The 111,227-nt window shown below is 64.7% G+C and carries 109 protein-coding genes, 1 tRNA gene, 1 other RNA gene, 2 pseudogenes and 1 riboswitch (1 of these 114 running past the window's edge); of the genes and pseudogenes, 58 read left to right on the plus strand and 55 right to left on the minus strand.

Annotation, left to right across the window (positions count from 1 at the left end; translation table 11 throughout):
* Both AC1DN9_RS17535 and ffs read right to left on the minus strand, forming a co-directional pair.
* Window positions 1–104: pseudogene (locus AC1DN9_RS17535) on the minus strand (IS1595 family transposase); the annotation flags it as partial.
* Window positions 105–240: 136 nt separating this feature from the next.
* An RNA gene (ffs, locus tag AC1DN9_RS17540) (signal recognition particle sRNA small type) lies at window positions 241–337 on the minus strand.
* Between the two features lie 90 nt (window positions 338–427).
* On the opposite strand from ffs, the gene dnaX reads away from it, so the two are divergent.
* The 6 genes from dnaX (at window position 428) to AC1DN9_RS17570 (ending at window position 6,190) form a co-directional block, all read left to right on the plus strand.
* A complete protein-coding gene (gene dnaX, locus AC1DN9_RS17545; protein ID WP_478102384.1) occupies window positions 428–2,254 on the plus strand; it encodes a DNA polymerase III subunit gamma/tau in 1,827 nt (608 codons plus the stop codon).
* Window positions 2,255–2,329: 75 nt separating this feature from the next.
* The gene (locus AC1DN9_RS17550; RefSeq protein WP_012747441.1) at window positions 2,330–2,662 is read left to right on the plus strand and encodes a YbaB/EbfC family nucleoid-associated protein; all 333 of its coding nucleotides are present in this window, start codon (window positions 2,330–2,332) and stop codon (window positions 2,660–2,662) included.
* A 17-nt stretch (window positions 2,663–2,679) separates the two neighbouring features.
* The gene (gene recR / locus AC1DN9_RS17555) at window positions 2,680–3,270 is read left to right on the plus strand and encodes a recombination mediator RecR (protein ID WP_478102386.1); all 591 of its coding nucleotides are present in this window, start codon (window positions 2,680–2,682) and stop codon (window positions 3,268–3,270) included.
* Between the two features lie 186 nt (window positions 3,271–3,456).
* Window positions 3,457–4,491 (plus strand): ABC transporter substrate-binding protein, encoded by a 1,035-nt coding sequence (locus tag AC1DN9_RS17560; protein WP_478102389.1) that lies wholly within the window; start codon window positions 3,457–3,459, stop codon window positions 4,489–4,491.
* 48 nt (window positions 4,492–4,539) lie between these two features.
* Complete coding sequence (locus AC1DN9_RS17565; protein ID WP_478102391.1) at window positions 4,540–5,355, plus strand: ABC transporter ATP-binding protein; 816 nt, start codon at window positions 4,540–4,542, stop codon at window positions 5,353–5,355.
* A 1-nt stretch (window position 5,356) separates the two neighbouring features.
* Window positions 5,357–6,190 carry an ABC transporter permease gene (locus AC1DN9_RS17570; RefSeq protein WP_478102393.1) on the plus strand — a complete coding sequence of 278 codons (834 nt, stop codon included), beginning with the start codon at window positions 5,357–5,359 and terminating at the stop codon, window positions 6,188–6,190.
* A 5-nt stretch (window positions 6,191–6,195) separates the two neighbouring features.
* Here AC1DN9_RS17570 and AC1DN9_RS17575 read toward each other — a convergent pair whose 3' ends face one another.
* Window positions 6,196–7,773 (minus strand): transglycosylase SLT domain-containing protein, encoded by a 1,578-nt coding sequence (locus AC1DN9_RS17575; protein WP_478102395.1) that lies wholly within the window; start codon window positions 7,771–7,773, stop codon window positions 6,196–6,198.
* 10 nt (window positions 7,774–7,783) lie between these two features.
* A complete protein-coding gene (locus tag AC1DN9_RS17580; protein WP_478102397.1) occupies window positions 7,784–8,122 on the minus strand; it encodes an MBL fold metallo-hydrolase in 339 nt (112 codons plus the stop codon).
* 19 nt (window positions 8,123–8,141) lie between these two features.
* On the opposite strand from AC1DN9_RS17580, the gene AC1DN9_RS17585 reads away from it, so the two are divergent.
* Both AC1DN9_RS17585 and rnhA read left to right on the plus strand, forming a co-directional pair.
* Window positions 8,142–8,906, plus strand: coding sequence for a class I SAM-dependent methyltransferase (locus tag AC1DN9_RS17585; protein WP_478102398.1), 765 nt, complete (start codon window positions 8,142–8,144; stop codon window positions 8,904–8,906).
* A complete protein-coding gene (gene rnhA / locus AC1DN9_RS17590) occupies window positions 8,903–9,352 on the plus strand; it encodes a ribonuclease HI (RefSeq protein WP_478102400.1) in 450 nt (149 codons plus the stop codon). Before AC1DN9_RS17585 ends, rnhA begins: the two co-directional genes overlap by 4 nt.
* 18 nt (window positions 9,353–9,370) lie before the next feature.
* Here the strand turns inward: rnhA and AC1DN9_RS17595 are convergent, their stop codons facing one another.
* From AC1DN9_RS17595 to AC1DN9_RS17625, 7 genes are all read right to left on the minus strand, one after another.
* Window positions 9,371–9,853 (minus strand): Crp/Fnr family transcriptional regulator, encoded by a 483-nt coding sequence (locus tag AC1DN9_RS17595; RefSeq protein ID WP_478102401.1) that lies wholly within the window; start codon window positions 9,851–9,853, stop codon window positions 9,371–9,373.
* Between the two features lie 34 nt (window positions 9,854–9,887).
* Complete coding sequence (gene moeA, locus AC1DN9_RS17600) at window positions 9,888–11,198, minus strand: molybdopterin molybdotransferase MoeA (protein WP_478102402.1); 1,311 nt, start codon at window positions 11,196–11,198, stop codon at window positions 9,888–9,890.
* Window positions 11,199–11,214: 16 nt separating this feature from the next.
* Window positions 11,215–11,862 carry a molybdenum cofactor guanylyltransferase MobA gene (gene mobA / locus AC1DN9_RS17605; protein ID WP_478102404.1) on the minus strand — a complete coding sequence of 216 codons (648 nt, stop codon included), beginning with the start codon at window positions 11,860–11,862 and terminating at the stop codon, window positions 11,215–11,217.
* Window positions 11,863–11,980: 118 nt separating this feature from the next.
* Entirely contained in the window at window positions 11,981–13,099 is a 1,119-nt protein-coding gene (gene moaA, locus AC1DN9_RS17610) for a GTP 3',8-cyclase MoaA (RefSeq protein WP_478102406.1), read from the minus strand.
* A 78-nt stretch (window positions 13,100–13,177) separates the two neighbouring features.
* Window positions 13,178–13,939, minus strand: coding sequence for an SDR family oxidoreductase (locus AC1DN9_RS17615; RefSeq protein WP_478102408.1), 762 nt, complete (start codon window positions 13,937–13,939; stop codon window positions 13,178–13,180).
* A 49-nt stretch (window positions 13,940–13,988) separates the two neighbouring features.
* Window positions 13,989–15,422, minus strand: coding sequence for an aldehyde dehydrogenase family protein (locus AC1DN9_RS17620; protein WP_478102410.1), 1,434 nt, complete (start codon window positions 15,420–15,422; stop codon window positions 13,989–13,991).
* A gap of 46 nt (window positions 15,423–15,468) precedes the next feature.
* A complete protein-coding gene (locus AC1DN9_RS17625) occupies window positions 15,469–16,023 on the minus strand; it encodes a peroxiredoxin (RefSeq protein ID WP_478102411.1) in 555 nt (184 codons plus the stop codon).
* Between the two features lie 116 nt (window positions 16,024–16,139).
* Between AC1DN9_RS17625 and AC1DN9_RS17630 the strand changes: the two genes are divergently transcribed.
* From AC1DN9_RS17630 to AC1DN9_RS17645, 4 genes are all read left to right on the plus strand, one after another.
* Window positions 16,140–17,717: a phospholipase D-like domain-containing protein gene (locus AC1DN9_RS17630; protein ID WP_478102414.1), complete on the plus strand. Its 1,578-nt coding sequence runs from the start codon at window positions 16,140–16,142 to the stop codon at window positions 17,715–17,717.
* A 65-nt stretch (window positions 17,718–17,782) separates the two neighbouring features.
* On the plus strand, window positions 17,783–18,127 hold the full coding sequence (locus tag AC1DN9_RS17635; protein ID WP_478102416.1) for a hypothetical protein: 345 nt from the start codon (window positions 17,783–17,785) through the stop codon (window positions 18,125–18,127).
* A complete protein-coding gene (locus AC1DN9_RS17640) occupies window positions 18,120–18,362 on the plus strand; it encodes a hypothetical protein (RefSeq protein ID WP_478102418.1) in 243 nt (80 codons plus the stop codon). Before AC1DN9_RS17635 ends, AC1DN9_RS17640 begins: the two co-directional genes overlap by 8 nt.
* Window positions 18,363–18,584: 222 nt before the next feature.
* Window positions 18,585–19,151 carry a hypothetical protein gene (locus AC1DN9_RS17645; RefSeq protein WP_478102420.1) on the plus strand — a complete coding sequence of 189 codons (567 nt, stop codon included), beginning with the start codon at window positions 18,585–18,587 and terminating at the stop codon, window positions 19,149–19,151.
* A 53-nt stretch (window positions 19,152–19,204) separates the two neighbouring features.
* On the opposite strand, the gene AC1DN9_RS17650 is transcribed toward AC1DN9_RS17645, so the two are convergent.
* A complete protein-coding gene (locus tag AC1DN9_RS17650; protein ID WP_478102422.1) occupies window positions 19,205–21,694 on the minus strand; it encodes a sodium-translocating pyrophosphatase in 2,490 nt (829 codons plus the stop codon).
* Between the two features lie 257 nt (window positions 21,695–21,951).
* Between AC1DN9_RS17650 and ppa the strand changes: the two genes are divergently transcribed.
* The 3 genes and pseudogenes from ppa to AC1DN9_RS17665 form a co-directional block, all read left to right on the plus strand.
* Complete coding sequence (gene ppa / locus AC1DN9_RS17655) at window positions 21,952–22,479, plus strand: inorganic diphosphatase (protein ID WP_478102424.1); 528 nt, start codon at window positions 21,952–21,954, stop codon at window positions 22,477–22,479.
* Between the two features lie 137 nt (window positions 22,480–22,616).
* Entirely contained in the window at window positions 22,617–22,901 is a 285-nt protein-coding gene (locus AC1DN9_RS17660; RefSeq protein WP_478102426.1) for a type II toxin-antitoxin system RelE/ParE family toxin, read from the plus strand.
* Window positions 22,902–23,117: 216 nt separating this feature from the next.
* A pseudogene (locus AC1DN9_RS17665) lies at window positions 23,118–23,381 on the plus strand (long-chain fatty acid--CoA ligase); the annotation flags it as partial.
* A 74-nt stretch (window positions 23,382–23,455) separates the two neighbouring features.
* Here the strand turns inward: AC1DN9_RS17665 and AC1DN9_RS17670 are convergent.
* From AC1DN9_RS17670 to fnr, 3 genes are all read right to left on the minus strand, one after another.
* Window positions 23,456–24,373: an alpha/beta fold hydrolase gene (locus AC1DN9_RS17670; RefSeq protein ID WP_478102427.1), complete on the minus strand. Its 918-nt coding sequence runs from the start codon at window positions 24,371–24,373 to the stop codon at window positions 23,456–23,458.
* Between the two features lie 106 nt (window positions 24,374–24,479).
* Window positions 24,480–27,665, minus strand: a complete 3,186-nt coding sequence (locus AC1DN9_RS17675; protein ID WP_478102429.1) for a bifunctional cytochrome P450/NADPH--P450 reductase — start codon at window positions 27,663–27,665, stop codon at window positions 24,480–24,482.
* A 307-nt stretch (window positions 27,666–27,972) separates the two neighbouring features.
* Window positions 27,973–28,686 (minus strand): fumarate/nitrate reduction transcriptional regulator Fnr, encoded by a 714-nt coding sequence (gene fnr / locus AC1DN9_RS17680; RefSeq protein ID WP_478102431.1) that lies wholly within the window; start codon window positions 28,684–28,686, stop codon window positions 27,973–27,975.
* A 120-nt stretch (window positions 28,687–28,806) separates the two neighbouring features.
* Here fnr and hemN point away from each other — a divergent pair, with 120 nt between their 5' ends.
* Complete coding sequence (gene hemN, locus AC1DN9_RS17685; RefSeq protein WP_478102432.1) at window positions 28,807–30,225, plus strand: oxygen-independent coproporphyrinogen III oxidase; 1,419 nt, start codon at window positions 28,807–28,809, stop codon at window positions 30,223–30,225.
* A 77-nt stretch (window positions 30,226–30,302) separates the two neighbouring features.
* On the opposite strand, the gene AC1DN9_RS17690 is transcribed toward hemN, so the two are convergent.
* Window positions 30,303–30,824, minus strand: a complete 522-nt coding sequence (locus AC1DN9_RS17690) for a universal stress protein (RefSeq protein WP_478102433.1) — start codon at window positions 30,822–30,824, stop codon at window positions 30,303–30,305.
* 167 nt (window positions 30,825–30,991) lie between these two features.
* Here AC1DN9_RS17690 and azu point away from each other — a divergent pair, with 167 nt between their 5' ends.
* Complete coding sequence (gene azu, locus AC1DN9_RS17695; protein WP_478102435.1) at window positions 30,992–31,453, plus strand: azurin; 462 nt, start codon at window positions 30,992–30,994, stop codon at window positions 31,451–31,453.
* 90 nt (window positions 31,454–31,543) lie between these two features.
* A complete protein-coding gene (locus AC1DN9_RS17700) occupies window positions 31,544–32,128 on the plus strand; it encodes a hemerythrin domain-containing protein (protein ID WP_478102436.1) in 585 nt (194 codons plus the stop codon).
* Window positions 32,129–32,131: 3 nt separating this feature from the next.
* On the opposite strand, the gene AC1DN9_RS17705 is transcribed toward AC1DN9_RS17700, so the two are convergent.
* Entirely contained in the window at window positions 32,132–33,307 is a 1,176-nt protein-coding gene (locus AC1DN9_RS17705) for a GNAT family N-acetyltransferase (protein WP_478102437.1), read from the minus strand.
* Window positions 33,308–33,317: 10 nt separating this feature from the next.
* Entirely contained in the window at window positions 33,318–34,256 is a 939-nt protein-coding gene (locus AC1DN9_RS17710) for a DMT family transporter (protein ID WP_478102439.1), read from the minus strand.
* Between the two features lie 106 nt (window positions 34,257–34,362).
* Between AC1DN9_RS17710 and AC1DN9_RS17715 the strand changes: the two genes are divergently transcribed.
* Both AC1DN9_RS17715 and AC1DN9_RS17720 read left to right on the plus strand, forming a co-directional pair.
* On the plus strand, window positions 34,363–36,057 hold the full coding sequence (locus AC1DN9_RS17715) for an NAD+ synthase (RefSeq protein ID WP_478102441.1): 1,695 nt from the start codon (window positions 34,363–34,365) through the stop codon (window positions 36,055–36,057).
* Window positions 36,054–36,392 carry a P-II family nitrogen regulator gene (locus AC1DN9_RS17720; RefSeq protein ID WP_028253903.1) on the plus strand — a complete coding sequence of 113 codons (339 nt, stop codon included), beginning with the start codon at window positions 36,054–36,056 and terminating at the stop codon, window positions 36,390–36,392. Before AC1DN9_RS17715 ends, AC1DN9_RS17720 begins: the two co-directional genes overlap by 4 nt.
* Window positions 36,393–36,511: 119 nt before the next feature.
* Here AC1DN9_RS17720 and AC1DN9_RS17725 read toward each other — a convergent pair whose 3' ends face one another.
* From AC1DN9_RS17725 to AC1DN9_RS17750, 6 genes are read right to left on the minus strand one after another with little or no spacing between them, the layout of a single operon-like run.
* Window positions 36,512–37,102 (minus strand): LOG family protein, encoded by a 591-nt coding sequence (locus AC1DN9_RS17725; RefSeq protein ID WP_478102443.1) that lies wholly within the window; start codon window positions 37,100–37,102, stop codon window positions 36,512–36,514.
* Between the two features lie 51 nt (window positions 37,103–37,153).
* Window positions 37,154–37,546: a diacylglycerol kinase gene (locus tag AC1DN9_RS17730; RefSeq protein ID WP_478102445.1), complete on the minus strand. Its 393-nt coding sequence runs from the start codon at window positions 37,544–37,546 to the stop codon at window positions 37,154–37,156.
* Window positions 37,543–38,109, minus strand: a complete 567-nt coding sequence (locus AC1DN9_RS17735; protein ID WP_478102447.1) for an RDD family protein — start codon at window positions 38,107–38,109, stop codon at window positions 37,543–37,545. Before AC1DN9_RS17735 ends, AC1DN9_RS17730 begins: the two co-directional genes overlap by 4 nt.
* A 10-nt stretch (window positions 38,110–38,119) precedes the next feature.
* Window positions 38,120–38,911 (minus strand): DUF3106 domain-containing protein, encoded by a 792-nt coding sequence (locus AC1DN9_RS17740; RefSeq protein WP_478102449.1) that lies wholly within the window; start codon window positions 38,909–38,911, stop codon window positions 38,120–38,122.
* A gap of 14 nt (window positions 38,912–38,925) precedes the next feature.
* Window positions 38,926–39,360: a DUF3619 family protein gene (locus tag AC1DN9_RS17745; protein WP_478102451.1), complete on the minus strand. Its 435-nt coding sequence runs from the start codon at window positions 39,358–39,360 to the stop codon at window positions 38,926–38,928.
* Window positions 39,357–39,923 carry an RNA polymerase sigma factor gene (locus AC1DN9_RS17750; protein ID WP_478102452.1) on the minus strand — a complete coding sequence of 189 codons (567 nt, stop codon included), beginning with the start codon at window positions 39,921–39,923 and terminating at the stop codon, window positions 39,357–39,359. The genes AC1DN9_RS17745 and AC1DN9_RS17750 overlap by 4 nt, the downstream gene beginning before the upstream one ends.
* A 285-nt stretch (window positions 39,924–40,208) precedes the next feature.
* Here AC1DN9_RS17750 and AC1DN9_RS17755 point away from each other — a divergent pair, with 285 nt between their 5' ends.
* The 7 genes from AC1DN9_RS17755 (at window position 40,209) to AC1DN9_RS17785 (ending at window position 49,672) form a co-directional block, all read left to right on the plus strand.
* Window positions 40,209–41,984, plus strand: a complete 1,776-nt coding sequence (locus tag AC1DN9_RS17755; protein WP_478102453.1) for an acetolactate synthase 3 catalytic subunit — start codon at window positions 40,209–40,211, stop codon at window positions 41,982–41,984.
* A 129-nt stretch (window positions 41,985–42,113) separates the two neighbouring features.
* Window positions 42,114–42,605, plus strand: a complete 492-nt coding sequence (gene ilvN, locus AC1DN9_RS17760; protein ID WP_478102454.1) for an acetolactate synthase small subunit — start codon at window positions 42,114–42,116, stop codon at window positions 42,603–42,605.
* Window positions 42,606–42,647: 42 nt separating this feature from the next.
* A complete protein-coding gene (ilvC, locus tag AC1DN9_RS17765; RefSeq protein WP_478102456.1) occupies window positions 42,648–43,664 on the plus strand; it encodes a ketol-acid reductoisomerase in 1,017 nt (338 codons plus the stop codon).
* A 163-nt stretch (window positions 43,665–43,827) separates the two neighbouring features.
* The gene (pssA, locus tag AC1DN9_RS17770) at window positions 43,828–44,652 is read left to right on the plus strand and encodes a CDP-diacylglycerol--serine O-phosphatidyltransferase (protein WP_478102458.1); all 825 of its coding nucleotides are present in this window, start codon (window positions 43,828–43,830) and stop codon (window positions 44,650–44,652) included.
* Window positions 44,653–45,082: 430 nt separating this feature from the next.
* A complete protein-coding gene (leuA, locus tag AC1DN9_RS17775; RefSeq protein ID WP_478102460.1) occupies window positions 45,083–46,786 on the plus strand; it encodes a 2-isopropylmalate synthase in 1,704 nt (567 codons plus the stop codon).
* Window positions 46,787–46,851: 65 nt separating this feature from the next.
* Window positions 46,852–48,390 (plus strand): 2-isopropylmalate synthase, encoded by a 1,539-nt coding sequence (locus AC1DN9_RS17780; protein WP_478102462.1) that lies wholly within the window; start codon window positions 46,852–46,854, stop codon window positions 48,388–48,390.
* Window positions 48,391–48,505: 115 nt separating this feature from the next.
* Window positions 48,506–49,672 (plus strand): serine hydrolase, encoded by a 1,167-nt coding sequence (locus AC1DN9_RS17785; RefSeq protein ID WP_478102463.1) that lies wholly within the window; start codon window positions 48,506–48,508, stop codon window positions 49,670–49,672.
* A 36-nt stretch (window positions 49,673–49,708) separates the two neighbouring features.
* On the opposite strand, the gene AC1DN9_RS17790 is transcribed toward AC1DN9_RS17785, so the two are convergent.
* The 3 genes from AC1DN9_RS17790 to aat are packed head-to-tail and all read right to left on the minus strand — an operon-like array spanning window position 49,709 to window position 52,030.
* The gene (locus AC1DN9_RS17790) at window positions 49,709–50,503 is read right to left on the minus strand and encodes an IclR family transcriptional regulator (RefSeq protein WP_478102465.1); all 795 of its coding nucleotides are present in this window, start codon (window positions 50,501–50,503) and stop codon (window positions 49,709–49,711) included.
* A gap of 28 nt (window positions 50,504–50,531) precedes the next feature.
* The gene (locus AC1DN9_RS17795) at window positions 50,532–51,281 is read right to left on the minus strand and encodes an arginyltransferase (RefSeq protein WP_478102466.1); all 750 of its coding nucleotides are present in this window, start codon (window positions 51,279–51,281) and stop codon (window positions 50,532–50,534) included.
* The gene (aat, locus tag AC1DN9_RS17800) at window positions 51,278–52,030 is read right to left on the minus strand and encodes a leucyl/phenylalanyl-tRNA--protein transferase (RefSeq protein ID WP_478102468.1); all 753 of its coding nucleotides are present in this window, start codon (window positions 52,028–52,030) and stop codon (window positions 51,278–51,280) included. Before aat ends, AC1DN9_RS17795 begins: the two co-directional genes overlap by 4 nt.
* A gap of 112 nt (window positions 52,031–52,142) precedes the next feature.
* On the opposite strand from aat, the gene AC1DN9_RS17805 reads away from it, so the two are divergent.
* A complete protein-coding gene (locus tag AC1DN9_RS17805) occupies window positions 52,143–54,473 on the plus strand; it encodes a xanthine dehydrogenase family protein molybdopterin-binding subunit (protein ID WP_478102470.1) in 2,331 nt (776 codons plus the stop codon).
* Window positions 54,474–54,484: 11 nt separating this feature from the next.
* Here AC1DN9_RS17805 and pobA read toward each other — a convergent pair whose 3' ends face one another.
* Window positions 54,485–55,666: a 4-hydroxybenzoate 3-monooxygenase gene (gene pobA, locus AC1DN9_RS17810; RefSeq protein ID WP_478102472.1), complete on the minus strand. Its 1,182-nt coding sequence runs from the start codon at window positions 55,664–55,666 to the stop codon at window positions 54,485–54,487.
* Between the two features lie 122 nt (window positions 55,667–55,788).
* Here pobA and AC1DN9_RS17815 point away from each other — a divergent pair, with 122 nt between their 5' ends.
* The 9 genes from AC1DN9_RS17815 (at window position 55,789) to AC1DN9_RS17855 (ending at window position 64,011) form a co-directional block, all read left to right on the plus strand.
* Window positions 55,789–56,559 (plus strand): IclR family transcriptional regulator domain-containing protein, encoded by a 771-nt coding sequence (locus tag AC1DN9_RS17815; protein ID WP_478102474.1) that lies wholly within the window; start codon window positions 55,789–55,791, stop codon window positions 56,557–56,559.
* A gap of 68 nt (window positions 56,560–56,627) precedes the next feature.
* Window positions 56,628–57,287, plus strand: a complete 660-nt coding sequence (locus AC1DN9_RS17820) for a response regulator (RefSeq protein WP_478102476.1) — start codon at window positions 56,628–56,630, stop codon at window positions 57,285–57,287.
* Window positions 57,288–57,294: 7 nt separating this feature from the next.
* Window positions 57,295–58,617, plus strand: a complete 1,323-nt coding sequence (locus AC1DN9_RS17825) for an ATP-binding protein (RefSeq protein WP_478102478.1) — start codon at window positions 57,295–57,297, stop codon at window positions 58,615–58,617.
* Window positions 58,618–58,719: 102 nt separating this feature from the next.
* A complete protein-coding gene (locus AC1DN9_RS17830) occupies window positions 58,720–60,198 on the plus strand; it encodes a DegQ family serine endoprotease (protein ID WP_478102480.1) in 1,479 nt (492 codons plus the stop codon).
* Window positions 60,199–60,338: 140 nt separating this feature from the next.
* Window positions 60,339–60,680, plus strand: coding sequence for a hypothetical protein (locus AC1DN9_RS17835; RefSeq protein WP_478102481.1), 342 nt, complete (start codon window positions 60,339–60,341; stop codon window positions 60,678–60,680).
* A 64-nt stretch (window positions 60,681–60,744) separates the two neighbouring features.
* The gene (locus AC1DN9_RS17840) at window positions 60,745–61,125 is read left to right on the plus strand and encodes an FHA domain-containing protein (protein ID WP_478102483.1); all 381 of its coding nucleotides are present in this window, start codon (window positions 60,745–60,747) and stop codon (window positions 61,123–61,125) included.
* A gap of 121 nt (window positions 61,126–61,246) precedes the next feature.
* Window positions 61,247–62,188: a LysR family transcriptional regulator gene (locus AC1DN9_RS17845; RefSeq protein WP_478102485.1), complete on the plus strand. Its 942-nt coding sequence runs from the start codon at window positions 61,247–61,249 to the stop codon at window positions 62,186–62,188.
* Between the two features lie 125 nt (window positions 62,189–62,313).
* Window positions 62,314–63,588: a helix-hairpin-helix domain-containing protein gene (locus tag AC1DN9_RS17850; RefSeq protein WP_478102487.1), complete on the plus strand. Its 1,275-nt coding sequence runs from the start codon at window positions 62,314–62,316 to the stop codon at window positions 63,586–63,588.
* Window positions 63,589–63,669: 81 nt separating this feature from the next.
* Entirely contained in the window at window positions 63,670–64,011 is a 342-nt protein-coding gene (locus AC1DN9_RS17855) for a DUF1090 family protein (RefSeq protein WP_478102488.1), read from the plus strand.
* 127 nt (window positions 64,012–64,138) lie between these two features.
* On the opposite strand, the gene AC1DN9_RS17860 is transcribed toward AC1DN9_RS17855, so the two are convergent.
* The 5 genes from AC1DN9_RS17860 to AC1DN9_RS17880 form a co-directional block, all read right to left on the minus strand.
* Window positions 64,139–64,214 (minus strand) — tRNA-Asn (locus AC1DN9_RS17860).
* A 69-nt stretch (window positions 64,215–64,283) separates the two neighbouring features.
* Complete coding sequence (locus AC1DN9_RS17865; protein WP_478102489.1) at window positions 64,284–65,210, minus strand: thiamine phosphate synthase; 927 nt, start codon at window positions 65,208–65,210, stop codon at window positions 64,284–64,286.
* Between the two features lie 5 nt (window positions 65,211–65,215).
* Window positions 65,216–66,037, minus strand: coding sequence for a thiazole synthase (locus tag AC1DN9_RS17870; protein WP_478102491.1), 822 nt, complete (start codon window positions 66,035–66,037; stop codon window positions 65,216–65,218).
* Between the two features lie 8 nt (window positions 66,038–66,045).
* A complete protein-coding gene (gene thiS, locus AC1DN9_RS17875; RefSeq protein WP_478102493.1) occupies window positions 66,046–66,243 on the minus strand; it encodes a sulfur carrier protein ThiS in 198 nt (65 codons plus the stop codon).
* Entirely contained in the window at window positions 66,240–67,355 is a 1,116-nt protein-coding gene (locus AC1DN9_RS17880; protein ID WP_478102799.1) for an FAD-dependent oxidoreductase, read from the minus strand. Before AC1DN9_RS17880 ends, thiS begins: the two co-directional genes overlap by 4 nt.
* Before the next feature lie 58 nt (window positions 67,356–67,413).
* Here AC1DN9_RS17880 and thiD point away from each other — a divergent pair, with 58 nt between their 5' ends.
* Window positions 67,414–68,259: a bifunctional hydroxymethylpyrimidine kinase/phosphomethylpyrimidine kinase gene (thiD, locus tag AC1DN9_RS17885; protein ID WP_478102495.1), complete on the plus strand. Its 846-nt coding sequence runs from the start codon at window positions 67,414–67,416 to the stop codon at window positions 68,257–68,259.
* Here thiD and AC1DN9_RS17890 read toward each other — a convergent pair.
* The 13 genes from AC1DN9_RS17890 to AC1DN9_RS17950 form a co-directional block, all read right to left on the minus strand.
* Window positions 68,204–69,541, minus strand: coding sequence for a purine-cytosine permease family protein (locus AC1DN9_RS17890; protein ID WP_478102497.1), 1,338 nt, complete (start codon window positions 69,539–69,541; stop codon window positions 68,204–68,206). The genes thiD and AC1DN9_RS17890 overlap by 56 nt on opposite strands.
* A gap of 75 nt (window positions 69,542–69,616) precedes the next feature.
* Window positions 69,617–69,722, minus strand: a riboswitch (TPP riboswitch).
* A complete protein-coding gene (locus tag AC1DN9_RS17895) occupies window positions 69,722–70,288 on the minus strand; it encodes a phosphatase PAP2 family protein (protein WP_478102498.1) in 567 nt (188 codons plus the stop codon). It overlaps the preceding riboswitch by 1 nt.
* 34 nt (window positions 70,289–70,322) lie before the next feature.
* Complete coding sequence (locus tag AC1DN9_RS17900) at window positions 70,323–71,387, minus strand: NAD(P)/FAD-dependent oxidoreductase (protein WP_478102500.1); 1,065 nt, start codon at window positions 71,385–71,387, stop codon at window positions 70,323–70,325.
* Entirely contained in the window at window positions 71,345–71,674 is a 330-nt protein-coding gene (gene fdxA / locus AC1DN9_RS17905; RefSeq protein ID WP_478102502.1) for a ferredoxin FdxA, read from the minus strand. The genes AC1DN9_RS17900 and fdxA overlap by 43 nt, the downstream gene beginning before the upstream one ends.
* Before the next feature lie 42 nt (window positions 71,675–71,716).
* A complete protein-coding gene (locus tag AC1DN9_RS17910; protein ID WP_478102504.1) occupies window positions 71,717–73,057 on the minus strand; it encodes a sulfate adenylyltransferase subunit 1 in 1,341 nt (446 codons plus the stop codon).
* A 126-nt stretch (window positions 73,058–73,183) separates the two neighbouring features.
* Window positions 73,184–74,137: a sulfate adenylyltransferase subunit CysD gene (gene cysD, locus AC1DN9_RS17915; protein ID WP_478102506.1), complete on the minus strand. Its 954-nt coding sequence runs from the start codon at window positions 74,135–74,137 to the stop codon at window positions 73,184–73,186.
* A gap of 10 nt (window positions 74,138–74,147) precedes the next feature.
* A complete protein-coding gene (locus AC1DN9_RS17920) occupies window positions 74,148–74,954 on the minus strand; it encodes a phosphoadenylyl-sulfate reductase (protein ID WP_478102508.1) in 807 nt (268 codons plus the stop codon).
* Window positions 74,955–74,965: 11 nt separating this feature from the next.
* Window positions 74,966–75,370: a DUF934 domain-containing protein gene (locus tag AC1DN9_RS17925; RefSeq protein WP_478102510.1), complete on the minus strand. Its 405-nt coding sequence runs from the start codon at window positions 75,368–75,370 to the stop codon at window positions 74,966–74,968.
* The gene (locus AC1DN9_RS17930) at window positions 75,367–77,145 is read right to left on the minus strand and encodes a nitrite/sulfite reductase (RefSeq protein ID WP_478102512.1); all 1,779 of its coding nucleotides are present in this window, start codon (window positions 77,143–77,145) and stop codon (window positions 75,367–75,369) included. Before AC1DN9_RS17930 ends, AC1DN9_RS17925 begins: the two co-directional genes overlap by 4 nt.
* 280 nt (window positions 77,146–77,425) lie before the next feature.
* Entirely contained in the window at window positions 77,426–78,040 is a 615-nt protein-coding gene (gene trhA / locus AC1DN9_RS17935) for a PAQR family membrane homeostasis protein TrhA (RefSeq protein WP_478102514.1), read from the minus strand.
* A 326-nt stretch (window positions 78,041–78,366) separates the two neighbouring features.
* Window positions 78,367–78,591, minus strand: a complete 225-nt coding sequence (locus tag AC1DN9_RS17940) for a YbdD/YjiX family protein (protein ID WP_478102516.1) — start codon at window positions 78,589–78,591, stop codon at window positions 78,367–78,369.
* Entirely contained in the window at window positions 78,588–80,654 is a 2,067-nt protein-coding gene (locus AC1DN9_RS17945; protein WP_478102517.1) for a carbon starvation CstA family protein, read from the minus strand. Before AC1DN9_RS17945 ends, AC1DN9_RS17940 begins: the two co-directional genes overlap by 4 nt.
* A 38-nt stretch (window positions 80,655–80,692) precedes the next feature.
* The gene (locus tag AC1DN9_RS17950) at window positions 80,693–81,490 is read right to left on the minus strand and encodes a fumarylacetoacetate hydrolase family protein (protein WP_478102519.1); all 798 of its coding nucleotides are present in this window, start codon (window positions 81,488–81,490) and stop codon (window positions 80,693–80,695) included.
* A 190-nt stretch (window positions 81,491–81,680) separates the two neighbouring features.
* Here AC1DN9_RS17950 and AC1DN9_RS17955 point away from each other — a divergent pair, with 190 nt between their 5' ends.
* On the plus strand, window positions 81,681–81,938 hold the full coding sequence (locus AC1DN9_RS17955; RefSeq protein ID WP_478102521.1) for a hypothetical protein: 258 nt from the start codon (window positions 81,681–81,683) through the stop codon (window positions 81,936–81,938).
* Between the two features lie 14 nt (window positions 81,939–81,952).
* Here the strand turns inward: AC1DN9_RS17955 and AC1DN9_RS17960 are convergent, their stop codons facing one another.
* Both AC1DN9_RS17960 and AC1DN9_RS17965 read right to left on the minus strand, forming a co-directional pair.
* Window positions 81,953–83,407 (minus strand): GntP family permease, encoded by a 1,455-nt coding sequence (locus AC1DN9_RS17960; RefSeq protein WP_478102523.1) that lies wholly within the window; start codon window positions 83,405–83,407, stop codon window positions 81,953–81,955.
* Between the two features lie 4 nt (window positions 83,408–83,411).
* A complete protein-coding gene (locus AC1DN9_RS17965) occupies window positions 83,412–84,425 on the minus strand; it encodes a patatin-like phospholipase family protein (RefSeq protein WP_478102525.1) in 1,014 nt (337 codons plus the stop codon).
* Between the two features lie 312 nt (window positions 84,426–84,737).
* Between AC1DN9_RS17965 and AC1DN9_RS17970 the strand changes: the two genes are divergently transcribed.
* Genes AC1DN9_RS17970 through AC1DN9_RS17980 form a run of 3 tightly spaced genes read left to right on the plus strand, consistent with a single transcriptional unit; the run spans window position 84,738 to window position 91,010 of the window.
* A complete protein-coding gene (locus AC1DN9_RS17970; RefSeq protein WP_478102526.1) occupies window positions 84,738–86,360 on the plus strand; it encodes an efflux RND transporter periplasmic adaptor subunit in 1,623 nt (540 codons plus the stop codon).
* Window positions 86,357–89,551: an efflux RND transporter permease subunit gene (locus AC1DN9_RS17975; RefSeq protein ID WP_478102527.1), complete on the plus strand. Its 3,195-nt coding sequence runs from the start codon at window positions 86,357–86,359 to the stop codon at window positions 89,549–89,551. The genes AC1DN9_RS17970 and AC1DN9_RS17975 overlap by 4 nt, the downstream gene beginning before the upstream one ends.
* On the plus strand, window positions 89,538–91,010 hold the full coding sequence (locus tag AC1DN9_RS17980; protein WP_478102529.1) for an efflux transporter outer membrane subunit: 1,473 nt from the start codon (window positions 89,538–89,540) through the stop codon (window positions 91,008–91,010). Before AC1DN9_RS17975 ends, AC1DN9_RS17980 begins: the two co-directional genes overlap by 14 nt.
* Window positions 91,011–91,032: 22 nt before the next feature.
* Here the strand turns inward: AC1DN9_RS17980 and AC1DN9_RS17985 are convergent, their stop codons facing one another.
* The 3 genes from AC1DN9_RS17985 to AC1DN9_RS17995 are packed head-to-tail and all read right to left on the minus strand — an operon-like array spanning window position 91,033 to window position 94,153.
* Entirely contained in the window at window positions 91,033–91,932 is a 900-nt protein-coding gene (locus tag AC1DN9_RS17985; RefSeq protein ID WP_478102531.1) for a transglutaminase family protein, read from the minus strand.
* A gap of 29 nt (window positions 91,933–91,961) precedes the next feature.
* The gene (gene mnmC / locus AC1DN9_RS17990) at window positions 91,962–93,836 is read right to left on the minus strand and encodes a bifunctional tRNA (5-methylaminomethyl-2-thiouridine)(34)-methyltransferase MnmC2/FAD-dependent 5-carboxymethylaminomethyl-2-thiouridine(34) oxidoreductase MnmC1 (protein ID WP_478102533.1); all 1,875 of its coding nucleotides are present in this window, start codon (window positions 93,834–93,836) and stop codon (window positions 91,962–91,964) included.
* Window positions 93,837–93,880: 44 nt separating this feature from the next.
* Window positions 93,881–94,153 carry an oxidative damage protection protein gene (locus AC1DN9_RS17995; RefSeq protein ID WP_478102535.1) on the minus strand — a complete coding sequence of 91 codons (273 nt, stop codon included), beginning with the start codon at window positions 94,151–94,153 and terminating at the stop codon, window positions 93,881–93,883.
* A gap of 127 nt (window positions 94,154–94,280) precedes the next feature.
* Between AC1DN9_RS17995 and AC1DN9_RS18000 the strand changes: the two genes are divergently transcribed.
* The 13 genes from AC1DN9_RS18000 to AC1DN9_RS18060 all read left to right on the plus strand — a co-directional run bounded on the left by AC1DN9_RS18000 (window position 94,281) and on the right by AC1DN9_RS18060 (window position 105,337).
* Window positions 94,281–95,303, plus strand: coding sequence for a sulfate ABC transporter substrate-binding protein (locus tag AC1DN9_RS18000; RefSeq protein ID WP_478102537.1), 1,023 nt, complete (start codon window positions 94,281–94,283; stop codon window positions 95,301–95,303).
* 13 nt (window positions 95,304–95,316) lie between these two features.
* Window positions 95,317–95,901, plus strand: a complete 585-nt coding sequence (gene ssuE, locus AC1DN9_RS18005) for an NADPH-dependent FMN reductase (protein ID WP_478102539.1) — start codon at window positions 95,317–95,319, stop codon at window positions 95,899–95,901.
* A gap of 110 nt (window positions 95,902–96,011) precedes the next feature.
* Window positions 96,012–96,977 (plus strand): sulfonate ABC transporter substrate-binding protein, encoded by a 966-nt coding sequence (locus tag AC1DN9_RS18010; RefSeq protein ID WP_478102541.1) that lies wholly within the window; start codon window positions 96,012–96,014, stop codon window positions 96,975–96,977.
* Between the two features lie 18 nt (window positions 96,978–96,995).
* Window positions 96,996–98,009, plus strand: coding sequence for a sulfonate ABC transporter substrate-binding protein (locus AC1DN9_RS18015; RefSeq protein WP_478102543.1), 1,014 nt, complete (start codon window positions 96,996–96,998; stop codon window positions 98,007–98,009).
* A 12-nt stretch (window positions 98,010–98,021) separates the two neighbouring features.
* The gene (gene ssuD, locus AC1DN9_RS18020; RefSeq protein ID WP_478102801.1) at window positions 98,022–99,206 is read left to right on the plus strand and encodes an FMNH2-dependent alkanesulfonate monooxygenase; all 1,185 of its coding nucleotides are present in this window, start codon (window positions 98,022–98,024) and stop codon (window positions 99,204–99,206) included.
* A 23-nt stretch (window positions 99,207–99,229) separates the two neighbouring features.
* Window positions 99,230–100,075 carry an aliphatic sulfonate ABC transporter permease SsuC gene (gene ssuC, locus AC1DN9_RS18025; protein ID WP_478102544.1) on the plus strand — a complete coding sequence of 282 codons (846 nt, stop codon included), beginning with the start codon at window positions 99,230–99,232 and terminating at the stop codon, window positions 100,073–100,075.
* A gap of 19 nt (window positions 100,076–100,094) precedes the next feature.
* Window positions 100,095–100,931, plus strand: a complete 837-nt coding sequence (locus tag AC1DN9_RS18030) for an ATP-binding cassette domain-containing protein (RefSeq protein ID WP_478102546.1) — start codon at window positions 100,095–100,097, stop codon at window positions 100,929–100,931.
* Window positions 100,932–100,971: 40 nt separating this feature from the next.
* Complete coding sequence (locus AC1DN9_RS18035) at window positions 100,972–101,187, plus strand: TOBE domain-containing protein (protein WP_478102548.1); 216 nt, start codon at window positions 100,972–100,974, stop codon at window positions 101,185–101,187.
* A gap of 7 nt (window positions 101,188–101,194) precedes the next feature.
* Window positions 101,195–102,238, plus strand: a complete 1,044-nt coding sequence (locus tag AC1DN9_RS18040) for a methionine ABC transporter ATP-binding protein (protein ID WP_478102550.1) — start codon at window positions 101,195–101,197, stop codon at window positions 102,236–102,238.
* Window positions 102,231–102,896 (plus strand): methionine ABC transporter permease, encoded by a 666-nt coding sequence (locus AC1DN9_RS18045; RefSeq protein WP_478102552.1) that lies wholly within the window; start codon window positions 102,231–102,233, stop codon window positions 102,894–102,896. The genes AC1DN9_RS18040 and AC1DN9_RS18045 overlap by 8 nt, the downstream gene beginning before the upstream one ends.
* A 50-nt stretch (window positions 102,897–102,946) precedes the next feature.
* The gene (locus tag AC1DN9_RS18050) at window positions 102,947–103,753 is read left to right on the plus strand and encodes a MetQ/NlpA family ABC transporter substrate-binding protein (protein ID WP_478102554.1); all 807 of its coding nucleotides are present in this window, start codon (window positions 102,947–102,949) and stop codon (window positions 103,751–103,753) included.
* A gap of 93 nt (window positions 103,754–103,846) precedes the next feature.
* Entirely contained in the window at window positions 103,847–104,746 is a 900-nt protein-coding gene (epsC, locus tag AC1DN9_RS18055; protein WP_478102556.1) for a serine O-acetyltransferase EpsC, read from the plus strand.
* Window positions 104,747–104,785: 39 nt separating this feature from the next.
* Complete coding sequence (locus AC1DN9_RS18060) at window positions 104,786–105,337, plus strand: NADPH-dependent FMN reductase (protein ID WP_478102557.1); 552 nt, start codon at window positions 104,786–104,788, stop codon at window positions 105,335–105,337.
* A gap of 20 nt (window positions 105,338–105,357) precedes the next feature.
* Here the strand turns inward: AC1DN9_RS18060 and AC1DN9_RS18065 are convergent, their stop codons facing one another.
* Genes AC1DN9_RS18065 through AC1DN9_RS18075 form a run of 3 tightly spaced genes read right to left on the minus strand, consistent with a single transcriptional unit; the run spans window position 105,358 to window position 107,804 of the window.
* Window positions 105,358–106,143, minus strand: coding sequence for a cyclase family protein (locus AC1DN9_RS18065; protein WP_478102559.1), 786 nt, complete (start codon window positions 106,141–106,143; stop codon window positions 105,358–105,360).
* Window positions 106,124–106,720 (minus strand): flavin reductase family protein, encoded by a 597-nt coding sequence (locus AC1DN9_RS18070; RefSeq protein WP_478102561.1) that lies wholly within the window; start codon window positions 106,718–106,720, stop codon window positions 106,124–106,126. The genes AC1DN9_RS18065 and AC1DN9_RS18070 overlap by 20 nt, the downstream gene beginning before the upstream one ends.
* Window positions 106,701–107,804: an LLM class flavin-dependent oxidoreductase gene (locus AC1DN9_RS18075; RefSeq protein WP_478102563.1), complete on the minus strand. Its 1,104-nt coding sequence runs from the start codon at window positions 107,802–107,804 to the stop codon at window positions 106,701–106,703. Before AC1DN9_RS18075 ends, AC1DN9_RS18070 begins: the two co-directional genes overlap by 20 nt.
* 228 nt (window positions 107,805–108,032) lie before the next feature.
* Between AC1DN9_RS18075 and AC1DN9_RS18080 the strand changes: the two genes are divergently transcribed.
* Window positions 108,033–109,043, plus strand: a complete 1,011-nt coding sequence (locus AC1DN9_RS18080; protein WP_478102565.1) for an AraC family transcriptional regulator — start codon at window positions 108,033–108,035, stop codon at window positions 109,041–109,043.
* A gap of 64 nt (window positions 109,044–109,107) precedes the next feature.
* On the opposite strand, the gene AC1DN9_RS18085 is transcribed toward AC1DN9_RS18080, so the two are convergent.
* The gene (locus AC1DN9_RS18085; RefSeq protein WP_478102567.1) at window positions 109,108–109,755 is read right to left on the minus strand and encodes an FMN-dependent NADH-azoreductase; all 648 of its coding nucleotides are present in this window, start codon (window positions 109,753–109,755) and stop codon (window positions 109,108–109,110) included.
* Between the two features lie 131 nt (window positions 109,756–109,886).
* On the opposite strand from AC1DN9_RS18085, the gene AC1DN9_RS18090 reads away from it, so the two are divergent.
* The gene (locus AC1DN9_RS18090) at window positions 109,887–110,804 is read left to right on the plus strand and encodes a LysR family transcriptional regulator (protein WP_478102568.1); all 918 of its coding nucleotides are present in this window, start codon (window positions 109,887–109,889) and stop codon (window positions 110,802–110,804) included.
* A gap of 108 nt (window positions 110,805–110,912) precedes the next feature.
* Window positions 110,913–111,227 carry the 5' portion of an RBBP9/YdeN family alpha/beta hydrolase gene (locus AC1DN9_RS18095; RefSeq protein ID WP_478102569.1) on the plus strand. Its footprint extends 264 nt past the window's final position, so 315 of the gene's 579 nt are visible here — the first part of the coding sequence; it begins with the start codon at window positions 110,913–110,915; its stop codon lies off the right edge, out of view.

Genomic DNA, 111,227 nt, shown 5'->3' on the forward strand with positions numbered 1-111,227 from the left:
AGATAGGCCAGACACGCTTCCTCGGAGCCAAACCAGTCGAGGAACTCGTTCCAGTTGCGGGGGTAGTCCTTCCCGGCTTCCGGCACTACGATATGGACATCCATCCAGTTATTGTGCGCCCAGTGGAGCTAACTGGATACCCCTTATTTGCGTACAGTGTTTGAGGGGCCTGAGGCGTCAGGGGCGCGAAGCCCTTGAGCATGCGCGAGTCAATTGAAACTCACGGCATTTCGATATGAGGTTGACGAGCCTTACCCCCGGCACTGACTACGCAGTTAGGGCTGCTTGGTTCCCCACCTGACCCGGTTGGCCACTTCACCATGCGGGGAGGCCCGTCAGCGGAGGATTGTAGGCGACGTTTCATCCCCCCAACATCGCATTGGTTGCAGGACGAGGGCGTCCGGGCGACGACCCCTAAAATGCGCCGATGGCCTATCTCGTGCTCGCTCGCAAACACCGTCCCAAAACCTTCAGCGAGATGGTGGGCCAGGAACATGTCGTTCAAGCGCTCGAAAACGCGCTGACCTCGCAGCGACTACACCACGCCTATCTTTTCACTGGAACGCGGGGCGTCGGCAAGACCACTGTTTCGCGCATTCTTGCGAAGTCTCTCAACTGCCAGGGACCTGACGGGCAGGGCGGCATCACCGCGACACCGTGCGGCGTATGTCAGGCGTGCCGGGACATCGACGCGGGCCGGTTCGTCGACTACACCGAACTCGATGCGGCATCGAATCGCGGCGTCGACGAGGTGCAGGCATTGCTGGAGCAAGCGGTCTACAAGCCGGTGCAGGGGCGCTTCAAGGTCTTCATGATCGACGAAGTGCACATGCTCACGGGCCATGCCTTCAACGCCATGTTGAAGACGCTGGAAGAGCCACCCGAATACCTCAAGTTCGTGCTGGCCACGACCGATCCGCAGAAAGTGCCGGTCACCGTGCTTTCACGCTGCCTGCAGTTCAACCTGCGGCCGATGGCGCCCGAGACCGTGCTTGAACATCTCACGCGCGTTCTGCAGACCGAAACGGTGCCGGCCGAGCCGCATGCATTGCGCCTCATCGCACGCGCCGCGCGCGGTTCGATGCGCGACGCCTTGTCGCTGACCGATCAGGCGATCGCCTTCGGCAATGGGGAGTTGCTTGAAGCCGGCGTCCGCCAGATGCTCGGCAGCGTCGACCGTGGCCACGTTTTCCGACTGATCGAAGCGCTGGCACAAGGCGACGGCAAGACGGTGGTCGAGACCTCGGAAGGATTGCGGCGCGATGGGCTTTCCGCCGCCTCCACGCTCGAAGAGATGACTGCCGTGCTACAGGGCATGGCCGTCTTGCAGGCGGTCCCCTCGCGCGCGGGCGCGGACAGCAGCGCAGACCCCGATGCCGCCGAAACGGCCCGCCTCGCCACGCTGATGCCGGCCGATGAAACGCAGTTGCTCTACAGCCTGTGCCTGCACGGACGCGGCGAACTGGGCCTTGCGCCAGACGAATATGCAGCACTCACGATGGTGCTGCTGCGTTTGCTGGCGTTCAAGCCCGGCGGCGCGGCAACCGCGGAAAAAAAAACTCTGAATGAAGCACCGCGGTCCGAAGCGGTGGCGCCGCGCGTGTCACCCGTCGAGACCGCCAGGCCGCCCATGCCTTCTCCGGCGGCGCCTTCGAAGGCACAGGTGCCTTCGGGCGCGCCCGTCGCGCCGCCGGGTCATCGCCTGCCGGTCGTGGACGCGCCGACGTTGAATACCTCCGCACCGCCACGGCACGTCGCCGAAGAGCCGGCACCGGCCGCCGCGAAGGTCATGGCGATGCCGGTCCGCGTTCAACCGCCGGCCGGTGCCCGCGAAGGCGAGTCGGTCGCTTCCTCGGCGCCGATCCCGCCAAGCGAGGAGGGCGACTTCTGGTACGCCGTCGTCACGCAGATGGTCGCCGCCGAGTCGATCACCGCGCTGGCGCGCGAATTGGCCTTGCAGTCGCAACTGGTGGCCCGCGATGTCGACCAGTGGCTGCTGCGCGTCGAGCGCGAATCGCTCAATCAGTCCGGCAGCCGCGACAAGGTTCAGGCTGCGCTCGCGGCGCTGGGTCATGGCGTGAAAATCGCCATCGAAATCGGTGCCGTCGTCGACAGCCCGGCGCGCCGCAACAAGCAGGCTGCCGAAGAGCGTCAGCGTGCTGCCGAAGAGGCGATACGCAACGATCCCGAGGTGCAGTCGATGATGCGAGACTGGGACGCGAGGATCGTCCCGGGTACGCTTCGACCCGCATGAACGCATGAACGGGCGGCCCTGCGTACGGCCGATGTGTTCTCATCCATCCATCTTTTTCCACTGACAGGACCAACGATGTTCAACAAAGGACAACTGGCCGGCCTCATGAAGCAGGCGCAGGCAATGCAGGACAACCTCAAGAAGGCGCAGGAAGAACTCGCCACGATCGAGGTCGAAGGCGAGTCTGGCGCCGGCCTCGTGAAGGTCGTGATGACGTGCAAGCACGACGTCAAGCGCATCACCATCGACCCCAGCCTGCTGGCTGACGACAAGGACATGCTCGAAGACCTCGTGGCCGCCGCCTTCAATGCAGCGGTGCGCAAGGCCGAGGAAACCAGCGAGCAGAAGATGGGCAAGCTCACCGCCGGCATGCCGGGCCTGCCGCCCGGCATGAAGCTGCCGTTCTGACGACGCGTCAGACCTGAATGGCAGATTCCAGCTCGCTCGATGCGCTGGTCGAGGCGCTGCGCCGCCTGCCTGGCGTCGGTGCGAAGTCGGCTTCGCGCATGGCCTTTCACCTGCTGCAGCACGATCGCGAGGGCACCCAGATGCTCGCGCGCGCGTTGCAACAGGCGGCCAGCAATGTGCGGCATTGCGAGCGGTGCAACACCTTCACGGAAGCAGCGATCTGCAGTGTGTGCAGCGATACGCGCCGCGATGCCACCAAGCTCTGCGTGGTCGAGACTCCGGCAGACCAGGCCGCGCTGGAGCGCACTGGCGCGTTCCGCGGCTACTATTTCGTGCTGATGGGCAAGCTCAGCCCGCTCGACGGCATCGGACCCAAGGACATCGGCCTCGCGAAGCTGTTCGATCGCGCACTCGATGGCACGGTGAGCGAAGTGATCCTCGCGACCAATTTCACCGCCGAGGGCGAGGCCACGGCCCATGTGATCGGCGAGGCGCTCAAGCAGCGCGGGCTTACGGTGACGCGTCTCGCGCGCGGCGTGCCGGCCGGCAGTGAACTCGAATACGTCGACCTCGGGACCATTGCGCACGCGTTGGTCGACCGTCGGTGAGCGCGCACCCTTCACGTCGTCCATATCGCGGGCCTCGGCACCATTCGAAGCACCGTCTGTTCGCGGGCCGGTAGTGGTCTTCATGTTTACGTAAAAACCCGCACGGGATGTTCCCGATGCAGGCGCAGATGCGCGCCCCTAAGCTCGTTTCGAACTACACGAATACAGGGCCTTCAGGCGCCACTCATGCTCAATCGCCGTACCTTCACCGTCGCCGCAGCGCTGGGCGCCGCAGCCATCGGCGCACCGCTGGTCCATGGGCAGCCGAAGCTTGAAAAATCGAAGGTATCCATCTCGGTCGGCGGCAAGGCTGCTTTCTATTACCTTCCATTGACCATCTCCGAGCAACTCGGCTACTTCAAGGCCGAAGGTCTGGATGTGGAAATTTCGGATTTCGCGGGTGGCTCGCGCGCCTTGCAGGCGGTCGTAGGCGGCTCGGCCGATGTCTGCTCGGGTGCTTTCGAGCACACGATCAACCTGCAGGCGAAGAACCAGATCTTCCAGGCTTTCGTCCTGCAGGGGCGCGCACCGCAGATCGCGATCGGTGTCTCGACGAAGAACATGCCGAGCTACGCGGGCATTGCCGACTTGAAGGGCAAGAAGGTTGGCGTCTCGGCACCGGGCTCGTCGACCAACATGGTGGCCAACCTCGTGCTCTCGCGCGGCGGTCTCAAGGCCAGCGATGTGAGCTTCATTGGCGTCGGTGTCGCGGCCGGGGCACTCACCGCCTTGCGCTCGGGACAGATCGATGCGATCAGCAACACCGATCCGGTGATGACGATGCTTGAGCAGAAGGGCGACGTGAAGATCATCAGCGACACGCGCACGCTCAAGGGCACTCAGGAAGTGTTTGGCGGCTTGATGCCGGCCGCGTGCCTCTATGCGTCCGCAGAGTTCATCCAGAAGAATCCGAACACCTGCCAGGCGCTGGCGAATGCCATCGTGCACGGCCTCAAGTGGCTGCAGACGGCCGGTCCGGGCGACATCATCAAGACCGTGCCGGAGACCTATCTGCTCGGCGATCGCGCGCTGTACCTCGCATCGTTCGACAAGGTGCGCGAAGCCATCGCCACGGATGGCCTGGTGCCGGCCGAAGGTCCGAAAACGGCGCTGAACGCCATCGCGAGTTTCGATCCCACCGTCAAGGCCGACAAGATCGACCTGTCGAAGCTCTACACCAACGAGTTTGCGCGGCGCGCGAAGGACAGGTTCAAAGCCTGACCTCCACGTCCCGCAACCCGGCTTCGGCCGGGTTTTTTCTGGCCATCCATGGTTGACTACGCGCTCGAACTCCTCGACATCAGCTGCATTTTTCGATCGAAGGATGATCAGGGGCAGCGCTATACCGCCGTCTCTGGCACCACGCTGCGTATTCGCGAGGGTGAATTCGTGTCCGTGGTCGGGCCGACGGGTTGCGGCAAGTCGACCTTGCTCAACGTCGGCGCCGGGTTGCTGGAGCCGTCATCGGGCAGCGTGAAGGTGTTCGGGCAGCCGCTCGCCGGTGTCAATTCGCGGGCCGGCTACATGTTCCAGTCCGAGGCCCTGATGCCGTGGCGAAGCGCGCTGGACAACGTGATGCTGGGCCTGCAATACCGCGGCTTGCCTGACGCAAAGGCGAAAGCGCAGGCCGAGGATTGGCTCGCCCGTGTAGGCCTCGCCGGATTCGGTGACCGCTATCCGCATCAGCTCTCCGGCGGCATGCGCAAGCGCACGGCGCTGGCCCAGGTGCTGGCGCTGGACCCTGACATCATCCTCATGGACGAGCCCTTCAGCGCGCTCGACATCCAGACACGGCAGCTGATGGAAAACGAGGTTCTCGACCTGTGGGCGGCGAAGAAGAAGGCGGTGCTCTTCATCACGCATGACCTTGATGAGGCGATCGCCATGAGCGATCGCGTGGTGGTTCTTTCCGCCGGACCGGCGACGCACCCGATCGGCGAATTCGTCATCGACCTTCCGCGTCCGCGCGACGTGGCGGAAGTCCGGGCGCATCCGCGATTCGTCGAGCTGCACACGCAGATATGGGGCGTGCTGCGCGACGAAGTCCTCAAGGGCTATGCGCAACAACTGAAGAAGGCGGCCTGACATGCGCCTTCGTCCCAGCGAAAGCAACGCGCGCTTCTGGCAGATCACGGTGCTGATCGTGCTGCTGGTGGCGTGGCACATCGCGTCGCGCAATCAACAGTTCGCCTTCTTTCTCGGCGAGCCGATCCAGGTCGCAGGGCGGATCTGGAGCTGGTTCATGCCGGTCGCGATTCCGCCCAACGCGCTGTTTCCTGAAGGCCTTCCCGGCAATGCGGATGTCTACCTGCATCTCGGCGTGACGCTGCTGGAGACTGTTCTGGCATTCATCATCGGCACCGTGCTCGGCCTGGCCTGCGGTCTCTGGCTCGCACTGGCGCGGACGGCGAGCCTGATCTTCGATCCCTACATCAAGGCGGCGAACTCGATGCCGCGTGTGATCCTCGCACCGATCTTCGCGCTGTGGTTTGGCCTGGGCATCTGGAGCAAAGTGGCGCTCGCCGTCACGCTGGTGTTCTTCATCGTGTTCTTCAACGTCTACCAGGGGGTGCGCGAGGTGAGTCCCGTGGTGCTGGCCAACGCGCGCATGCTGGGCGCGAACCAACGTCAATTGCTGCGCACGGTGTATTTGCCGAGCGCGACCAGTTGGGTGTTCTCGAGCCTGCACACGTCGGTCGGGCTGGCGTTCGTGGGTGCGGTGGTGGGCGAATACCTGGGTTCGGCCCGTGGCGTCGGCTATCTCATCCTGCAAGCCGAAGGCACCTTCGACGTCAACACGGTGTTCGCCGGCATCGTGGTGCTGACGGCGTTCGCGCTGGTGCTTGACGGTATTGTCGGCGTCCTCGAAAAGCGCCTGATGAAGTGGCAGCCCCGCAGCGGCGAAACCGAGAAGCTCTGAGCGCCTCAGCGCTTCTTCTTGGAGGGCGTTCCGCCGCGTGACTCGTGCGTGACCTGCGCAGTCTTCGAGGAAGTCTTGGTCACGCTGCTCTTGGCGCCCTTTGAACCGGCAGCGACAGTGCTCTTCGGCACCATGCTCGTGGTCTTGAGCATATGGCCGCCATAGGAGCGCGCCGCGCCGCTGCCGACATGCGCCGCCGACGCCGCGCGAACTGGCAAGTAGACAACGACCTCGTAGCCCTTCTGGAAGGCGTGGTTCGGTTTCACGTCGTTCCATTCGGCGACGCTGGCCGGATTGAGCCGGTACCGGTGGGCGATGCTCGCGACGCTGTCCTTCTTGCCGGCCCTGATGACGGTGCGGCGCGTGACGATCTCAGGCTGGAAGCTCAGCTGCCCGGTATCTGCGACGACCGCCGCGACGTCTTCCTGCACACGCGCGCCGCGCGGCACGATCAGCGTCGATCCCGCCTTGATGAGCATTCGCGGCGGCACGCTGTTGACGGCGCGCAGATCGGCATCGCTCATGCCCGTTCGCTGGGCGGCATCGGCCACCGTCATCGTGGATGGCACGGTCCAGGCGGTCCAGCTGGCGTACTGCCCCTGCGAATAGGCCTCGAAGTTGCGCTGGAACACGGCCGCGTTGTCCCACGGCAGCAGGATCTCGGGCGTTCCGGCCGCAAGCAGAACCGGCTTGTGCGCCGACGGATTGAGGGCTCGGAAGTCCTCGATCTTGACGTCGGCGAGTTTCGCGGCGAGGTCGACGTCAAGGTCGCGCTTGAGCGTGACGGTCTGGAAGTAGGGGTGGTTCGCGATCAACGGCAGGTCGGCGTTGAAGCGCTCCGGATTGGCGACGATGTTCTTGACCGCTTGCAGCTTGGGCACGTACATGCGGGTTTCGGCCGGCATGCTGAGGTCGGCGTAGCCGGTCGGCAAGCCGGCGCGCTGGTTCTTGGCAATCGCGCGGCTCACATTGCCTTCGCCCCAGTTGTAGGCCGCGAGCGCGAGCTGCCAGTCGCCGAACATGCCGTAGAGCTTTTGCAGGTAGTCGAGCGCGGCCCGGGTGGATGCGACCACATCGCGCCGGTCGTCTCGAAAGATGTTCTGCTTGAGGTCGTAGTCGGTGCCCGTGGCCGGCATGAACTGCCACATGCCGGCGGCGCGAGCGCTGGAGACGGCCTGCGGATTGAAGGCACTCTCGATGTAGGGCAGCAGAGCGATCTCGGTCGGCATGTCGCGGCGTTCGAGTTCCTCGACGATGTGGAAGATGTAGCGGCTCGACCGCTCGGTCATGCGCTGCATGTAGTCGGGCCGGCTGGCGTACCACTGCTCGCGGTCATGCACGAGGTCGTTGTCGAGGTCGGGCATCTTGAAGCCGCGGCGGATGCGGTCCCACATGTCCGTGGGAGGCGCCAGGGTCACGACGGCACGTGACTTGGTTTCGCCCGAAGTGATCGGCGTGAGGGGGCCGCCCGGATAGACCGGGGTCGCAGAGCCCGATGCACCCGAGGACGAATTGCCCGTACCGGTGGCGCAGCCCGCGAGAAACAAGGAGCCCGCGAGGCAGGCGGCAACGATAAGTCTCATCAAAAGGTGTTCATCCATTGGTGCACAGCGAAAGCTGTTGCGCCGGGTACTGAGTGAGGCCTGCGACGCGGGGTTCCGCGATATGCGCGAATCTCGGGTTAGCAAGTGTGTATGCGATGTCGTTCGCGGCACCATTGCATGCATGGGCCGGGAGAAAATTCGCGATGCGCCCCACAGGAGCGGCATGATGATGGTGCGTGACTAGAATCGCGGCCAACTGCAGATCGCCACGCCCGAGTGCATCAGACACCGGCTTGGCATCTCCTGGGTCGACCACGATCGCGTCGCGCCCTTCCTGCAGCATCCAGATGTGGTTGTCGGCAAAGGCGGGCAGCGGAACGAGGGTCATGAGCGGTCAAATTATAGGTTTGCATGATTGGTTCGAGACCCCCCCCGGGCGCTATCTGCTGGCCTGGGAGCAGTCACAGTTCGACCAGGCCGTGGCCGACGTGTTCGGCTATCACGCGCTGCAGCTCGGTTTGCCCGAGCTGGAGGGCTTGCGGGCCAACCGCATGCCGCATCGCTGGCTGGCGGTATCGGAGCCGGCCATCGCGGCGCGGAGCGCACTCGTCACCGATTTTTCCGCGCTGCCTTTTTCGGCCAACAGCCTCGACCTGGTGGTGCTTCCGCACACGCTCGAACTCAGCCTCGACCCCCACGCGACGCTGCGCGAGGTGGAGCGGGTGCTGGTGCCGGAAGGTCGCGTCGTCATCTGTGGCCTCAATCCGGCGAGCCTGTGGGGCATGCGGCAACGCAGGGCGCGTCTTTACAGGCGATTGGGGTTCGGCGAGCTTTTTCTGCCCGAGGCCGGCGACTTCATCGGCTACCGGCGGATGCGCGACTGGCTGCGCCTGTTGAGTTTCGAAGTCGAATCGGGGCGCTTCGGCGTCTATCGGCCGGCCGTGCGCAGCGAGGCGTGGCTGGAGCGCTGTCACTGGTTCGATACGGCTGGCGAACGCTGGTGGCCGATCTTCGGCGCGGTCTATTTTCTGGTGGCGGTCAAACGGGTCCGCGGCCTTCGGCTCCTGAGCGCCGATTGGCGCAGGGCCGCGGCCCGCGCCAGCGCGCCGGTGCCGATCGCGGGCAGGATGCACCGCGATCACTCTCTCGACAGTCACAAGGAACGTTCTTGAACGAAGTACAGATCTATACCGACGGCGCCTGCAAGGGAAATCCCGGTCCGGGCGGCTGGGGCGCATGGCTCAAGTCGGGTGCCACCGAAAAGGAATTGTTCGGTGGCGAGCTCAACACCACCAACAATCGCATGGAACTGCAGGCGGTGATCGAGGGGCTCGGCGCGCTCAAGCGTCCATGCAAGGTCATCCTCTACCTGGACAGCCAGTACGTGCGCATGGGTATCACCGAATGGATTCACGGCTGGAAGGCCAAGGGCTGGCGTACGTCGACCAAGCAGCCCGTCAAGAACGTCGAACTCTGGCAGCAACTCGACAAGCTGGTGTCGGAGGGCGGTCACCAGATCGAATGGCGCTGGGTCAAGGGGCACTCAGGCGATCCTGGCAATGAGCGCGCCGATGCGCTGGCCAACAAGGGCGTGGACCGGGCGATGGGCAGGATCTGAGCGCAATCTGGCGCGGGTTCAGATGCGCTCGGGCATTTCCAGCGCTTCGCCCATCTGCGCCCTGAAGAGCAAGTCGTCGGTGATTCGCAGTCGCCGGCTCATCTCGCGTGCGATGTTCATCTGGATCACCGCGAACTGCTCGACGTCGCGCTCGAACAGTCGATAGAGATTGGCCGGCGAGAGTTGGATCGCGCTGCAATCCTCGTCGGCCCGCACCGAGGCGCTGCGTGGCGAAAGATCGAGAAGCGCCATTTCGCCGAAGCAATCGCCCGGGCCGAGCCGTCGAATGAGCAGTTCATGGCTTTGCCAGTTCTTCGACACGGTCACGTGCCCCGTCTCCAGCACGTACATGCAGTCGGGTTCGTCGTTCTCGTGGAAGAAGAAGTCGCCGTGCTGCACACGGACGACCGGCGCCGGCGCCAGCAGAAATTCGATGATCTCCGAGCCGATGGCTCCGAAGATGGGCATCTGCTGCATCAATTCGATTCGGTTTGCGCCCACGGGCCGCTCCTTGGAGGTTCGGGTCCGGCAGACCTTACACCACCCCGTCGAACATCATCACGTCGACCGCATCGCCCGCGGCCACATTGCCCTGACCATGGTGCAGCACCACAAGGCCGTTGGCCTCGACCATGGAGCTCAGGACGCCCGAGCCCTGATTGCCGGCAATTCGCACTTCCGGCAGCGATCCGGGGATCGCCTGCACCCGGCCGCGCTGATATTCGGTGCGACCCGGCTTCTTGCGAATGGCGCTGACGCTCGTTGCGCGCAGCAATGGCGGCGGCGCGGCGCATGTCGCGTTGCAGCCCATCATGCGCAGCAGCGCGGGGCGCACGAAGGCCAGGAAGGTGACCATGACCGCGACCGGGTTGCCGGGCAGGCCGAAGAGCACCGCCGGGCCACGGCTTTCGGTCCCTGAAGGGATCAGGCCCACCGCCATCGGTCGCCCGGGCCGCATGGCGACGCGCCAGAAAGCCATGTCGCCGAGCTGCTGCATCACGGCCCGCGTATGGTCGGCCTCGCCGACGCTGACGCCGCCGCTGGTGATGATCGCGTCGGCCTCGGCGGCGGCGCGTCGCAATGCAGACTCGAGCGCCGCAGGGTCGTCGCGCACCAGGCCGAGGTCGATCACTTCGCAACCCAGGCGCGTGAGAAGGCCGAAGACCGTGTAGCGGTTGCTGTCGTACACCGCACCCTCGCGTGGCGATTCCCCCAGGCTCAGGATCTCGTCGCCGGTCGAGAAATAGGCGACCCGCAGGCGCCGGAGCACTGGCACAGTCGGCAATCCGAGGCTGGCCATCATGCCCAGCGCAGCCGGCGAGATGATTTCGCCGCGTTGGAGTGCGGGTTTGCCCTGCGTCAGGTCCTCGCCCGCCAGGCGCCGGTTGTCGCCGCGGCGCAGCGCCTTGGCCGGGAAGCTGACGACGTCGGATTCGACGGTGCAAAACTCCTGGGGAATGACGGTGTCCAGGCCGGCCGGCATCACCGCGCCTGTCATGATCTTCACCGTGTCGCCGGCGGCCAGGGCGCCGCGCCAGGCGGCACCGGCCAGCGCCGTGCCCACCACCCGCAGGCGCACGGTCGCATCGTCGCCGTGGCCATCGAGCACACTGCCGTCCAATGCGAAGCCATCCATGGCCGAGTTGTCGTGCGGCGGCACGCTGACAGGCGAGATGATGCCCTCCGACAGCACCCGGCCGAGCGCGTCGCGCAGCGCGATGTGTTCGCCCTGCGTGACGATGGCTGGCTCCGCGAGCCGTGCCAGAAAGGCCTGCACGGCGTCGACGCCCAGCGCCTTGGGGTCGTAGCCCGCCAGGGCGGCGGCGATGTCTGCAATTCGGCTCATGGAGGGAGATCGGAAGTCACGGACGCTGGGATTCGAGCGCGTGCAGTTCGGCCAGCGTGTTGGCGTTGAAGAACGCGTCGGGCGCGTCGCCAGGCCGATCGAAGGGCACCACCACCGTGCGGTGCTGCGCGGTCCAGCGGTCGATCTTGCGGCCGCCGGCCTGTGTGAAGCGCACCAGGCTTTCAAGCAGCGCGGCGCCGAGGAGGCAGAACACCGGTTGTGGCCGCATCGCGATCGCGCCGTCGGGCTCTTCCGAGGCTTCGCGGGCTGCCGCCATCGCGATTTCCGCGCCGCCGGCTAGGAGAGCCTCGGAGAGCCGGCTGGCCAGATCGAGCGGGAACAGCGGCGTGTCGCAGGGCACGGTGAGAAGGTACGGTGTCTCGCAGCGCTCCAGCCCGGTGAGGAACCCCGCGAGCGGCCCCGCATAGTCCGCCAATCCGTCGGGCCAGACCGGCACGCCGAAGGATTCGTACGCCGAGAGATTGCGGTTGGCGTTGACCATCATCTCGCCGACCTGCATGCCGAGACGCATCACCGCATGCATCGCGAGCGGTGTGCCGTTGAAGTTCTGCAGGCCCTTGTCGACGCCGCCCATGCGCGAGCCGCGCCCGCCGGCCAGCACGAGGCCGGTGATGTCAGCGCTGGGAATGGTCAAGGTGGTCATTTGAGTGGTGACCCACACCAGGAGCCCGCGGAACCGGCTCGGCCGGGCCGCTGGGGCTGCCCCCGGAGAGGGGGTGTCCGAGCCACACGAAGTGGGCGAGGCTTGGGGGTGAGCTTGTTCATCCGCCGATGTAGCTCATTTCGACGCGGCGCGGCGCGCCCGCATCGCTGTCCGGCTCGCGCAGGGCACGCAACTCGGAATAGCGATCGCTTCGACCCTGCCAGATGTCGGCGATGGCGGACGTGATCTGTGCGTCGTCCGCACCGCCGCGCAACATCGGCCGCAGGTCGTGGCCTGCGTTGGCAAAGAGGCAGAGAAAGAGCTTGCCCTCGGTGGACAGGCGCACCCGGCTGCAGTCGTGGCAGAAGGCCTGGGTCACGCTGCTGATCACGCCGATCTCGCCGCCGCCGTCCTGATAGGCCCAGCGCTGGGCGGTTTCGCCGGGCGCGCTGGCTTCGAGTGGCGCGAGCGGGAATTCCCCGGCGATGCGCCGCACCACCTCCGCGGACGGAAGCACTTCATCCATCCGCCAGCCGTTGGTGGCGCCGACGTCCATGTATTCGATGAAACGCAACACCACGCCGGTGCCGCGGAAATGCCGCGCCATCGGCAGGATTTCCTGCTCGTTGGTGCCGCGCTTGACCACCATGTTGACCTTGATCGGCCCAAGGCCCGCGCCGTGCGCGGCCTCGATGCCTTCGAGCACCTCGGCAACCGGGAAGTCCACGTCGTTCATGGCGCGAAAGACGGTGTCGTCAAGCCCGTCGAGGCTCACCGTCACGCGTTGGAGGCCGGCGGCCTTCAATGCCTTGGCTTTGCGGGCCAGCAGCGAGCCGTTGGTGGTGAGCGTGAGGTCCAGCGGCTTGCCGTCCGTCGTGCGCAGAGCGGCCAACTGCTCGACCAGCACTTCGAGGTTCTTGCGCAGCAGCGGTTCGCCGCCGGTGAGCCGGATCTTGTGCGCGCCGTGTGTCGCGAAAATCCGCGCGAGCCGCGTGATTTCCTCGAAGCTCAGCAGCGCGCTGTGGGGCAGGTATTGATAGTCCTTGTCGAAGATTTCCTTCGGCATGCAATAGCTGCAGCGAAAGTTGCACCGGTCGGTGACGCTGATGCGCAAGTCGGTCAGCGGCCGGGCCAGGCGGTCGAGCAGCACTCCAGTGGCCGGGACCGGACGCCCGGCCGAGACCGCGACGCGACGGCCGCGGCCGATCTCGGAGAGGGGGACGACATGGTGGCTCATGGGTAGAGCAATTTAACGCATCGCCCGTGCCCTCGGCGCTCCGATGCCGTTTGACCCTGCCGGGAGCCGACCGCCCAGCTACACGCAACGAGCGCCGTCGACCTCGATGCAGACGCCGCTGATGAACGACGCCTCGTCACTCGCGAGATAAAGCGCTGCGTTCGCAACGTCGAGTGCCGTCGAGAAGCGACCCAGTGGAATGGTTGCGCGGAACTTCGCCTTGCGTTCCTCGGTGACGGGGCCGCCGGCGAATTCGGCGGCGAGGCCGGTGTCGGGGTTGAAGACCGGGTTGATGCAATTCACGCGGATGTTGTCGGGTCCGAGTTCGGCAGCCAGCGACTTGCTCGTGGTGATCACCGCGCCCTTCGATCCGTTGTACCAGGTGAGTCCGGGGCGCGGGCGCACGCCAGCGGTCGAGGCAATGTTGATGAACGAGCCGCCGCCGTTGGCGCGGAAGGCGGGCACGGCGTGGATGGTCGAGAGATAGATGCTCTTCACATTGACCGAAAAGCAGCGGTCGAACTCTTCTTCGCTCACTTCCAGCGCAGGGCGATTGCGATGCGTCCAGCCGGCGTTGTTGACCATCACGTCGAGCTTGCCGTGGCGCTGAATCGCGGCATCGACCAGCGCCTTCACTTCGGCCGACTTGGTGACGTCGGCAGCGAAGAAGGAGGCACGGCCTCCTGCGCGCAGGATGGCCTCGACCACCTGTTCGCCGAGCGCTGTGTTGATGTCGTTGACGATGACCTGGGCACCCTCGGCCGCCAGCCGTTTCGCGATGCCTTCGCCGATGCCGCCGCCGGCGCCGGTCACGATGATGGATTTGTCCTTGACGCGCATGTTGTTATCTCCGATTGCTGTGGTTCTTGTGATTCTCGTGAGTTGGGGGTCAGCCGTGCTTGATGGCCACCGTCTTGAGGGTCGTGAATCCGTAGAGGGCTTCGAAGCCTTTTTCGCGACCGTAGCCTGACGACTTGACGCCGCCGAAAGGCAACTCGACGCCACCGCCGGCTCCATAGTTGTTGATGAACACCTGGCCGCTCTGCACGCGCTTCGCCATCCGGAATTGACGCGCGCCGTTCTCGGTCCAGATGCCGGCGACGAGGCCGAATCGCGTCGCGTTGGCGAGCGCCACGGCTTCGTCTTCGTCGCGGAACGACATCGCCGCCAGCACCGGGCCGAAGACTTCTTCCTGGGCGAGACGATGGTCCACCGGCACGTCGCGAAGCAGCGTGGGCGCTTGGTAGAAGCCGCTCTCGGGCGCTTCGTCGACCACCACGCCTTGACCCACCATCGGGATGCCCGCGATATGCGCGTCCGACAGGAAATCCCACACGCGCTGCTGCTGCGACTGGCGGATCAGCGGGCCCACGTCCAGGTCCATGGCCGCTGGGCCGACGCGCAGCGCATCGAATGCATGGCCGAGGCGTTCGAGCAGCGGCTCGTAGATTTCGCGCTCGATGAGCACGCGCGAACCTGCCGAGCAGGTCTGGCCCGCGTTCTGCACGATGGCGTTGATCACCACGGGAATGACGGCGCGCAGATCGGCGTCCGCGAAGATGATCTGCGGGCTCTTGCCGCCGAGTTCGAGTGTGACCGGGCAATGGCGCTCTGCCGCCACCTGCTGGATGATCGTGCCGACCTTGGGGCTGCCGGTGAAGCTGATGTGGTCGATGCCCGGGTGGCGTGCCAGCGAATCGCCGACCTCATGGCCATAGCCGGTCACGATGTTGAGCGCGCCGGGCGGAAAGCCGACTTCCGCCGCCAGCTGCGCCACGCGGATCAGCGACAGGCAGGCGTCTTCCGACGGCTTGACCACGCACACGTTGCCCGCAGCCAACGCACCGCCGACGCTGCGCCCGAAGATCTGCATCGGGTAGTTCCACGGAATGATGTGGCCGGTCACACCGTGCGGTTCGCGCCAGGTGAGGACGCTGTAGCCGTCCTGGTAGGGCACGGTCTCGCCATGGAGCTTGTCGCAGGCGCCGGCATAGAACTCGAAGTAGCGCACCAGCGCCAGCGCATCGGCGCGCGCCTGCTTGACCGGCTTGCCGCAATCGCGCTGCTCGATCAGCGCCAACTCGTCAACGTGCTCGGCGACCTTCTGCGAAAGCTTGTAGAGCAGCCTGCCGCGATCGGCCGCGCTGACCTTGTGCCAGGTCGACTCGAAGCAGTGGCGCGCGGCGCGCACCGCAGCATCGATGTCCGCTGCATTGCTGCGCTGCAGCTCGTCGAAGGTCTGGCCGTCGGAGGGGTCGATCACCGGCAGCGTGCGGCCGGACGATGAGGCAACGCTTTCGTTGCCGATGTAGTTGAGTTGCATGGGCGAAATCTTAGCGGCCTCCCGCCATGCGCGCGGGGGAGCGCGTTCAGCGCGACGCGGTGGCCCTCGGCAAGGCGCGCACGGCGTTGAGCATCCGCTCCACGTGCTTGTCGGGGTTCAGGTTCTGGTAGTAGTAGGCGACGTTGCCATTGGGCGCGATCACGTACGACAGCCGGTTGGCGAAGTCCGGCCGGGTCTGCATCAGCGCGTCGAAGCCCTGGATGATGGTCTTGGACTGGTCCGAGGCCACCGGGAAGCGGTTCTGGCAGGACTTGACCGAGAACTTGGTCAGCGTGTCGATGTCGTCGGCCGAGACGCCGATCACGGTGGCGCCCAGCGCCGCGAACTGGTCGATGGCTTCGGCGAAGGCGTGTGCCTCGATCGAGCAGTCGTTGGAGTCCGCCGCCGGGAAGAAATACACCACCACCGGCCCCTTGGCGAGCTCTTCGGCGAGCGAATAGCGGAAGGTCTTCCCGCCCAGGGCCGCCGTGGCGGTGAACCTGGGCGCCGGATCGCCGATGTCCAGTGCCGCGAAAGCGGGTGAGGCCAGAACTGCGACAACTGCAAGCAAAGCTGCACGCACGGAGATCGTGAGCGTCATGATGTAACCCCCGGGGAAGGCCTGACGAATTCTAGGGCTGGAGGCCTCGCGGCGGGCGGCTGAAACCGGCAAGAGATTGCCTGCGTATTCGCTACAACAGACGAGGGGAACAGACGATGACTTTCGCAATGACACGCTGGCTGCGTGCCGCTTGCCTGTGTGCCGGGATTGCCGCGTTGAGCGCCTGCGGTTCGTTGCCGCAGATGCATGAGCGGCCGGAAGAGCACGCGGCGCGGCCGGACCCGTCCACCCGCCTCGCAAGGATCGTGGCCGATTCGACGCCACCCGGCGAGCATTCGGGCTTCCGCCTGATGCCGCTGGGCGTCTATTCGCTCGACGCCCGCATCCAGCTCGCGCATCGGGCACAGCAGTCGCTCGTGGTGCAGTACTACCAGCTTGAAAACGACGGTACTGGTCGCTTGCTGATGCGCGCCCTGCGCGAGGCGGCCGCGCGCGGCGTGAAGGTGAGGGTACTGGTCGACGATCTCTACACCGCGAAGAGCCAGCAGCCGCTGCTCGAGCTCGCGCAGACGCCGAACGTGGAGGTGCGCCTGTTCAATCCGTTCTGCTGCGGTCGCGACGGCTTCGTGTCGCGCTTCGCCGCATCGCCGCAGGACATCCCGCGTCTCAACCACCGCATGCACAACAAGCTCTTCATCGCCGATGGCGTCATGGCGGTGGTGGGCGGACGCAACATCGCGGACGAATATTTCGTGCTCAGCCAGTCGCAGAACTTCATCGACATGGATGCCGTCGTCGTGGGCAAGGTGGTCGCAGAACTCGAATCGGTCTTCGACGCCTTCTGGAATGCGGAGCAGGTCTGGCCGATCGAGGACATCGTGCGCGGCGCGCGGGGGCGCAAGCCGACGGCGGAGGATTTCGACAACTGGATCGGCATGTCGGCACCGGCGCCGAAGCTCGACCTTCCGCCCGTGGACATCCTTGGCTACGGCCCGATTGCAGAGGAACTGGACGGCGGCCGCATGGGCCTCCTGTGGGGCGAGGCGCACGCCGTTGCCGATCCACCGAGCAAACCCACATACATGAACGCTGACGAGGCGCTGGCAACCAGCGTGACCATGAAAGTCTGGGGCCTGCTGATGCAAGCGAAGATCGAGGTGGACCTGACCTCGCCTTACCTGGTGCCGGGTGAGAAGGGCATGGCGGCCTTCGAGGATCTGTCGCGGCGCAAGGTCAAGCTCACGCTGCTGACCAATTCGCTCGCCGCCAACGACGAGCCGCTCGTGCACACGGGCTATGCGCGCTATCGCGAACGCCTGCTCACCAGCGGCGCCGATCTCTATGAGCTGAGTCCTGAACGCACCATGGCCAACGAGCGCTTCGGCATGTTCGGCAATTCGCTCGGCCGGCTGCACGCCAAGACGGCGGCCATCGACAAGCAGCGCATCTTCATCGGCTCCATGAATCTCGACCCGCGATCGGCGACCCAGAACACCGAAATGGGCGTGGTGGCCGACAGCCCGCAACTTGCGCGGGAAATGCTGCGGGTCATCAACGTCAGCAAGCTCCAGAATTCCTATCGCCTGCGGCTGGACAAGGAAACCGGCGCGCTGCAATGGCTCACCACCGACGGCGAAAAGGAAATCATCCTGACCTCGGAACCGGAAGCGGGCTTTTTTCAGCGTTTCTATAACTCGCTGATCGCGCCAATCGTTCCTGAAATGCTGTTGTAATCCTCAGGATGGTCACTACGGCATCCTTTCCTTGCAATTCGGCGCCGCCGCCCCACATGCTCCGCATGAACGCTACACATACCCCTGCGCACAAGACCGACCTGGCTGTGACGCACGTGCTGGCCCAACTCCTGGAGCGGCTCGAGCACAGTCCTGAGCCCGTCGGCGCCGAGCAATACCGTTCCGTCGTGATGCATCTGGTCGATGAATTCCGCGATGTGGAACCGGGTGCTCAACTCGGTCAATTGCTTGACGCCTATCCCGCCGCCGCCGAGGTGTACGAAAACCTGAACTACCAGTACGCCGGCCTGTGCCGTACTGCGCTCGACGTGTCCCTGTCCGCCGAAATGGCCGCCAAGAGCGCCATCGAGCGCGCGATGAAGCGTGGCCCGGAAACCGCCCATGAGTAAGACTGAAGTCAAGACCACCGTCCTGGAAGACGGCCTGCGCTACAAGGCCAAGGCCTCCGGCTCGCCATTTCGCGCTTCGGCGTCGTTCAGCGGCGCAACGATGTCGTGTTTCATGTGCGGAAAGCACCGCGTGCGTTCCCAGATGCGAACGCGGCAATTGCTCGGCAAATCGCAGACGGTTTGCGCGCCTTCGTGCAAGGCGCTCGACGAACTAGTGGCAAACGGGGGCGGTTGAGCCCCCTTTTTTTGCCCTCTGGCAGCCTGCTCGGGCCGCCCGATTAGTACTTCGTACCGCCTACCAAATCGGAAGAATTCGAACTACAGTTGGAAACAATTGATGCGAATAATTGCATCAATGCCAAAGTTCTAACTAACGGTCGATTCAAATGATCCCGATGAATTCGATGACTCTCCAAGCCCCGGGCCTGCGTCGATTCAATGCGAAAGGACGGGCCCTGTGAGCCGCCAACGCCACGTCATCATGCAAGTCGTCAAGCGCTCCGGCGGTGCGACGCATCACGTCGAGTTCTGCATCGACGACAACTTCGCGGAGCGCCTGCGGCAACTGCGGTCGCTGGTGCCACCGTTGAACTCGCTGAACAAGCAGCGCGACCTCGTCATCGACAAGGTCCGCGTGCGCATGCCGACCGCCGTATGGCGATGCGGCGTCGACATCGACAGCTCGGTCGACGGTTCGTGCATCGTGATTGCTGCCGAAGGCTTTTTCAATTGCGGCGCCAAGGACCGCAAGACGAAGGAAAAGCTGGTCACCTACACCTTCCCGATCGCGCGGCTGATCGAACTCCACCTGGAGCGGCCTGCCGGCGAGACCTTCTACATCCGCGACGGCATCTTCACCAACGACGAGCCCGCGGATTCGGCGGCCGGCCGCTGGGTGGCATCGCTGCACGAACTCGAGGAAATGCGCGTTCCCGAGGCGCCGTCCGACTTCGACACCCTCCAGGGCGTGCCGTTGCGGGCCGAGCAGGGCGCGTTGCCAACGCGCTCGGTCAGCCTGAACTGACCGAGGCCGCTGCGCGCCGGGGCCAGGCCACGGCGCGCTATTGGCGCTATTGGCTATTGCACCTTCACTTCGACGCGCCGCGCTTCCGCCGCCGGGCCATCGCCCTGGGCTTGCGTGGGCTTCGCAAGTTCGACCTTGTCATCGGGCACGCCAGCCATCTTGAGCGCGGCGCCCACCGCCATCGCGCGTTGCTTGGCGAGTTCGGCGTTCTTCTCCGCATCGCCGGTGGCGTCGTGGAAGCCGCTCACCACCACATGGCCGCCGGCCTGCACGTTCTTGACGATGTCGGACAGGGCCTCGTTCGCGCCTGCTGGCACTTCGGCGCTGCTGGTGGCGAAGTAGAACTTGACCACGCCGCCTTCTGACTTGATCGACGCACCCGCGTCCGCAGCGGGCGCGGCGGCAGGGGCGGACGGCGCGGCGGGCGCGGTGATCGGAGCAGGTGTCTCGGCCGGCTTGGTCATGGCGCTCGCATCGCCGCCATGGAACTTCACCACCAGCGGCACGATGAGCAGCGCCACGATGTTGATGATCTTGATCAGCGGATTCACCGCCGGCCCGGCCGTGTCCTTGTAGGGGTCGCCCACGGTGTCGCCGGTGACGGCGGCCTTGTGCGCCTCCGAGCCCTTGCCGCCGTGGTGGCCGTCCTCGATGTACTTCTTGGCGTTGTCCCAGGCGCCTCCGCCCGTGCACATGGAGATCGCGACGAACAGGCCGGTGACGATGGTGCCCATCAGCAGACCGCCCAGCGCCTTCGGGCCGAGCACCAGGCCGACCAGGATCGGCACGACCACCGGCAGCAGCGACGGGATCATCATTTCCTTGATCGCCGCACCGGTCAGCATGCTCACCGCACGGCCGTACTCGGGCTTGGCGGTGCCTTCCATGATGCCCTTGATCTCGCGGAACTGGCGGCGGACTTCCTCCACCACCGAGCCGGCCGCGCGGCCGACGGCCTCCATCGCCATGGCGCCGAACAGGTAGGGGATCATGCCGCCGATGAACAGGCCGACGATCACCATCGGGTCGCTCAGGTTGAAGTCGATCGCAAGGCCGTAGCCTTCGAGCTTGTGCGTGTAGTCTGCGAAGAGCACCAGCGCCGCGAGCCCCGCGGAGCCGATCGCGTAGCCCTTGGTCACGGCCTTGGTGGTGTTGCCGACCGCATCGAGCGGGTCGGTGATGTCACGCACGCTGGCCGGCATTTCCGACATCTCGGCGATACCGCCGGCGTTGTCGGTGATGGGGCCGTAGGCATCGAGCGCGACCACGATACCGGCCATGCTCAGCATCGCCGTCGCCGCCACGGCGATGCCGTAGAGACCCGCCATCGTGTAGGCAGCAAGGATTGCGATGCAGACGCAGATCACCGGCCAGGCCGTGGACCGCATCGACACGCCGAGGCCCGCGATGATGTTGGTGCCGTGGCCCGTCGTCGAAGCCTGCGCGATGTGGCGCACGGGCGAATACTGCGTGCCGGTGTAGAACTCCGTGATCCACACCAGCGCGGCAGTCAGCGCCAGCCCGACGAAGCAGGCGCCGAACAGCTTGAGCTGACTTCCGGTGGCCGCAATCGCGTTGTCGGGGATCAACCAGCTCGTCACGAACCAGAACGCGATCAGCGACAGGATGCCCGCGACCGCGAGACCCTTGTAGAGCGCCGGCATCACATTGACCATGCCCGGCGAGGCCTTCACGAAGAAGCAGCCGATGATCGACGCGATGATCGACACGCCGCCGAGGGCCAGCGGATACATCACCGCATTGACCGGCGCGGCCGTCACCATCAGCGCACCGAGCACCATGGTCGCGATCAGCGTCACGGCGTAGGTCTCGAAGAGGTCGGCCGCCATGCCGGCGCAGTCGCCGACGTTGTCGCCCACGTTGTCCGCGATCACGGCCGGGTTGCGCGGATCGTCCTCGGGGATGCCGGCTTCGACCTTGCCCACCAGGTCGGCGCCGACGTCGGCCCCCTTGGTGAAGATGCCACCGCCGAGCCGCGCGAAGATCGAGATCAGCGAGGAGCCGAAGGCGAAGCCGATCAGTGGGTTGAGCAGGCTCGCAAGGCTCTTGTCCGGCGTCAGGGCGCCGTTACCCGCAAGAAACCAGTAGAACGCCGAGACACCCAGCAAGCCCAGTCCCACGACCAGCATGCCGGTGATCGCGCCGCCGCGAAACGCCACGTCGAGCGCCGGGCCGATGCCCTTGGTGGCGGCCTGCGCGGTGCGCACGTTGGCGCGCACGGAGACGTTCATGCCGATGAAGCCGCAGGCGCCCGAGAGCACCGCGCCGATGATGAAGCCCACTGCCGTGGTCACGTCCAGGAAAACGGCGATCAGGATCGCAAGCACCACGCCGACGATGGCGATGGTGCGGTACTGCTTCGCGAGGTAGGCCGCCGCGCCGGTCTGGATCGCCGCTGCGATCTCCTGCATTCGTGCGTTGCCCGGGTCTTTCGAAAGAATCCAGCTGCGCGCCCAGAATCCATAGGCCACGGCCACGAGGCCGCAGACGATGGCGAGGACGAGAGGGGTGTTGCCAGTCATGCCTTTGCTTCTCCAGTAGTTCGTCGTAACTTGTGGAGACGAAAGCTCGACCTGTGCGCAACGCGTACGGGTCAGTGCTTCCGCCGCGTTGCTTCCTCGAAGCCCCGGTGCCGCGAAGGCAGGGGCCGATTGGCCAACGGGATCAATTTACAGGCAAATGCCGCTTTCTGTGCGACTGCGCCGTGACATGGAAAGTAAACTTCGGGTTTTTCCGCATCCTGCGAACAACACTTTCAACTACTCCAAAGACACGCACCATGTCCCTCGGCCAAGTTTCCCCCGGTAAAGACGCCCCCGAAGCCTTCAACGTCGTCATCGAGATCCCGATGAACGCCGATCCGATCAAGTACGAAGTCGACAAGGAGTCGGGCGCGATCTTCGTCGACCGCTTCATGACGACCGCGATGCACTACCCGACAAACTACGGCTACGTGCCGCAGACCTTGTCGGGCGACGGCGACCCGGTCGACGTGCTGGTCATCACGCCCTACGCGCTGGTGCCCGGCGTGGTGGTGCCGTGCAGGCCCATCGGCATCCTGATGATGGAAGACGAGGCCGGCGTCGACGGCAAGGTGCTCGCCGTGCCGACCGACAAGGTGCTGCCCATCTACAGCCACTGGAAGAAGGTCGAGGACGTGAACCCGATGCGCCTGAAGGCCATCACGCACTTCTTCGAGCACTACAAGGACCTCGAAGCCGGCAAGTGGGTCAAGGTGCTGGGCTGGGAAGGTATCGACGCCGCCAAGAAGGAAATCATGGACGGCATCGCGAACTACAAGAAGTAAGTTTCGCGGTCGGTCATTTTTGAGGCGCCTCGCGGCATGTGTCGCGAGGCGCTTTTTCATGTCTGCGCCAGCAATTGGCAAGGAGGATTGACGGCATGCCCAGTTCGCGCAGATTGCAGTTGGAGCAGGCGACCTTGATGCAGGTCAAGCTTCAAGCATCGCTGGGAGTCGACTTGAACGGGAGGGCGTTGGGCGAGCGGATGTTCGACGCGGCACTTGCGGCACTGAAACCGATTCAGCGTATGCCGGCGATGGGCTCGCCGCGACTGGGGCAGTCGTGCGAGATCGCCGGTTTGCGGTCGTGGCGCGTCGCGGGGTTCCCCATGCAGTGGCTTTACTTCGAAACCGAGGACCATCTGGATGTGGTTCGCTTGCTTGGGGACCGGCAAGACATTGCAGCCATTCCGAGTGCCGGCGATTGAAATTGGACGGACCTCACCGCGTTGATGATCAACGGCTGCAAAGGGGAAGGTCAGCACTCCGAATTCAACTCGGGCAGGTGGTACAGCCGATCGCAAATCTTCTCCAATTCAGAGCTCAGGCGATCAATGCACTTCTCGCGCAGGCGCCGATAACCTTGAAGGCGTCGGGGCGCAGCAGCTCAGGAAGGTCACTTGGACGACTTCCCGGTGCGCGCGGAGTTGCCTTGGGACGGCACGGCCACAGGCGAGTTGATGGTGCGCGGTCGCTGGATCGTTGAGCGCTACTTCGGCGCGGACAGTTCTCCATTGGTTGATGGGTGGTTCCCAACCGGGGACGTGGCAACCATCGACCGAGACGGTTTCATGCGCATCACTGAACGCGCGAAGGACGTGATCAAAAGTGGCGGCGGATGGATCAGCTCCATCGAATTGGAGAACATCGCGACGGAGCATCCCGCCGTCGCCTTGGCCGCCTGCATCGACAAACCACGCTCCAGTCCAGTCGTCCGCCGCCAGGTTCACATGGTCCCCTTGGGAATCACTTCTTCCGCGAATCAGCCGTCCCGATGCAATGCCGCGTGCGCCACGATCGCCTCGATGATCTGCGGCCACATCGAGATCGGCAACGCATGACCCATGCGCGGAATGCGCAGCAGCCTGGAGCCTGGAATGGCCGCGGCGACATCGATGCCGCATTCGACCGGCACCAGCGGATCGGCGTCGCCGTGGATCACCAGCGTGGGCACCCGCACCTCGCGCAGCGCGGGCTTGCGGTTGCCCGAAGCGAAGATGGCAGCCAGCTGGCGCGCCACGCCGGGCGGATTCATGCCGCGCGCGAAGACGGCGCGGGCTCGCTCGGCGTCGCGGGCCTCGTCTTCCGGAAAGCCCGGGCCGCGCAGCACGTTCCAGGTCCTGGCGTAGTGCGGCAGGTAGGCTTCCAGCGTGTTGGGCGATGGCGTGAACAGCACGCCCATCGCTTCGGACGTGGGCGGCGGCAGGGCGGGGTCGCCGGTGCTTGACATGATGCTCGTGAACGAGAGCATCCGCTGCGGATGGTGCAGGGCCAGTTCCTGCCCGATGGCGCCGCCCATCGAGGCGCCGACGATGTGGGCGCGCGCGATTTTGAGCGCGTCGAGAAGGCCGGCCGTATCGTTCGCCATGTCGCGCAGCGAGTAGGGCACTGTCAGCGGCTTGCCCGCCAGGGCAAGCGCCATCAGCGCCATGACGTCCGGCACGCCCAGGTGCGCGAGGTGGCTGGAGCGGCCGATGTCGCGGTTGTCGAAACGGATCACGCGAAAGCCGCCGGCGTCCGCAAGCGCGGCACAGAACGCGTCGTCCCACGCGATCATCTGGGCGGCAAGACCCATGATCAGCAGCAATGGCGGGGCGGCGGAATCGCCGAAGCTGTCCCAGCACAGTTCGACGCCGTTGGCATGGGCGAATTGTTCCGGGCCATCAGGGGTAGGGGTCACGGGGAGGCCTCCTTGTTCGCCGCCACGATACGCCAGCTCGAGGCGGCTGGAGACGTATCCGAGGCCCATCGGCTTGGGGGATTTCCCTTGGATGGCGATCAGGCGATCAGGCGAACACGTCGGACACATAGCGGCCCGTCTCGCGCTCGATCTTGTCGATCCACGCCTCGGCTTGCTCGGCCGTCGCGCCGACCGCCTCCATGTAGATGCGCGTGAACGTCTCGCGCACCGCCGGCGCCATGTGGCGGCCGTCGCCGCAGACGTAGACGTGCGCACCCTTGCGAAACAGTTCGGCCACGTCGGCGCGGTCCTTCCAGACGCGATGCTGCACGAAAGTCACGTCGCCTTCGGGTGCCTTGTAGAACGCGGGACGAACGCTGACCACGCCGTCGGCTTCCCACGCGGCCAGCTCGTCGCGGTACAGGAAATCGACGTCGGGATGGTCGCAGCCAAAGAACAGCAGCGACGGCCCGACGCTGCGCCCGTTGCGCGCCTGCACGGCGCGCTCCTGGAGAAAGCCGCGAAACGGCGCGAGTCCGGTACCTGCGCAGACCATCACCATCGGCATCTCGGGTGAGGCGGGCGGATGGAAGTGGTCGTTCGACGAGCGCACGGCGATCGCGACGCGCGTGCCCGGCGTGCAGCTCGCCAGATGCGTCGACGCCATGCCTTGGTAGCGCCCCTGGCCCGACAGCGCCGGGGCATCGACGACGGCGACGGTGATCGTGCAGCGCTGCGCATTCCACAGTGGGGAAGACGAGATTGAATACTGGCGCGCGCGCGCCGCCGGCAGCATCTCGAGAAAGGCGGCCAGGCCCAACTCGCACGCGGCGTAGCGTTCGAGCAGATCAAGCACGCTGACGCGCTTGCCGAGCACGTCGCGTTGGTAGGCGTCTTCCTCGGTCAGCGCGCTCAGCTCGGCCTTCTCGGGCGCACAGCGCGTTGCCGCCGCCAGCGTCGCCACCTGGCCGCGCGTGGCCGGCTGCCCCAGCTCGACATAGTGGAACAGCACTTCGCTCGCATTGACGGGGTAGTCCACCGGCAGTGAGGTGAGGCTGCTCTCGGGCTTGCGGATCACGATCTGGCTGTCGGAGGCGAGGTTGAAGCGTTTCAGCGCCCGCATCACGTTCCCGATCGGGTTGTGCGGCAATACCGCCAGGTAGTCTCCCGCGCGGTAGCTCATCCCCTCGGGCAACGCGATGTCGATGTGGCGCTTGGAGCGGCCGAGCGGCGATGCCATGTCGACCAGTTCGCGGTTCTCGATCACCTCGCCGTGCTGCAGGTCGCCCAGGCGCAGGATCGCCGTGCGGCCGGCCTTGATGTGCTCGACCTGCAACTGGGTGCCTGTCGGCGCGGCCTGCACCTGTTTGCCCAGCGCGCTCCCGAAGTCGGACCACAGCCCGCCATACCATTCGTCGAAGGCGCCGAAGAAGTCGCCACCGGCGTCGGCCTCGCCCCGCGGCCTGATGCGCACGGCGCCGGCGGCTTCGAGCGCTGCATCGAAGCGCTTGGGCACCGCCTGGTAGGTGCGTGCCCATTGGCGATTGCCGCAGCCGAACACCGCGAAGCGCACGCCGTTCAACGCGCCCGGCGCGAGCGTGTCGAGCCAGGCAGCGAACTGGCGCGCATTGTCCGGCGGCTGGCCTTCGTACGAGGCAGCGATGATCGCGACGGCGCCCTCGGTCGGCAGCTTGCCGATGTGGTCATCGAGTGGCGCCACCTGAGGCGCATAGCCCTGCGACGGTGCGTCGCTGGCGATGCGCTCCGCGAACGCTTCGGCCGAGCCGGTGTTCGAGCCGAACAGCACCAAGAGCGGCGTGGCCTGCTCTCCGGGGGCGCGCGGGGCCGCCGCTGCCTGCACCGGACTGGCGGCCGTCTGCACCCCGACCGCGCTGCGTGGCTTGAACGACGCGCTGCCGCGGCGCTTGACGCGGATGCGGAAGCCGTGCGGCTTCAAGGTGAGCGTCTCGGCCACTGAGAGCTGGTAGGACGGGTCGTCCTCGATCAGGTCGAAGCGCTGAAGGATCATCGCGATCAGCAGCACCGCCTCCTGCATCGCGAACGGCCGGCCGATGCAGGCGCGCTGGCCGTTGCCGAACGGTTTCCACGCGTTCGGCGGCAGCTTCTCCATCGCCTCGGGCGCGAAGCGCTCGGGACGGAAAGCTTCGACATCGTCGCCCCAGACCTGGGTGTCGCGGTGCAGCATGGGCGTCAGCACCATCAGCGTGTCGCGCCGACCGATCGCGTAGCGCCCGCCGATCACGGTGTCTTCGCGCGCGCGCAACTGGAACGCCGGCGCGGTCGGCCAGATGCGCAGGCTCTCCATCAGAACCTGCTCGATGTAGCGCAGCCGGCCCATGTGCTCCAGCCGCGGCATCTCCTCGCCCAGTGCGGCATCGACCTCGGCGCGAGCCTTCAGCAGCACTTGCGGGTTCTTGATCAGGAAGTAGGTCGCGAACGACAGCATTCCGCTGGTCGTCTCGTGCCCGGCGATGAGGAAGGTGATGAGCTGGTAGCGGATGTTCTCGTCGGACAGGCCTTCACCGGTGACGGGGTCGCGCCCCTGGAGCATCAGCCCGAGCAGGTCTTTCTTCTGCGCCGCCTCGGGGTCGCGCTTGCGCTCGGCGATCAGCGCGTCGGCCACCTCGCGCATCAGCTCGAGGTCGTCTTCGTAGCCGCGGCGCTTGCGCAGCAGCAGCTTGCTGGCGAGCTCCGGGCGTCGCGTGCGCGCGCCGGCCTCGGCCAACGCATCGACCATCGCGCCGATGAAGGGGTGCATCTCGCGCTGGTAGAAGCTGTTGAAGCGGTAGTCGAACGCGCACAGCGCGATCGTGTCGAGGGTCATCCGTGTCATGTCCTCGGTGACCTCGATCACGCTCTCGGAGCCGAAGCGCTCCCAGCGCGTCAGCATCTGATCGGCGATGTCGAGCATGCGATCGAACATGCCGCGAATGCCGATCGGACCGAACGCCGGCATCAGCAGGCGGTGCGCCGTGGCCCAGTTGGGTTCGTCGGTCTTGGCGGTGAACAGGCCGTCGCCGGCGAAGTCGCGGATGTTCTTCAGCGCACCGGCGACCCGCTTGTCGAAGCGAGCCTCGTTGCACAACTCGTTCACCAGTTCCTGCGAGCTGACGATGATGATCGGGCTGCCAAAGACCTCGAGTTGGAAGATCGGGCCATGGATGCGCGCCAGGCGCATGAAGCCCTGGATCGGCGCGTCGCCGTCGATCGAGCGCAGGTTGCCGATGAAGGGATCGCCCTTGGGCTGCGGGATGGGTGCGGTACGAGGCATGTTGCTTCCTTGCCGTGTGATCAGGCGCGATGCCGAGGTCGACGAGCCGCCAGTTGGTGTGCGCAGTGTGCCTTCGTACAGGACGTTGCGCTACATCAGTTCCTTGGGCGTCTGTCGGAAGTGGCCGCCGGGCAGCGGCAGCGTCTCGTTGCCCCAGCGCTCTTCGTCATGCGGCGAAGTCCAGCATACCGCCGCCGCGGGGATGTGTTACCTGTGCTCGCGACAGCACGCGAGGCGCGGTCTAGGATGAGGTTTGGATTGAAAGCAAGCGCGCTCACGCTGCTGTTGTCGATGCCCGAGCGAGGAATCAGGACGGAGGATTGACCAGGCGTCGGAGCGCATCTGGATCGAGGATTCGCAGGTTGCGTTGTTGGACATCGACGATGCCGTCATCCATGAACTTCGAGAGCGTGCGGCTCACGGTTTCGAGCTTGAGGCCGAGGTAGCTGCCGATTTCCTCGCGCGTCATGCGCAGCACCAGTTCGAAGCCCGAGAAGCCGCGAGCATGAAGCCGCTGCGCGAGGTTCAACAGGAAGGCGGCGAGCCGCTCCTCGGCTCGCATGCTGCCGAGCAACAGCATCACGCCATGCTCGCGCACGATCTCGCGGCTCATGATCTGGTGCACGTGCCGCTGCAGCGCAGTGACTTCGCGCGAGAGTTCCTCGATGCGGTCGAAGGGCATCACGCAGACTTCTGCATCTTCGAGTGCGACCGCATCGCACGTGTGCTGGTTGTTGACGATGCCGTCGAGCCCGATGATCTCCCCCGCCATCTGGAAGCCGGTGACCTGGTCGCGCCCGTCCTCGCTCGTCACGCGGGTCTTGAAGACGCCCGTGCGAATCGCATAGAGCGAGGTGAATGGCTCGCCGTTGCGAAAGAGGGTCTCGCGCCGGCGGACCTTTCGCCGGGTCGCGACGATGTCGTCGATGCGTTGCAGGTCGCCCGGCTGCAGGCCGATGGGCATGCACAGCTCACGCAGGTTGCAGTTGGAGCAGGCGACCTTGATGTTTTCCGTTTTCATTGATTTGCGTCGAGTTCCGGGTGATTTTGCGCCGGGGTGCGGAGCGCGGGCTTGATGCAGGTCAAGGTTCGCGGAACGTCCGGACGGCATAGTGGTTCTCTGCCCGCCTTATAGCCTGCAATGAATTCATCCTCAGTCCTCCTGACCGCCGCCGCGTCCACCGTGCTGCCGTCGCCCGCCGTGCTGCGCCGCCTCGACATTGCCGGCCCGCGCTATACCTCCTACCCGACGGCAGACCGATTCGTCGAAGCCTTCACAGCCGACGACTACGCGCAGGCCCTGCGCCAGCGCAAGGCGGCCGGTGCGCATGGGCGTCCTCTTTCGCTCTACGTGCACATCCCGTTCTGCGAATCGCTGTGCTACTACTGCGCCTGCAACAAGATCGTCACTCGCCACAAGAGCCGTGGGGGCGAATATCTCGACTACCTCGCGCGCGAAGTGGCCCTCCATGTCGCGGAACTTGGCCGCGGCGCGCTCGTCAGCCAACTGCATCTCGGCGGCGGGACGCCGACTTTCCTGGACGACGACGGCCTCGAGAGGCTGCTCGCGATCCTTGGCGACGCATTCGTGCTGGGCCCGGAACGCGAGCAATCCATCGAGATCGATCCGCGGACCGTCGACAGCCGGCGCCTCGAACGGCTGGCCGGCATGGGGTTCAATCGCCTGAGCTTCGGCGTCCAGGACTTCGAGCCGGATGTCCAGAAGGCCATTCATCGCATCCAGCCAGCCGCTCGGGTGTTCGACCTGATGGCGAGTGCGCGCGCGCTGGGTTTCAAGTCGATCAACATCGATCTCATCTACGGATTGCCCAGGCAGAACAGGGCATCGTTCGACCGAACGCTGGCGCAGGTGTGCAAGCTTCGGCCCGATCGCATCGCGCTCTATGCCTATGCCCACCTGCCGGAGCGCTTCAAGCCGCAGCGGCGCATCGCCGCCGAAGAACTGCCCGATGCGAAGGCCAAGGTCGAGATGCTGTCGCGCTCGATCGCCGCGCTGACCGCGGCCGGCTACGTCTACATCGGCATGGATCACTTCGCATTGCCCGAAGATTCACTGGCGATCGCCAAGCGGCAAGGGCGGCTGCACCGCAACTTCCAGGGCTACAGCACGCAACCCGATTGCGACCTCGTCGCGCTCGGCGTCTCGGCCATCGGCCGCGTGGGCGCGACCTACAGCCAGAACGCCAAGACGCTGGCGGAGTACTACGACCACCTCGATCAGGGATGCATCCCGGTCGTTCGTGGATTGGCGCTGACGCGCGACGACGTCCTGCGGCGAACCGTGATCATGGCCCTGATGTGCCAGGGGCACGTGGACTTCGAATCCATCGGGCTGGCGAACCTGATCGACTTCAAGCGTCATTTCGCGCTCGAGATCGCGGCGCTCGGGCCTCTGGCCGCGCACGGACTGGTGTGCGTGAGCGACCACGACATCCAGGTGACGGCGGCAGGCTGGTTCTTCGTGCGGGCCATCGCGATGGTGTTCGACCGCTATTTGCAGGCGGATCGCAACCGGACGCGCTTTTCGCGGATCGTCTGAACATGCAGGCGGCGCTCGATGTCAGCCATCAGATCGACATCTGGTGTCGCTGAGAGGCCACCTCCCGGCCTCTTCGTTCATTCCATCGCCAGCGCGCCCGACGGCAGACGCACGCGGGTCGCTGCCTGCGCAGGTTCGGGCTTCGATTCCGATTCCGGCGCGCGCACCAGCAGTACCGGCACGGGTGCGAAGCGCAGGATGTGTTCGGCGCTGCTTCCCAATACCAGTCGGCCCACGCCGCGGCGGCCATGCGTGCCGAGCACGATCAACTCCGCGGGCCACCTGGAGGCTTCGGCCGTGACCTGCTCGTGAACCGATCCGGCGAAGCTGTCGCACAGCACGGTCTCGGCGTCGACGCCCGCTGTCTCCGCGACCGCCTTCGCGTCGTCGAGCACCCGCTGGCCGGCCTCGCGCAGCACGTTCAGCCAGTCGCCGGAATAGCCGGAATAAGCGTCCATGGCGAGCGCGAACGAGAGTTCGTCGATCACGTGGATCAGCCGCAGGTGGCCCGTCGTGAGTCGGGCGAGACGGATGGCTTCGTCCAGTCCGCGCTGCGATGTCGGACTTCCATCGACCGGAACAAGAATTCGCTGATACATGACACGATCCTTTCGTTGGTGGGGTGCGAGGCGTTCAGTATCGGGCTGCGGCGCCTTCGAGCCTTGATCTGGCGCAAGCCTTGCCACACTCACAGGTGCGCAAGGCGCCATTGCGGGCAAACTCGATTCATGGCGAAATGCCATCGACACCGAAAGGAGAAAGAAAGATGAATGCCGTGAACCTGAAGAGAACCTGCGCTGCGGCGCTCTTGCTGGCGCTGGCCGGCACCGCGTCGGCCGCCGCATGCGACGTGGAGATCGAAGGCAACGACGCCATGCAGTTCAACAAGAGCAGCATCGACGTGCCGCAAAGCTGCAAGCAGTTCACGGTCAAGCTCAAGCATGTGGGCAAGCTGCCGAAGGCGGCGATGGGGCATAACTGGGTGCTGACCGCCTCGGCCGATGTCCAGGCGGTGGCTGCAGACGGTATCGGCGCCGGCTTGGACAAAAACTACCTCAAGGCGGGTGATGCCCGCGTGATCGCTCACACGGCCATCGTCGGCGGTGGCGCTTCGGACTCCGTCACCTTCGACACCAGCAAGCTCAAGGCCGATCAGAGCTATGCCTTTTTCTGTTCGTTTCCCGGTCATTCCGCGCTCATGAAGGGCACGGTGAAGCTGACCAAGTGAGCTTGCGGCGCAAACCGATGCGGCCTTGATCTGCAGCAAGGTCGCGAAGCGTGAGGAATGAGAAGCTTGCGGCATCCAACGGAGAGCCGCATGACGCACATCACCACGCGAATCATTCGTGACGAGCACTCGGCCCTCTCGGCCATGCTTCGATCCATCCTCTTGCTCTTGGCGGAGCATCGGCGGCAGCGCTCGCTGCCTGATTTCGGCGCCCTGCGCGCGATGCTCTTCTATGTCGACGAGTTTCCGGAGAAGCGGCATCACCGCAAGGAATCGGAATTGCTGTTCCCCAAGCTGCGCGCGCGAACGCCGATTTCGCGCGAACTGCTCGATCGGCTGGACGACGATCACGCGCGGGGAGAGCGGAAGATCCGCGAAGTGGAGCACGCGCTCCTCGCCTTCGAGATGCTTGGGGAACCGCGCCGACACGCCTTCGAAGAGGCGGTCGAGCGCTATGTCGACTTCTATCTGGGCCACATGGCGCTGGAGGAGCGTGAAATCCTTCCCCTCGTCGAGAAGGTGCTGACCAATGAAGACTGGGCGGATCTCGACGAGGCGTTCAGCGCCAATCGCGATCCATTGACGGGCTGCGAACCCGAGCCTGATTACGCCGCGCTTTTCACGCGCATCGTCAACGCCGTGCCGGCACCGATTGGGCTGGGTGCGCAGCGCTGAACCTCATTCGTGCTGGCGGAAGGGGCTGCGCTCTTCGAGGTGGTCCATGTAGTTCTCGATGCCCGCGCCTTCGCGTTCCAGGAAGCGCTCGACCGCATCGGCAAAGGATGGGTGCGCCAGCCAGTGGGAGCTGGTCGTCTTGACTGGCATCAGGGCGCGCGCCATCTTGTGCTCGCCTTGCGCGCCGCCTTCGAAGCGCAGGACGCCGTGCTCGATGCACCACTGGAGCGGCTGGTAGTAACACGCCTCGAAATGCAGGCAGTCCACGCGCTCGAGCGCGCCCCAGTAGCGGCCGTAGGCAATCAGCGGATGCTCCGACGCGCTGTGTCCGGACAGACCCGCCGACAACGCGATGAGGCTCGCCGCGATCGGCTTGCCGCCCCGTTCGGCGATGAAGAGCAGCCAGGCTTCAGGCATGGTCGCCGCCATGCGATGAAAGAAGTCGCGATTCAGATAGGGCGGGTTTCCGTGCTCGCGGTAGGTGCGCGAGTAGCAGCGATAGAAGAAGTCCCAATCCGCGCTGCGGATGTCGGCGCCGCGCGACCAGCGAAAGCTCACGCCCGCATCGTGGACCTTGCGGCGTTCCTGGCGGATCTTCTTGCGCTTGTCGTGGGACAGGCTGGCGAGGAAAGCATCGAAGTCGCTCCAATGCGCGTTGGTCCAGTGGAACTGGACCGTATGCCGCAGCATGAGCCCGGCGTCTGCGCATGCCGCCATGTCTTCATCGGCGCCGAAGAGCAGATGCAGCGACGAGACCTTAGTCTGCTCGCACCAGGCAACCAGGGCGCGCACCAGGAGCGCGCGGCTCATGTCGTCGCGCGCCAGAAGACGGGTCCCGGGCACGGGGGTGAACGGCACCGCGATGACGGCCTTGGGGTAGTAGGCCAACCCGTGCTGCTGGTAGGCGTTGGCCCAGGCCCAATCGAAGACGTACTCCCCATAGGAGTGGTCCTTGACATAGAGCGGGCATGCGGCCATCAGCCGAGCGCCTTGCCACAGCGTCACGAAGTGCGGTGCCCAGCCCGTGTTCGCCGACGCGCTGCCGCTGGCGTCCAGAGAATTCAGGTAGGCGTGGCGCATGAAGGGGGAGGGTGCCGCCTGCATCGCGAGCAGGCCGTCCCAGGCGGCGGCGCCGATCTCGGAAACCGAGCGATGGATGCGAATGGTGGGGTCGGTCAAAGGAGTCTCGTCAACGCCAGCGGGTCCCGAGCGACTCGGCCACATAGATACCCCCCAACACGAGGGCCAGCGCGACCGCGTGGTAGACCGACAAGGGCTCGCCCAGGATCAGGACGGCCAGCAACGGCCCGAAGATCGGAACCAGGTTGAGAAAAACACCGGCCCTCGCTGGCCCGATCAGCCCCACGGCGTGGATGAAGGTGATCTGCGAGATGAAGGACGGCAGCAGGCCGACGAAGATCACCAGCACGATGCCCTTGCCGGTCGGCATGAAGAACTGGCCCATCGCGATCTCCGCCGCCACCAGCGGGAGCGAGACCACGCAGGCCACCGCTGCCGTGGCGGCAAAGAAGACGATGGCCGGCACCGCCGGGCGCTTGCGCAGCCCGAGGGCATAGCCGGTATACAGCAGGCAGGCGATCAAGATCCAGACGTCGCCGATGTTGAACGCCAGGCTCGCCAGCAACGCCAGTTCGCCGCGCGACGCAACGACGGCGATGCCCGCGAGGGTCATCACGACGCCCACGACCTGCAGGCGCGTGATGCGGGTGCCGAAGAAGAAAAAGCTGCCGACCAGCACCAGCACCGGAATGGTGCCCTGGATGATCGCGATGTTGATCGCCGTCGTGTGATGGGCGGCCGCATAGAAGAGCGCATTGAAGCCGGTGAAACCGAGCGCGCCCATCAACGCAATGGAGCGCCAGGACGGCAGCAGCGTGCGCCAGTGGGCAGCGATCTCCTTCCGCGCAGTGAGACCGAGCGCCAGGCAGCAGATGATCCAGCGCGAGAAGGTCAGCATCATCGGCGAGACCTCGCCCACCGCGAGCCGCGCGGCCACGGCATTGGCGCCCCAGATCAGCGTGGTGAAGACCAGGAGCAGGTAGGCCTGGCCCTGGGGGCTCGGAACGACGGAATCGAAGAAGGCGGTAAGGGAAGAGCCGGTGCGCATCGATTGACGAGGGTAACAGCCCCTGCGATCGCGTGTGGCCCAAGGGTTGCAAGGCTGGTGCCGACACGTGGATGACATAATCGTTCAGCCCTTTGCTAGCTCTGATATGACTCTGAAACTCGCCATCGCGCAGCTCAATTTCGTGGTGGGCGACCTCACCGGCAACGCGCGAAAGATCGTCGACGCGGCTCGGTCCGCCTACCAGCAAGGTGCGCGCCTGCTGCTCACGCCCGAACTGTCGATCTGCGGCTACGCGGCGGAAGACATGTTCCTGCGGCCGGCCTTCGTGGCGGCCTGCGACGATGCCGTACAGGCCGTGGCCACCGAACTGGCGGACCTCGACGGCATGGTGGTCGTAGTCGGCCATCCCACCGGCGGCAGCCTGCGCAGCAAGTCGGTTGCCGTGCAATTGCGTCACAACGCAGCCAGCGTTGTCAGCGAAGGGCGGGTCCTCGAGACCTACGCCAAGCGCGAATTGCCCAACTACCAGGTGTTCGACGAGCGCCGGTACTTCACGCCCGGCGAGGGCGTCTGCGTGTTCGAGGCGGGCGGCGTGTCCGTCGGCCTCCTGATCTGCGAGGACGCCTGGTTCGACGCCCCCGCGCGATTGGCCAAGGAGGCCGGTGCAGAAGTGCTGGCGGTGATCAACGCCTCGCCGTTCCATGTCGGCAAGGAAGGCGAGCGCGTGGCGCGCATGGCGGAGCGCGCACGGGCGGTGAATCTGCCGCTCGTCTACGCGCACCTCGTGGGCGGCCAGGACGAGGTGGTCTTCGACGGGGCGTCGTTCGCGTTGCAAGCCGAGGGCTCGCGGGCGTTGCAGGCGGAAAGCTTCAAGGAACAACTGGTCTTCGCGCAGATGGAGCGCACGGCCGCGGGCGTCCGCTTCGTGCAGGACGACACCGCCGCCGCGGCCCCGCGCGAACCGGAAGCCCAGCTCTGGGATGCCCTCGTGGTGGGCGTGCGCGACTACATCGGAAAGAACGGTTTCCCAGGCGCGATCCTCGGGCTCTCCGGCGGCATCGATTCGGCACTCGTGCTGGCGATCGCGGTCGATGCGCTCGGCAAGGACAAGGTGCGCGCGGTGATGATGCCGTCGCCTTACACGGCCGACATCAGCTGGATCGACGCGCGCGAAATGGCCCGGCGACTGGGCGTGCGCTACGACGAAATCTCCATCAAGCACACCTTCGAGTCGTACCTGAGCGTGCTGGCCGACGAGTTCAAGGGCCTGCGCGAGGACACGACCGAGGAAAACCTCCAGGCGCGCATCCGCGGCACCTTGCTGATGGCGCTGTCCAACAAGTTCGGCTCGATCGTGCTGACGACCGGCAACAAGAGCGAGATGGCGACCGGCTACTGCACGCTGTACGGCGACATGGCGGGCGGCTTCGCGGTCATCAAGGATCTGCTCAAGACGACGGTGTTCGCGCTGGCACGCTGGCGGAACGCGCACGATCCCTACGGCACGGGGCGGGCGCCGATCCCCGAGCGCATCATCACGCGCCCGCCCAGCGCCGAGTTGCGGCCGGACCAGACCGACCAGGACAGCCTGCCGCCCTACGACATCCTCGACGGCATCCTGGCGCGCTACATGGAAGACGACGAAGGCATCGACGAGATCATCGCGGCGGGCTACGACCGCGCCGTGGTCGAGCGGGTTGCCCGCCTGATCAAGATCAACGAGTACAAAAGGCGCCAGGCACCCGTGGGAATCCGGGTCACCCATCGGAGCTTTGGCAAGGATTGGCGCTACCCTATCACCAGCAAATTCAACGAAACCGCCGGAAGAAAGTCCCTATGAAGCAAATCACCGCCATCCTCAAACCGTTCAAGCTCGATGACGTGCGCGAGGCCTTGGCCGAAGTGGGCGTCACCGGGCTCACCGTGACCGAAGTGAAGGGTTTCGGTCGGCAAAAAGGGCACACGGAGCTCTACCGCGGCGCCGAATACGTGGTCGACTTTCTGCCGAAGATGAAGGTCGAGGTGGTGGTCAACGAGGCCGACGTCGAGCGCTGCGTGGATGCGATCGTCAGCGCCGCGCGCACCGGCAAGATCGGCGACGGCAAGATCTTCGTGACGAACGTAGAGCGGGTGGTGCGCATCCGCACGGGCGAAGAAGACGAAGCCGCGGTCTGAGCTCGCCCCCAGGTTGGCTCACTTCGTGTAGCCGCCCACCCCCTGCCGGGGGCAACACCAGCGGCCCGGCGGAGCCGGTTCCGCGGTGTTTCGCGAATCGCGCTGGAGACGGGATGGGGTTAGAGGACTTGGGCTAGTTTGTCGCCTCGGGGGTGGCGGGCGGAGTCTTCGACGAGTGCTTCGAGGAGGGCGGGGGCGTCGTCGCCGGATCGGATCAGGTTCATTTGCCATTCGCCCATGAAGCCTTCGCGCACGCTGTGGGCCAGGAAGGCGAGCAGGGCGTCGTAGTAGCCCGCGACGTTGAGGATGCCGACCGGCTTGTCGTGGTAGCCGAGTTGGCGCCAGGTCCAGATCTCGAACAGTTCCTCGAAGGTGCCGATGCCGCCCGGGAGGGCCAGGAAGGCGTCGGCGCGCTCGCCCATCATCGCCTTGCGCTCGTGCATGGTGTCGACAACGTGCAGTTCGTCGCTCTGGCGGTTCGCGAGTTCCTTGTCAACCAACGCCTTCGGAATCACGCCGACCACGCGGCCGCCTGCGGCGCGGGTGGCGTTGGCGATGGTGCCCATCAGGCCGGTTCGACCGCCGCCGTAGACCAGTTGGCCACCCCGTTCGCCAATCCAGCGACCGACCGCCTGGGCCGTGGCCGTGAATTCAGGTCGCTCACCCGCTCGGGAGCCGCAATAAACGCAAATCGAAAATCTGGGAGTCATCCCCGTATCATGCCGCGCCCACGTGACGCTTCGGGCTCCGGGATGTAAGCCTTACCCTGCCAAGCGCTGCCACAGGGCCGCGATCCAGACGCCGGCGCACAGGAGGATGGAAAGCAAGACCGCGGAGCTGCCCAGGTCCTTGGCGGTCTTTGAAAAGGAATGCCACTCGGGGCCGACGCGGTCGATGGCGGCCTCGATGCCGGTGTTGAGCAATTCGACGATCAGCACCAGCGCCAGCACCGCGAGAAGCAGTGCGACCTCGACCCAGCTCCGGCCCACCCAGAATGCCGTTGGCACCATCACGATGGCGCAATAGATTTCCTGGCGGAATGCCGATTCTTGCCAGCCTGCGCGGAGTCCGTCCAGCGAAATCAGCGTTGCGTGCCAGATGCGGATCCATCCCCGCCGCGATTTCTGTGGGTTGACCGGATCGGCGCTGCTCATCGGCGGCTGAGGGGTTTGGAGGCGATCAGCCGGGTGCCGGCCCACGCGTCGTGCCAGAACTGCCGTTCGGGTTGAAAACGCGCGAGCAGCGCCCACACGACGACCCAGCCGAAAATCAGCACCGCCGATTCGCCGCCACCGAGCTTGAAGGGGGAAATGGCTGCCAGCGGCGGCAGAAACCAGACCCAGCTCAAAAGATACCGCAGCAGCGCGCGGCCCTGGGTCAGCGGACGGCCAGACCGGTCGACGATCCGGATGCCCCAGGTTTTCATCGCCAGGGTCTGCCCCTTCGACCAGAACCAGACGAAATAGACGCCGAAGACCACAAACAGGAAGGCCTGGAGCAGATGTCGGCGCGAGTCCATGCCGTCGCGCATCTGGCCGAGGGTGCTGAAAAGCCAACCTGCGACGAACACCACGGCGAAAAGGAGCATGCCCTCATAGAGCCAGCATGCCATGCGGCGCCAGAGGCCAGGGGCTGCCAGCGGGGAGGAAGTTTGGGCGGACACCTGTTCGGTGGCCGGGCGATCGGGACCGGGGCTACCGGAAGAAGTAGAAACCATCGACACCGATTCAGGGCGAGGAAGCGGGTTGGTCGGACACGCGCACCGGTGCTTCAGGCGCGGACGGCGCCGGCACTTGGGCCTCGGCACTCACCGGAGGAAAGGATGACGCAGGCGCAGGCGCGGGCGCAGGCGTCGCGACCGGCGCCGTTGCCGCCGTTGCCGGGGGCGGTGCCAGCAGGATCCGGGGCGTGTGCTGGTTGCCCGCGTTCAGGGCCGGGACGGGCGCAAGTTTCTGGAGCGGCACAGGGCGGATTGTCGAGGCCGCGCCGGGCGGCTTTGCCGTCGTGGCGCGTGCCGCCAGCTTGCTCTTTTCTTCGTCGCTCAAGGCCTGGTAGGCCTCCCACTTCGCCTTGCGCTCGTCGGCGGGAACTTGCTTGACGTCGGCGAAATTGAGGCGTGCCTGCTCGCGCTGCTGATTGCTCAGCCTCGCCCATTCGGTCATGCGGCTATGAAGCACTTCCTGGTCCGCGGCAGGCAACTTGGCGTAGTCGCGCGAAATCGCGAGCCATTTGCGCTTGTGAGGCTCGGTCATCTCATCCCAGTACGACGCGAGAGGTTCCAGGGCCTTTTGCTGGCGGGTCGTCAGCTCGCGCCATAGGGGCTTTGCGACGGTTGGCTTGGCCGCAGCCGTCGCTGCGGTAGTCGCCGGCGTCGTCGTCTTGCCTGGCTGAGCCTTGGCCGAGGTCGCAGCTACGCCACAGGCGCCGAGCACGAGGCCCGCGCTCAGCCAAGCGGCCGCCCACGGGTGCGGTCGCGCGAGGCCTAGCGCTTTGGCGCGAGAAAGGTGGCGTAGCGGCATTCGGTGCAGGACGATCAGTTTTCGGGCGTGGTGTCCGACGTCTTCAGGAACTGGGCAAATCCGGGATCTGTATAGGCTGCCGGCGGGAGGTCGTCAGTCAGCAGGGCGGAGTCGATCGCGGCCAATTCGTTGGTGCGACTGTCTTCCTGCATCACGCTGATCGCCACGAGACCCGCGACCAGGGCCACCAGGGGAACGACGGATCCGATGCGGGTCCACCAGCGGGCGCCCAGGCCCAATGACGCAGTGCCGCCGCGCGAAACGACCAAGGGCGACGTGTGAATCTGCGCAACGACTTTCCGGCGGGCAACCGCCTGCACCCGCGCGGCGCGCAACCGCTCGCTGACTTCGTGCGTCAGTTCTGCATTGCCGGCGGAGAGCCGCTCGGCCACCCGGCGGCCAAACTGCTCCTCCAGCGCGGCGGAAGAGGCGGAAAGCGTTGTGTTCATAGCGAAATTCCCTTGGCTTTGAGCGCCTTGCTCAAGGCGTGAACGGCCCGCGAGCAGTGAGTCTTGACGCTGCCTTCGGAGCAACCCATTGCAGCAGCCGTCTCTGCGACGTCCATTTCCTCCCAGTAACGCATCAGAAAGGCCTCGCGTTGACGACCTGGCAGCGCGGCGATTTGTTCCTCGATCTCGCGGAAAACCTGGGCGCGTCGCGTCGTGTCTTCGGCGCTCTCGGTTTCCTGCCCGTCCGTCGAAAGCTGGAAGTGCTCGAGCAGGTCGAAATCACCGTCGTCGTCCAGACTCTCGAAGTCGCTGAGGTTGGAGAACAGCGCCTTGCGGGTCTTCTGCCGCCGGAACCAGTCGAGCGTGCAGTTGGAGAGGATGCGCTGGAAAAGCAGCGGCAGTTCGTTGGCGGGCTTGTCGCCGTAGTGCTCGGCCAGCTTCATCATGCTGTCCTGGACGATGTCCAACGCCGCTTCTTCGTCCCGAACGTGATAGACGGACCTCTTGAAAGCGCGTCGCTCGACGCTCTTCAGGAAGTCGGAAAGTTCTTTTTCAGTGGCCAAGCGAGTCCGGCGCCGGGGACGCGCCGCGTGGGAAGGTGTCTCTGGGACGCCGAGTGTTCTTGTCGCCGCGGATTATGCCTCCGCGGTCATGTCGGCCGGGAGAAGGTCAGCAGGACGTCTTCCGGTGTCATAATCCCCGCTGCAAGTCAAAAGGCAAACGGGTCACGGTCCGGCGGTATGACAAATCCGCCCATGGTTGTGGCCTCAAGTCCTGACGCGGCTTCAAAAGAGCTGGCGAAGGGGCACCCAAGGTTTTTCGTTCCCGAAAATCGCAAAAGGTTGATCATGGAAATCTCGAAGGCGGAACTCACTTCCGCAGCAGCCGTCACCGGCAGTCAAACGCAAGAACTCATGGGCGCCGAAGTGCTGGTCAAGGCACTGCAGGCCGAAGGCGTCCAGTACGTCTGGGGCTACCCCGGCGGCGCGGTTCTCTACATTTACGACGCTTTTTACAAGCAGGACACCATCCAGCACGTGCTGGTGCGGCACGAGCAGGCCGCCGTGCATGCTGCCGACGGCTATGCGCGCGCCACCGGCGAGGTCGGCGTGGCACTGGTGACGTCGGGTCCCGGGCTGACCAACGCCGTTACCGGCATTGCGACCGCCTACATGGACAGCATCCCGATGGTGATCATCTCGGGCCAAGTCCCGACGGCGGCGATCGGGCTCGATGCCTTCCAGGAATGCGACACCGTCGGCATCACCCGACCCATCGTCAAGCACAACTTCCTCGTCAAGGATCCCAAGGATCTGGCCCTGACGATGAAGAAGGCCTTCCACATCGCACGCACCGGCCGCCCGGGCCCCGTGGTCGTGGACGTGCCGAAGGATGTTTCGTTCAAGAAGGTGACGTACAGCGGCTATCCCGAGAAAGTCGAGATGCGCTCGTACAACCCGGTGCGAAAAGGCCACGGCGGACAGATCCGCAAGGCCCTGCAACTCCTGCTGACCGCCAAGCGCCCGTACATCTACACCGGCGGCGGCGTGCTCCTCGGCAACGCCACGAACGAGTTGCGCACCCTGGTCGACATGCTCGGCTACCCGGTGACCAACACCCTGATGGGTCTCGGCGCCTACCCGGCCAGCGACCGCAAGTTCCTCGGCATGCTGGGCATGCACGGCACCATCGAAGCCAACAACGCCATGCAGAACTGCGACGTGCTGCTGGCGGTGGGCGCGCGTTTCGATGACCGCGTGATCGGGAATCCCAAGCACTTCGCGCAAAACGAACGCAAGATCATCCACATCGACATCGATCCGTCGAGCATCTCGAAGCGCGTGAAGGTCGACATCCCGATCGTCGGCGACGTGAAGGACGTGCTGACCGAACTGATCTCGATGATTCGCGAGAACTCCACCCGCACCGATCCGGCGGCGCTCGCAAGCTGGTGGGAGACCATCGAGAGCTGGCGCAGCAAGGACTGCCTCAAGTACGACCGCGGCAACAAGGACGTGATCAAGCCGCAGTACGTTGTCGAAACCCTCTGGAACATGACCAAGGACTCCGACACGTACATCACGTCGGACGTCGGTCAGCACCAGATGTGGGCCGCCCAGTACTACCGATTCGACGAGCCTCGTCGCTGGATCAATTCCGGCGGCCTGGGCACGATGGGCGTCGGTATTCCCTATGCGATGGGCATCAAGCTCGCCAAGCCCGAATCGGAAGTTTTCTGCATCACAGGCGAAGGCTCTGTGCAGATGTGCATCCAGGAGCTTTCGACGTGCCTGCAATACAACACGCCGATCAAGATCTGCTCGCTCAACAATCGCTATCTCGGCATGGTGCGGCAGTGGCAGGAGATCGAGTATTCGGGCCGCTACAGCCACAGCTACATGGACGCGCTGCCCAACTTCGTGAAGCTCGCCGAGGCCTACGGCCACGTCGGCCTGCTGATCGAGCGCCCGCAGGACGTGGAGCCGGCATTGCGCGAAGCACGCAAGCTCAAGGACCGCACGGTGTTCATGGATTTCCGTACCGATCCGACCGAAAACGTGTTCCCGATGGTCAAGGCCGGCATGGGCATCACCGAAATGCTGCTCGGCTCCGAAGACCTCTGATACGCCAGTCACAAGTCCCCGTGTCCGAAGGACCGGGTTATCGTCCAATTCATTGACAAATCTATTGCCCGCCAAGCCCGCGCATTACCGTGCGCGGGGGAGGGCGGCGAAAAGAGGAGTCCTCTCGCCATGAAACACATCATTGCCGTGCTGCTCGAGAACGAGCCCGGTGCACTCTCCCGCGTCGTCGCCCTGTTCTCGGCCCGCGGCTACAACATCGAATCCCTGACCGTCGCGCCGACCGAGGACCCGAGCCTCTCGCGCATGACCATCGTCACGGCGGGCTCCGATGACGTGATCGAACAGATCACCAAGCATCTCAACCGCCTGATCGAGGTCGTCAAGGTCGTCGACCTGACCGAAGGCGCCTACACCGAGCGCGAACTCATGATGGTGAAGGTGCGTGCGGTCGGCAAGGAGCGTGAGGAGATGATGCGGATGACCGAAATCTTCCGCGGGCGCATCATCGACGTGACCGACAAGAGCTACACCATCGAGCTCACCGGCGACCACGGCAAGAACGACGCATTTCTCGAAGCCATCGATCGCGGCGCGATCCTCGAGACCGTCCGTACCGGCGCCAGCGGCATTGGCCGCGGCGAGCGCATCCTGCGCGTCTGATCCACTGTTCCACATCCACCGAATCTACGAAGGAGAAATCTCATGAAGGTCTACTACGACAAGGACGCTGATCTCAGCCTGATCAAGGGCAAGACGGTTGCAATCATCGGTTACGGCAGCCAAGGTCACGCGCACGCGCAGAACCTGAACGACAGCGGCGTGAAGGTCGTCGTCGGCTTGCGCAAGGGCGGCGCATCGTGGCCCAAGGTCGAGAAGGCCGGCCTCAAGGTGGCCGAGGTGGCCGATGCGGTGAAGTCGGCCGACGTGGTCATGATCCTGCTGCCCGACGAGCAGATCGCCAGCGTCTACAAGAACGACGTCGCGCCGCACATCAAGGAAGGCGCATCGCTCGTCTTCGCGCACGGCTTCAACGTGCACTACGGCTTCGTGCAGCCGCGTGCCGACCTCGACGTGTGGATGGTCGCTCCCAAGGCGCCCGGCCACACCGTGCGCAACACTTACACCCAAGGTGGCGGCGTGCCGCACCTGATCGCCGTGCATGCCGACAAGAGTGGCAAGGCGCGTGATCTCGCGCTGTCTTACGCCACGGCCAACGGCGGCGGCAAGGCCGGCATCATCGAGACCAACTTCCGCGAAGAAACCGAAACCGACCTGTTCGGCGAACAGGCCGTGCTGTGCGGCGGTACCGTCGAGCTGATCAAGGCCGGCTTCGAGACGCTGGTGGAAGCCGGCTACGCGCCCGAAATGGCGTACTTCGAATGCCTCCACGAACTGAAGCTGATCGTTGACCTGATCTATGAAGGCGGCATCGCCAACATGAACTACTCGATCTCGAACAACGCCGAGTACGGCGAGTACGTGACGGGCCCGCGCATCGTGACCGAAGAAACCAAGAAGGTCATGAAGCAGGTCCTGAAGGACATCCAGACCGGCGAATATGCCAAGAGCTTCGTGCTGGAAAACGCGGGCGGCGCGCCCACGCTGATCAGCCGCCGTCGCCTCAATGCCGAGCACCAGATCGAGGTGGTTGGCGAGAAGCTGCGCGCGATGATGCCCTGGATCAAGAAGAACAAGCTGGTCGACCAGACCCGCAACTGATCGAGCCTCTTTCCGACCCTCTGAGGGCCACCGATCGGTGGCCCTTTTCTTTCAGGGCGCCGCGGCGCCTGAACTACACTGCCACCGATGCGATCGTCCCCCTCATCTGCCATGAATCCGATAGCCCATTGCACCCTGAAGACGTGCGTTGGAGGCCGGTTGCATGCATGACGACACGGTCCCCGACGATGCCGCGCCGCGCAAGCGTCGAAAGGGCATCTATATCCTCCCGAACTTGTTCACTCTGGCAGCGCTGTTCGGAGGCTTCTATTCGATCGTGATGGCGATGAACGCGCGCTTCGACCTGGCGGCGCTCGGCGTATTCGCGGCGATGATTCTCGACAGCCTGGACGGCCGGGTAGCGCGCATGACCAACACGCAGAGCGCGTTCGGCGAGCAGATGGATTCGTTGTCCGACATGGTGTCGTTCGGCGCTGCGCCGGCGTTGATCGCCTACGAATGGTCGCTCAAGGGCCTGGGGCGCTGGGGCTGGATTGCCGCCTTCGTCTACTGTGCTTGCGCTGCGCTGCGTCTCGCACGCTTCAACGTCAATACCGGCGTCGTCGACAAGCGTTGGTTCCAGGGCCTGCCATCTCCGGCGGCGGCGGCACTGGTGGCAGGCTTCATCTGGCTCATGACTGAATGGGGCAAGCGCGGCGGCGAGGTGCTGTACCTGTCGTGGCAGCAGATCACATGGATCACTTTCGGCTTCACGTTGTATGCGGGACTCTCGATGGTGACCAACGCGCCGTTCTACAGTTTCAAGGATGTACAGGTGAAGCGGAGCGTGCCGTTCGCGGTGATCGTGCTGATCGCCCTCGGCATCGCCATCATCAACATTCATCCGCCGACGGTGCTGTTCAGCCTGTTCGTCGCCTATGGTCTCAGCGGCTACGTCGTGTACGGCTGGCGCAAGGCCAAGGGGCAGCCGGTGAGCGTGATCAGCATTTCGACCGACGAACCCGACGAGCGCGGGCTGCACAATTAGCTCGCCCCCAGGTTGCCCGCACTTCGTGTCGGGCGCCCACCCCCTACCGGGGGCAACACCAGCGGCCCGGCGAAGCCGGTTCCGCGGTGTTTCACCAACGGGCCGGGCTTCGCCGGCCGGTAAATACCGGCGTTCTGCTTTGTCTTCGGCTGCGCGTAACGCGCCTGTTCGTGGGCAGCCGTGGAACCGGCTCCGCCGGGCCACGGGCTGCGCCCCCGGTAGGGGGTGGGCGGCTACACGCAGTGAGCCAACCTGGGGGCGTGCTATATTCCAGCCTCCCATGAACAAGATTTCGCTGGCCCTACTACTGATCCCCCACGGGCAGAGAAGGTAGCGCGCGCGCAAATCCCTCACCACGGCCCGTTCGCACCAGCAACGGGCCGTTTGTTTTGGGGTTGCTGGTTGATCCAACCACAGCGAGAAATATCAGATGTTGAAGCAACCCAACCTCAAGTACCGTGCCTTCGCGCCGGTCGGCCTCAAGGACCGCACCTGGCCTGACGCCGTGCTGACCCAGGCTCCGATCTGGCTGTCGACCGACCTGCGTGACGGCAACCAGGCGCTGGTGGAACCGATGGACATCGCCCGCAAGATGCGGATGTTCGAGATGCTGGTTGCAATCGGCTTCAAGGAAATCGAAGTAGGGTTTCCGTCCGCGTCGCAGGTCGAGTTCGACTTCCTGCGCAAGCTCATCGAGGAAGACCGCATTCCCGATGACGTGACGATCCAGGTGCTTACCCAGGCACGTGACCATCTGATCGAGCGCACGTTCGAGGCCCTGCAGGGCGCTCCGCGCGCGATCGTTCACCTGTACAACGCCGTGGCCCCGATCATGCGTCGCGTGGTCCTCGGCATGGACGAGGATCAGATCGTCGAACTCGCTACTTCGCATGCGCGCATGTTCAACGTGCTTGCGGCCAGGCAGCCGAACACCCAATGGACCTTCCAGTACTCGCCGGAAATGTTCTCGGGTACGGACCTCGCGTTTTCGAAGCGCGTGGTCGATGCGGTGACCGCGGTCTGGGCCCCGACGCCGACGAACAAGTGCATCGTCAATCTGCCGTCGACGGTCGAGCATTCGACGCCCAACATCTTTGCGGACATGATCGAGTGGATGCACCGCAATCTCTCACGCCGCGATGCGATCGTGCTGTCCGTGCATCCCCACAACGACCGGGGCACAGGCACTGCAGCCGGCGAGTTTGCATTGATGGCCGGCGCGGACCGGATCGAGGGCTGTCTTTTCGGCAACGGTGAACGAACCGGCAATCTCGATCTCGTGAATGTGGCGCTCAACCTGTACACCCAAGGCGTGCCGCCCGAACTCGACTTCTCGAACATCGACGAAATCCGCGCGACCGTGGAGCATTGCAACCAATTGCCGGTGCATCCTCGCCATCCGTATGTGGGCGATCTGGTCTACACGTCGTTCTCCGGTTCACACCAGGATGCCATCAAGAAGGCCTTCGGCGCCCGCAAGGACGGGGACATCTGGGACATGCCCTATCTGCCGATCGATCCGAAGGATGTCGGTCGGAGCTATGAGGCCGTGATTCGCGTCAACAGCCAATCGGGCAAGGGCGGCATCTCCTACCTGCTCGAAAGCGAGTACGGCCTGGAGTTGCCGCGTCGCCTGCAGATGGAGTTCAGCCAGACCGTGCAGCGCGTGATGGACGTCGCCGGCAAGGAACTCACCGCGGCCGACCTCTGGGCTTTGTTCGAGCGCGAATACCGCATCCGGGACGAGGTCGGTCCTCAGCATCGCGTGCTCGAGGAACAGGGGGAGGGCGCGGACGCGTCGGTCTTGCTGCGCGCCGACTTGCCGTGGGACGGCGAAATTCGCCGAATCGAGGGTCGCGGCAATGGACCCATCGACGCCTTCATCCATGCGATTGCGGGTGCCACCGGGCACGCGATCCGCGTGATCGACTATCACCAGCACGCGATCGGCGCCGGCGCCGATGCGCAAGCGGTGGCCTACCTCGAACTGCGCGTCGACGAGGCGATCACGCTGTTCGGCGTCGGGATGGATGCGAACATCATCTCGGCTTCGCTCAAGGCGATCGTTTCCGGCCTGACAAGGGCGCGGATGCAGACCGCAGTCAGCGCACAATCGGTGCCTGAATCCGTCTGACGAGCCGGAGAGGAGAGGCGCCGCGGCGCGCCCTCCCGTCTCGCGCCGAACAAAGGAGATCCACGATGGCTGACAAACTGATCATTTTCGACACGACATTGCGCGACGGCGAGCAGTCGCCCGGCGCATCCATGACCAAGGACGAAAAGCTGCGCATCGCACGCCAGCTCGAGCGCCTTCGGGTTGATGTCATCGAGGCCGGGTTTCCCGCGAGTTCCAATGGGGACTTCGACGCCGTGGTGGCCATTGCGAACGCGATCAAGGACTCCACCGTTTGCGGCCTTTCGCGCGCCAACGACCGCGATATTTCGCGTGCCGCCGAGGCGCTCAAGGGTGCCGCCAACGGCCGGATCCACACCTTCATTGCCACGTCGCCGCTCCACATGGAGAAGAAGCTGCGAATGACGCCGGACGAGGTCTTCGAGCAGGCCAAGCTTTCGGTGCGCTTTGCGCGCAACCTGATCGCCGATGTCGAGTTCAGCCCGGAAGACGGCTACCGCAGCGACCCCGACTTTCTGTGTCGGGTGCTGGAAGCGGTGATCAACGAAGGCGCGACCACGATCAACGTGCCGGACACCGTCGGCTATGCCATCCCGGAGCTCTACGGCAACTTCCTCAAGACGCTCCGCGAGCGGATCCCGAACAGCGACAAGGCCGTCTGGTCTGTGCATTGCCACAACGACCTGGGCATGGCGGTTGCCAACTCGCTGGCGGGGGTGAAGATCGGCGGCGCCCGCCAGGTCGAATGCACCATCAACGGGTTGGGCGAACGCGCCGGCAACTGCTCACTCGAGGAAATCGTGATGGCAGTGAAGACCCGCAAGGACTACTTCGGTCTTGAACTGGGCATCGACACCCGCCACATCGTCGCGGCAAGCCGCATGGTGAGCCAGACTACGGGCTTCGTGGTGCAGCCCAACAAGGCGGTCGTGGGCGCCAACGCCTTCGCTCACGCGTCGGGTATCCATCAGGACGGGGTGCTCAAGGCGCGCGATACCTACGAAATCATGCGAGCCGAGGACGTGGGCTGGGCCGCCAACAAGATCGTTCTCGGCAAGCTGAGCGGCCGTAACGCTTTCAAACAGCGATTGCAGGAACTGGGCGTGTCGATGGAGAGCGAAGCGGACATCAACGCCGCTTTCGCCCGGTTCAAGGAGCTTGCCGATCGAAAGAGTGAAATATTTGACGAAGATATCCTCGCTTTGGTCAGCGATGAAGAACTCTCGCACGTTAGGGAGCAGTTTGGCTTCGTATCCTTGTCGCAACATAGTGAAACAGGTGAGCGTCCGCAGGCGCGCGTCGTGTTCACGGTGAACGGCAAGGAGGTCACCGGAGAGTCCGACGGCAACGGTCCGGTGGACGCTTCGCTGAAGGCGATCGAGGCCCATGTGAAAAGCGGTGCCGAGATGGTGCTCTATTCGGTCAATGCGATCAGCGGATCGACCGAGAGCCAGGGAGAGGTGACAGTGCGGCTGCAGAATGCGGGCCGGGTCGTCAACGGCGTCGGGGCGGATCCCGACATCGTGGTCGCATCGGCCAAGGCTTATTTGAGTGCGCTCAACAAGTTACAGAGCCAAGCTGAGAGAGTGGCGGCACAAGGTTAAGTTTCGCGGGGATCCTTGTATTCGATTGAAGAAGAGGATGCAAGTAACTGATATTGCGTGTCTTTTTTGATTTCGATACACTGCGGTTTTTATTTGTTAGCCGCTGGAGATATATATGACTGAAGCCCGTTCTTATCGAGTTTCCAGCCAGCGGTTCCTTCCCGCGTTTCGCCTACTCGCCGTCGCGCTTTGCGCCACGGCGTTTTTGTTGCCCGCCGCGAACGCGACCAAGAAAGAGCCCGCCGCCAAGAAAACGGTGAGCGCCGACAGCAAGCACAAGACTGCATCGACGACCAAGCGCACTGCAGCTTCCAAGCGCAACGCGAGTGCTGACAAGAGCGAGAGGGTCGTCAGTGGCGGACGCAACGTGGTTGCCTCCATCCGCAAGAAAAATGGGCGGACTGAAGTGGCCGTGCAACGCCGTTCGGTGGTGCGGGTCGCCGAACCCGCCCGCCAATCCTTCGGTCAACTGGCTGGTTTGCACAGCACCGAGGATGCGCTCGACCTGAAATCCAGCGTGGCGCTCGTGATCGACCAGGACACGCACGAAGTCCTGCTGAGCAAGAACGACCATGCGGTTCTGCCGATCGCTTCCTTGACCAAGCTCATGACCGGCCTGCTCATCAGCGAAGCCCAGCTTCCGCCGGATGAACTGATCACGATCACGCAAGACGACGTCGACACCGAGAAGAGAAGCAGTTCGCGCCTGACTGTCGGATCCACCCTGCCACGCGGTGAACTTCTGCATCTGGCGTTGATGTCGAGCGAAAACCGGGCGGCGCATGCACTCGGTCGTACCTATCCCGGCGGCATGGCGACCTTCGTCAGCGTCATGAATGCCAAGGCAAAGATGCTCGGCATGAAGGACACCAGCTACGTCGAACCGACCGGCCTGTCGAGCCGCAACCAGTCCAGCGCCCAGGATCTCGCGCTGCTCGTGAACGCGGCCTACGCGGATCCGACGGTGCGCCAGCTCTCGACTTCGCCGGAGTACCAGGTGGAAGTCGGCAATCGCGTGCTGCAGTTCAACACCACGAACCGACTGGTCAAGAATCCTGATTGGGATATCGGGGTTCAGAAGACGGGCTACATCTCGGAAGCAGGCCAGTGCCTCGTGATGCAGGCGAAGATCGCGGGTCGCAAGCTCATCATGGTGTTCCTCGATTCAGCCGGCAAATTCAGCCGCATCGCCGACGCTGAACGCGTGAGGCGTTGGGTCGAGGCGAATCACACGGTGAGCAAGGCGGCGCAGCAGCGTGTCGCGGCGAACATTGCTGGTTGATTCAAAGTTCAAAGGGCCCGTTCAGGGCCCTTTTGCCTAGGTGGCGCTTGCCGCATTGGCCTTGAAGCCCAGAGCGCTCGATATCTCGTTGGCGGTCGCCTGCAGCTTGGGCAGCCACCCGTCGTCCAGCCGGTCCGCCGGCGCGGAGATTGAGAGACCTGCCACCAGTTTTCCCTGGTCATCGTAAATGCCGGCGGCCATGCAGCGCACGCCGAGTTCAAGCTCTTCGTTGTCGCGCGCGATGCCGTACTGGCGAGCCTTGGAGAGCTCTCGCTCCAGTATCGGGAGTTGGGTAATGCTGTTGCGCGTGTGGCCGGCCAATCCGGTTCGCGTGGCGTAACTGCGGACGCGCTGAGGTTCGTCCACCGCGAGAAACAGCTTTCCGGTCGAGGTCAGGTGCAATGGCGCCCGCCCGCCGATAGCACGGACCACCTGCATTCCCGAACGCTCGCTGTAGGCGCGCTCGATATAGACGATCTCGTCTCCTTGGCGCATGCTCAGATTCACCGGTTGCTGGGTGAGCTTGTGCAGCTCCCGCATCGGCGCCATGGCGGCGTCGCGCACGTTGAGTCGCCCCTTGACCAGATTGCCGAGTTCCAGGAGCCGCATGCCGAGGCGATAGCTTCCGGCCTCGGGGCGATCTACGAAGCGGCCTACGGCCAGATCGTTCAGGATGCGGTGCGTGGTTGACGGGTGAAGCCCCGTCTTCTCGCTGATCTCCTTGAGCGATATCGCCTCCTCGCGGGAAGCGAGGACGTCGATCAGGGAGAACATCCGCTCGATGACCTGGATCACGGGAGCGGCTGGAACGTCGGATTGGATTTTTCTCATGTGCAACACGGTTTGACCGGTCGCGATTTTACTTGGTGAAATGAGTTGGTGCCTGCCATCGGCCGTCGATCAGCACTTCATGAGGTGTGTAGCGCGCCTTGTAGTTCATCTTGGCGCTTCCCTCGATCCAGTAGCCCAGGTACACGTGAGGAAGGCCCAGCTTGCGGGCCTGCTGGATCTGCCAGAGCACGCTGTAGTTGCCGTAGCCCGCGCCCGGTTCGGGTTCGTAGAAGGTGTAGACGGCCGAAAGTCCATCATTTAACACGTCGAGGATGGACACCATCTTCAGGGCGCCGGGGCTGCCATCCGGCTGGGTTTCGCGGAACTCCACCAGGCGTGAATTGACCCTGCTTTGCAGCAGGAACTGGGTGTATTGGTCGATGCTGTCGTGGTCCATGCCGCCGCCTGCATGACGGCCATTCTGGTAGCGCAAGTACAGCTGATAGTGCTCGGGTACGAAGCACAGTTTCAGGACCCGCGCCTGGAGATCGGCATGTCGCGTTTGCGCCCGGCGCTGGCTTCGACTCGGCTGGAAGTCATTGACCAGCACGCGTAACGGGACGCACGCATTGCAACCGTCGCAGTAGGGCCGGTAGGTGAACATGCCGCTGCGACGGAACCCGCTCAGCACGAGATCCGAATAAGCGTCGTTGTTGATGAGGTGGCTGGGCGTGGCGACCTGCGAACGTGCCTGCCGATCCGGCAGATAGCTGCACGGATAGGGGGCCGTCGCGTAGAACTGCAGCGTGTGGAGCGGGAGATCCTTGAGGTGCGTCACGTCTTTGGGAAAGGTCGCGCGGACAGGAGTTCGTTCCAGTATACGGGCTCGAAGCGCCACGCAGGGGGCCCCATTCGATGGGAGTGGGCGACGTGTGACACGAAGCGTTCGCGCGGTATTTCGTGCGCTCCGAGACTTGCAAGATGGGCAGTGTTCTGCTGGCAGTCGATCATGGCGATGCCGTGCCGCAAGCAGAAGCAGACGAGCGCGGCCAATGCGATCTTGGACGCGTCGGGTCTGCGCGCGAACATGGATTCGCCGAAGACCGCTCGCCCGATCGCGACGCAATAGAGCCCGCCCACGAGGTGGCCGTCAATCCATGTTTCGACGCTATGGGCATGGCCGGCACGGTGAAGCGCCGCATAGGCTTGCACCATTTCAGGGAGGATCCAGGTGCCGGTCTGGCCGTTGCGCGGCGCCTGCGAGCAGTTCGAAATCACCGTGACGAAATCGTGGTCTATCCGAATCTCGCAGCCTTCGGTGGCGATGAATCGGAGGAGCGTCTTGCGAAGTGAGCGGTGAAGCTTGAACCGATCGGTTTCGAGCACCATGCGCGGATCGGGGCTCCACCAGAGGATCGGCTGTCCATCGCTGAACCAGGGGAAGATTCCACTCCCATAGGCCTGCAGGAGGCTGGTGACGTCCAGGGAGCCGCCGGCAGCCAGCAGGCCAGGTACGGGGTCGGCATCACCCCACGCCGTGGCGGCGGCGGGCAGAGGGTCACCAGGGTCGAGCCAAGGCAGTTGCATGGTGGAATGGTTACACGCTTCGGGTCGAGCGAAGTCGGCGCATGCCGAAAGTACCCGAAGCCCATATAGTCGTTGTCTGTTCCGAGAATTTCCTCCAGACAAAAGGACTACGGTGACATCTGAAACGAATCCCACGCGCTTCGGGAGCGGCCAGGCCGTCAGGCGGCTCGAAGACGAAGACTTGCTGGCCGGTGCCGGCCGTTATACCGACGATGTCTCTCTCCCGGGGCAGACTTGGCTGAGCTTCGTGCGTTCCCCGTATCCCCACGCCAAGCTTGTGTCGATCGATACCGGATCGGCCGCAGCCATGCCGGGGGTGCTCGGCGTCTTTACCGGCGCCGATCTGGCTCAGGCTGGCGTCAAGCCCATGCCCGGCGCCTCCGGTTTCAAACGCGCCGACGGCTCGGACTGCGCCACGCCGCCGCGACGCGCGTTGGCACTCGATCGAGTTCGATTTGTCGGCGAACCGGTGGCCGTCGTGGTCGCCGAAACGGCGCGGCAGGCGCGCGACGCTGCGGAAGCGGTGATGGTTGACTATGAAGAATTGCCGATGGTGGTGGACCTGCCCGGAGCAACGGCAGCCGATGCGCCGCTGGTCTGCGACGAAGCCACGGGCAACATCGCCGCCGAGATGCGTCACGGCAGCAGCGAGGCCACGGCCGCAGCGTTCGCAAAGGCCAGCCATGTCGTGGCGCTCGACGTCGTCAACCAGCGGGTTGTCGCGCTCACGATCGAACCGAGATCGGTGCTGGTGGATTTCGACCCCACGTCAGAGCGTCTGACCGTACGCATGAGCACCCAGATGCCCTCCGGTGTTCGCGATTCCATCTGCGACGCGATCGGTTTGCCCAAGGAAAAGGTGCGCGTCATCGTCGGTGACGTTGGCGGCGGCTTCGGCATGAAGACCGGCGCCTATCCGGAAGACATCGCGGTCGCGTTTGCGGCGCGTGCCGTCCGGCGCCCGGTCAAATGGATCGCCGACCGGAGCGAGGAATTTCTCTCGACAGCGCACGGCCGCGATATCGAGGCGCGCGCCGAGCTTGCGCTCGACGCCCAAGGCAAGATCCTCGGCTTGCGCATCAAGACCCACGCCAACGTCGGTGCCTACGCGACCGGAACCGGCGTCGCCATCCAACTGCTGATCGGGCCGTGGGTGCAAACCAGCGTCTACGACATCCAGACCATCGATTTCCATTTCAAGGCGGTTTTGACCAACACGGCGCCTACCGGCGCCTATCGTGGAGCCGGACGCCCCGAGGCCATCTACACGATCGAACGCCTGATGGACGAAGCTGCGCGCCAGACCGGCATCGACCGGATCGAGTTGCGCCGGCGCAATTTCATCCGGCCCGAGCAGATGCCGTACACGAACCCGATGCACCAGACCTACGACACCGGCCAGTTCGAATCGGTCATGAACCAGGCGCTGGCGCTCGCCGACTGGCAGGGCTTCGACGCGCGGGCGGCCGAGTCGAAGCGCGCGGGCCGTGTGCGTGGACTGGGCATCGCTACCTTCCTGGAATGGACCGGCGGCAATGTCTTCGAAGAGAGGGTGACCGTTTCGGTCCAGGCTGACGGCGTCATCGAAGTGTTTTCCGCCGTCAATGCGATGGGGCAGGGCATCGCCACCACACTGGCGCAATTGGTGGTCGATGCCTTCGGCGTGCCCATCGAAAAAGTGAAGATCGTTCTCGGCGATACCGACCGCGGCGACGGATTCGGCAGTGCCGGCTCTCGCTCGCTCTTCACGGGGGGCTCCGCGGTGCGCGTGGGTTCCGAGCGGACCATCGACAAGGCCAAGGAACTCGCAGCCCAGGAACTCGAAGTGTCTCCGGCGGACGTCGAGTACGCGGCGGGCGTATTCAAGGTCGCAGGCACCGATCTGTCACTCGACCTCTTCACGCTGGCCGGCCATCAGCCTGATCGGCAGATCTTCGTGGATTCGACCAGCACTGTGTCGGGTCCGACATGGCCGAACGGATGCCACATCACGGAGGTGGAGATCGATCCGCCAACGGGCGACATCGTTGTGGTCCGCTACGCCTCGGTCAACGATGTGGGCCGGGTGGTCAACCCGTTGATCGTCCGCGGACAGCTCGAAGGTGGCGCGGTGCAGGGCATCGGACAGGCGCTTTGCGAACAGGTGGTGTACGACCCTGAAACCGGCCAACCATTGACAGGCAGCCTGATGGATTACGCCGCCCCGCGCGCGGAGACCCTCGCGTCGATGTTCCGCATGGAGATGGATGAATCGACGCCCTGCAAGAACAACCCGTTGGGGGTGAAGGGCGTCGGCGAACTCGGCACCATCGGCGCGACGCCCGCCGTGGTCAATGCGGTCGCGGATGCGTTGGCGCGGAACGGCATGGCTGACCGCACGCCGCACCTGGACATGCCGTTGACGCCGGCCCGCGTCTGGCAGCTGATGGCCTCGGCGGCCTGAGCCGCTGGCCCTCAGAAATCCTCGAGCGGCAATCCGACGTAGTTTTCGGCCAGCGACGTCGAGGCCGCGCGTGAATGAACCAGGTAGTCGAGTTCGGCTTCCTGGATCTTCTGGCCGAACTCACCGCTCTCGGGGAATCGGTGCATCAATGACGTGAACCACCAAGAGAAGCGTTCTGCCTTCCACACGCGACGCAGGCAGAGGTCGGAGTAGCGGTCCAGTGCCGAAGCCGATTTCTCGCCGTAGAAGATCTCGAACGCGCGTGAGAGGTAGCCCACGTCCGCGGTCGCCAGATTCAGTCCCTTGGCGCCCGTCGGCGGCACGATGTGCGCGGCGTCGCCGGCCAGGAAGAGGCTGCCGAAGCGCATCGGCTCGGCCACGAAGCTGCGCAGCGGCGCGATGCTCTTTTCGAGCGAAGGGCCGGTCACGAGACGATCGCGCGCTTCCGGGTCCAGCCGCGATCGCAGTTCATTCCAGAATGCCTCGTCGCTCCAGTTCTCGACCCGCTCCTCGGTCGGCACCTGGACGTAGTAGCGGCTGCGCGTCGCGCTGCGCATACTGCAAAGTGCGAAGCCTCGCGATGTGTTGGCGTAGATCAGTTCATGGGAAACCGGCGGTACGTCGGCGAGCACGCCGAGCCAGCCGAAGGGATAGACCTTCTCATACGTATGCAGCGACTGGGCAGGAACACTGGCACGGCTGACACCGTGGTAGCCGTCGCATCCGGCGATGAAGTCGCACTCGATCTCGTGCGTCGCGCCGTCCTTATCGTAGCGAACGCGCGGGGTGCGCGTGTCGAAGTCGTGCAGGCTGACCGACGATGCGCTGTAGATGGTCTTGAGGCCTTCGGCGTTCCTGGCGGCCATCAGGTCGCGCGTCACTTCGGTCTGGCCGTACACCGTGACCTGCTTTCCGCCGGTCAGGCCGTGCAAGTCGATGCGGTGGCGGGCGCCCTTGAACAGCAGTTCGATACCCTCGTGCGGCAGTCCTTCTTCCTTGGCCCGGACGTCGACACCGGCCCGGGAAAGAAGGTCCATCGTGACCTGTTCCAGCACGCCGGCCCGGATGCGCCCCAGGACGTATTCGCTCTTCTGGCGTTCGATGATGATGTTGTCGATGCCGGCCTTGTGCAGCAACTGTCCGAGCAGGAGCCCGGCGGGACCGGCTCCGATGATGGCGACTTGGGTTCGCATGTTTATGTCTCCTGGTGGCGTTCCCGCAAGCGTAGGTCTGCGATGCCGATTCGTGGGGGCGCGATTGCAGCCTCTGTGCGATCATGAGGCAACGTGCGCGATGATCGCGCAACTCTTCAACCATGACCATCGCAAAACCAGACTTCATCGAAGGCATCGCCAAAGGAATGGCTGTGCTCGAAAGCTTCGACACCGAGCGCCAGCGGCTCAACGCAACCTTGGCCGCGGAGCGGGCCGGACTGACGCGGGCAGCGGCACGGCGGCATCTGCTGACGCTTGCGCACCTGGGTTATCTCGAAACCGACGGCAGTTACTTCTGGATGGCGCCCAAGGTACTGCGCTTCTCGGGCAGCTATCTCGCCTCCTCGAGGTTGCCGCGCGCCCTGCAGCCTACGCTGAACCGCCTCGCGGCGCAGACGCAGGAATCGTTTTCCGCAGTCGTGCTCGATGGGGAGGAGGTCGTCATCGTCGCGCGCAGCGGGAGCTATGGGGCACCGACGCGCGTGCTGGCCTACGGCCTTCACCTCGGTGCGCGCCTGCCGGCCCATGCGACCTCGACCGGTCGGGTGCTGCTGGCTGGCCTCAGCGCCGGCCAACTCACGCACTGGTTGAAGGGCCGTAGCCTGCCGCGCCTCACACCGCACACCATCACTCAGGCGCGCGTGCTTCGCCAGCGCATCGCGCAGGCTCGAAAGGACGATTTTTGCTTCGCCAGCGAGGAGCATGAGCTCGGTGTGCAGGCCCTGGCGGTGCCGTTGCGCGACATGCAGGGTCACACCGTGGCGGCACTCAACGTCGTGCTTTCAGGGGGCAATCACAAGGAAGACGCATTGAGGCGCGACATGCTGCCGCTTCTGTTCGAGGCGGCGCGCGAGGTGAGGGCGCTTCTGTGAGCGTTCTTTGAGCGGTGAACCCGATCGCCGCTACGATCTCCAACCAGCCCCAGATGGACGAATGAACCATGCGACTCCTGTTGCTTGAAGACGACGTGATGATCGGCGAGACCGTGCTCGATCTGCTGCGCGCGGAGCAGTACGCCGTCGACTGGGTCAAGGACGGCGAGACGGCGGACAACGCGCTTCGATCCCAGCAATACGACCTGGTCCTGCTCGATCTCGGCGTTCCGCGCCGCGATGGGCTGGAAGTGCTGCGCGCACTGCGTGCTCGCAAGCAGCGAATGCCGGTTCTGATCGCTACGGCGCGCGATTCCGTTCGGCAGCGGATCGAAGGCCTGGATGCCGGAGCCGACGACTACGTCCTGAAGCCTTACGACCTCGATGAACTCCTGGCGCGCATTCGCGCTCTTTTGCGCCGCGCATCCGGCCGGGCGGAGCCGGTCTACGAGCACATGGGTGTGACCGTCAACCCGGCAACACGCGAGGTCACCGTGGCCGGCCAGGCGGTGACGCTTTCTGCACGCGAATGGGCAGTCCTGGAGCCCTTGCTCGCGCGCCCCGGCATGGTGCTCTCCCGCGCTCAGCTCGAAGAGAAGCTGTACAGCTGGAAGGACGAGATCAGCAGCAATGCCGTGGAGGTCTACGTGCATGGATTGCGCAAGAAGCTCGGCGCCGATCTGATCCGAAACGTGCGCGGCGTCGGCTACATGGTGCCAAAGGAATGACGAGCGCATGAAATCACTTCGTGCGCGTCTCCTGTGGTTTCTCCTGGCCGCCATCCTGGTGGCCGCCGGCATCCAGGCCTTCGTGGCCTACCGGACGGTGCTTCAGGAAGCCGACGACATCTTCGATCACCACATGCAGCAGATGGCTCTTTCGCTGCGTGCGGGACTGCCGCCCAGCGCGACGGTGGGTGGGCTCAGCGGTCTCGGCGCCGGCGAAGACAACTTCGAATTCATCGTCCAGGTCTGGACGGCTGACGGCATCCGCATCTTCGAATCCGCCGCGCAGGCTGCATTGCCCCAGCGCGCCGTGCTCGGGTTTTCGAACGTCCAGGCGCGGCGCACGACCTATCGCGTGTTTTCTATGCAAGCCGGTCCGTTGGTCATCCAGGTTGCGCAGGATATGGCTGCGCGCCGTCGCATGGCCGGCTCCCTTGCATTGCGCACCGTCGGACCGATCGCACTCGCCGCGCCGTTGCTGATGCTGGTCGTATGGTGGGTCGTCAGCCTTTCACTTGCGCCGGTGGCGCGCGTGCGCGGCCAGGTTGCCGCGCGGCAGGCCGATGATTTGTCACCCTTGAGCGAGGAGGACCTTCCTGAAGAAGTCCGGCCACTCGTGCACGAACTCAATCTGCTGTTCGATCGCGTTCAAAAAGCCTTCGACGCGCAGAAGCACTTCGTGGCCGATGCGGCACACGAACTCCGTTCGCCGCTGACTGCGCTCAAGCTGCAGGTGCAGGGATTGCAGCGCGCATCGGACGAACCTACGCGCGAACTCGCTGTTGCCCGCCTGGCTGCGGGCATTGACCGCGCCGCAAGACTGGTCGAGCAGATGCTGGCCCTCGCGCGCCACGAGGCCAGCGCCGCAGCGGGCGCTGAGCGCGAATCCGTCAGCCTGCCCGAGGTGGTTCGACTGGCAATTTCCGACGCGGTCGCCGCAGCGCAGGCGCAAGGCATCGATATCGGTGTCGTGCGATCCGATCCGGCGAAGGTCACCGGACAAGCCGAGGCGTTGCGAATGCTGGTGCGAAACCTGCTCGACAACGCCGTCAAGTACACGCCGAACGGCGGGCGCGTAGACATCGCTGTGATCCAGAGCGCCGATGGCGTCGAACTCAGCGTCGATGACAGCGGCCCTGGCATCGCGGCCGACGAGCGCGAGCGGGTGCTTGATCGTTTCTATCGTTCCGGCGAGCCACAGGCGCCGGGCAGCGGGCTCGGCCTCGCCATCGTGAAGTCGATTGCTGAACTGCATGGCGCCACAGTGTCGCTGGACCGTTCCGAGAGTCTTGGCGGCCTTCGCGTGGTGTTGCGGTTTACGGCCACCGGCTGAATGGCGCCGAGGCGCAATCAGAAGCGCCTGAATTTAAGGCGGGCTTAAGCGGGCGGCACGACATTCCTTTCGTTGATTTCCATAACCTCGAAAGGATCACAGATGAAGAACCGTTTGACCTCCCCCCGGGCGCTTGTCCTTTCGCTGGCCGCAGCCGGCGTGATCGGCGCGGCGGCCACCGGCGCCTACACCAGCGCGAACGCTTTGGGTTCCACTCCGACGGCTGCATCGCTTGCTGCCGCGCCCCAAGTTTCGATGCCTGACTTCTCCAGCATCACCGCCGAGACCGGTCCCGCAGTTGTCAATATCAGCGTGGTGGGCACGGCCAAGGCTGCCCCGGAAGGCATGCAGGGGATGCAGGGCATGGACCCGGATGATCCGATGTTCGAGTTCTTCCGCCGCTTCCAGGGCCAAGCCGGCCCGCGCGGTCAACAGCAGCAGCAGCGCGAAGTGCCGGTGCGTGGCCAGGGCTCGGGCTTCATCGTGAGCGCCGACGGCGTGATCCTGACCAACGCCCACGTTGTGAAGGACGCCAAGGAAGTCACCGTGAAGCTGACGGATCGTCGCGAGTTCCGCGCCAAGGTGCTGGGCTCCGATCCGAAGACCGACGTTGCCGTTCTCAAGATCGATGCGAAGAACCTGCCGACCCTGGCCGTGGGCAAGACCAAGGATCTGAAGGTTGGCGAATGGGTGCTCGCGATTGGTTCCCCGTTTGGCTTCGAGAACACCGTGACCGCTGGCGTCGTGAGCGCCAAGGGTCGCTCGCTGCCTGACGACGGCTACGTTCCCTTCATTCAGACCGACGTGGCAGTGAACCCCGGCAATTCCGGCGGCCCGCTGATCAACACGCACGGCGAAGTGGTCGGCATCAACTCGCAGATCTACAGCCGCAGCGGTGGCTACCAAGGCGTGTCGTTCGCGATCCCGATCGATGTCGCCATCCAGATCAAGGACCAGATCGTCGCCACCGGCAAGGCCAGCCACGCACGCCTTGGCGTCGCGGTGCAAGAGGTGAATCAGACCTTTGCCGATTCCTTCAAGCTCGACAAGCCTGAGGGTGCGTTGGTATCGAACGTCGAGAAGGGCGGTCCTGCGGACCAGGCCGGACTGCGTTCGGGCGATGTCATCCGCAAGGTCGACGGCGACGCGATCGTGTCTTCGGGTGATCTTCCGGCCGTGATCGGCCAGAAGAAGCCAGGAAGCAAGATCACGCTCGAAGTGTGGCGTCAGGGCTCCCGCGAGGAAATCACCGCGAAGCTCGGTGATGCCGCCGAGAAGTCCACCACCGTCGCGAAGAACGACGATGGCGCGAACCAGGGCAAGCTCGGTCTCGCACTGCGCCCGCTGCAACCTGAAGAACAACGCGAGGCATCGGTCGACGGCGGCCTGCTGATCGTGAACGCCGTCGGTCCCGCCGCGTTGGCCGGTGTCCAGACGGGCGACGTGCTGCTGGCCATCAATGGCACGCCGGCGAAAAACATCGAGCAGGTGCGCGAAGTCGTGGCCAAGGCGGACAAGTCGGTTGCGCTGCTCATCCAGCGCGATGGCGACAAGATCTTCGTGCCTGTTCGCCTGAGCTGATCGACGCGGTCCGCGACGCCGGTCTTTGAGACTTAGTACCGGATCGCGGACGCGCCTGGGTCGCGATGTGCAAAAGTGCCTTTGCGGATATTTCTTGCAGCTGTAACAATTCTTTAAATAGCTGAATGAGAGATTTCCCTATGGCACTTCGCGATATTGCACTCACTGTTCTGGAGTTGGAGCCCAATGAATTTCATTGGGTGCTGATGGAGCCGGTGCAGGCCGAGTCCGAGGAATGCCTGGGATACCGGCCCATCGACTCTTCCACGCAAGGGCTGCCGGACTATTCGGAGGCCCTCATCCAGGGCGCATCCGCCCTTCGTGTGCTGCAGGGGCTCGCGCCGTTTGGCAAGCCGATGAATCCAGTGGGCATCGGGGAGAGCGTCGCCGCCGACCTGACGGAGGAAAATTCATCGGAAGATTCGTCATCATCCAACGGTCCCGACTCGTGTATGTTTACAACCGGTCACCCGGTGTTGTAGTCCAGCGTTATTGCTGTGCGACCCGGTGCCAATCGGGAATCTCTTCGCACCAAGGAATTGAAGGATGCCAAGACTTATCGTGTTGCAGAAGAATGGATCGGCCAAGCAGGTCAACATCCTGGGGACGCCATTTGTCATCGGTCGCGCGGATACCTGCGATCTGGTTCTGGACAATCAATTGGTGAGCAGGTCCCATGCCGTGTTCGAGACGGTCGGCGACGCAATGACGATCCGCGACCTCCAAAGTCACAACGGAACCTATGTCAACGGCGAGCGGCGTGAAGTGAGCACATTGAACAGCGGTGACGAGATCAAGATCGGCAGCTATCAGATTCGCTTTCTGGCAAACAACGGGCCCATCGCCGAGGCGGAGGCGCTTCGGCTCGTGACCATTCCGGGCAAACTCGCCGACATCGATTTGCTCAAGCTCGGCATCAAGTCTTGAGCGGATCGGCTTGCCTATCCGCCGTGCACCCTCTTGGAGGTGTCGCGCGCGGAATCCATGGCTGCGTGATCCCCGAAAGCGAATGCGATACTTCGCCGCTCGCAGGCAAACGACGGCATCCATGCAGCAAAAGCGAAACGACAGTGGCGAACTGAACTTCTATCTATTGAAGTGCCTTGTAGCGCTGATCGATCACTCGCATGTCTCGCGTGCAGCGGATGCGCTTTCGATCAGCCAACCCGCAATGAGCCGCGCAATGAGCCAGTTGCGCGCGGTCACTGCAGACCCGATCCTTGTCAGAGGTGGAGGCGGGCTCATTCCGACGGCCAAGGCACTTCAGCTACGCGACTTTGCCGATCGAATCCTTCAGGAGATGGATGGACTGCTCGGCGACGCGGTGGCCTTCGATCCCAAGTCCACTCAATATGAATTCCGGATGGTCGTCACGGATTATCTGGAATGCGTGTTCATGGAGGGTCTGCAGAAACGGCTTGGAACGGCCTTCCCCCGAATTAGCGTGTCGACACGCCATCCGGTACATCCTTCCCACTTCAGCAAGGTGCTCGAGGCTGGCGAAGTGGATTTTGCGGCCGGGATCCTGCCTGCAAGTCTTCGTGACTTACGTCACCGGTTGTTGTTTCGCGATCATGTCGTCTGTGCTGCACGCAAGGACCACGAGGCCGTCGGCCGGACGATCGGGGTCCACGAGTTTGCGTCACTCGAGCACCTGGTGATCATGCCCAATACGGTGAACTGTTTTGGCGAATCCGTCGATCAGGCGCTCGCCGCCCAGGGCCACCGACGCAACCGCCGGTTCGTGACGCCGAACTACCTAACCGCACCTTTTCTCCTCGCAAACTCCGACATGGTTGCGCTTCTGCCTTCATTGTTGCTGAATCGTTTCCGCGATCACTTGGGTCTTGCCGAGGTCGCGCTGCCGGTGCAAGTGCCTGCACTTGACATCTATCTGTCATGGCACGACCGCACGCATCGCCACGCTGCGCATACGTGGTTTCGTGACCAAGTCGTGCAAAGCATCGAGCCCGCACCGCACGGCTCTTGAGGCTCAGGCCGAGTGCGCGACCAGCACTCAAATTCAATTGGCGCATAGCTTTCATCCGCGCGCGTCATGGACAACGACTCGCCGCCTCCCAATACTTTGCTTGTCGCCGTCCACACGGCACGCTGGTGAAAGGAAAGCATGCAGTTGGAAGCTCTGTACGAATTGCACGGGCATGGCGAAGTACGCAAGGTCCGCCTGTTGAAGGTACCCCGATCGATCGTGAAGCGCAGGATTCCAAGTGGGACTGCGAAACGCAAGAGAAGGGCCGTTGCGACTTCTTCGTCCTGGAGCGAATCGCCGCCAAGTGGCGCTCGCTCCCGCTTCCCCGCGACCGAGGGTTGTCGCGCCTCCTGCCCCTGACGGCGCATGTGGCGCGTGATTTTGAAGAGATCTCAGGTATGTCCCCTCGAACCATTCGATCCGTTGACGACTTGGCACAGTTGCCTGATGAAGAATTGTTGGCATGTCTTGGCGCCCTGCGGGCGGCCATTGTCGAAGCGAAGCGCCAGCACGCAGTCGCGCTTCGCGAGCACATGATCCCGTGGGGATCACCGTTCATCTTTCCCTCATTCAATTGGCGGCCGAAGGGACCTCAGCGGTTAGATGCCCCAGGGCAGTTGAAGCCCGACACGCCGATCGATGAAATTGCGGTGCGTGCAAGTGCGCGGGAAGCGCTGAGGGAACTCAGCATCTTCTGCATCGAAGATCTGTCAGCGATCAGCGAGCAGGAGCTTTTGAAAGAAGAGGCCATCGGCGCTAAGACCGTCGGCCGACTCCGCGAGATGTTGGAGCGTGTGGGGCTCGACTTTCTTCCGAACCCGAACATCGAAGAGCGGGCGCATGAGCAAAGCAAGGCGGTGCTTGCGTTGCCGTCCGAGGCTCGCGCGATTGCGCTGCGCGGTCTCGCGGACTCAGCGCTCGTGTCGGCGCTTGGGCTGAGATCTTCCACCTTGAGTCGGGCTCTGGCGAATGGCCTCGAAACAGTGGGTCAGGTGCGCCGGCTCACTCTTCCCTTGTTGTGCGAGAACTTCGGGAAACGGGAGGCACGGGAGATCTACGACCTCTTGATGGCGACGGATCGTCCTTTCGCCAGTTCGGCCCCTGCGATCGAGCTCTGGCGCCATGGTCTGGTCACGACGAAGGAACTCCCCGTACCCACGGCATCAGAGACGCCGATTCACGAGTTGCGACCCTGGCTCGGCACATCGGTGGATTCGCTGAGCGCTTGCGGTATTCATACGCTCGGCGCATTGCGAGGCGTGGCTTCTCGAGGGGACGTGGCCTCGTTCCGAGGGATGGGGCGCGTCACTTCCGATCGTGTTCTTGGCTTCCTGGGAGCCTACGTCACGCCTCAGCCTTACCGTCGCGGCATGTCGACTGGAGGCGGCTTGCCTGCTTGATCGAGCGCGCGGTCCGTCTGCAACTTTCTTGGCAGACGGACTTGGTGCAAGATGTCGCGACCCTTGATTCGATTCGACCTCATGAACTTGCACCTTTGTATTGGCGCCCTGGCGATTGGCGTGCTGTTTTCAGCGCAAGCCAACGCGCAATCCGAGCCCTCCAAGAAGACCGAGGCCGATTGCTATGCGCAACAAGCCGCGCTCGAAAAAGACATGCGCGCGGCACGTTCCAGAGGGCAGATGTTGCGTCGGCGCCAACTCCAGGAATCGCTGGATGCCTTGCGAAGCCACTGCGATGAGATTGCTTCGAAGGACAGTCACGAGGCGCGTGTCATGCGGCAAAAAAATGTCGTCCTGCAACTGAGGATTGACCTCGATCGCGCCGAAGAGGATCTGCGGAATCTCGTGGCGGAGAAGAAGTAGGCTCACGCCTGACTGAATGGGGTGGCTTCGACTGCGACCGTTCTGTGCGTGTCGAAAAACGCGCCACAAAAGAAAAAGCCCGCTACCTGAAAGATAGCGGGCTCTCCAGAGGCCTTGCGGCTTGTAGTGGCTCCTCGACCTGGGCTCGAACCAGGGACCTACGGATTAACAGTCCGGCGCTCTACCGACTGAGCTATCGAGGAACAAGCCTCAAATTATAGCGTCGTTTTTTTGGCTTTCCTGACGCGGTGTCAAAACCTGCAAATTTTTCATCACTGGTTTGATGCAGCTTCGATGATGGCCATCAGTCGGACTGCCGCGGCCTCGGGATCCGGGTGCGCCACGAGTGCGCGCACCACTGCCACCGACCCGACGCCGGTCGCCAGCACTTCGGGCATGCGTGTCGCATCGACGCCTCCGATGCCGACTTGCGGGTAGCCGCGCAGCAGACGTGCATAGGCGCCGAGTCGCGAGACGCCTTGTGGCGCCGTGGCCATCTGCTTCAACGTGGTCGGATAGACCGCACCCATCGCGATGTAGCTTGGGCTGACGGCATCTGCGCGCACCATCTCTGCATAGCCGTGCGTGCTGACGCCAAGGCGAAGACCGGAGGATCGAATCAACTTCAGATCCTGCGGTGTCAGTGCGTCGAGGTCTTCCTGGCCGAGATGGAGGCCATAGGCTCCGGCCTCGATGGCCGCACGCCAGTGATCGTTGATGAAGAGCAGGCTATCCGTGCCACGCACTGCTTCCACGGCAGCATGCACTTCTTGTGTGATGGCTTTTGTGTCTTCGGATTTGAAGCGCAATTGGACCGTCGGAACGCCAGCGCGGGCCATACGGCCTACCCATTGCGAATCAGGCAGGACAGCATAGAGGCCGAGCTTCTCCGGGCACCGGGGGAACGCGTCGTCGCGGGCGGTGGGCGGAAAGCTCCGCAAGTCGAAGTCGACCGGGTTGTCGGGCCACGCACGAGCATCGAATGTGCCGGTGCGTTTCGTTTGTGCATCCCAGGCACGTGCGAGGCATTCGGCATCGACCTCGATGAAGCCGAGCGCGCTGCACGCTTGCTTGGCGCCTTGATAGACGGTTCCCTTCGACGAGAAAGTACTTGACGCGTTGGTGGTTTCGCCGAAACGTCCGGCGTGCGCCGCGACGATGGCTTGTGCAATGGCGTTCGGGTCGTTGAATGCAGTCATGACGTTCATTGCGTGGACGCGTGATGCCAGAACGGCGTTCCCAGCACGGGCGTGCTCGGTTGCGCGGAGTCCTGCGCTGTCATGGCGCCGGCACGATGCGCATTTCGACCGGCCTGTACGCCGTCCGCAAACGCGCCGGCCATGGCGACCGGGTCTTGCGCAAGCGCGACGGCGGTGTTCAGCAAGACGCCGTCGTAACCCCACTCCATGACCTGGCACGCGTGCGACGGCAAGCCGAGGCCGGCATCGACGAGCATTGGCACCGCCAAGCGCTCACGCAACATCTGGAGTGCATACGGATTGACGGGCCCGCGGCCGGTGCCGATCGGTGCGGCCCAGGGCATGACGGCCTGACAACCCACATCGACAAGTCTTTGGCACAGCACAAGATCTTCGGTGCAGTAGGGCAAGACCTGGAAGCCGTCGCGAATCAACTGCGATGCGGCGTCGACGAGATTCAGCGTGTCAGGCTGGAGCGTGTAATCGTCACCGATCAGTTCGAGCTTGATCCAGGGGGTGTCGAAAAGCTCGCGCGCCATCTGGGCCGTGGCGATCACTTCCTGCACGCTGTGGCAGCCCGCAGTATTGGGCAGCACCGGCACGTCGAGGCGGCGCAGGAGTTCCCAGAAACCGTTGTCGCTGCCGGATGCGCCCGGTGTCGCGGTCTGTCGGCGCAGCGAGGCCGTCAGCATCGCAGGCCGGGCCCTCCGGACTGCCGCTTCGAGGACGTCGGGCGACGGATAGCGCGCCGTGCCAAGCAGCAGGCGGCTCTGGAAGCTCTGGCCGTAGAGGACCAGCGGGTCGTTGGCGGGGGAAGATGTGGTCATAGGTGTTCTCAGCCGCCCGTCACGGGACGGATCACTTCGATGCGGTCTTCTGCCTGTAGCGTGTGCAACGCGTAGTTCGAACGCGGCACGAACTGACGATTCACCGCTGCCGCAAAAGGCGGCGTGGCGTTGATGAGGTGCAGCGCGTCGGCGAGTTTCGATTCCGGCGGCAGCGTGTGAGGAACGTCGTTGATCAGGATGTTCATGAGATTGCCTCTTCCAGGCCGGAGGGCAGGTCGAATCGGCCGGCAAGCAATGAGTGGCCGGTGGCAAGCAGTTCCATGGCGACGTCGAGTATGGCGGGTGCGATCATGAACCCGTGCCTGTAGAGGCCGTTGATCTGCATCACGCCGGGTCGCGGCTGTCGCACGGCAGGCAGATTGTCGGGCAGGGTGGGGCGGCATTGCGTCGCGATCTCGATGATGCGTGCCTCCGCAAAGCCGCTATGCACCGAATAGGCTGCGCTCAGCAATTCGAGCGTCGAGCGCACGCTGGCGGGCGACATGTCGTCGGACTCGATCTCCGTCGCACCGATCACGAACACGCTGCCGGGCTTGGGCGCGATGTAGAGCGGGTAGCGCGGATGCACGAGGCGCGTCGGACGTTGGAGCGTGACATCGGGCGCATGCACGCGGATGACTTCGCCACGCACGCCGCGCAGTGCGGCCCACTGGGGACGCGCCCCAAGCCCGCGGCAGTCGATCACGCGTTCGGGCTGGCCCGACGCCCCGGGCGCAAAGTCGTCGAGCGTGCGCGATGCATGCCAGTGCAGGCGAACTTGGGGCAGCGCTTGCAGCGTGGCGAGCAGTGCCGTGAGCAACGCGCGATTGTCGAGTTGGCCTTCGCCTGGCAACAGCAGGCCCTGTGAGAATCGCCGCCTCAACGAAGGCTCCAGCGCCGCGATGCGTTCGTCGTCGAGCGTCTGCATGGCGGGCAATTCGGGCACTGCTTCCCTGGTGCCTGCGAGCACACGCGCCAGCCGTGCAGCCTCGGCTCCATCCTGTCGATGCCAAAGCACCAGCGTGCCTTCGCGTTGGAAGAAGACGGGGGCGTTGAGTGATGCGATCAGTTCCGGCCACCGTTCGAGTCCGTAGTGCCCCATTCGGACCACCGAGGGTGGCGCTACCGCCGATTCGGCCAACGGCGCCAGCATGGCGGCGGCGACGCGGGCGGCCGCGCCATCGGCCTCCGGGCCGCCTGCATCGAACAAATCGACCTTGCAGCCCGCATGCGCCAGCGTCACTGCGAGCAGGCGCCCCATGAGGCCGGCTCCCAGGATGGCGACGGACCGAAACGGAAGATCGGCGCGAAGATCCATGTCAGCTTTCACGGCCCCTCCGGCGCAGTCGTTGATGGTGTGGCCGATAATTTTCGACATGACCAATGCATTTTCCCGCTATGCGCGTGTGCTTTCGATCGCTGGCTCCGACAGCGGTGGCGGCGCAGGCATCCAGGCCGATCTCAAGACTTTCTCGGCGCTGGGTTGCTACGGCATGACGGCCATCACCGCGTTGACTGCGCAGAACACGCTCGGCGTTTCGGGCATCCATGGCGTGCCGCCGGCCTTCCTGAAAGCGCAGATCCAGGCGGTGGTCGAGGACATCGGCGTCGATGCAGTCAAGCTCGGCATGCTGCATGCGCCCGAGATCGTCGAAGTCGTGGCATGGGCCATCGATCACTACAAGCTGCCTAACGTCGTGCTTGATCCGGTGATGGTAGCCACCAGCGGAGACCGATTGATCGCGGCTGAAACAGTCCAGGTACTGGTCCGCGAACTCTTCCCGCGTGCAGTGGTGGTGACGCCCAATCTCGACGAAGCAGCGCTGCTGATCGGCCATCCGATCGACGGCGTCGATGCGCTGGACGATGCGGCGAGCGAACTGTTGGCGCTCGGAACGAGTGCCGTCCTGCTGAAGGGCGGGCATCTCCCGGGCGTCGATGTGGTCGATCTGCTGGCGCAGGCCAACGGCGACCGGTTGCGCCTCGCCTCGACGCGCATCGTCAGCCGCAATCTTCATGGCACGGGCTGCACACTGTCTTCGGCCATCGCGTCGCACCTGGCGCTCGGCTATGCGCTGCCGCAGGCTGTCGAGCGCGCGCGCGAGTATGTTGTCGCCGCCATGGCGGCCGGTGCAGACGTCCAGGTCGGCGCTGGTCATGGACCGCTCAACCACGGCTTTGCGCCAGTGCCGACGTTCCGCCTTCCGGCGCGGGCCGCGTGATCCACGCAAGCACGAAAGTGATCGCCAAGGTCGGCAGCGCAGATCCCCATTGCGGCGCCCAGGCGGCGCAGGCGTGATAGACCACGATGCCGGCGATCCAGATCGCGGCTGCGGCCCAGTCCACGCGTCGCGTTCCCACTGACTCCAAGACCGTGCCCATGCCGAGCCGCCCGAGAATCACGCCGTAGAGCGGCACGAACACCGAGCTCAGCAGCAACAGGAACGGTTCGAGCGAGTGCATTGGCAAGACCAGGGCGAAGGCGATGCAGACTGCGGCGAGCAGCAATCCCCAGCGACGAATGCTCCAGCGCGGCATCAGGCTGTGGGCCGAGACGGAGCCCGAGTAGACGTCGCCATAGGCGTTGTCGAGCTCGTCGACCAGGATCAGGCCCAGCGCAACCAGCCCGCCCTGCGCCAGCAGCAATGCGGCGAGCATGTCCGTGCCGGGCTCTGCCACGCTCACGACCATCACGCCCAGCGCATAGCACCAGATGTTGGCGACCGCGTAGCCGAACCAGGTGCCGCCGAATGCGCCGCCCAGGCCGCCCGTGCTGCGCTTGCCGTGACGCGCATAGTCGGCCACCAGCGGGAGCCACGAGACCGGCATGGCAATGACGAGGTCGAGCGCGCCGAACATGCTCATGCTGCCGTCACCCGGACGCGTCCAGAACGATTCCAGTCCCTTCGCATGAATGCGCGTGGCGAACTGCCAGCTCAGCCACACCAGCGACAGCACGACCAGCGGCAACCCGAAGCGACTCACGAAGCGCCGCACGAGCTTGACCATCGAACCCGACAGCAGTGCCAGCAGCACGGCGCCCCAGACCAGCGTCGTGACCACAGAGCCGAACTGGCCGTCGAGCGACCAGCCGAACGCCTGCCTGCCGATGGCTTGCGTGCCTTCACGCATGATCACGACTTCGAAGGTGGTCCAACCGATCAGCTGCACGATGTTCAACACGACGGGCAGGCGGGCAAACGCGCTGCCGTAGGTCGCGTGCATCAGGCCCGCGCTGGCGAGCCCGCTTTCGCAGCCGACGCGTGCGGTCCATGCCAGCAGTCCCGCGCCAATGCAAGAGCCCAGCACGATCGCGATGGCCGCATCCTTCGTGCCGACCGCAGGCACCAGGTAGGCCCCGATCTGCATGACCAGCAGACCGACGCCGAGGCTGAACCACAGCGCCATATGGTCGTGCCACCGGAAGACGCGTCCGGATTCGCGCAGCGGCGTCAGCGCCTCATTGGCGCCAGCCGGCGTCTGCTCGTTGCTTGTGTTTGCCATCCATTTGCTCCAATGCAAATTGTTTGGCAGGTGGGCGAGGCCACGGCGGCAAGACCGTCACGCGAGAAAACGTGGCGGCCGCCGGACCAGCTTCCCTGCGCGAGGATTACCTCAGTCAGGTTCAAAGGGACTCTCTCAGCCGGCACACCGAAACGGCGAACCGGCACCCCTAGCGTTGCTTCAATCTGGCGAAGCAGGTCGGATTGTAGAACTGTGTGACGGATCGGTGAAACGATGGGACAGCTTCACCAGCGCCCAGAACACCGCGGCGATCGCCATGGCCAAAACGAATCCCCCGAGGATGTCCAACGGAAAATGCACACCCACATAAATGCGCGCCCAGCCCGTGACAAACCCGATCAGGAGGATGGCAAGCCCTACGATGCGCAGTCCCGGCCGCAGACAGAGGATCAACCCGACAGTAAACATGACCGTCGCATGCGTACTCGGCATCGAGCCACGGGCGCCGTGCTCGATGTAGGCCGGGCTCAAGCCCGCAATGAAAGGCCGGGGCATGTTGATGGCGCTGGCCACGGCATGCGCCAGCATCGAGGCCGCGAGGGCCGCAACCAGAGTTGCAACGAGGTATTTCCACTGCGACGGTTGCCGCCACGCGGCCCAGGCGATCAGGGCCACACACAACCAGACCGTGCCGGTGGCCAGCAGCGATGCAATCCACAGGATCTGCGGATGAGGCGTGTTGCCGGCCGCCAGCCAGTGAAAAAGCGCGACGTTCAACTCCTGCATGCCGGGCATGGTAGCTGTACGGACCAGGCTCCGTTCAATGCTTGACGCCGAGCAGCGTGTGCAACCGCGTGCTGGTCGTCGTGTATTGCAGCGGGATCGACTTGTCCGGGAAGACGATGGCCGTCGCGCCCCAGGCAGCCAGCGTCGCTTCGTGAAAGCCGCACACGATCAGCTTCTTCTTGCCCGGATAGGTGTTGATGTCGCCAACCGCGAAGATGCCTCGTTCGCGCGTTTCGTACTTTTCGGTGTCGACAGGCAACTGCTTGCGAACCAGTTCCAGGCCCCAGTCCGCGATGGCGCCGAGGCGTGGCGAGATGCCGAGGCAGCCGATGAGGGCATCGAAAGGGAGGGATTGAGCCTGCGCGTCCGGCGTGATGATCCGCAGGCCGGCATCGTCGAACGCGGAAGGCTGGCCGATGGCGAGGCGTATCGCACCTGCCGCGACGCGTTCGCGCAAGGCGGCGACGGTGGCATCTTCGGCCTGGAAGACATCTCGCCGATGAAGCAGCGTGACCTGCCTTGCGATCGGCGTGAGCGCCAGCGCGGCCTCGAGCGCGGCACCGTCGCCGCCGTTGACCACCACGGTCTGGCCGGTAAAGCGGTCGAAATCATCGGGGTGGTAGAAAAGCTTCGTGCCTTCCAGCTGTTCGATGCCTTCGACGGCGATGCGTTTGGGCACGAAGGCGCCGACACCGGCGGCAATGAAGACCGTCCTGGCGAGAAATGCCGTATGTCGGGACGTGGTCAGCAGAAACCGACCGTCATCCTGTCGCGCGAGGGTCGAAACCTGCTCGCCAAAATGGAATTGAGGCTTGAAAGGCGCGATCTGCTGCAACAGCGACTCCGAAAGGCCCCGCCCGCTGGTGACCGGCGTGCCCGGAATGTCGTAGATCGGCTTGTCGCCATAGAGCTCGACGCACTGGCCGCCGGCTCGGGGCAGTGCGTCGACGATGTGGCAGGAGATTTCGAGCAGGCCGAGTTGGAAGACCTGGAACAGCCCGACCGGGCCGGCGCCGATGATCAGCGCGTCTGTTTCGATGGGGGCTTGTTGCGTGCTCAGCGCACCAGCTCCGAGATCTTGCCGGTCTTGTCTTTCCACTCTTCGGCGTCAGGCAGGGCAGGCTTGCGCTTGGTGATGCTTTTCCAGCCATCGGCCAGGGCCAGCTCGGCATTGAGCTTGATGAAGGCGAGCTGGTCGCCGGGGAGGTCTTCCTCGGCGTAGATCGCATTGACCGGGCATTCGGGGATGCAGACCGCGCAGTCGATGCACTCGTCGGGGTCGATCACCAGCATGTTCGGCCCTTCACGGAAGCAATCGACCGGACACACGTCAACGCAATCGGTGTATTTGCAGCGGATGCAGGATTCGGAGACGACGTGGGTCATGGTTGTTGCAAAGCGGGAAGGTAAGCGGAAAAACCGGGAATTTTAGGCCTTTGTGGGGGCTGGGCGCACGAGCACCGCCGCGGAGGTCCGGTGCGACGCGGTATCGACCAGGATCAGCGAGCCGAGCGCACGCGATTGCGTGAAGGGCAGCACCGCCAGCGGCTGCTGCAGGCTGAGCACCACGTCGCCGATCGCGTTGGCTTCAAGATGGTCGGTCGGCTCGCAATCCAGCGTCGTGATGTTGACGCGATCCACGATGCGCGCGACCTTCGCCTTGACCCAGCGATGGCCCTGGAGCGCCCAGTAGACGCGGCCCGCCACGAGCGGTTCGTCGTCGAGCCAGGCAATGGTGGCCGTGATCTCGCGCGTCGGTTCGAAGGCGCCGGGTTCCAGCAGCCAGTCGCCGCGCGAGACGTCGAGTTCGCGGTCCAGCACGATGCCGGCGCTGTGACCCGCGTGCACCGTCTTCGGCTGGCGCGTGTGGCTCAGCACTTGCGCAACGGTAGCGCTCTGGTTGCTTGGCAGGACGGTGATCCGCTGGCCCGGCTCGACATGGCCGCTGGCAACGCGGCCCCAGAACACGCGGCGACCGCGCGAGGTGTCCGCCGACGCCGAGAACTTCTCGACCCATTGCACCGGGAAGGCGAAGGGAACGGATTCATCCTGCGCCGTAACCGGCAGCTTCTCCAGCAATTCGAGCAGGCTCGGGCCTTCGTAGCCCGCCCAATCGGCATGGCGCGAAGCCACGTTCCAGCCCTTGAGCGCCGAGATCGGCACAGTGGCGGCGACTTGCACGCCAGCGGCTTCCGCAAAGTTCGACAGCGCGGCCGAGATGCGCTCGAAGGCCAACTCGGCGTCGTCGATGGCATCGAGTTTGTTGACCGCGAACACGATCGACTGCACGCGCAGCAGATGGCAAAGCAGTGTATGGCGGCGCGTCTGCGGCAGAAGCTCGCGCTTCACCACTTCGCCATCGCCGCATTCGGCAGCCCAGGCCAGCTTGGTCGCATCGACCAGCACGACAGCCGCGTCCGCGCTCGATGCCGCGGTGACCATGTTGCGCGTGTACTGCTCATGTCCGGGCGCGTCACCGATGACGAACTTGCGCTGAGCCGTCGAGAAATAGCGATACGCCACGTCGATCGTGATGCCCTGTTCGCGCTCGGCCGAGAGACCGTCGGTCAGCAGCGCCAGGTCTGTCTCGCCGCCGCGCTGAACCCCGGCCAACTGATCTTGCAGCACCGTCTTGCTGTCGACCAGCAACCGTCCGATCAGCGTGCTCTTGCCGTCATCCACGCTTCCGCAGGTGATGAAGCGCAGCGCCGCGCCAGTCTCGGCGGCATGGGTTCCAGAGGAAGCAGCAATCGAAGTAGTCATGTTCATTTCAATTCATCAACGGCGCATCGGCCTTCATTCCAGAAACACCGCGGAACCGGCTCCGCCGGGCCGCCGGTGTTGCCCCCGGCAGGGGGTGGGCGGCTACACGAAGTGAGCCAACCTGGGGGCGAGTCAAAAATACCCGTCTTTCTTGCGCTTTTCCATCGACGCTTCGGACGTCTTGTCGTCCATGCGGGTGGCGCCGCGTTCGCTCACGTCGGCGGCCAGCGTTTCGATCACCACATCGGCAGCGTCGGCGGCGAGGCTGTCAACGGGGCAGGTGCAGGTGATGTCGCCCACGGTGCGGAAACGCACGTCGCGCACTTCCACTTGTTCGCCGTCGCGCGGCGGGGTGAGTGGGGTCACCGGCACCAGCAGCCCGCGGCGCTCGACCACTTCGCGCTTGTGCGTGTAGTAGATCGAGGGCAGGGCGATGTTTTCGCGCTCGATGTACTGCCACACGTCAAGCTCGGTCCAGTTCGAGATCGGGAACACGCGGAAGTGTTCGCCGTGCGCGAGGCGCGTGTTGAAAAGCGTCCACAGCTCCGGGCGCTGGTCCTTCGGCTGCCATTGGCCGAAACTGTCGCGGTGCGAAAAGATGCGTTCCTTGGCGCGCGCCTTTTCTTCGTCGCGGCGGGCACCGCCGATCAGCGCGTCGAAGCGGAACTCCTCGATGGCTTCGAGCAGCGTCACCGACTGGTGCACGTTGCGCGATTCGTCCGGATGAGCGAGGCGCACGGTGCCGCGCTTCATCGAATCCTCGACGTTGCGCACGATCAGTTCCGCACCCAGTTCCTTGGCGCGTGCATCACGGAAGTCGGTCACTTCGGGGAAGTTGTGGCCGGTGTCGATCATCAGCAGCGGATAGGGAATGCGGCCGACGCCGAAAGCCTTTTCCGCGCACTTGAGCAGCACCAGTGAATCCTTGCCGCCCGAAAACAGCAGCGTCGGCCGTTCGAAGGAGGCTGCGACTTCGCGCAGGATGAAGATGGTTTCTTCTTCCAGTGCGTCGAGTTGCGTGTTGGACAGGCGCGCGAGCGACTGCGAGGTTTGCAGCAGCAGGTCGTGTTCGGTGCGGGCGTTCATGAAGCGGGGTTCAGTTCGGGATGACACGGATAGGGATGGCGCGGTTGGGCAATGGCGAAACGGCGGACAGCGGTTCGAAAGCCGCTGGCTCCTCAGCCTCATGGCTGCCGTCGGCGGTCACGTGCAGGCCGCATTCCTTGGCGCTTTCCTGCTCCCACCACCAGCGGCCGGAGCGGAAGTCTTCGCCCAGCGTCACGGCGCGAGTGCACGGCGCGCAGCCGATGCTCGGGTAGAACTGGTCGTGCAGCGTGTTGTAGGGCACGCCGTAGGTGGCGATGTAGTGCCAGACGTCGCCCCAGGTCCAGCGCGCCAGCGGGTTGACCTTGACACGCTCGGGCTGCTGCTCGATGAATTCGACTTCGGCACGCGCGCCGGATTGCTCGCGGCGCAGGCCGGTGATCCACGCGCGCTTGCCGGCCAATGCGCGATCCAGCGGCTCCATCTTGCGGATGTGGCAACAGGCCTTGCGCAATTCCAGGCTGCGGTACATCGCTTCCTCGCCGTTTTCGGCAACGAAGCCGGTGGCCGCTTCCTCGACCGGGCGATAGACATCGACCTCGCGGCCATAGTGCTTTTGGAGCGCTTCGAGCAGGCCCAGCGTTTCAGCGTGCAGCTTGCCGGTCTCGAGCACGAAGATGCCGCTTGGCACCTGGAAGCGATGCAGGATGTCCGTCACGACCATGTCCTCGGCGCCCAGGCTGGATGCCTGCGTGATCGGCGTGAACTCGGTCGCCGCACCGCGCAGCAAGGCCACGCTCTCGGCGAGCTTGGCTTCGAAATCGGCGGAGGGTTTGGCGTAGAGCGAAATGGCGTTCATGAAAGGCGGGCTCAAGCGGCCGCTTCGTCGCGATGGCGGAACAGCGGGCTGGCCTGCACGTCGCCTTGGTAGAAGTCGCCGAAGCGGTCGAACTGGCGCTGGGCATCGGAAGCGTCCACGCCTTCCTTGAGAACCGCACTCGAAAAGCCGCTGCGTTGCATCTGCACCAGTTGGTCGATCAGCACATCCCCGGTGGCGCGGATATCGCCCTTGAAGCCCAGGCGTCGGCGCAACAGGTAGGCCTGGCTGAACGCTCGGCCATCCGTGAATTTCGGGAAGATCAGGTCGATGCGCTCCACGTCGTCGAGGCAGACCTCGATGGCCAGCGGGTCGGCATCGTTCGGCAACTGCAGAACGCTGGGGTCTCCGTTGTCCACGTGGTCTTCCGCTGCAATCAGGTTGAGTTTCCTGTTCATGCGGCCTCCTCGAACTTGAAGCGTGCGCCGTTGGCTGCGACCTTGAACGGGTCGGGACCCACGCGGCGCAGCGTCTCGATGAAGCTTTCTCCGGGCTGGCGCGTGTCGCGGTAGGTATTGAGCACGGCCTCGATCACGCCCGGCACTTCCGCGGCCGAGAATGAAGGGCCGACCACCTTGCCGGGCTGCGCCGGACCGTTGCGGGCGGCGCCGTCGGAGCCGCCAAGCGTGATCTGGTACCACTCCTTGCCGTCCTTGTCGACGCCGAGGATGCCGATGTGGCCGCTGTGGTGGTGTCCGCAGGAGTTGATGCAGCCGCTGATGTGCAGGTCGATCTCCCCCAGGTCGTCGAGCTCGTCGAGGTCCTGGTAGCGCTCGGTGATGGCCGCTGCGATCGGGATCGAGCGCGCGTTGGCCAATGAGCAGAAATCGCCGCCGGGGCACGAGATCATGTCGGTCAGCAGATGGATGTTCGGGCTGGCAAAGCCGGCCTCGCGCACGGCGAGCCAGAGCGCGTGCAGATCTTCCGCGTGCACCCAAGGCAGCAGAAGGTTCTGCTCGTGCGTGACACGGGCCTCGCCGGCGCTGAAACGGTCTGCGAGCTGGGCAGCGGCTTCGAGCTGGCTGGCCGACGCGTCGCCCGGCGCCTGGCCGAGCCGCTTGAACGACAGCGTGACGGCGCGCAGCGACGGGTTCCGGTGCGGTGCGACGTTGCGCTGCATCCAGCGCGCGAACTGGGGGTCCTCGGCGGCTTGGGCGCGCAGCTCGGCGTGGGTCGCCTCGGCGCTGCGGAACACGCGGGTGGCGAGCGTCGGCGGCACGAAGCTCGCGGTCACGCGGTCGAGTTCTTCCTGTGTGATGGTGTGCGGCGCGCCGTCGTGTTCGATGATCTGCCTGTACTCGGCCTCGACGTCGTCGATGTAGCGCTGGCCTTCGGCCTTCACGAGGATCTTGATGCGTGCCTTCCAGAGGTTGTCTCGCCGGCCGTAGCGGTTATAGACCCGGATCACTGCTTCCAGGTAGTTCATGAGCTGATTCCACGGCAGAAACTCGCGCACCACGGTGCCGATGATCGGCGTGCGGCCCATGCCGCCGCCGACCTTGACACGAAAACCGAGTTCGCCCGCGTCGTTCTTGTGCAGTTGCAGGCCGACGTCATACCAGCCGCTGGCGACGCGGTCCTCGATGGCGCCGGTCACGGCGATCTTGAACTTGCGCGGAAGGAAGGCGAATTCGGGGTGCAGCGTGCTCCACTGCCGCATGATCTCGGCGAAGGGGCGCGGATCGGCGATCTCGTCGCTCGCGATGCCGGCGAGCTCGTCGCTCGTGATGTTGCGGATGCAATTGCCGCTGGTCTGGATGCCGTGCATGTCTACCGTGGCCAGCAGATCCATCACGTCGGCCGACTTGGAGAGCGGGATCCAGTTGTACTGCACGTTCGTTCGCGTCGTGAAGTGCGCGTAGTGCGTCGGAAGCCGGACGCTGCCGAGCTTGCCCTGCACCTCGTTCGCGTGCCGGTAGAGCTCGGCGTCGGGAGCGTCGTATTCCCGCGCGATCTTCGCCAGCACCCGCAATCGCGCGCTGGAAAGCTCGCCGTACGGTACGGCCACGCGAAGCATCGGTGCGTAACGCTGCACATACCAGCCGTTCTGCAGGCGCAGCGGACGGAACTGGTCTTCGGCGAGCTTGCCTGCCTGCCAACGTTCGAGCTGGTCGCGGAACTGCGCCGCGCGCTGACGCACGAACTGGCGGTCGAAGTCTGTGTATTGGTACATCGTGTGATCTGTGTGGCTGTAAAGGCGGTGCGTCCACACCCCGCCAATGCGATCGAGGAATGTAGAAGCGAGCCTTATGGAAACAAACTATTTTTTGGTTCGCGCCTTATGCGGATAAGCTTATTCGCCAGCAACCATGCGGGTTTGCGGGCGATTGATTGCTTATTCCGGATAAGGCGGCGGCGCTGTGGACCGCCGCCGTGCACGGCGAAGTCGTGCACGAAACGCGGACGATTCTAGGAAAGGCGGCGAGCTTGCGCTCGCGCGTGGCGCGGCGTTGCTAGAGAACGAAGCGCGTGACGCTGATGTAGTGGCTCAGCGTGCCGCCCAGCACGAAGAGGTGCCACATGCCGTGCGCATGGCGCCAGCCGCGCGGGTTGCGATAGAAGATCGTGCCCGCCGAGTAGAGGCCCGCACCGGCCAGCAGCCAGGCCAGTCCTCCGGCGTCGAGCCGCTCGATCAGCGGTGCGGCGGCCAGGACGCCGAGCCAACCCATGCCCATGTAGAGCAGCAGCGACGGCTTCGGCGCTTCGCCCGGGCGGAGTTCGCGCCCGATGCCCAGCAGCGCCACGGTCCAGATGCTGGCCAGCAAAGCCCAGCCCCATGCCCCTTGCAGCGTGACGAGCGCGAAGGGCGTGTAGCTGCCGGCGATGAGCAGGTAGATCGCGCAATGGTCCATCCGCTGCCAGAACAGCTTCATCCGGCCACGCGTGCTGTGGAAAAGCGTCGACGCCGCGTACAGCGTGATCATTGAAACGCCGAAGACAAGGGCGCTGGCTGTCTTGGCCGGATCAGCGGTCGGCACCGTCTTGGCGAGCAGCGCGGCGGAACCGGCCGTCGCGAGGAGGAGCCCGAGGAGGTGGCTATAGCCGTTGAAGCGTTCACCGATGTACATGGTCGCCGCCAAAGTTCATGGATGTGTCGAGTGGGCCGGGGAATTGCTGCACTGTGACGACATGAGACACCTATTTACGTTTTTACACATCTACCGTTGGTGCTGGCGAATTGGCCGGTCGCGGCTGCGGCACGACGAACGCCTCCAACCATTGGAAGGGGAGCTTGGGGAGTGCGTATGGCCTCCGGCCTCCTTCGAATGAAGGTAGCGTTTCGTGCGATTTGTCCGTGTAGGAACCCCTTGGCGCCGCAACGACGCGAGGGCACTGGTCGCCGAACTCGAAGCGCGGCTCGCCGAAGCGAAGGCCGCGGTCAAGCCCGCCTGAATCAGCAGCAGCGTCCGGTCCCTTGCCCGTACCTGCGCTCGATGACTCGCGCGCAGTATTCATTGCGCGTCAACACCGGCGCGCCGGGGTGCGTGGCTTCGGCGTGCGCGAGATAGCGCTCATAGTCCGGCATGCCGAAGACTTGCCGGCACACCGAGCAGACGCTGCGCATGCTGCGTCCCAGCCAGCGCTCGGTATCGGGAACAGGTGTTGCCTGCGCCGTCACGGCATCGCTCCTTGCGCGCCGGAGAACGGCGGGATCTCCTGCGCCGTCGGCTTCGACTGCTTCAGCGCCTGCATGCAGATCTTGGCCGCGAAGACGCACATCGCGACCACGAGCAGCACGAAGAAGCCGCACACCACCGCGTCAAGGTAGTTGTTGAAGGCGACCCGCTGCATCTCCTCGATCGACTTGGCTGGCGCGATCACCGTCCCCTGCGCGGCCGCATCGCCGAACTTGCGCGCCAGCGCGACGAAGCCGATGGCGGGGTCGGGATGGAAGATCTTCTGCACGCCTGCAGTCAGCGTGGTGATGAGCAGCCATGCCGTGGGCACCAAGGTCACCCACACGTAGCGCTGCCGCTTCATCTTCACGAGCACGCTGGTGCACAGCAGCAGCGCGATTCCGGCGAGCATCTGGTTGCCCACGCCGAACAACTGCCACAGCGTGTTGATGCCGCCCAGCGGATCGACCACGCCCTGGTACAGGAAGTACCCCCACATCGCGACGCACAGCGCCGTGGCGACGAGGTTGGCGGGCAGGAATTCGGTGTTGCCGAGCGGCTTGTAGACGTGGCCCAGCATGTCCTGGATCATGAAGCGCCCGACGCGCGTGCCGGCATCGACTGCCGTGAGAATGAACAGCGCCTCGAACAGGATCGCAAAGTGGTACCAGAAGGCTTCCATCGACTTCCCGCCGAAGGCCTGCCCAAGAATCTGCGCCATGCCGACCGCGAGCGTGGGTGCGCCGCCGGCGCGCGAGAGGATGCTGGTCTCGCCGATGTCCTTCGCGGTCTGCGTGATGAGTTCCGGCGTGATCGTGAAGCCCCAGCTCGAGATGACCTGCGCGGCGTTGGCGGCGGTCGTCCCGATCACCGCGGCGGGTGCATTCATCGCGAAGTAGATGCCCGGGTCGAGCACGCTCGCGGCGGTGAGTGCCATCACGGCGACGAAGGATTCGGCCAGCATGCCGCCGAAGCCGATGAAGCGCATGTGCGATTCCTTCTCGACCATCTTCGGCGTCGTGCCCGACGAGATCAACGCATGGAAGCCCGAGACCGAACCGCACGCGATCGTGATGAAAAGGAAGGGGAACAGCTTGCCCGAGAACACCGGTCCGGTGCCGTCGATGAAGCGCGTGGTGGCCGGCATCGACAGCAGCGGCGCGACGTAGTAGATGCCGAGCGCGAGCGCGACGATGGTGCCGATCTTGAGGAAGGTGCTCAGGTAGTCGCGCGGCGCCAGCATCAGCCAGACGGGCAGGCTGGCGGCGATCGCGCCGTAGATGATCAGCGCCCAGGCGAGCTGCGTGCCGTTGAGGGTGAACATCGGCCCCCATGTCGGATCGCCGGCCACGGTGCGGCCCAGAAAGATCGACAGCAGCAGCAGCACCACGCCGAAGGCGGAAGCCTCGCCCACGCGCCCCGGCCGGATGACGCGCATGTACAGACCCATCAGCAGTGCAATCGGGATCGTCGCAAAGATGGTGAACAGGCCCCAGGGGCTTCCCGTGAGCGCCTTGACGACGATCAGCGCCAGCACCGCGAGGATGATGATCATGATCGCCAGGACACCGATGAGCGCCAGAGTGCCAGGAACGGGACCGAGCTCCATCTTGATCATCTCGCCCAGTGACTTGCCGTCGCGCCGCACGGAGGCGAAGAGCACGATGAAGTCCTGCACCGCCCCGGCCACGACCACGCCCGCGAGGATCCAGATCGTGCCGGGAAGGAAACCCATCTGCACGGCGAGTACCGGCCCGACCAGCGGCCCCGCACCCGCGATGGCCGCGAAATGATGGCCGTACAGCACCCACTTGTTGGTGGGCACGTAGTCCATCCCGTCGTTGTGGCGGATGGCCGGCGTCGGCCGCGAATCGTCGAGGCGCAGGACCTTGTCCGCGATGAACTTGCTGTAGAAGCGATAGGCGATGAAGTAGACGCAGAGGGCTGCCGTGACCAGCCACACCGCATTGACGCTTTCCCCGCGGCCCAGCGCCAGTGCGGCGAAGGAGAACGCTCCCAGGATGGCGACGGCTGACCAGACCAGGAGGGATATGAGCTTGTTCATCGCGCAGTCCTCTCAGCAAAAGACGTCCGGATTTCGCGTCAGACGACCTTCACGTTGATGTCGTAAAGGCCGTCGATGTGCCCCGTCATCACGTCGCCCGGCACCACCGGCCCGACGTTTTCGGGCGTTCCCGAATAGACGATGTCACCCGGGAATAGTTCGTTGTACATCGACAGGTTCGCGATCTGTTCGGCCACGCTCCAGATCATCCGAGACAGGTCGCTCGACTGCTTCGTTTGCCCGTTCACCTTGAGCCAGATGGCGCCCTTGCTGAAGTGCCCGACCTGGCTGACCGGATGCAGATGGCTCACCACCGCCGAATGGTCGAATGACTTGCCGATTTCCCAGGGCTTCTTCTCGTTCGCCATGGCATTCTGGAGGTCACGGCGGGTCATGTCCAGACCGACGGCGTAGGCGAAGACGCAATCCAGCGCCTTGTTGGCGGGGATGTTCCGGCCGCCCTTGCTGAGCGCGGCGACGAGTTCGACCTCGTAGTGGTAGTTCTTGGTGACCGGTGGATAGGGATGATCGATCGTCACGTCCTTCGGGGCCAGTTGCACGGCATCGTTCGGCTTCTGGAAGAAGAAGGGTGGTTCGCGGGTCGGGTCCGACCCGCGCTCGATCGCATGCGCGGCGTAATTCCGTCCAATGCAATAGATGCGGCGCACCGGAAAGGACTGGTCGCTGCCCACGACCGGGATGGTGGACCCGGCAATGGAAAACATGGGCTTCTTCGCGCCTGGCGCGCCAGCCGTCGAGGCACAGCCGGAAAGCGCTCCTGCCGCCATCGCGGCGGTGGAGAGTTGCAGCATGGCTCGGCGATTCGTTGCGGTCATCTAAGGAGTCTCCTTGTTACTTTTCGAGGGGAGTCGATCATCCCGCCTCGCTGATCGGGGTGCAACGCGAGCAAGTACGTAGCCCGTTGCCTATCGGACTGATCGGCTACGGCCTAAGCGATATGGACCTACAGCGGCGCGCGTAATACATAAGTAGTCTGAAAACTTGAGCTGAACGCAGGAAACCGACGTGCCGCAAGTCCAACGACGCGAAATGACGACGCTGTACCAGGCGGTCGTTTGCAGCCGCCTGGGCGTGGAGGCGGCGCGCGGAGAACTGATCGAGGCGCTCGGCGACTGGTTGTGCGGAAGCGGGACCCCGCCTGGCCTGCCGGAAATCGAGGCGCTGGCGCGCCTCACCGCAGCGCAGGAGAAGGCAGAGGCCGAGTACGCGCGGCACGTCGCGGTGCTGTCCAACGCATTGGTCGCGCGCTTGCGGCGCGCCTGACAGCTTCCGGCAGCTCAGAACGAGCCAACGGTCGAGCCGAGCACGATGACGGCGACCAGCGCCAACAGCGCGCCGACGATGCCGACCATCACGATGTCGAAGTAGCTTTCGCGGTGTCCCTGGCCGCACACGGCGAGCAGAGTGACGACCGCGCCGTTGTGCGGCAGGCTGTCGAGCGTGCCCGCGCCGATCACGGCGACCCGGTGCATCAGTGCGGGATCCAGGCCGGTCGTGGCGGCCAACTGCATGAAGGTGCCGCCCAGCGCGTCGAGTGCGATGGTCAGGCCGCCCGACGCCGAGCCGGTGAGCGCTGCGAGGATGTTGGTCGACACGGCCAGCGACACCAGCGGGCCACCCCCGATTCCCAGCACCCAGTCGCGCACCATTTCGAAAGCAGGCATCGCCGCGACGACCGCGCCGAAGCCCACGAGGCTGGCCACGCTCACCACCGGCAACACGGCAGCGTTGGCGCCGGCGTCGACCGTGCCACGCAGCGATGGCAGGCGTTTCCAGTTCAGCGCGATCAGCACGACGATGGCCACCGTGAGCGCGACCAGCACCGCCCACACGCCCCCGACGTTCGCCAGCGTGATGCCGCCGAACCGCGGTTCGGACAGGAAGTCGGTATCCATGCGCGGCAACACGACCAGCGCCATCAGCAGATTGACCAGCACAACGACCACGAGCGGCAGCAGCGCGACGACGACGCCGGGCTGTCCCGTGCCATGCGCGCCGTGCGCGATCTCTGCCGGATCGAAACTGCCGGACGTGGTTGCACGTTCGCGTACCACAGGGTCGTCGGCTGCGCTGACGTGCTTGTCGACGGTGACCGTGCCGAAACTCTCGCCGGCTCGGCGTGCGGAGCCCTCGGCGCGGCGCAGCCACCACATGCCGAATCCGAGCATGATCGCGGCGGCGATGAGACCCAGTCCCGGTGCGGCAAAGGCCGTCGTGCCGAAGAAGGGCATTGGAATCGCGTTCTGGATGGCCGGCGTGCCCGGCAGGGCCGACATCGTGAAGGTGGACGTCCCCAGCGCGATGGCCGCCGGCATGAGACGCCCCGGAATGTCGGCGGCGCGGAACAGCGCCTGCGCCATCGGCGCCAGCACGAAGAAGGCGACGAAGAGGCTGACGCCGCCGTAGGTCACCATTGCACCGGCCAGCACGACGGCGAGCATCGCGCGCTTCGGGCCCAGCTTTTCAGTCATGAAGCGCGCGATGGTCTGCACCGAGCCGCTGTCGTCCATCAGCTTGCCGAAGATCGCGCCGAGCAGGAAGAGGGGGAAGAACTGCGCCAGGAAGCCGGCCGCCGAGGTCATGAAGGTCTGCGTCCAATGCGCAAGCAATGGCTCGCCGGCGAACAGCGCGGCGATGAGGGCCGCCATCGGCGCCAGGACGAGAACGCTCCAGCCTCGGTACGAGAGCCAGATCAGCAGCCCGAGGCCGACGAAGATTCCTGCGAGTCCCATGGCTTCAGACTCCTTCGAGCAGGGCGTCGAGATCGAGCGTCGAACGTTTGCCGACATTGCCTGCGTGCGCGTCGATGAACGCAGTCGCCGCGACGCGGCCTTCGTCGCGCAGCTTGCAGAGGAATGCCCACTCGGCAATCATCTTGGACGAATAGCCGAGCTCGAGCATCGCGTCCGTGGCGATGCGGTGGATGCGCATGCGCGCCCAGGCCGCGCCTTCGCCATGCCCGGGGTCTGCCACCTGATGCAGCATCGCGATCATGCGCAGTTCCTTCAACAGGGGCGAGTTGAACGAGATCTCGTTGAGGCGGTTGTTGATCTCCTGCGCGCTGCGCGGAACGCCGGGACGCTCGACCGGATTGATCTGCACGAGGATGGTGTCGCTCGCCTTGCATTCGCGAATCAGCGGCGTCATCGTCGGGTTGCCGGCGTAGCCGCCGTCCCAGTAGGGATCGCCGTCGATCTCGACCGCATGGAACATCGAGGGCAGGCAGGCAGACGCCAGCAGCACGTCGGGGGTGATCTCTGCGTTGCGGAACACCCGGCCGCGGCCCGTTCGCACATTGGTCGCAGTCACGAACAGCTTGATCGGTGACGATGCCAGCCGCTCGAAGTCGATCAGGTCGGCCAGGATGCCGCGCAGGGGATTCGTGCCCTGCGGATTGAGGTCGTAGGGCGACCATAGTCGGGTGGCCATGTCGACTGCCATGAAGACCGGCGAATTGTCGAGCGTCCACTGGCCGCTCATCATCTCCATCCAACCGCGGCGGAAAGGACTGAACCGGGCTGCTTCTGAGACGCCTCGCCAGAAGTTCTCGAGCGATTCGCGCGCGCCCTCGGCGCCAGCCCGTGCGTGGCCGCAGGCCGTCACCGCCGCGTTCATGGCGCCGGCCGACGTACCCGAGATGCCGTCGATTCGAAACCATGGCTCTTCGAGCAGGCGGTCGAGCACGCCCCAGGTGAACGCGCCATGAGAACCGCCGCCTTGCAGCGCGAGGTCGATGGGAAGTGTTTTCAAGGTGGACCTCCAGAAGGCGTTGCCTACGTTGTAGAGCCAAGCAATGCCCGCGCCAGCTTGCAAGGGATGAATCGATCCATCCTATCCCGGGCGGATGGTCGAGCTCAAGCGAACAGAGTGCTGGTCGACATGCGCGAGATGTGATACGGGATGCATCTTCGCCGCAACGGGTGACACGCAGACCCCTTTGCACCATTGGGCAATTGCCGGCTTGGCACTTTGAAGCGACATTAGCGATTCACAACAGTTCCGTGCCGGGTCCTTCCGGATGTTGATCGTACGGATTCCCCCGGGGCAGGAGGAAAGCGATCGATGAGATTTGCTTCTCATGAAATGGCCTTGCGCCAGTTGGGCGTTGCCAAGACCGGCGTCCGCGGACTTCCCGTAGCGGTGCTTGCCTTGGCATTGCTTTCGGGCTGCTCGAAGACGGCGCCCGAAAAAGCAGCTCCGCCCCCGATCGATGTTTCGATACAGAACGTCCAGGCGCAAACGGTGCCCGTGGTCTTCGAGTTCGTCGGCCAGACCGAAAGCTCCCAACAAGTCGAGATCCGCGCGCGCGTCAACGGTTTTCTCGAGAAGAGGGTCTACACCGAAGGCTCTTTCGTCGAACCGGGGCAGGTGCTGTTCAGGATGGACACCAAGCCCTTCGAGGCCAACCTGAAGGCCGCGAAAGCCGAGCTGGCGCAGCAACAGGCGAGACTGGACACCGCTCTCGCCAACCTCAAGCGCGTGAAGCCGCTGGTCGAAGACAACGCCCTGGCCATCAAGGACCTCGACGATGCCACGGGGCAGGAACAGGCAGCCGCCGCCGCGGTGGAAGCCGCCGCCGCCAAGGTCACTGACTCGATGCTGAATCTCGGCTACACGACGATCACGTCGCCGGTCAGCGGCCAGTCATCCTTTGCGAAGGTCCAGGATGGCGCCTATGTCAACGCCGCGAACAGCCTCCTGACCTACGTCGCCAAGCTCGATCCGATGCGCGTGAATTTCAGTCTCTCCGAGAATGAATCGCTGCGCGTACAGGACGAACTCGCCAAGGGAAAGCTCATCAGGGCGCCTCACGATGACTATGCCGTCGCGCTGGTGCTGGCCGATGGATCTGTCTTCCCGGCGCAGGGACGCATCACCTTTGCCGATGCCGCGTTCAGCCAGGAAACCGGCACCTTCCTGCTGCGCGCGGAATTGCCCAACCCCAAGGGCGAGTTGAAGCCCGGGCAGTTCGTGCGGGTCAAGGTCTACGGCTTCACACGGCCGAATTCCATCGTCATCCCGCAGCGAGCAGTGCAGCAGAGTCCGCGCGGCGAGTACGTCTGGGTCGTCGACGGCGAAAGCAAGGCCAGCATGCGTCCCGTGACCGTCGGTGACTGGATGGGCGATCAATGGCTCGTGACCGGCGGCCTCAAGGATGGCGAGCACGTGGTGGTCGATGGCTTCATGCGACTTGCGCCGGGCACGCCCGTGCAGGCCAAGGAGGTTCCGGCCGAACCCTTGCCCGATGTCAAGACGTTGACGCGGCCTGCCGGGCCCGTGCCGCCGGGTGCGATCGCAGCCGCGGCCGGCGCGCTGCCGGAATCGAAGCGGGGCGCTCCCGCAACGACGCCTCCGCCGGGCAGCGACAACAAGGACGCCGTGTACTTCGATCGCGGTCGCACCGCGCTCGACGCGACCGGCCAGGCGCGTCTGGTGGCCGTGGTCGCAGCCCTCAAGGCGAAACCTGAATTGCGCGTCGTTCTCCAGGGCTACGTCGACGCGACCGGAGATGCGCAGCGCAACGCCGCACTCGCCAAGCAGCGCGCGGAGTCGGTGCGCGACACGCTGCTGGCTGCCGGCGTGCCGGCCGATCGCATCGTGCTGCAGAAGCCTGCCAACATCGTGGGCGGCGAATCGCCCGCGCTGGCACGGCGTGTGGATGTCGTGCTGGCGGAGGCCCGATGAAGTTCGCGCACTTCTTCATCGACCGGCCCATCTTCGCCTCCGTCATCTCGATCATCCTGGTGCTTGCCGGGGTGGTTGCGATGCTGAACCTGCCGATTGCGCAGTTTCCCGACATCACGCCGCCGCAGATCTCCGTGAGCGCCACCTACCCGGGCGCGAGCGCGGCCGTGGTGTCGGAGAACGTGGCCGCGCCCATCGAGCAGCAGGTCAACGGCGCCGACCGCATGATGTACATGAACTCGACGTCGAGCTCGACGGGGAACGTGACGCTGTCGGTCTTCTTCGAGATCGGCACTGATCCTTCGCTGGCCCAGGTCGACGTGCAGAACCGCGTGAACCTTGCGCTGCCGACCTTGCCTTCGGCGGTGAGCCAGCAGGGCGTGAGCGTGCAGAAGAAGTCGCAGGCCTTCATGATGATCGTGGCGATCTATTCGCCCGACGACAGCCAGGACCCGACCTTCATCGCGAACTACGCCAACATCAATGTGCTGGATGCGATCAAGCGCATTCCGGGCGCGAACCAGAGTTCGATCTTTGGGTCGCCGGACTACGCGATGCGCCTTTGGCTCAAGCCGGACCGGATGGCCAGCCTGAGCATGACGGCGACCGACGTGCAGCAGGCCGTCGCCGCGCAGAACCAGCAGTACGCCGCCGGCCGTCTCGGCGCGTCGCCCACGTCGACGCCGGTGCAGCAGACCATTCCGGTCGCGACCTCCGGCCGGATGACGGAGCCCTCGCAATTCGACAACATCATCCTGCGCGCGCAGCCAGGGACCGGCGCCATCGTGCGCGTGAAGGACATCGGCCGCTCGGAGCTCGGCTCCAAGGACTATTCGATCCGCTCCAAGTACAACGGCAAGACGGCGACGCTGATCGCGATCTACCAGCAGCCTGGCGCGAACGCGCTGCAGGTCGCGACCAACGTGCGCACACTGCTGCAGGAGATGAGGAAGACCTTCCCCACCGGGCTGGACTACGACATCGCGCTGGACACGACCGACTTCGTGCGCGAGTCGATCAACGAGGTGGTGCACACCTTCATCGAGGCCGTCGTGCTGGTGGTGATCGTCGTCTTTGTCTTCCTGCAAAGCTTTCGCGCGACGCTGGTGCCCATCCTGGCGGTGCCGGTCTCGATCCTCGGCGCGTTCATCGGCATGACGGCAATGGGCTTCTCGATCAACATGCTGACCTTGTTCGGCATGGTGCTGGCGATCGGGATCGTGGTGGACGACGCGATCGTCGTCGTCGAGAACGTCGAGCGCAACATGGCCGAATTCGGCCTGTCGCCCAAGGAGGCGGCCAAGCGCGCGATGGACGAGGTCAGCGGGCCGGTGGTCGCGATCGTGCTGGTGCTGTGCGCGGTGTTCGTTCCGGTGGCGTTCCTCTCGGGCATCACCGGCCAGCTCTACAAGCAGTTCGCGATCACGATTGCGGTGTCGGTGGTGCTGTCGGGGCTGGTGGCGCTGACGCTGTCGCCTGCGCTGGCCGCGATCCTGCTGAAGCCGCCGAAGCAGGGCGAGCACGAGAAGAAGGGTTTCTTCGGCTGGTTCAACCGGCGCTTCGAGCGCCTGACCGACGGCTACACATCCAGTACGCGACTGGCCATCCGGCGAGTGGGCATGTCGGTGGTGCTGATCGCCGGCATGGTGGCCATCATGCTGGGCCTGTTCAAGCACGTGCCGACGACCTTCCTTCCAGTGGAGGATCAGGGCTACATCTTCACCGCGGTGATCATGCCGGATGCGGCCAGCCTGGACCGCACGTCGGCCGCGACGGACCGCGCGCAGACATGGTTCAGCAAACAGGCGGCGGTGAAGTCGGTGGCGACGGTGCCGGGCTTCAGCCTGATCGATTCGCAGCTCAAGTCCAACGCGGGCGTTCTCTTCGTATCGCTGAAGGGCTTCGCGGAGCGGCAGGCCCCGGACGATCGAGCAGGCGCGCTGATCCGGCGCGCGACCGCGGAGTTCTCGACCTTCCAGGAGGCCATCTTCGTGCCGGTGAACCCGCCTTCGATCCCGGGCCTGGGCACGACGGGCGGCTTCGAGTTCTGGATACAGAGCGAAGGCGACGCGAGCCTGCAGCGGCTCGAGGAAGTGACGCGCGAATTCATCGCCAAGTCGCGCCAGCGCCCCGAGTTGCGGGGGGTCAATTCGACCATCAACACGCGATCGCGCCAGCTGCTCGTCGACGTGGATCGCGACAAGGCCGAGAGTCTCGGCGTGCCCGTGCAGGACGTGTACTCCACGCTGCAGACGCTCTTCGGATCGCTCTATGTCAGCCAGTTCCCGAAGAACAGCCGGTTGTTCCAGGTGATCCTGCAGGCCGAGCCGGACTACCGCACCAAGCCGGAAGACCTGCAGAACATGTTCGTGCGCAATCGCGACGGGCAGATGGTCCCGCTGAAGGCGGTGGCAACCTCGCGCTACGTGACCGGCGCGGACATCGTCACGCGCTTCAACAACTTCACGGCCGCCAAGATCACCGGCGACGCGGCGGAGGGCTACAGCTCGGGCCAGGCGCTCGACGCCATGGAGGCCATCGCCAGGGAGGTCTTGCCGGAGGGCTTCTCGTACGCATGGTCGGGCGAGGCTTATGAAGAACGCAAGGCAGGGTCCACCGCCGGCCTGGTCTTCGCGTTCGCGCTGGTGATGGTGTTCCTCATCCTCGCCGCGCAATACGAGAAGTGGTCTTTGCCTGTCGGCGTGCTCCTGGCGGTGCCCTTCGCGCTGTTCGGTGCCATTGCGGCGATCTGGTTGCGCGGCATCCAGAACGACGTCTATTTCCAGATCGGCCTGACGGTGCTGATCGCGCTGGCCGCCAAGAATGCCATCCTGATCTTCGAGTTCGCCGTCGAATTGCGGCACAAGGAAGGCTTGTCGCCGTACGACGCTGCCGTGGGCGCCGCCCGGCTGCGTCTGCGGCCGATCATCATGACCTCGCTCGCCTTTATCCTGGGCTGTATTCCGCTTGCGATCGCCAGCGGCGCTTCGGCCGCGAGCCGGCAGTCGCTGGGCACCGGGGTGATCGGCGGCATGCTCGGCGCGACGCTGATCGCGATCTTCTTCATCCCGATGTTTTTCTGGGGCCTCGAAACGCTCAGCGATCGCACATCGAAGAAGAAGCCTGCGCCCCATCCGGACGGCGACGTGCCGCCCGCCGAGGGGGAAGGAGCCGCCGATGCGCCGCATTGATATCGACCTTCGCGTTGCAGTGGCGCTGGTTGCAGGACTGCCGCTGGCCGGATGCATGCTCGGGCCGGACTACAAGCGGCCGGCCCTCGATATTCCGACCCAATACAGGGCGACCGCGCCGAAGCCGACTGCCGCAGCCTCAGCGGCAGACGAGGCGTGGTGGCGGCTGTTCGACGATCCGGTCCTCGACGCGTTGATCAGCGAAGGCCTGCGCAACAACCAGGACCTGATCGCGGCCGCTGCACGCGTGGAGCAGTTCTACGGCGCGCTCGGCACGACCCGGTCGCCGCTGTTCCCGCAGGTCGGCGCCGACGTGAACGGAAGCCGCACGCGCGCCAGCGAGCGGACGATTACGCCCGCTCCTTCGATCAATCCGTACAACGCCGTTCAGGCAACGCTGCTTGCAAGCTGGGAGATCGATCTCTTCGGCCGCACGCGACGGCTGACCGAGGCCGCGACGGCCGACCTGCAGTCCAGCGAGGCATTCCGGCGCGGGACCGTGGTGTCGATCGTCGCCGCGATCACGACGGGCTACGTGAACCTTCGGGAGCAGGATCGCGAACTGGAGGTCTCGCGCGAGACGCTGGGGCTGCGCAAGGATGCGTTGGACTTGTTCGAACGACGCTTCAAGGGCGGCGTCGTGTCGGATGTCGAAGTGAGCCAGGCCCGCTCCGAGTACGCCTCCGCGCTGCGGACCATCCCCTTGCTCCAACAGGCCATCGGGCAGCAGGAGAATGCGCTGTCGAATCTCATCGGCCGGAATCCCGGACCTGTTGCGCGCGGGAAGGCGGTCAACGACATGTCGCTGCCGATCGTCCCTGCCGGCTTGCCTTCCGATCTGCTGGAGCGGCGGCCGGACATCCTGGAGGCGGAACAGCAGATGGTGGCGGCCAATGCGCGCATCGGCGCGGCCAAGGCGGCCTACTTTCCGACGATTTCGCTGACCGGCGCATTCGGACAGGCGAGCCGCTCGCTGTCAGACCTGTGGGAAGGGCCATCGCGCCTGTGGACCTACGGCGCTGACATCTCGATGCCGATCTTCACGGCGGGCGCCATCGCGGGCCAGGTGCAGAGCGCCGAGGCGGTGCAGCGCCAGTCGGTCGCGCAATACACGAAGGTGGTGCAGGCCGCCTTCAGCGAGACCGACAACGCGCTCACCGGCATCACGACATCGCGGCAGGCGCTCGACGCGCAAATGCAGCAGGTCGCCGCGCTGGCCAACTATGCGCGCCTTGCGCGCAAGCGATTCGAGGGCGGCTACACCAGCTATCTCGAAGTGCTCGATGCCGATCGCAATCTGTTCAGCGCGCGGCTGGAGCTTGCTCGACAGCAGGGCAGTGTGCTGCTGCAATCGGCAGCGCTCTACAAGGCGCTCGGTGGCGGCTGGATCGACGTTGCGGACCAGGGAGCGCCGCAGCCGGGTGTTCGCCTGAGCGAGCGGCCGCCGATCTTTCCGTGACGCGGCTCTCCGTTCCAAGGGGTCAGCAAGAGACGCGCCGCACCACGACCGAAGCGTCCAGTCCCTCGTAAGCCCCGGGTTCGCCGTACCAGGTGCCGGAGATGGGGGCCGCCAGCGCAGGATCGCGCGCGACGCCGACGCGAATCAATTGGCTGCTGCCCATGAAGTTGTTGGTCGGATCGAAGGCCACCCAGCCTGCACCCGGCAGATAGGCCTGCAGCCATGCGTGCGTGCTTCCCGCGCCGGTGACGGAGCCATCATCGGCCGCTTCGTTGGCTGTATCGAGCGCGGCGTCGTACAGATAACCCGTGACGAAGCGCGTGGCGATGCCCAGGCGACGCGCGGCTTCCATCATCAGCAACGCATAGTCACGGCAACTGCCGCTGCCGAGCGCGAGGGTCTGGAGCGGCGTCTGCGTGCCTTCCTCGTCACGAGCGGCATAGGTCAGGCTCTGGGCGATATGCGCGTTCATGCGCTTGAGCACGTCGAAGGTGCCGTTGGGCGCATCACTGTGGAGGAACTGGTGAGCCCAACGGATCAGCGTGCCGTCGGGATCGTCGTGATGCGGGCGCAGGTAGCGCTCGAGATCGAAGCGGTCCTCCACCGAATAGGCGAAGGGGAGGACCAGGGCCGCCGGGTCGAGATCGAGCATGCCGACAGTGGCGGGCACATGCTCGATCGTGAAGCGGCAGACGATGCGCAGCTCAGTGGCTTCGCCCAGCGGGTACACAAGCGCGACCGAGTTGGAATGAGGGTCCAGGATCATCCGGATGTTGGCCGTCGGACTCACCTGCAGGTCGGTCGCGAGCACGCGCAGGTCGTGGCTTTCGCGGGGCCTGAACATCACGCGATGCAGACCGAAGGTGACCGGCGTCTTGTACCGGTAGACGGTGGTGTGGGTGACGTCGTATTGGATGGCCATGGCGGATTGTCCTGCGTGCGGAGAAATTGCTATATGGCGCTGGCCAATCCCCGAGGCGCCGCGGGCTGCGCTCGCTGGGTATCGAGCGCGCTCGCGAGCTTCGCCGGCAACGGCAGGGGTTCGCCGTGCCAGCGTGCGGCGAGCAGTTCGGCGCACAGCGCGGCGAAGGTCATTCCGCGCGATCCCAACGCCGTGCAGAGCCACGCGCTGTCCTCGGCCGTCGCGTCGATCGGACCGACCAGCGGACGCCGATCGCCGGAGGCGCAGCGCACGCCGGCCCATGCCTGCACGTCACCCGCGGCGAACGCCGCGTCAAGCTGCGCTGCCGCATCGGGATGCAGGCGCTGGAGTCGTTCGAAATTGACTAGCCGCTCGGCCGGCCGCACGGACGGATCGCCGCTGTCGCGGTCGAAGGTCGCGCCAGCGAGCCACAAGTCGCCGGCATCGTCGGGCACGCGGGCGATCAGATGACCGTCACCGTTGACCGGCACACCGGGCAATTGCGCACTGGAAGGCGTGACACCCCAGGCGACCTGACCGCGTACTGGCTGCAGCGGAAGGTCGGGCGCAAAGGCGCGGCTTTCGAAGCCGGCGGCAACCACGACCCGATCGGCTCGCACGAGCGCCGTCCTGCTGTCGTCACGTAGCAACCAACCTGCTTCGACCCGCTCGATGCACGCAACGTGCCGACCCGTTTCAACGCGGATGCCGGGTTGCGCGAGCCAGGCTTCGACCAGCCGCGCCGGCCGTACCCATCCCGCACGTGCATGCCAGAGTGCGACGGTCTCGGACGGCAGGCCGGCATCGTGGAGTTGTGCCGCTGTCGCGTGCCATGACTCGTTGGGACCTTCTGCAGTCCAGCCGTCAGGCAGGCGGGCATCCGCCATCGCGCGACGTTCGATCACGCCGCTCGCTCGCCAGTCGCGCCCTTCGTCCAACCATTGCGCCAACTGCTGCCACGTCGCGCGAATACCGGCCCGCGTGAGTCGCGAGAGCAGCGCGTCGTCCGGCGACACGTGTGGCGCCAGCATGCCCACCGGCAGTCCCGACGCGCCGGCGGCAGGGTGAGCAACCGTATCGAGCACCGTCACTTCCCACCCGCGCCGCGCCAGACTTGCCGCAACAGCCGCACCGGCCAACCCTGCGCCGATCACCGCGCAATGGCCGGGTGTCGCCGGTGGCAGCGGTGCGGGCCCGCGCCGCCGGACTTCCCATGCCGGTGCAAACACCGCCTGAAGGCAATCGCGCTTGGGCGGCAGACCGGGCGCCTTGGTCACCTCGAAGCCGCATTGCGCCAGCGCCGCGCGCACTGCACTGGCGATGGTCCACGTGGCGGCACGCGTCCCGCGTCGAGCGAAGCGCGAGACCGCCTTGAGCGTCTCCGCCGACCACATCGCCGGATTGCGCTGCGGACTGAAGCCGTCGAGAAAAATGCTGTCCGCTTCGAAGCGCTGGGCGCGCAGCATCGGCTGCACGTCGCCGATGCACAGCGTGAGCAGCACCCGTCCTTCTTCGAGCCAGAGTCGATGGAAGCCCGGCAGCAGCCCGTGCCACTGAGCGGCCAGCTTTTCCGCCAGCGGCATTAGCTCGGGATAGGAGGCGGCGGCCCGCAAGAGATCTTCCCGCGAGACCGGATAGGCCTCGATCGAAACGAAATGCAGCAGGCGAGGCCGCTGCGGATCGGCCCGCCAAGCCTCCCAGGTTGTCAGGAAATTGAGCCCAAACCCGAAGCCAGTTTCGAGAATCCGCCATTGCGGCTGCCCAGCCCATGCCTCGGGCAACCCGCAGCCGCCCAGAAACACATGCCGGGCCTGCGCTGGTGCGCCAGTTTCAGTGTGGTAGATGTCGTCGAACCGCGCGCTACGCGGAATGCCGTCCGCTCGCCAATCGACAGGTTCAGCCATGCGCGGACGAAATCAGCGCCTGCAGCCCAAACCCGGGGCGTGCTTCATTCCGATGGTGGGACGTACCCCTGGGCGACGTCGGCGCCGTCGCCGAAGAAATGCTTTTCCATCTGGCGCGCCAAGTACTGGCGGGCGCGCGCATCAGCCAAATTCAGCCGGTTTTCATTGACCAGCATCGTCTGCTGCTTGAGCCATGCGGCCCAGGCTTCCTTGCTGACTTTTTCCCAGATGCGTTTGCCGAGTTCTCCGGGATAAGGGGGAAAGTCGAGACCTTCAGCCTCTTTGCCGAGCTTGATGCACTGGATCATGCGTGCCATTTGGGTGCCTTTGGGGTGTCTTTAGTTGATTTCGCTATTTAGAACTGAGAACTCGGTTGTTCTCGATTCCATATGCCGTATCCAGAATACGCTGCTTCAGCTTTATGCCATTTACGAGCACTAGACCATGAGCCTTCGCCGCGACTTTATCAAGCTTTCCCTGGGTGCCGCCGCTGCTGCGGGCATCGCCCTGACGTCATTGCCGTCGTTTGCGCAGGGCGTGACGCTGCTCAACGTGTCATACGACCCGACGCGCGAACTGTACGTCGACTACAACCACGTCTTCGCCAAGTACTGGAAGGCCAAGACCGGCCAGGACGTGACGATCAAGCAATCGCACGGCGGCTCCGGCAAGCAGGCGCGCTCGATCATCGACGGCCTGGACGCCGATGTCGCGACGCTGGCGCTGGCCGGCGACACCGACGCGCTCGTCACGCACGGCGGCCTCGTCAAGCCGGACTGGCAGAAGCGCCTGCCGAACAACTCGGCACCCTACACCTCGACCATCGTCTTCCTCGTGAAGAAGGGAAATCCCAAAGGCTTGAAGGACTGGGACGACCTGGTGAAGCCCGGCGTGCAGGTGATCACCCCCAACCCGAAGACCTCCGGTGGCGCGCGCTGGAACTACCTCGCCGCCTGGGAATTCGCCAAGCGCAAGTACGGCGGCGACGACAAGGCCAAGGACTTCGTGAGCAAGCTCTACAAGAACGTGCCCGTGCTCGACACCGGCGCGCGCGGCTCGACCATCACCTTCGTGCAGCGTGGCGTGGGCGATGTGCTGTTGGCCTGGGAGAACGAGGCCTTCCTTGCGCTGAAGGAATTCGGGCCGGAGAAGTACGACATCGTCGTGCCTTCGGTCAGCATCCTCGCCGAGCCGACCGTGACCGTGGTCGACAAGGTCGTCGACAAGAAGGGCACGCGCGCCGTGGCGGAGGAATACCTGAAGTACCTGTACTCGGACGAAGGCCAGGACGTGGTCGGCCGCAACTACTACCGTCCGACCTCGGAGAAGGCGAAGGCGAAGTACGAGAAGCAGTTCCCGAAACTCACGCTGTTCACGATCGATGACGCCTTTGGCGGCTGGACGAAGGCCGACAAGACGCACTTCGCGGATGGCGGCACGTTCGATCAAATCTATCTGAACAAGTGACGCGCGAGCGGACATGAGTGTGCTTTTGATTGCCGGTAGCCCTTCCGCGCCTTCGCGCTCGGCCGTCCTGCTCGACGCCGTGGCGGCGCGGCTTGCGGAGCGCGAGGTGCCTGTGGATCGACTCGCGATCCGGGAACTCGCTGCGCATGCCCTGCTGCTGGGGGAGGCTTCGCATCCTTCGGTGCAGCACGCGGTGGAGCAGGTCCGGCGGGCCGATGTGATCGTCATCGCGACGCCGGTCTACAAGGCTGCCTACAGCGGTGTGCTGAAGGTGTTCCTCGACCTGCTGCCGCAGTCCGCGCTCAAGGGCAAGACGGTGCTGCCGCTGGCCACCGGCGGCAGTCCGCATCACATGCTGGCGCTCGACTATGCGCTGCGGCCGGTCCTGCAGTCGCTGGCCGCGCGGCACATCCTGCCGGGCGTCTATGCAACCGATGGGCAGGTGACGCTGCAGCCCGAAGGGGCCTATCAGCTGCAGGCCGATCTCGCGCAGCGGCTCGACGATGCCGTCGAGACCCTTGCGAACGAAGGGCTCAAGTTGCCGGCGACCTGGGGCTTCGAGCCGGTGGCCTTCTCGCGCGTGCGATGTAGCGTCTGACGGTTCGTCCGTCTCCGCAGCGCCCGTAGCGGCGCTTCGTCCATCCAACTCCCGTTCCGATCTTTTCGGCCGCTGCGCGGCCCGGGGCGAACTCCGTCTGAAAGAAGCTCATGCCATCTTCGATAACACGCCGACAACTGATCCAGGGCGCTGCCACATCCATCGCGCTGCCTGCACTGGGTGCATGGGCGCAGGCGCCGGCACGCCAAACCGAACGCCAGCTTCGCGTCGGCAACCAGAAGGGGCAATTGAGTCTGCTCAAGAGTCGCGGCACGCTGGAGAAGCGACTGGCGCCGCTGGGCGTCACGGTCAAGTGGACCGAGTTCGCCGCAGGGCCGGTGCAGCTCGAAGCGCTCAATGTCGGCTCGATCGACTTCGGCGATGTGGGCGAGGCGCCGCCGATCTTTGCGCAGGCGGCCGGTGCACCGCTGGCCTATGTGGCCGCCACGGTGCAGCGGCCGCAGGCCGAAGCGGTGCTGGTTCCGCAGGATTCATCGATTCGGACAGTGGCAGACCTGAAGGGCAAGAAGATCGCGCTCAACAAGGGCAGCAACGTTCACTACTTCATCGTCAAGCTGTTCGAGAAGTCGGGTTTGGCGTACAGCGACCTGAAGCTCGTCTTCCTGCCGCCCGCCGATGCGCGCGCCGCGTTCGAGAAGGGCTCGGTCGATGCCTGGGTGATCTGGGATCCGTTCCTCGCGTCGGCCGAGAAATCGCTCGGTGCGCGGATCCTGGCCGATGCGAGCGGCGTGGTCGGCAATCGAGGCTATTACTTCTCGTCGCTCGACTATGTCGCGAAGAACCCGGATGTCTTGGCCGCAGTGACCGAGGAGATCAACCGCGTCGACCAGTGGGCCGCTGCCAACAAGGACGCCTATGCAACGGAGTTGTCGGCGATCTGGGGCCTTCCCAAGCCCGTGGTGGACGTGACGGTCGCGCGCTCGGCCTACGGCACGACGCCAATCACCAAGGCGATCCTCGGCGAGCAGCAGCAGATCGCGGACACCTTCTTCGCTCTCGGATTGATCCCGCGAAAGATCCGCGTGTTCGACGCCGCTGCGGCCAACATCGCCTGACCGCACGGAGGCTTCGCCATGACCGCTTTGCATCCGAACGCGTCCGCCCCGCGCCGTCGCCTGCTGCAGTTGCTTGCGCTCACCGCAGGGACCTGGGGACTGGGTGGACCCATTGCCTTGGCACAGCCGGCGGGCTCGTCGCCGCCAGCCGAGGCTTTGCAGCAGCTGAGAATCGGCTATCAGAAATCCGCCGCCAACCTGGTGATCGTCAAGCAATCGGGCTGGCTCGAAAAGCGCTTTCCGAACACCAGGATCGGGTGGATCGAATTCCCCGCAGGCCCGCAGTTGCTCGAAGCGCTGTCGGTCGGCAGCCTGGAATTCGGTCTCACCGGTGACTCGCCGCCGGTCTTCGCGCAGGCGGCCGGCAAGGATCTCGTCTACGTCGGCGCCGAGCCGCCCAAGCCCGACAGCTCGGCAGTGCTCGTGCTGAAGGATTCGCCGCTCAAGACGCTGCCCGACCTCAAGGGCCGCAAGGTGGCGTTGCAGAAGGGGTCGAGCGCGCACTTCCTGCTGGTGCGTGCGGTCGAGAAGGCCGGCCTGCAATGGAGCGACATCCAGCCCATCTACCTCGCGCCGGCCGATGCGCGCGCCGCCTTCGAGCGCGGAAGCGTCGACGCCTGGGCGATCTGGGATCCGTTCTACGCCGCGACCGAACTCGCGATCCAGCCGCGCGCGCTGGCCACGGGGCGCGGGCTTTCGAACAACAACTCGTTCTACCTGGCCTCGCGCACGCTCGCCGAAAAGCATCCGGCGGTGATCAACGCGCTCTTCGAAGAACTGACGCGCGCCGATCGGCTCGTGCAGCAGGATCGGCCGGCCGCCATCAAGCTCATTGCCGATTTCAGCGGGCTCGACGCGGGCATCGTGAGCCTGTTTCTCCAGCGGCGACCGCCTTCGCCGGTCGGCCCGATCCAGCCCGTGACGACTGCCGACCAGCAACGCGTCGCGGATGCCTTTCACAAGCTCGGTCTCATTCCCAAGCCCGTGGAGGTTGCGCGGATCGTCTGGCACCCCGACGCCCCCAAACCTTGAAAGCACATGACGATGAACATCTTCTGGTTCCTCCCCACCCACGGCGACAGCCGCTATCTCGGCACCACCGAGGGCGCGCGTTCGGTCGACCTGCCCTACCTGCAGCAGATTGCCGGCGCGGCCGACAAGCTCGGCTACGAAGGCGTGCTGATCCCGACGGGGCGCTCGTGCGAAGACCCCTGGGTGATCGCATCGAGCCTGATCGGCGCGACGACGCGGCTCAAGTTCCTTGTCGCGGTGCGACCGGGCCTGCACCAACCGAGCCTTGCCGCGCGGATGGCCGCGACCTTCGACCGACTCTCCGGTGGACGCGTGCTGGTGAACCTCGTGACGGGCGGCGACCAGGCTGAGCTCGAGGGCGACGGCGTGTTCCTCGACCATGCTTCGCGCTACGAGCAATCGGCCGAGTTCATCCGCATCTGGCGCGAGATCATCGCTCGCAGCCATGAAGGCAAGAGCTTCGACTACGACGGCAAGCACCTGAGCGTGAAGGGCGCGAAGCTGCTGTTCCCGCCGACGCAAAAGCCGTATCCGCCGGTGTGGTTCGGTGGCTCGTCGGCAGCGGCGCACGAGTTGGCTGCCGAGCAGGTCGATGCGTACCTCACCTGGGGCGAGCCGCCCGCTGAGGTGGCGAAGAAGATCGCCGACGTCCGCGAGCGCGCAGCGAAATATGTGGACGGCGGTGGGGGCCGCACCGTGAAGTTCGGCATCCGCCTGCACGTCATCGTGCGCGAGACCGAAGACGAAGCATGGCGCGCCGCCGAAACGCTGATCAGCCGTGTCGACGATGAAACGGTGATCCGGGCGCAGAGTGCTTTTGCGCGCATGGATTCCGAAGGCCAGCGACGCATGGCCGCGCTGCACGCGGGCGGCGCGAAGCGCACGCGCGCCGATCTGGAAATCAGCCCGAACCTGTGGGCCGGCGTGGGCCTGGTGCGCGGTGGTGCAGGCACGGCGCTGGTGGGCGATCCGAAGACGGTCGCAGCGCGCATCGAGGAATACGCCTCGCTCGGCATCGAGAGCTTCATCCTCTCGGGCTACCCGCACCTGGAGGAGTCCTATCGCTTCGCCGAATTGGTGTTTCCGCTGCTGCCGCGCAAGCAGCGCCCTGGCTTGTCGGGCGAGACGCTGACCGGCCCCTTCGGCGAGGTGGTCGCCAATCTCGATGCGCCTTCGCGTCTGCTGTCGCAGAGCTGAACAAGCGCAGCCAAAGGATTCTCATGACAGAACAAGTACGGACCTTGCCCGCGCCCACATCTCCGTCGGTGCCTTCGCTCAACGCCGTCAAAGGCTTCGGAACTTCCGTCGCGAAGCGCCTCGTGCCGTGGCTGGTGCCCGTGGGCCTGGTCGCAGCGTGGCAGATCGCCTCGTCTCTCGGATGGCTCTCGACACGCGTGTTGCCCGCACCCGTCGATGTGATCAAGGCGGCCTGGTCGCTCGCCGCGTCCGGTGAACTGTGGACGCACGTGAAAGTGAGCGCCGGGCGCGCGCTGGGCGGCCTCGCCATCGGCGGCGGCCTCGGACTCGCGCTGGGGCTGCTCACGGGCTCGGTGCGCTTCTTCGAGACCCTGCTCGATTCGACCATCCAGATGGTGCGCAACATCCCGGCGCTGGCGCTGATCCCGCTGGTGATCCTGTGGTTCGGCATCGACGAATCGGCCAAGTTGTTCCTGATCTCGGTGTCGGTGTTCTTTCCGATCTATCTCAACACCTTCCACGGCATCCGCAATGTCGACCCGCAATTGATCGAGATGGGCCGGACCTACGGGCTCACGCGCTGGCAGCTCTACAAGGAAGTGATTCTTCCGGGCGCGATGTCGTCGATCCTCGTCGGACTGCGCTTCTCGCTGGGCTTGATGTGGGTGATCCTGATCGTGGCCGAGACCATCTCCGCGCAATCCGGCATCGGCTATCTCACGATGAATGCACGCGAGTTCTTGCAGACCGACGTCGTGCTCGTGGGCATCCTGCTCTACGCGCTGCTGGGCAAGCTGGCCGATCTCTTTGCGCGCGGGCTGGAACGCTGGTGGTTGCGGTGGCATCCGGGCTACCAGGTCGCGAAGTGAAATTGAAGAGGAGAACACCATGAGCGCCGTCCCCCAATCCATTCACACCGATTCCGAAGCGCCCGCCGGCGTCCGGCTCGAGATTCGCGGCCTGTCGAAGCGCTACGGCGAGCGCGAAGTGCTGCGCAACACCCAGCTCACGGTCGAGCCTGGCCAGTTCATCGCGATCGTCGGTCGCAGCGGATGCGGCAAGAGCACGTTGTTGCGACTGATCGCCGGTCTCGAAGAGTCCTCCGAAGGTGCGCTCTACACGGACGGGAAGGCTGTGGATGGGCTGCACGACGACACGCGGATCATGTTCCAGGAGGCGCGCCTGCTGCCGTGGCGACGGGTGCTCGACAACGTGACGCTGGGCCCGTCGGCGCAGAGCAGGCCGCGTGGCGAGGAAGTGCTGGCGCAGGTTGGCCTTGCCGAGCGCAGGAACGAGTGGCCGGCGCGGCTTTCCGGCGGGCAGCGGCAACGCGTCTCTCTGGCGCGCGCGCTGGTGCATCACCCGCGCCTGCTGCTGCTCGACGAACCGTTGGGCGCGCTCGACGCGCTGACGCGCATCGAGATGCACCGCCTCATCGAGAACCTCTGGCAAAGGCATCGCTTCACCGCGCTGCTGGTCACGCACGATGTGCAGGAGGCGGTGGCGCTGGCGGATCGCGTGATCCTGATCGAGGATGGCCGCATCGCGCTGGACGAGAACATCGCGCTGGCGCGGCCACGCTCGCAGGGCGATGCGGCCTTTGCGGCGCTCGAGAAGCGCATCCTCGATCGGGTCCTGCAAAAGCCGGAAGGGCCCGAAGCCGAACCTGCAAACGACACCCGCTGGGCGGACGGTCCCGCGCACGTGCTGCGCTGGGCGGTCTGACCCTCTCATTCATTCATCTTTTCAACCGAAGGAGCTTTCCATGTCCATCCAAGCCATCAACGTCCGCAACCAATTCAAGGGCAAGGTCCGCGAAATCATCCGGGGCGACGTCGTCTCCGAAGTCGATGTCGAGACCGCCTGGGGCATCGTGACCTCGGTCATCACCACGCGCTCGGTCGACGAACTCCAGCTCAAGCCGGGTTCCGAAGTGGTCGCGCTGGTGAAGTCGACCGAGGTGTCGATCGCCAAGCTCTAATACGGGGATGATTCAACTCTCAGACATTCATCAGATCTACGATGGCCCGAGCGGGCCGGTCGAGGCCCTCAAAGGCATCGACCTGACGGTGGCGCCGGGCGAAGTGTTCGGCGTGATCGGGCGCAGCGGCGCGGGCAAGAGCTCGCTCGTGCGCACCATCAATCTCCTCAATCGCCCGGTGCGCGGCAGCGTGCGGGTGGACGGGCGCGAGCTCACGGCGTTGAACGATGTCGATCTGCGCGCCGCGCGGCAAGGCATCGGCATGATCTTCCAGCACTTCAATCTGCTGGCCTCGCGCACGGTCTACGACAACGTGGCATTGCCGCTCGAACTCGCGGGCCTGCGTCCGTCGGAAATCAAGGGGCGGGTCGATCCGCTGCTGGAACTGGTGGGCCTCACCGGGCTGCGTGACCGCTATCCGGCACAAATCAGCGGCGGCCAGAAGCAGCGGGTGGGCATTGCGCGCGCGCTGGCCAATCGGCCGAAGGTGCTGCTCTCGGACGAGGCCACCTCGGCGCTGGACCCCGAGACCACGCGGTCAATCCTCGCGCTGCTGCAGCAGATCAATCGCGAGTTCGGCCTGACCATCGTGCTCATCACGCATGAGATGCAGGTCATCAAGCAGCTCGCACAGCAGGTGGCGGTGATCGACCACGGCCGCATCGTGGAGCAGGGCGCCGTGCTCGATGTCTTCACGCGGCCGCAGCACGAGACGACGCGCAGCCTGCTCGACGACATCGCGCCGCAGGAACTGCCTGAAAGCGTGCTGGCGCGCATCCGCGCGCTGATGCAGGACGGCAGTGCACAGTCGCCGCAGCTGCTGCGCCTGGCCTTCGCGGGCGACGATGCGGCGGACCAGCCGCTGCTGTCGCAAGTGATCCGACGCTTTGGTATCGACTTGTCGATCGTGCACGGTCAGGTCGACGAGATCCAGGGGCGGCCCTTCGGCTCCCTGGCCGTGCTGGCACGCGGTGCGGGCGAGTCGGTGGCCTCGGCCGTCGCCTATCTGCGCGGTGCCGGCGTGGTGGTGCAGGAGGTGGCCCATGTTTGACGTCTTCACCGGTCCCATGCTGGAGCTCTTCGCGACCTCGCTGTGGGAGACCATCGTGATGGTCGGCATCTCGGGCCTGATCGGCGCGTTGGTCGGCGTGCCGCTCGGCGTCTACCTGCATCTCACGGACACGGGTGGCGTGCTGGAGAATCGGCCCGCCAACCGGATCGTCGGCGCCATCGTGAACGCGGTGCGCTCCACGCCTTTCATCATCCTGCTGGTGGCGATCATTCCGCTGACGCGCTTGCTGACCGGCTCGTCGATCGGCACCGCGGCGGCCGTGGTGCCGTTGAGCCTTGCCGCCGCCCCCTTCGTTGCGCGACTGGTCGAGACCTCGCTGCGCGAGGTCGATCGCGGCCTGGTCGAAGCGGCGCAGGCCATGGGCGCGACCACGCGACAGATCGTCTGGAAGGTGCTGTTGCCCGAAGCACTGCCCGGCATCGTGGCCGGCGTGACGATATCCTTCGTGAGTCTCACCGGCTACTCCGCGATGGCGGGCGCGATCGGCGGCGGCGGGCTGGGCGATCTCGGCATCCGCTACGGCTACCAGCGCTTCCTTCCCGAGGTGATGCTCGCCGTGGTGGTCGTGCTGATCCTGTTCGTGCAGGCGCTGCAGAGCGGCGGCGACTGGTTGGTGCGCAAGCTCAGCCACAAATGATTTTTTTCTCTCTCCTCTCTCCCCTATTTCTCGCACAAGGACCACGTTTCATGATTCATCCCAAACGCAAGCTTCTTCAATCGGTCGTCGCACTGGCGATCGTGTCGGGCTTTGCGGCCGTGCCCGCCCTCGCGCAGGACAAGCCGATCAAGGTCGGCGTCACCGGCGGCCCGCACGCGCAGATCTTCGAGCAGGTCAAGAAGGTTGCCGAAAAGGACGGTCTCAAGATCCAGATCGTCGAATTCAGCGACTACGTGCAACCCAACGCCGCACTCGCCGCGGGCGACCTCGATGCCAACAGCTACCAGCACAAGCCGTACCTCGACCAGCAGGTCAAGGACCGCAACTACAAGCTCGTGGATGTGGCCTATACGGTCAACTTCCCGATCGGCATCTATTCGAAGAAGGTCAAGAACCTGAAGGACCTGAAGGAGGGCGCGCGCTTCGGGATCCCGAACGACCCGACCAACGGCGGCCGCGTTTTGCTCGTGCTGCAGGACCAGGGCCTGATCAAGCTCAAGCCCGAGGCCGGCCTCAAGGCCACGCCGCTGGACGTGATCGAGAACCCCAAGAAGATCAAGTTCGTCGAAGTCGATGCCGCCCAACTGCCGCGCACGCTCGACGACCTCGACGCCGCAGGCATCAACACCAACTACGCGCTTTCCGCCGGACTCAACCCGGGCAAGGATGCGATCGCCAAGGAAAGCGCGAAGAGCCCCTACGTCAACATCCTGGTCGTGCGCGAGCAGGACAAGAGCAAGCCCTGGGTCGCCAAGCTGGTGAAGGCCTATCACTCCGAAGAGGTGCGGAACTACATCCAGAACGAGTTCAAGGGCTCGGTGCTGGCGAGCTGGTAAGTCCGGGGCGGCCGGGTTTTCGGGTAGAAACCCGGTCGCCGTGGGGTTTTGTGCGATGGTGCATGGTCGAGCCCCCACTACCGGAGGAATGGCATGTCCCTTTTCGATGTCAGTGTCATCGTCGCCGCCCTGCATGCGGCCCGCGACGAATGGCGCGACGCCCAGAAGCGATCGCGCGAACCCGGCAGTCGCGAATTTCCGTCGCGCGATGCGCTGGCAGGCGTCGTCGAGTCGCTGAAGGGCGCGCTTTTCCCGATGCGGCTCGGGCCGCCCGAGCTTCGCAGCGAGAGCGAAGACTTCTATGTCGGCTACACGCTCGATGCGGCGCTTCAATCGCTGCTTGTGCAAGCGAGGCTGGAACTGCTCTACACCGCGCGCCACCAGCCGCGTGCTCCCGAAGAAATCGATGCGCAGGCCACGGCGGCGATCCGCGAGTTCGCGGCTGCGCTGCCGGGCATCCGGCGGCTGCTGGATGGCGACGTGCTCGCAGCATTCCAGGGCGACCCCGCGGCGCGCAGCGTGGATGAAGTGCTGCTGTGCTATCCGGGCATCCTCGCGATGATTCACCACCGTCTCGCGCATCGGTTGTACGGGCTCGGACTGCCGCTGCTGGCGCGCATCGTGGCCGAACTGGCGCACGGGCAGACGGGCATCGACATCCATCCGGGCGCGCAGATCGACGCCGGATTCTTCATCGACCACGGCACGGGCGTCGTGATCGGCGAGACCGCCGTCATCGGCAAACGCGTTCGCATCTACCAGGCGGTGACGCTCGGCGCCAAGCGCTTTCCGACGGACGTCGAGGGCAATCTGCAGAAGGGCCTGCCGCGCCACCCGGTCGTGCAGGACGACGTGGTCATCTACGCCGGCGCGACGATCCTGGGCCGTGTGACGCTGGGGAAGGGCGCGACCATCGGCGGCAACGTGTGGATCACGGATGACGTGCCGCCCGGCGCCAACGTGACGCAGGCCAGTCTTGCGCGCTCCGCATAATTCATTTCGACTTCCTTCAACCACCGTCAAGGAGTTTTCATGGCCCAGAAAAAAATTGCCGTCGTCATCGGCAGCCTGCGCAAGGATTCGTTCAACCGCAAGCTCGCGCTTGCCATCGCGCATCTCGCACCCTCGGATTTCACCTTCGAGCACGTGCAGATCGACGACCTTCCGCTCTACAACCAGGACCAGGACGGCAATCAGGCGCCGGCAGTCAAGCGGCTCAAGACCGAGATCGCCGCGGCTGACGGCGTGCTGTTCGTGACGCCCGAATACAACCGCGCGATTCCCGGCGTGTTGAAGAACGCCATCGACAACGCATCGCGCCCGTACGGCCAGAGTGCCTGGGCGGGCAAGCCTGCGGGCGTGATCGGCATCTCCGTCGGCCAGATCGGCACCGCTGTCGCCCAGCAGCAGTTGCGCACCGTGCTGGCCTATCTCGACATGCCGACGCTCGGCCAGCCCGAGGTCTTCCTGCAGAACAAGGAAGGCATGTTCGACGACAAGGGTCATATCGCCGAAGGCAGCAAGCAGTTTCTTCAGAGCTGGGTCGACAAGTACGTGGCCTGGATCAACGACCACTCGAAGTAGGCGAGCGAGGGCGAAGCACCTCAGTCCCCGATGAGCGCGAGCACGCGCAGGGGACTGCCTGATCCGCCCTGAATCTTCAGCGGTGCTGCCCAGATCATGGCGCCCCGTGCCGGCAGCTGATGGAGGTTGGTCAGGCATTGCAGCCCGTACCGATTGGCGCCGTGCATCAGTGTGTGACACGGGTAGGGCAGCGGCCAGGAGTGGGCTTGGCCCGCGTCGGTGTTGATGGTTTCCACGCCGAATCCGTGCACATTGCGGTGTCTGATGAGCCATTCCACCGTTTCCTGCGTAGGGCCCGGCGTGTGTGCGCCGTCCTCTCGAAGATTCAGGAACGCGGCCGGATCGTTCGCGCGCCGCGACCAGTCCGTGCGAAACAGCACCCAGGCGCCGGCCGGAATACGGCCCTGCCGTGACTCCCAGGCTTCGAGAAAGGCCACGGTCAGCAGCCAGTCGGGATTGGCAGCGACTTCGGCGCTGGCATCGACCACCACCGCGGGCGCGACGAAATTCCGGGCGTCGATGGTGTCCACGCTGTTGTTCGGATGATCCTTGCCGCTGATCCAGTGCACCGGTGCGTCGAAGTGCGTGCCGGTGTGCTCGCCGCACGAGAAGTTGTTCCAGTACCAGCCCGGACCCGCCTCGTCGTAGTGCGAGATCTTCTCCATCTTGAAGCCCCAGACCTGCCCGAACTGAGGCGGTAATTGCAACGCCGGAAAGTCCGGCGACAAGGTCTGGGTGAGGTCGATGATGCGGACGCGGCCTTCGAGCAAATCAGTTGCGAGACGGTCAAGGGTGGCATGTGCCATGGGTGCGGATCTCCGTGGGATGCGTGGGATGCGTGGGATGAGCGGGAAGGGTGGGAGGGGCGGGAAGGCGCAAGGGCGTGTAGCCCGTTTTCCAGTAGACGAGGGCTCCGTCGTTGGGTGCGTCGGTGCGTATCCCACGCACGCGGCCGAGCACGACGCAATGGCCATGACGCTCGAAGCATTCCTCGATTTCGCAGGCGAAGGCCGCAGTCGCGCCGTCGAGCAGCCAAGCGTCTTCGACGAGATGCCATGTCGATCGCTCGTAGCGCCCTTCGGCCTGGATGCCGTCGCGCCCCGAGAAGCGCTCAGCCACCATCTGCTGGTGCTCGGCCAGAACGTTGACGCCAAAGCGTCCGTGCTCGCGCATCAAGGGCCAGGATGAAGAGGCGGCATTGACGGACACGAGCAGCACTGCCGGTTCGACCGACAGCGAGACGACGGATGTGGCAGTGAACCCCGTGCGTGCGCCGAAGGCGCCTACGGTGATGACGCTCACACCGCCGGCCAGCCGTCGCATGGCCGTGCGGAAGGCGTGACCGTCGACCGGAACGGGCGTGTCAAGCATCGCGGAGGCCATGGGCGCGGAGGATCGGGAGGACCATGTCCCGGAAATACGGGAACTCTTCGACGTAGTCCACGAAGGACAACGTGGTTCCGCTGAACCCCGCTTCAGCGAGGCTGATGATTCCCTGGGCCACTTGCTCCGGCGTGCCGACAAGCGGAAATCCCCCGTGGCCCGCCGCCATGCGATCGCGGATCAGGGCCAGCAGATCGTGAGGGAACGATTGAGCGTGCGCGAACTGGAGATTGACCAGGTTGTCGACGGCTGCCCAATCCGCATGTTGCTGACCGAAATGCGAGAGATAGGCGCGTGCTTCCGCCTCGGTGGGCCGGCAGACCACGTGCGAGAAGGTCAGCACTCCGACGTTACGCCCCTTGGCATTGGCCGAGCTTCGCAGTTCGCTGACTTCGTCCTTCGAGCGCGCAAGATCGATGGCCGGCGTGAAAAGGAAGTTGGCGTTGCGCGTGGCGAATTCGCGTCCGAGCCCCGAGCCTGCCGCGTTGAGGATCGGCGGCAATCCGCCGTAGGGCTTCGGATGGCTGTGAATGCCCTTGAGCTGGAAATGCGCGCCATCCCAGTCGAAGATGCCCGGGTCTTGCCACAGCTTGCGCACGAGCTGATACCACTCTTCGGCATACGCGTAGCGTGTCTCGTGGTCGGGCGGAAGCTTCAGGCCCAGCGCCTCGTACTCTGGGTTGTTCCAGCCGGCGACGATGTTCAGGCCGGCGCGGCCCTGGCCGAGTTGGTCGATGGTCGCGATCTGCTTGGCCACGACCACCGGATGGTTGGCCGCGGTATGGGTGGTGGCGAACACCGTCAACTGCTTCGTCTGCGCGACCAGCCCGGTTGCCCAGGTCACGGTTTCCAGGACGTCGCCATGGAAATTGGTGTCGCCGCCGTAGCCGATCCAGCGCGCGATGGGCAGCATGAAGTCGATGCCCGCATCGTCGAGCAGGCGGGCGAGCTTCAGGTTGTTGTCCCAGGTGTTCTGCCAGCGTTCCGGCACCTTGGTGACGGACATGCCGCTGGAGCAGTTGGAGGCGAAGGTGCCGAGCAGGAAGTGCTTGCGCTGCAGGAGGGGAGTAGGTTGGATTGGCATGGGGCGTGCATGTGTGGACTTGGACGGGTTCACGATAGGGACGCGGCGCCAGGGCGGTGTCCCGGGCGCGCAAGCGCTGTCCCATGAGTGCAAGTCTTTGTGCCGCCGTGCCATGCAGGAGCAGGGTGGGCGAGGGTTATCCCCGAAGTCCGACCTCGGCGCGAGCGCCCAGTATCGGGATTGGGGATCGCCGAAAAGCGTTTCGAAACCAGACTGTCCGGAGAGCGCGTGATTCAAGCTTCAGTTGCTCCAGTTGCCCGGGGCCCCCTGCCTCACATTGGCCACTTTCAGACTTCAGATCTCGATGAAGCGCGCAGCCGCGTCACGCAGGTGTTCTGCGATCACAAGCTGTCGGTCATCGGCAGTCGCCAGCGCGTCAAGGCGTCGATGCACTACCGCGGCATCGGGGCGCTGGGATTGGGGCGCATGGGCTACGGCGCGACCGTGGCGATCGACCCGGGGCAACTGCAGAGCTTCTACCTGATCCAGATCCTTCTGCAAGGGAGCGAAGGCGTGCGCACGGCGGGCGAGACGGTGCAGTCGACAAACGCCGTCGCGTCGGTCGTCAGTCCCAGCGAGCCGATGACGATGCTCCACCACGAGGGCTGCGAGAAGCTCTTCGTGCGGGTGGAGCGCGCTGCGCTCGAAAAGCAATGTGCCGGCCACCTCGGCCGGCCTTTGCGTGAGCCGGTCGTCTTCGCGCCGGGGATGGCGCTCGATCAACCGCGCGCCGCGGCATGGGTGGGTTGGGTTCGCTGGTTGTTCGAGGAACTCGGCGACGATCTCTCGAAAAGTTCGCCCTGGGTCGATTCCCCGCTGCTCGCTTCGCAGATCGAACAGGCCGGCATCGCCGCGCTGCTGCAATGCCAGCCGCATTCGTACAGTGAAGTGCTCGGCGCGTCTGAGCACAGCGTCTCACCGGGTTTCGTGCGGCGCGCGGAAGCCTACGTCGACGAGCATGCGCACGAGCCAATTTCGGTTGCGGAGCTCGCCAGGCATGTGGGTGTCAGCACCCGCGCGCTGTTTCTCGGATTCCGAAAGTACAGGACCACTACGCCGATGCGCCACATCGCGGATGTACGCATGGCGCGCGTGCGCGACGAGCTGTCGCAAGGGCGCCTGCCTGGCGAAACCGTTCGCGATGTCGCCTTGCGATGGGGCTTCGCCCACCTCGGGCATTTCAGCGCACGCTACCGCGAGAAATACGGGGAACTGCCGTCCCAAACGCTGAACCGCTGAGACCTTGCGGTGTCAGCGGTTCTTGGCGGAGCACCGTCAGCCGGTGCGCGATGAGTGACGTGGATTACGCGGCCAGCGTCGCGACGTCCTGATTGGCGGCCTTGCCGGTCGCCACGGCGATCTCGGCGCGCGCAGCGGTGATGGCGGAAGCCTTGGCCGCATCACCCATGCCCAGGCCTTCAGCGCGCACGAAGCGAACGTCGGTGATGCCGAAGAAGCCGAAGATCACCTTCAGATAGCTTTCCTGGTGTTCCATCGCCTGGCCGCCTTCGCTCGTCGAGTACATGCCGCCACGGGTCGAGGCCACGATCACGGTCTTGCCGGTCGCGAGGCCGACCGGGCCCTTGTCGGTGTACTTGAAGGTGCGGCCGGCTTGCGCGAGGCGGTCGATCCAGGCCTTGAGCTGGGTCGGCACCGTGAAGTTGTAGAGCGGGGCGCCGACGACGATGACATCCGCCGCCAGGAATTGCGTCACCAGCCGCTCGGACACTTCGTTTTCACGGCGTTGGGCTTCTGTGGGCTGCGCCTGGACGCCGACCTTGATGCCGAGCGCGTCGGCGGTGAAATGGTTGGGGGTGTCCACTGCGAGGTCGAGGTAGTCGACGGTCGTGTGGGGATGGGCCTTGCGCCAATCGGCCACGATTTCGGCGGTCAGTTGGCGCGAAACGGAGTTGGTACCCAGGACGCTGGAGTCGACGTGCAGCAGTTTCATGATCGATGATCTTTCTTGAACAGTTGCCGGCGCTGAAATCGGTCGGCGTGGGAAGAATTCTATTTTTGTAGCGATTGCTTGATAAGTAAGCAAAAATGGCTTAATTCGTTCCATGGATAGGACAGTCGACCATGCAAGACCTCAACGACATGGTGTTTTTTGCCGAGGTGGCGGAGCGTGGTGGCTTTGCGGCGGCCAGCCGCGCGCTGGGCATTCCGAAGTCGCGTTTGTCACGCCGCGTCGCCGATCTGGAGGCGCAACTCGGCGTTCAACTGATGCAGCGCAGCACGCGGCGGCTGTCGCTCACGTCTGCCGGCGAGCTCTATCTGAAGCACTGCGCGGCCATGCGCGATGCGGCCCAGGCGGCTGCCGAGGCCGTTGCACAAGTCCAGACGGAGCCGCGAGGCACCGTACGCCTGAGCTGTCCGGTGACGCTGGCACAGAGCAGTGTCGGCCCTTTGCTGCCGCGTTTCATGGCGCTCTATCCAGCCGTCCGTGTCGAGATGCGCGTGCTGAACCGGCCGGTCGATCTGATCGAGGAGGGCGTCGACCTTGCGTTGCGCGTGCGGCCCGAGGTAGAGGACAGTGCCACGCTCGTCGCGAAGATTTTCGGCATCAGCCGGGGCATCCTGGTCGGCAATCCTGATCAGCTCCAGCGGCAAGGGCCGGTGCTGGTGCCGACGGATCTGTCGAAGCTCGACACCGTGTCGATGTCCACTGGCGACGGCCGGACCAACTGGCGCCTGGAAGGGCCAGCCGGCAAGGTGACCGTGCATTCGCACGTACCGCGCTACGTTGCCGATGACCTCCTGACACTCAAGTTCGCAGTGGTGCAGGGCACGGGCGTGTCGGTGCTGCCCGACTACATGTGCCGAAACGAGCTCAAGACGGGAAAACTGGTCGAGGTGCTGCCAGGCTGGGGACCGACGCCGGGCATCACTCACATGATGTTCCCGGCGCGACGGGCGCTGGTGCCGGCCGTGCGGCGGCTGATCGATTTCCTGGTCGAAAACCTCGACAGCGATGAGCCTCACGACCTGGCCGGCTGATCTGCTTATGCGAAAAATGCCATATTCAAACAAGTAGATATTCGTTTGTCTTTGAAGCAATGCTTCGCAGAATCCCCGATTCCCTTCAAAGGCCATCAAGTTTTCTGCGTGACGAAACCAACCATCGTGATCGTGCCGGGCTGGCGTGACTCCGGTCCGGGCCACTGGCAAAGCCTGTGGGCCGAGCGCATGCAGGGCGCGATTCGCGTGACGCAAGATGACTGGATCACACCGACGCGTTCCGCCTGGGTAGCTTCGCTCGAAAAGCTCGTGCTCGAGAGTCCGACGCCGGTGATCATCGCCGCCCACAGCCTGGGTTGCATCGCGACCACGCACCTCTCCGAAGCCGCGGCCGCCCGCATCGGCGGTGCCTTGCTCGTGGCACCCGCCGACCCCGAGCGACGCGCCGTGCTGTCCGATTTC

Source organism: Variovorax sp. 05L425 (assembly GCF_056397705.1).

Bases quoted from the DNA above. Each gene is read 5' to 3' on its own strand.
- AC1DN9_RS17720 (WP_028253903.1), top strand. From the start codon at position 36,054: ATGAAGCAAATCACCGCCATCCTCAAACCGTTCAAGCTCGATGACGTG.
- AC1DN9_RS17570 (WP_478102393.1), top strand. From the start codon at position 5,357: ATGCGCCTTCGTCCCAGCGAAAGCAACGCGCGCTTCTGGCAGATCACG.
- AC1DN9_RS18040 (WP_478102550.1), top strand. From the start codon at position 101,195: ATGATTCAACTCTCAGACATTCATCAGATCTACGATGGCCCGAGCGGG.
- AC1DN9_RS18015 (WP_478102543.1), top strand. From the start codon at position 96,996: ATGACCGCTTTGCATCCGAACGCGTCCGCCCCGCGCCGTCGCCTGCTG.
- AC1DN9_RS18050 (WP_478102554.1), top strand. From the start codon at position 102,947: ATGATTCATCCCAAACGCAAGCTTCTTCAATCGGTCGTCGCACTGGCG.
- AC1DN9_RS18065 (WP_478102559.1), bottom strand. From the start codon at position 106,143: ATGGCACATGCCACCCTTGACCGTCTCGCAACTGATTTGCTCGAAGGC.
- fdxA (WP_478102502.1), bottom strand. From the start codon at position 71,674: ATGACCCACGTCGTCTCCGAATCCTGCATCCGCTGCAAATACACCGAT.
- AC1DN9_RS17755 (WP_478102453.1), top strand. From the start codon at position 40,209: ATGGAAATCTCGAAGGCGGAACTCACTTCCGCAGCAGCCGTCACCGGC.
- AC1DN9_RS17980 (WP_478102529.1), top strand. From the start codon at position 89,538: ATGCGCCGCATTGATATCGACCTTCGCGTTGCAGTGGCGCTGGTTGCA.
- AC1DN9_RS17835 (WP_478102481.1), top strand. From the start codon at position 60,339: ATGGCACTTCGCGATATTGCACTCACTGTTCTGGAGTTGGAGCCCAAT.
- AC1DN9_RS17855 (WP_478102488.1), top strand. From the start codon at position 63,670: ATGAACTTGCACCTTTGTATTGGCGCCCTGGCGATTGGCGTGCTGTTT.
- ilvC (WP_478102456.1), top strand. From the start codon at position 42,648: ATGAAGGTCTACTACGACAAGGACGCTGATCTCAGCCTGATCAAGGGC.
- AC1DN9_RS17985 (WP_478102531.1), bottom strand. From the start codon at position 91,932: ATGGCCATCCAATACGACGTCACCCACACCACCGTCTACCGGTACAAG.
- AC1DN9_RS17550 (WP_012747441.1), top strand. From the start codon at position 2,330: ATGTTCAACAAAGGACAACTGGCCGGCCTCATGAAGCAGGCGCAGGCA.
- thiD (WP_478102495.1), top strand. From the start codon at position 67,414: ATGACCAATGCATTTTCCCGCTATGCGCGTGTGCTTTCGATCGCTGGC.
- AC1DN9_RS17580 (WP_478102397.1), bottom strand. From the start codon at position 8,122: ATGACCCTCGTTCCGCTGCCCGCCTTTGCCGACAACCACATCTGGATG.
- ssuD (WP_478102801.1), top strand. From the start codon at position 98,022: ATGAACATCTTCTGGTTCCTCCCCACCCACGGCGACAGCCGCTATCTC.
- dnaX (WP_478102384.1), top strand. From the start codon at position 428: ATGGCCTATCTCGTGCTCGCTCGCAAACACCGTCCCAAAACCTTCAGC.
- AC1DN9_RS17675 (WP_478102429.1), bottom strand. From the start codon at position 27,665: ATGCCTCGTACCGCACCCATCCCGCAGCCCAAGGGCGATCCCTTCATC.
- ssuE (WP_478102539.1), top strand. From the start codon at position 95,317: ATGAGTGTGCTTTTGATTGCCGGTAGCCCTTCCGCGCCTTCGCGCTCG.
- pobA (WP_478102472.1), bottom strand. From the start codon at position 55,666: ATGCGAACCCAAGTCGCCATCATCGGAGCCGGTCCCGCCGGGCTCCTG.
- AC1DN9_RS17630 (WP_478102414.1), top strand. From the start codon at position 16,140: ATGACTTTCGCAATGACACGCTGGCTGCGTGCCGCTTGCCTGTGTGCC.
- AC1DN9_RS17950 (WP_478102519.1), bottom strand. From the start codon at position 81,490: ATGACCGCAACGAATCGCCGAGCCATGCTGCAACTCTCCACCGCCGCG.
- ilvN (WP_478102454.1), top strand. From the start codon at position 42,114: ATGAAACACATCATTGCCGTGCTGCTCGAGAACGAGCCCGGTGCACTC.
- AC1DN9_RS17930 (WP_478102512.1), bottom strand. From the start codon at position 77,145: ATGTACCAATACACAGACTTCGACCGCCAGTTCGTGCGTCAGCGCGCG.
- AC1DN9_RS17845 (WP_478102485.1), top strand. From the start codon at position 61,247: ATGCAGCAAAAGCGAAACGACAGTGGCGAACTGAACTTCTATCTATTG.
- AC1DN9_RS17830 (WP_478102480.1), top strand. From the start codon at position 58,720: ATGAAGAACCGTTTGACCTCCCCCCGGGCGCTTGTCCTTTCGCTGGCC.
- AC1DN9_RS17565 (WP_478102391.1), top strand. From the start codon at position 4,540: ATGGTTGACTACGCGCTCGAACTCCTCGACATCAGCTGCATTTTTCGA.
- AC1DN9_RS17660 (WP_478102426.1), top strand. From the start codon at position 22,617: ATGCAGGTCAAGCTTCAAGCATCGCTGGGAGTCGACTTGAACGGGAGG.
- AC1DN9_RS17995 (WP_478102535.1), bottom strand. From the start codon at position 94,153: ATGGCACGCATGATCCAGTGCATCAAGCTCGGCAAAGAGGCTGAAGGT.
- aat (WP_478102468.1), bottom strand. From the start codon at position 52,030: ATGCAACTGCCTTGGCTCGACCCTGGTGACCCTCTGCCCGCCGCCGCC.
- moaA (WP_478102406.1), bottom strand. From the start codon at position 13,099: ATGAGCCACCATGTCGTCCCCCTCTCCGAGATCGGCCGCGGCCGTCGC.
- AC1DN9_RS17785 (WP_478102463.1), top strand. From the start codon at position 48,506: ATGACTGAAGCCCGTTCTTATCGAGTTTCCAGCCAGCGGTTCCTTCCC.
- AC1DN9_RS17925 (WP_478102510.1), bottom strand. From the start codon at position 75,370: ATGAACAGGAAACTCAACCTGATTGCAGCGGAAGACCACGTGGACAAC.
- moeA (WP_478102402.1), bottom strand. From the start codon at position 11,198: ATGAGCCGAATTGCAGACATCGCCGCCGCCCTGGCGGGCTACGACCCC.
- thiS (WP_478102493.1), bottom strand. From the start codon at position 66,243: ATGAACATCCTGATCAACGACGTTCCTCACACGCTGCCGCCGGAATCG.
- AC1DN9_RS17910 (WP_478102504.1), bottom strand. From the start codon at position 73,057: ATGAACATGACTACTTCGATTGCTGCTTCCTCTGGAACCCATGCCGCC.
- leuA (WP_478102460.1), top strand. From the start codon at position 45,083: ATGTTGAAGCAACCCAACCTCAAGTACCGTGCCTTCGCGCCGGTCGGC.
- hemN (WP_478102432.1), top strand. From the start codon at position 28,807: ATGAATTCATCCTCAGTCCTCCTGACCGCCGCCGCGTCCACCGTGCTG.
- AC1DN9_RS17825 (WP_478102478.1), top strand. From the start codon at position 57,295: ATGAAATCACTTCGTGCGCGTCTCCTGTGGTTTCTCCTGGCCGCCATC.
- AC1DN9_RS17970 (WP_478102526.1), top strand. From the start codon at position 84,738: ATGAGATTTGCTTCTCATGAAATGGCCTTGCGCCAGTTGGGCGTTGCC.
- AC1DN9_RS17870 (WP_478102491.1), bottom strand. From the start codon at position 66,037: ATGACCACATCTTCCCCCGCCAACGACCCGCTGGTCCTCTACGGCCAG.
- trhA (WP_478102514.1), bottom strand. From the start codon at position 78,040: ATGTACATCGGTGAACGCTTCAACGGCTATAGCCACCTCCTCGGGCTC.
- AC1DN9_RS18000 (WP_478102537.1), top strand. From the start codon at position 94,281: ATGAGCCTTCGCCGCGACTTTATCAAGCTTTCCCTGGGTGCCGCCGCT.
- AC1DN9_RS17725 (WP_478102443.1), bottom strand. From the start codon at position 37,102: ATGACTCCCAGATTTTCGATTTGCGTTTATTGCGGCTCCCGAGCGGGT.
- AC1DN9_RS17690 (WP_478102433.1), bottom strand. From the start codon at position 30,824: ATGTATCAGCGAATTCTTGTTCCGGTCGATGGAAGTCCGACATCGCAG.
- AC1DN9_RS18035 (WP_478102548.1), top strand. From the start codon at position 100,972: ATGTCCATCCAAGCCATCAACGTCCGCAACCAATTCAAGGGCAAGGTC.
- mnmC (WP_478102533.1), bottom strand. From the start codon at position 93,836: ATGGCTGAACCTGTCGATTGGCGAGCGGACGGCATTCCGCGTAGCGCG.
- AC1DN9_RS17960 (WP_478102523.1), bottom strand. From the start codon at position 83,407: ATGGGACTCGCAGGAATCTTCGTCGGCCTCGGGCTGCTGATCTGGCTC.
- azu (WP_478102435.1), top strand. From the start codon at position 30,992: ATGAATGCCGTGAACCTGAAGAGAACCTGCGCTGCGGCGCTCTTGCTG.
- AC1DN9_RS17650 (WP_478102422.1), bottom strand. From the start codon at position 21,694: ATGACTGGCAACACCCCTCTCGTCCTCGCCATCGTCTGCGGCCTCGTG.
- cysD (WP_478102506.1), bottom strand. From the start codon at position 74,137: ATGAACGCCCGCACCGAACACGACCTGCTGCTGCAAACCTCGCAGTCG.
- AC1DN9_RS17880 (WP_478102799.1), bottom strand. From the start codon at position 67,355: ATGGATCTTCGCGCCGATCTTCCGTTTCGGTCCGTCGCCATCCTGGGA.
- AC1DN9_RS17840 (WP_478102483.1), top strand. From the start codon at position 60,745: ATGCCAAGACTTATCGTGTTGCAGAAGAATGGATCGGCCAAGCAGGTC.
- AC1DN9_RS17740 (WP_478102449.1), bottom strand. From the start codon at position 38,911: ATGCCGCTACGCCACCTTTCTCGCGCCAAAGCGCTAGGCCTCGCGCGA.
- AC1DN9_RS17625 (WP_478102411.1), bottom strand. From the start codon at position 16,023: ATGACGCTCACGATCTCCGTGCGTGCAGCTTTGCTTGCAGTTGTCGCA.
- AC1DN9_RS18085 (WP_478102567.1), bottom strand. From the start codon at position 109,755: ATGAAACTGCTGCACGTCGACTCCAGCGTCCTGGGTACCAACTCCGTT.
- AC1DN9_RS18045 (WP_478102552.1), top strand. From the start codon at position 102,231: ATGTTTGACGTCTTCACCGGTCCCATGCTGGAGCTCTTCGCGACCTCG.
- recR (WP_478102386.1), top strand. From the start codon at position 2,680: ATGGCAGATTCCAGCTCGCTCGATGCGCTGGTCGAGGCGCTGCGCCGC.
- AC1DN9_RS17560 (WP_478102389.1), top strand. From the start codon at position 3,457: ATGCTCAATCGCCGTACCTTCACCGTCGCCGCAGCGCTGGGCGCCGCA.
- AC1DN9_RS17895 (WP_478102498.1), bottom strand. From the start codon at position 70,288: ATGCAGGAGTTGAACGTCGCGCTTTTTCACTGGCTGGCGGCCGGCAAC.
- AC1DN9_RS18075 (WP_478102563.1), bottom strand. From the start codon at position 107,804: ATGCCAATCCAACCTACTCCCCTCCTGCAGCGCAAGCACTTCCTGCTC.
- AC1DN9_RS18090 (WP_478102568.1), top strand. From the start codon at position 109,887: ATGCAAGACCTCAACGACATGGTGTTTTTTGCCGAGGTGGCGGAGCGT.
- AC1DN9_RS17575 (WP_478102395.1), bottom strand. From the start codon at position 7,773: ATGAGACTTATCGTTGCCGCCTGCCTCGCGGGCTCCTTGTTTCTCGCG.
- AC1DN9_RS17790 (WP_478102465.1), bottom strand. From the start codon at position 50,503: ATGAGAAAAATCCAATCCGACGTTCCAGCCGCTCCCGTGATCCAGGTC.
- epsC (WP_478102556.1), top strand. From the start codon at position 103,847: ATGTCCCTTTTCGATGTCAGTGTCATCGTCGCCGCCCTGCATGCGGCC.
- pssA (WP_478102458.1), top strand. From the start codon at position 43,828: ATGCATGACGACACGGTCCCCGACGATGCCGCGCCGCGCAAGCGTCGA.
- AC1DN9_RS17945 (WP_478102517.1), bottom strand. From the start codon at position 80,654: ATGAACAAGCTCATATCCCTCCTGGTCTGGTCAGCCGTCGCCATCCTG.
- AC1DN9_RS17710 (WP_478102439.1), bottom strand. From the start codon at position 34,256: ATGCGCACCGGCTCTTCCCTTACCGCCTTCTTCGATTCCGTCGTTCCG.
- ppa (WP_478102424.1), top strand. From the start codon at position 21,952: ATGTCCCTCGGCCAAGTTTCCCCCGGTAAAGACGCCCCCGAAGCCTTC.
- AC1DN9_RS17815 (WP_478102474.1), top strand. From the start codon at position 55,789: ATGACCATCGCAAAACCAGACTTCATCGAAGGCATCGCCAAAGGAATG.
- AC1DN9_RS17745 (WP_478102451.1), bottom strand. From the start codon at position 39,360: ATGAACACAACGCTTTCCGCCTCTTCCGCCGCGCTGGAGGAGCAGTTT.
- AC1DN9_RS17635 (WP_478102416.1), top strand. From the start codon at position 17,783: ATGAACGCTACACATACCCCTGCGCACAAGACCGACCTGGCTGTGACG.
- AC1DN9_RS18010 (WP_478102541.1), top strand. From the start codon at position 96,012: ATGCCATCTTCGATAACACGCCGACAACTGATCCAGGGCGCTGCCACA.
- AC1DN9_RS17890 (WP_478102497.1), bottom strand. From the start codon at position 69,541: ATGGCAAACACAAGCAACGAGCAGACGCCGGCTGGCGCCAATGAGGCG.
- AC1DN9_RS17975 (WP_478102527.1), top strand. From the start codon at position 86,357: ATGAAGTTCGCGCACTTCTTCATCGACCGGCCCATCTTCGCCTCCGTC.
- AC1DN9_RS17920 (WP_478102508.1), bottom strand. From the start codon at position 74,954: ATGAACGCCATTTCGCTCTACGCCAAACCCTCCGCCGATTTCGAAGCC.
- AC1DN9_RS17735 (WP_478102447.1), bottom strand. From the start codon at position 38,109: ATGGTTTCTACTTCTTCCGGTAGCCCCGGTCCCGATCGCCCGGCCACC.
- AC1DN9_RS18070 (WP_478102561.1), bottom strand. From the start codon at position 106,720: ATGGCCTCCGCGATGCTTGACACGCCCGTTCCGGTCGACGGTCACGCC.
- AC1DN9_RS17620 (WP_478102410.1), bottom strand. From the start codon at position 15,422: ATGCAACTCAACTACATCGGCAACGAAAGCGTTGCCTCATCGTCCGGC.
- AC1DN9_RS17865 (WP_478102489.1), bottom strand. From the start codon at position 65,210: ATGACTGCATTCAACGACCCGAACGCCATTGCACAAGCCATCGTCGCG.
- AC1DN9_RS17615 (WP_478102408.1), bottom strand. From the start codon at position 13,939: ATGCGCGTCAAGGACAAATCCATCATCGTGACCGGCGCCGGCGGCGGC.
- AC1DN9_RS18060 (WP_478102557.1), top strand. From the start codon at position 104,786: ATGGCCCAGAAAAAAATTGCCGTCGTCATCGGCAGCCTGCGCAAGGAT.
- mobA (WP_478102404.1), bottom strand. From the start codon at position 11,862: ATGACCACCTTGACCATTCCCAGCGCTGACATCACCGGCCTCGTGCTG.
- AC1DN9_RS17640 (WP_478102418.1), top strand. From the start codon at position 18,120: ATGAGTAAGACTGAAGTCAAGACCACCGTCCTGGAAGACGGCCTGCGC.
- fnr (WP_478102431.1), bottom strand. From the start codon at position 28,686: ATGAAAACGGAAAACATCAAGGTCGCCTGCTCCAACTGCAACCTGCGT.
- AC1DN9_RS17820 (WP_478102476.1), top strand. From the start codon at position 56,628: ATGCGACTCCTGTTGCTTGAAGACGACGTGATGATCGGCGAGACCGTG.
- AC1DN9_RS18030 (WP_478102546.1), top strand. From the start codon at position 100,095: ATGAGCGCCGTCCCCCAATCCATTCACACCGATTCCGAAGCGCCCGCC.
- AC1DN9_RS17730 (WP_478102445.1), bottom strand. From the start codon at position 37,546: ATGAGCAGCGCCGATCCGGTCAACCCACAGAAATCGCGGCGGGGATGG.
- AC1DN9_RS17780 (WP_478102462.1), top strand. From the start codon at position 46,852: ATGGCTGACAAACTGATCATTTTCGACACGACATTGCGCGACGGCGAG.
- ssuC (WP_478102544.1), top strand. From the start codon at position 99,230: ATGACAGAACAAGTACGGACCTTGCCCGCGCCCACATCTCCGTCGGTG.
- AC1DN9_RS17700 (WP_478102436.1), top strand. From the start codon at position 31,544: ATGACGCACATCACCACGCGAATCATTCGTGACGAGCACTCGGCCCTC.
- AC1DN9_RS17715 (WP_478102441.1), top strand. From the start codon at position 34,363: ATGACTCTGAAACTCGCCATCGCGCAGCTCAATTTCGTGGTGGGCGAC.